A 114,124-nucleotide genomic window follows, 5' to 3' on the forward strand; every position below is an offset into this window, starting at 1 on the left:
CTCCAGGCGCAGGTGCAAGGTCTGGATGCTTCGGCGGCCAGCGCATTGGGCCAATGGCGCGAACGTCATATCAAAAAGCCACTCGCCAACAGCGCCGGGGATGACGTGAGTCTGGCCCTGCTGGGCAATCGTGCACTGCTGATGATCAAGCCGGAGTCGGCCGACAAGGCCATCGGCCTGTTCAGTTCGGCGTGGAACAAACTGGCGCGCAATCGCCAGTTGACCATCGGCGAAGAAGCCGCCATGCCGCTGAGCGAAGACGGTCGCGTCGCACTGACCCGCCTGGGCGGCAAGCCCGGCACGGTGGATGTGCTGGCAAAAACCGACTGGAGCGCCTCGTTCCCGCTGGGCAGCGTTGCCTATGACGGTCGCGTACCGGTGACTGCGATGATCGATATCGCTGCCGCCCCCGGCGCATCGGGTACCCCACCGGTTGCCACGCTGTTCCTCAATGATTACCTGATCGGTGCGATGCAACTGACTGCCGATGGCAAGAAAGAGCGCATCGAAGCCCGGATTCCGCAGTACGCACTGGCGGCGCAGAACGTCCTGCGTGTGTCTTTCCAGCGTCAGCCAGTCAGCAACCAGTGCCTGGAAACGCCGCAGGCGTTCCCGATCTCGGTACTGCCGACCAGCCACATCGTGCTGGACAAGGTAACGCCCGACGAAAACTTCTCGGGCATGGCGGCGCGCTTCGCCACCGACACGCAGATCATGGTGCCCAAGGGCTATCTTGAGCGCCCGGCCAGCAGCCTGCCGCAAGTCATCCGCATCGCCAGCGCGTCCGGCGTCTCGCCATTGCGCGCACAGCTCAGCGTCAGCGATGACGCCAGCGTCGCCGTGACCCCGGCCAAGTCTTTCCTGGCCTTCGAACTGCCCATCAAGGACGGCGCCGAGTCGGTCAAGGCCAGCAACGACGGGCATCTGCTGATCAACCACAAAGAGCAGACGCTGCTTGACCTCAAGTCGCTCAACCACCTGGCTTCGCTGCAAGTGATCGAAGCAGGCGGCCAGCACGGCATGATCTATCGCACGCTGGGCGGTCAGACCCCGGTTTTCGAACGCCCGGTACTGCTGGAACGTGGCAACGCCGCGCTGCTGGCTGACAGCGGCCCGGTCGCTACCTTCGACGCCAAGGACCCGACCGGCAGCCAGATGATCGAGGAGGAGGAAAGCACCGGCATCGACGCCTGGCGCAAACCGTCGCTGCTGTGGCTGATCCCGGCCGGCATCGTACTTTTTCTCATTCTGTTGCTGGCTGGCCGTAGCGCCCGTCGCAATCGCTCGTAACAGGCCGCCGCAATGACGTCGCTCTATTGGCCTTACTGGCTGGCCCATTACTACAGCGTGCTGGAAGTCGCGACGATCATTGTCGGGCTGATCATCCTGGTATCGAGTATCGATGACCTGTTCATCGATATCTGGTACTGGTCGCGGCGGCTGTACCGCAAGTTCACCGCCGAACGTCGCTACCGGCCACTGACTGCCGAGCAGTTGATTGCCCGCGACGAGCAGCCGCTGGCAATCATGGTTCCGGCATGGCTGGAATACGACGTCATCGCGCCGATGATCGAAAACATGGTGTCGACGCTCGACTATCAGAACTACGTTGTGTTCGTCGGCACCTACATCAACGACCAGCGCACCATCGATGAAGTGGAGCGCATGCGTCGCCGCTACAAGCAGTTGCACCGCGTGGAGGTGCCGCACGCCGGCCCGACCTGCAAGGCCGACTGCCTGAACTGGGTGATCCAGGCGATTTTTCTGTACGAGAAGACTCATTCCGTACAGTTCGCCGGGACCATCCTGCACGACAGCGAAGACGTGCTGCACCCGCTTGAACTGCGCCTGTTCAATTACCTGCTGCCACGCAAGGACATGATCCAGTTGCCGGTCGTGTCGCTGGAACGCAACTGGTACGAATGGGTGGCCGGCACCTACATGGACGAGTTCGCCGAATGGCACGGCAAGGACCTGGTAGTACGCGAAAGCATGACGGACACCGTGCCTTCGGCTGGCGTCGGCACTTGTTTCTCGCGACGTGCGCTGATGGTACTGGCGGATGAAAACCAGAACCAGCCGTTCAATACCGAAAGCCTGACCGAGGACTACGACGTCGGCGCGCGGCTGGCGAAGTACGGCATGCAGGCGATCTTCGTACGCTTCCCGGTGCAATTCCGGGTGCTGCGCAAATCGTGGTTCCGCAAGCCTTATGAGTCGACGCTGGAAATGCCGCTTTGCGTGCGCGAATTCTTCCCGGACACCTTCCGCACCGCCTTTCGCCAGAAAGCGCGCTGGACGCTGGGTATCGGTTTGCAAGGCTGGGAGCAAATGGGCTGGACCGGCTCGCTGGCCAATCGATACCTGCTGTTTCGGGACCGCAAGGGTGTGGTGACATCGTTTGTCAGCATCCTTGCTTATGCCATCCTCATTCAATTGCTGGTGCTTATTGTGCTGCGCTCCAGCGGACTGTGGAACACCAGCTTTCCGACACCCTTTGAAACCACCGGCCTGATTCAGTATCTGCTGGTAGCCAACGGCATCGCGCTGCTGTGGCGGATCCTTCATCGCTGCTACTTCACCACCGTGCTTTACGGTTGGCAGCATGGCTTGCTGTCGATACCGCGCATGGTGGTCGGCAACTTCGTCAACTTCATGGCTGCGGCTCGGGCCTGGCGGATGTTTCTGGTGGGCAAGGTGCTCAACCGCAAGCTGGTCTGGGACAAGACCATGCACGACTTTCCGTCCTCCGACCTGATTGCCGTCGCGCCCCGCCGTCTGGGTAGCGTGCTGCTGTCCTGGCAAGCCATCAACGACGAAAAACTGCAGACCGCACTGGCCGAACAACAGACCCGCCAGCTGCCGTTGGGCAGGATTCTGTTGAGTCATGGCTGGCTCGACGACGAAACACTGGCTGAGGCCATCGCCTTTCAGAACGACCTGCCGCGCGTGTTCGACATTGCCGGTAAACGTTCGACAACCGATGTACTGGCCGATGAGTTCTGCCTGCGCTGGCGTGTCGTGCCGTTGCAAAGGAATGCGCTGGGACGCCAGGAAATTGCAGTGGCCAGCCCGCTGCCGCCTGACGGTCTGCAGCAGATTACCGAACAGCTGGGTGCCGAGCCGGTGCAGTTGATTGCCCGTGAGAGCGACATCGTTGCGCAGTTGCGTCAGTTGCAGGTGGTCGAGGGTCAGCCGCTTCCAGCCAGGGCGCCATTGCTGGGCGATCTGCTGATCGAGCAAGGCCTGCTGGACCGCGAAGTGTTCCAGAAAGCCATGCTCGGCTACCGTCCGCATGTGCATGGCCGGATCGGCGATTATCTGGTCGACATCGGCGTGCTGCCCAGAGAAACCATCGAACAGGCTGTGGCACGTCAGCACAACCATTACCGATCTGACGATCAAACGGAGCAGCCACTATGAAGCGCCCCTTCATCCTGTCGCTGCTGGTGAGCGGCCTGGGTCTTGTCGCACCGCTCAGCCAGGCGGACACACTGCCCCTGCCGTTGACCGGACCCGCCTATGCCATCGCCAACGAAGCCTACATGGCCTACAACCGCAAGGATTACGACCTGGCCATCGCCAAAGCCAACGAAGCGTTGCGTCAGCGCGGTGACGCTCAGCAGTTGCGTGACCTCATTACTTTGGCCGAACGCGACAAGTACCGCCGCGATCACCCGCAACGCGCTTACAAGACACGTCCTCAACCTGGCTATCTGGAAGGCAATCAGGCGCTGCGCGCCTACGCCAAGCGCGACTACGACGACTCGGCCAGTCATGCGCGCAAGGCCGTTGCCCAGGCACCGAAGAACCTCGATTACCGCATGATGCTGATCGAGGCGCTGCAACGTCAGCAGCGTCTGGATGAGGCACAGGCAGCCATCAACGATGCCGAGCAGGCGCTGGGGCCGCAACAGGTCCTGACGCGTCGTCGGCAGGCGATTCAGGAGCAGGTGGCGGTCGATAAGGCAGCCACCGGCTACAAGGCACTGGCACGCGGTGATAACGACACTGCAGTCAGCGAAGCGCGGGAGGCTGTGCGCAGTTTTCCGAAACAGATGGCCTACCGCAAGCTGCTGGTCAGCGCGCTGATTGCCCAAGGACAGTATGCCGAAGCACGCTCTGCGGCCACCGAAGCGCTGGCGCTGAATGGCAACGACGCTACCCTGCTCGTCCAGCGCGGACAAATGCGTCAACGCCTGGGCGATCAGGATGGTGCGCGTCAGGACTTCGCCCAGGCAATGGCGGTCGGCAACCTGCCCCTGCGTGAACAGGCCTCGTTGTATGCCGCCATGGGCCAGCCGAGTGAGGCGCTGCAACGTCTGCAGCAAGCTCGCGATGCGGGCGAACTGCAACCCGGCGATGAAGTGCAGATTGCCTATTTCCTCAGCCAGGCGGGCGATGATCAAGGCGCGCTGGATACGTTCAAGCGTGTCGACCGTCAGTCCGGTCTCAAGCCCCGCGAAGTGCAGGATGCCGCCTACAGCGCGATGCGCACGTCGAATGATGCGCAGGCCATCGCCTACTTCAAACGCGTGCTCGATTATCAGCAGACCGGTGATTTGCAGATGCCCGCGCAACAGGTGTTCGACACCCGACGCGCCGTTTCTGATCTGTCCCGTGAATGGGGCCTGACCAACACCACGACTTATCGGGGCGCCAGCACCAGCAGCGGCCTGAGCGGCGCACCCGGCGGCAGCAATGACAGCGTGCAGAACAGCACCGAAGTGTTCTGGCGCCCCTTCGGTTACCGCAATGCGCGCTTCGTCGAGCTTTACGGGCGTATCACCGACACGCTGTGGAGCAAGGAAGGCGACTCCGACACAGGCGCGGACGCTTTGCAGGGCGCGCTCGGTATCCGGGTCAAGCCGTTCAGCGCAGTCAACGTGATCGGCGCCTTCGAACGCACCTTTCCGCTGGGCAACTCAAACGCCGATGGCGACTGGCTGGTGCGCCTGGGCTACGGCTCGAGCATCGGCACCGATCTGCGCGTCGATGTACCCAGCTGGTGGACTTCGCAGCTGTACGCTGAAGGCGGGCGCTATCTGCAGGACAAGCGCAACTACTTCAACAGTGAGTGGCAGGTCGGGCGCAGCTTCCGTCTGGACAGCATCAGCCCGCGGCTGGTGGTGTTCCCCCACGTGGTCGCCGCAGTGGACTACGATTCAAAGATGCGCAGTGAGGTCGACAGCCTGGGCCGTAGCAGCACATCATCCGGAAACGCTGGCGGGCTAGGCGTCGGTACGGGCGTGCGGTACTGGTTCCGTGAGGACAAATACAAGGCACCACAGTCGTACGTCGATGTCTCTGTGCAATACCGCGAGAAAATATTTGGTGATGACCGTGCACAAGGCGTCTTCGCACGCATGACGTTTTCGTGGTGATCCGCGCCCGTCATCCATCAGGGAGTAATGTTTGAAGGCTCTGGCCGCACTGCTGCGACAGGCAACATTGGTCAAGACCTCGGTGGCCGCCCTACTGGTGGGGGCGATCGCCCTCGGCACCAGCGAGCTGTATCTGCTGATCCAGCCCAAGGGCCCGGGGGTCGTCGGCATCGTCTGGCAACCGGATAACGCAACGGTAGGCATAAGCGGCAACTGGGACAGGCTCGGCGCGAGGCAATTGCTCGTGCAGTGGACGGCGGTCGATGATCAGTCGTTCATACCGGGCACCTCGATGGCCAGTGTGCCGGTGTTGCCGGACTGGACACGGATCGGCAAGGAGCCGTGGGCGCAGGAGGTGATCCTCGGGCTGGCCGGGTACTTCAGCGAAACCCGCTCACGGGACAATATCGAGCAACTGGCGGTGCTTTCGGCGCAACTGGCCAAGGTGAAAACGCCGCTCAATGTTACTGGCTGGTATTTCCCCGCCGAGGTCGACCCCAGCTGGAGCCGTGCCAAGGAGTTACCCGCACTGCTGGCGAAGCTGCCCAGACCGTTATGGATCAGCGTCTACGATGGCGCCAACATCGGGCCCGCCGCCACGGCGGACTGGCTGAAAACCTGGCTGCCGGACGACATCGGCGTGTTCTTTCAGGACGGCGTGGGTGTTTATGCGCGCACCGCTCCGGTTGCCCGGACCTACGCCGACGCCCTGCGCAAACGGCTGGGCAAGAATCGCGTGAGAATCATCGTCGAAGCCTTTCGCCCGCAGGTAGGCGGCGGCTTCCGCCCGGCAACGGCGGCCGAACTGAAACCGCAGATCGCAGCCTTCGATGGCTATCCGCTGTACCTGTTCGACGGTCCGCACTATGTGACACCCGACCTGATAGAGGCTCTGAGCAAGTAGAAACAAGTGGCGCTGGACGAAATTCGCGCACAGGGCTACAAAGAGTCTTCGCACTGGATTTCGAGCCGCACGGAGTGGTCAATGACGCCACGTCAGCATTGCCTGGCCTGCCTGCAACAGACACTGCCCTCGGTGTTTGAAGCTGCGTTATGGGTGTCGACCGAACATGACGCGCACTTCGCGTGGCATGAGGTGATGAACGAAATGGACCAGTTGCAGCGCCAGATAAGCGCGGCGCTGCCTGTCCTGCCTGCGCCTGAACTTGCACAACCGCTGTTGCGACAACTCAACGCCCTGGGTTTTCAGCAGGATGACTGGAATCCTCCCAAACCCGATTCGGCCCTTTTGCACAAGATCGTGCAGCAACGTCGAGGCCAGCCACTGGGACTAGCAATGATCGCGCTGGAGATCGCGCGGCGACTGGACATTGCGATGGAAGGCGTGAATTTTCCAGGTCACTTCCTGTTGCGCGTGCCAGGCGCCGATCACCTGCTCGACCCCTGCAGCGGACGCAGGCTCTATCCCGCTGACTGCCGCGAGCTGTTGATCAGACAGTTTGGCCCGACCCTGCAACTGCGCGCCGAGCACATGACACGCGCCACCCCGATCAGCATGCTGCAGAGGTTGTCGCGCAACCTGCGGCACCTGCACCAGATCAACGATAATGTCCTCGCGGCGCTGAAGGACGCCGACCGCATCGTCGAACTGGGCCAGGCCACCAGCAGTGATCATCTGGCCCGCGCCAGTCTGTACCAGTTCCTTGAATGCCCGCAGGCCGAACGCTTCGATCTGGAACGCGCGCTGTTGCTCAGTGAAGACCCACTGCAAAGACTCCAGCTTGCCGAGCGCCTGAGCCGTTTAGCGGTAAACCACCGCGTTCATTGAGCGCGCTGCTCATTCGCTGCGAATTGTTACCTGTCGGGTAATGCTGCATATCCTGTGCGGGGATTTTTCGGACGTCTGATGGTGGTTAACCTGCGCGCGTTAAATCGACGTGGATTTGCAAGCTCCCTTGATCCTGCGTTTTGTTTGGCCGCCGTGCAGTTATCTGTGCAGCGGCCTTTTTTATTGCCCGCGGGTTTTGACACTCTTCGCGTTTATGCCATGCAGCGTGCCTCAACCCTTGGCATTCGGCGTTCTTTTCATCAGCCCCTTGTTTTCCATGTCCTTGATCTTGCGCATCTCGTAACTGTCGCCCGAGTCGGCAAATGCCTGAAGGTTCTGCATGATATGGATGGTCTTGATGTAATCAGGCAATAGCGCCTTGGCGTATGGATCGCCGTTCAGCGCCTTCTCTTTCATTTCGATGATTCGGTTGGCAAAAAACTCCAGCGCGTTGATTTCCTTGCTGGGGTCGATCACTTTGCCTTTTTTGTCGAACTCGTCGCCTGCGCGACTCATCAACTCGGCGGTGTGATTATCAATCATGCCGAACTTGTACAGGATCATCCCCGCCCTGTTGAGATCATTGGGGGTTATCTGTTCGGGATTGAAGCCCTTGAACAGCGGCTTCATCTTGCGCTTCTCCATCGCCAGAGCATTGAGCGCGATCGAACTTTCGCCCACCTCCTGAAGCACCTGGGCTACCTGTGCCGCGGCCTTCTGGACCTTGACTCGTTCAGGAGGCGCCGCGACGTTTACCGGCGGAAAATCGCCCCATATTGATTTGGCCATGTGTCACTCCAGATATGAATGTGTTCGAACTTCATATCGGAGCCAGCGCGGCATGGTTGATAGGCGTGCAAAAATCCATACCCAGCCTACTGGACCACAAGAATACTCTTACATAACTCGATGAGACTTCTCATACATAATCAAGCCGTCAGTTTGAACAGGCGCGCACGTTCAACCGATACCCACGGTCTTGCATCAACTCTAGAGGCTGGTTATTCAACGTACTTCTGCAGGTTGGCCATCATTTCCTTCAACGCCTCGCTGGTGTCGGCAGGGTGCGCTGCATTGGCGAAATCACCAATCGCCTGCCAGTGCTCCGCAACGTCATCCGGGCTGAAACCTGTCTGCGGGTCGAAGCAGGCTCCCTGACTGCGCTGCCAACGGACCTTGCCGATCCAGCCGCCGCCCACTTCGAACAGGTCTCCACTGCTCTGGCATTGCTCGCTGCCCAGGTAAACCACCAGAGGGCTGACCAGTTCGGGCTTGAGCAGCTCGAAGACATTGGCAGGGATCAGGCCCTCGGTCATGCGTGTGCCGCCCGTTGGCGCTATGGCGTTGACCAAGATGTGATTCTTGCGACCCTCCAGCGCGAGGGTGCGGGTCAGCCCGTAAAGCCCCAGCTTGGCCGTCGCGTAATTGGACTGCCCGAAGTTGCCGTAGATGCCGGACGTCGATGACGTGAAGATCACCCGTCCATAATGCTGCTCGCGCAGATAAGGCCAGGCGGCACGGGTGACTTTGTAGGCCCCCTCGACATGCACGCGGTAAACCAGGTCCCAGTCGGCGTCCTCCATTTTGGCGAAGGTCTTGTCACGCAGGATGCCGGCGTTGTTGACCAGCACATCAATACGCCCGAACGCGTCAAGCGCATGCTGCACGATGCGGTGGCCCTCGGTCACCGAATCATGGCTGGCTATAGCAGTGCCACCTGCCGCGCAAATCTCCGCCACAACGCGATCGGCGGCAGACGCGCTGGCCCCTTCGCCATGCGCAGAAACACCCAGGTCGTTGACCAGCACTCGCGCGCCATGTTTCGCAAACAGCAGCGCATGAGCCCGACCCAGCCCACCACCAGCGCCGGTCACAATCACGACTTTATCGTCAAAACGCACTGACTCGCTCATCGCAGGCTCCATGCCTCAGGAATACGTTGCGATGAGTGTCGTCCACGCCCTGCATAGTCACAATCAACACGCGCTGTGCTGAATCATGCCCGATAAAGCAGCGCGATGTTTTCAGCCCAAGTGCTTGATGAACGCTTCCAGCCACGGCTCGGCGTCGGTTTCCGGAGTGACGCTTTCGCTTCCGTCCAGACGCAACATGTCCTGTACTTCGGTAACACCTATTTCAGCGAACAGTTCGCGCATCTGCTCACCGCCTGCACAGAAGGTGTCGCCATAACTGGCATCGCCCAGTGCTATCACACCGCCGGGCAATCCGCGCAGTTCGCCTGGCAGCCGGTCACGCAGCGCTGAATAAAGAGGCATGAGGTTATCGGGCAACTCCCCCATGCCGGTAGTCGATGTCACAGCGAGTATCGCCTGAGGCTCGAAGGCGAGCAGATCAGGCAGCATGAGCCGCGGATTGACGAGGGTTTCATGGCCGGCGGCACGCAACAGTGCAGCGGCGTGTCTGGCAACTTCTTCGGCCGATCCGTAGACCGTTCCACACACAATGGCGACTTTCATGGTTATTCCTGCAGCAACTTAAAAAAGTGAAACATTATGCCTTAGAATGCCGTCTGAATTTTCTACGGACCATTCTGCCTTCGGTCTGCCCGAAGAAGCACAGCAGAGTTGAAACACTTAAATGAAAAAATATGATGGATGGCCAGAACACTTTGCGGAATCAATGGTCTTTGTTCTCAATAACCGGTTAGACCGAGCCTCCGCCCATGCAACCTGATTCTCTTCTCACCCAGGCTGAGCTGGATTTCATCCAGAGCATGCACCGCAATCCCCAGCTCAACGTACGTGACAGTACGCGCAGCCTGCTGGTCAATGGCGGCATCCAGATTCAGGATCTGCTCACACGACTGGCCGCTCATGAGCAGGTCACGATCCATGCGCAGTTCGAGAATCAGCAGATGAATTTCCCTCTGCACCTGGTCGAGGACGAATTCCACGCATTGCATCTGGAGCTCGGCGCGCCGAGTATTTTCGAGGAAGGCCCGAAGATCCGCCCATGGCGGCTTGTGCTTGAAGAGCCGATCCCTCTCGAAACCGAAAAGGGCGCACTGACGGCGCTCTGGGTTCACGAGCTGTCGTTCAAGGGCGTGCTGCTCGAGTACCGCAAGGAAGGCAAGCTGCCGAGAAACTTTTCCGCCTGGTTCAACCCGCCAGGGCAAGCGCCTATTCCAATGCGCGGCAAGCTGGAGCGAATGATCGGGCAAAACGTCGGTGCCTATCATTTCAGCAAACATGGCAAGGACGATGCGGAACGCTTGCGCCAGTACATCCTGCAAGAGCATCGTCGCAAACATCCATCCTTGCACAAGTAACCCGCCTGCCCGGCAACGCTCTACCGGTCTCTCAGCGTTTCAGGAATAATCCTTGCTTGCTGTTCACGTGAAGCTGTCGCGATCCACCACCCCGGATCGCGGCATGTGACCTCCCTACCCGGGAATTTCACGCCTCTACCGGAGATATACAATGTCTACCTCACCCGTCACCTTGATGGTTGCCCGCCGCGTGGCGCAGGGTCGCTACCATGAAATGATGGCCTGGCTGCACGAAGGCGAACAGTTGGCCACGGACTTTCCGGGGTATCTGGGTTCCGGCGTACTGGCTCCCCCGCCCGGCGATGACGAATTTCAGATCATTTTCCGCTTTACCGATGAGCACACCATGCACGCCTGGGAGCATTCCGCCTCTCGACGCTCCTGGCTGGTGCGTGGCAGCGGTCTTTTCGCACAACCCTCGGAGCATCGGGTCAGCGGCATTGACGGCTGGTTCGGCGCAATTGATCAGCGCCCGCCGCGCTGGAAACAGGCCGTCGCGATCTGGCTGGCTTTTTTCCCCGTGTCGCTGATTTTCAACTTTCTGTTGGGCCCGCTGCTCAATCATCTGGACCTGTTGCCGCGCATCATGGTCAGCACAGCGGTGCTCACCCCGCTGATGGTCTATCTGTTCATCCCGCTGTCCACGCGCCTGCTGGCGCCTTGGCTACAGAGCACGCCTGCACCGGCACGCCCGACGCAATCACCGTCCCCTCGCTAAGCTCATAAAGACCTGTACACCCCCTGCCCTTCGGTACAGGTCTTGGTCGCTGCCCGGCCCCGTTCATTTCCTCAGTCTCCCCGTGCTCGGCGCATGCGAGCACTGCCTCGGCGAGTTTCATGATGTCCAGGGTTGTACAAAAAAATTCTCTGGTATAACTTTGCCTGTAAACCGGAAGAAACAATCGACCGTACAATCCCCGTCCACTACGGATAACCGATACGTGAGCTGTCGATGGCAATCTCTTCTGCACCGATTCTGATCACCGGCGCCAGCCAGCGCGTGGGCCTTCACTGCGCCTTGCGTCTGCTGGAACACGGTCAACGGGTGATCATCAGTTACCGCACCGAGCACGAAAGTGTGACGGAACTGCGCCAGGCTGGAGCAGTAGCCATCCACGGGGATTTTTCCTGTGAGGCCGGGATCATGGCCTTTGTAGAGCTATTGAAAGCCCAGACCTCGAGTCTGCGGGCCATTGTCCACAACGCTTCCGAGTGGCTGGCAGAAACACCGGGCGATGAAGCCGTGAACTTCAGCAGCATGTTCAATGTGCACATGCTGGCGCCGTACCTGATCAATCTGCATTGCGAGTCGTTGCTGACCGCCAGCGAGGTCGCTGACATTGTGCATATCAGCGATGACGTGACCCGCAAGGGCAGCAGCAAGCACATCGCCTACTGCGCAACCAAGGCCGGCCTGGAAAGCCTGACGCTGTCCTTCGCCGCCAGGTTCGCCCCGTTTGTCAAAGTCAACGGCATAGCACCGGCGCTGTTGATGTTTCAACCCAAGGATGATGCGGCCTACCGCGCCAACGCCCTGGCCAAGTCGGCCCTGGGCATAGAGCCTGGTGCAGAGGTGATTTACCAGAGCCTGCGTTATCTTCTGGACAGCACCTATGTCACCGGCACAACACTGACCGTAAACGGCGGACGGCACGTCAAGTAAGCCGCCCCGAGGATCATTCTGATGAGTTCGTCCCTGCCCCAGAACTATCGAGACATTCTGCTTGGCCTTGGTGAAGATCCAGACCGCGAAGGTCTGCTGGACACCCCGAAACGCGCTTCCAAAGCCATGCAGTATCTGTGTCACGGCTACACCCAGAGCGTCGAAGAGATCGTCAATGGCGCCCTGTTCGCCTCAGACAACGATGAAATGGTCATCGTCCAGAACATCGAGTTGTATTCGCTCTGCGAGCACCACCTGCTGCCGTTCATAGGCAAGGCGCATGTGGCCTACATTCCGACCGGCAAGGTGTTGGGCCTGTCGAAGATCGCTCGCATCGTCGACATGTTTGCCCGGCGTCTGCAGATTCAGGAAAATCTGACCAAGCAGATCGCCGATGCGATTCAGAAAGTCACCGGAGCCGCCGGTGTCGCCGTGGTCATCGAGGCCCAGCACATGTGCATGATGATGCGCGGCGTCGAAAAGCAGAACTCGACCATGAACACGTCAGTGATGCTGGGTGCCTTGCGTGACTCGAGCACCACACGCATGGAGTTTCTGCAATTGATCGGACGGAGCAGACAATAATGGCAAGACTCGAACCTGGCACCGCACGCATCCGGGTCAAGGACCTGCGTTTGCGCACGTTCATCGGCATCAACGAGGACGAAATCCTCAATAAACAGGACGTGCTGATCAACCTGACGATTCTCTATGCCGCCCAGGAAGCCGTTAGGGATAACGACATCGAGCATGCCCTCAACTATCGCACCATCACCAAGGCCATCATCCAGCATGTCGAGGGCAATCGCTTTGCCCTGCTGGAAAGACTGACCCAGGAAGTGCTGGATCTGGTGATGAGCCACGAGGCGGTGACCTACGCTGAAGTGGAAGTCGACAAGCCGCATGCCCTGCGCTTTGCCGAGTCGGTATCGATCACGCTCGCCGGTCAACGCTGAAACTCTTATCATGACGTCAACCGTCTACTGAAAAGAGCCCGTCATGACCGAGCAAGAACGCCTCGAACTCGAAGCTGCATCCTTCCGCCGACTGGTCGCACATCTGGACAGCCGCAAGGATGTCCAGAACATCGACCTGATGAACCTGTCCGGTTTCTGCCGTAACTGCCTGTCCAAGTGGTACAAGGCCGCCGCTGACGAAAAGCACATCGACCTCAGCCTCGATGATGCGCGTGAAGTGGTTTATGGCATGCCGTACAGCGAGTGGAAAGCCCGCTATCAGAAAGAAGCGAACGCCGAACAACAGGCGGCGTTCGTCAAGGAAACCAAACAACATGACTGATCTGACTTCCCTGCGCGCCAGCCTGCGCAGCGGCGAGCACACGTTTGCCGACACCCTGGCGTTCATCGCCGAAGGCTACGACTACCAGCCTCAGGCCTTCAAAAACAGCGACGTCGACAATGCTGCCGGGCAAAACGAAGGGTCGTGCAAGACCCTGGGCCTGGCATTACTGGAAGGCTTGACTGACGAAGAGGCGCTGCTGGCGTTCGGAGAGCATTACCGCTCGGTGCAAGCCACGCCTGAAGGCAGCGACCACGGCAATATCCGTGCGCTGATGGCGAATGGTCTGGCGGGTGTGAAGTTTGCAGCCGAACCGCTCAAGCGCAAGGCTTGATCGGCTGGATTGAAATCACATCGTTCTAGTGCCCATACCTGGGCACTAGTTTTAATACGCAGCTCTGCTTTTGATTCTGGCCGAAGGCCGTGAGAGGGAGCTTGCTCGCGAAAGGGTCGGTATATTCTCCGAAACAGCATCATCCGGATGACCGTCTTCGCGAACATGCAGAACGTCGCCCTGTCCTTGCCCACGCTCTGTCGGTAGAAACCTGAACACCCTGTGTCCGAACTCTTCAGGACCTATGCATAACGATGGGTGTTCACACAAATCAGAACGATACGTCAGCCAGCCCGTCCAGATAGCGCTCGACGTCCAGTGCCGCCATGCAGCCTGCACCGGCCGAAGTAATGGCCTGGCGATACACATGGTCAGCCACATCACCGGCAGCGAATACGCCTTCGACGCTGGTCGCAGTGGCATTGCCTTCGCGGCCACCCTGCACAACCATGTAACCGTCCTTCAAGGCCAGCTGACCGTCGAACAACGAAGTGTTAGGCGTATGGCCGATCGCAATGAACACACCGTCGACTTTCAGCTCGCTGCTGCTGCCGTCGTTGTTCTTCAGGCGCGCACCGGTCACGCCCATGTTGTCACCCAGGACTTCGTCCAGCGTGGCATTGAGCTTGAGTTCGATCTTGCCTTCGGCGACGCGCGCGTGCAGCTTGTCGATCAGAATCTTCTCGGCACGGAAGGTTTCGCGACGGTGAACCAGGGTCACTTTGCTGGCGATGTTGGCCAGATACAGCGCTTCTTCCACCGCCGTGTTACCACCACCGACCACCGCGACTTCACGGTTGCGATAGAAGAAACCGTCGCAGGTGGCGCAGGCAGAGACACCCTTGCCCATGAACGCTTCTTCCGAAGGCAGACCCAGGTAGCGGGCGCTTGCGCCGGTGGCAATGATCAGGGCGTCGCAGGTGTAGGTTGCGCTATCGCCCTGCAGACTGAACGGCTTGCCGGCCAGATCAACGGAATTGATGTGGTCGAAGACGATTTCAGTCTCGAACCGCTCGGCATGCTCACGCATGCGCTCCATCAGTGCGGGGCCGGTCAGACCGTGCGGGTCGCCTGGCCAGTTATCAACTTCTGTAGTCGTGGTCAATTGGCCGCCAGCCTGCATGCCGGTGATCAGCAGGGGCTTGAGGTTGGCGCGAGCGGCGTAGACCGCAGCGCTGTAACCGGCAGGGCCGGAACCGAGAATGATCACTCGGGAATGACGTACGTCTGACATGACACACTCCTATCGACCGACCGTTTACGCCGCGGTCGGGACGGCTGGATAAAAAGGACCACCGAAACGCTTGGGGAAGCGTCGTTTGGTTCGGCAGGTCCTGAAAATTCTGACCTGAAAGACAGGTCCTGGATTGCGGGACAGCCTATCGGGGCCGCAGAGGTTAAGGAAATATCGTTTCACAATCCACCCTATAGGTCACTTCTATAGCGCGGGCGCTTGAAAGCGGCGCCATGGGGGGCGAGCCATTCGGATAGTCTTCCTTCGCCAAGGATACGCCACAAGTCTGGCGTGCTCAAAAGCCGTCGTCGCTCTGCTCTTTCACGGGCATCACAAAGCCGGTAAGGTCACGCCTTTCAAGCACTCGGAGACTCCCATGCCCGCTCCCGCCCTTACCGGCCCGCAATACCTGAGAGAGGGCCTGAAACTGGTCCTCAGCCCTGGCTTGCGCTTGTTCGTTCTACTGCCATTGAGCATCAATCTGGTGTTGTTCTGCGGCCTGATCTATCTGGCGGTGCATCAGTTCGAGTTGTGGGTCGATACGTTCATGCCGACCCTGCCTCACTGGCTGAGCTTTCTCAGTTACATCCTGTGGCCACTGTTCGTGGCGCTGGTGCTGCTGATGGTGTTTTTCACCTTCACCGTGGTCGCCAACATCATCGCCGCACCGTTCAACGGGTTTCTGTCCGAAAAGGTCGAAGCCGTGGTTCGCGGCGTAGACGAATCACCCGATTTCAGCTGGGCCGAACTGATCGCCATGGTGCCCCGAACGCTGGCCCGCGAAGCGCGCAAGCTGGGTTATATGTTGCCGCGCATGCTCGGCCTGTTCATCCTGTCGTTCATCCCGGTCGCCAACATCATCGCCGCCCCGCTGTGGCTATTGTTCGGCGTATGGATGATGGCGATCCAGTACATCGACTACCCCGCCGATAACCACAAACTGGGCTGGAACGAAATGCTCGGCTGGCTGAAGAGCAAGCGCTGGCAGAGCCTGAGCTTCGGCGGCATTGTCTATGTGGCCTTGCTGATCCCGGTGGTCAACCTGCTGATGATGCCTGCGGCAGTAGCCGGTGCAACGCTGTTCTGGGTGCGCGAGCGTGGCGCGGATGCGTTGCCGGTGACCCACGCACGCGGCTGAATGTCGACATGCCGGACCGCGCAATGCGGTTCGGCATAACCGAAGAAAAAAATCTCACGTCTATAAATATGCACCGCAACTCACTCTGCCACCTGAGGCTGAATGGGGCCTCAATCAATCCGTTCATGTGAAGCCAGCTTCCATGAAATCCGGCGACACATGAACTTAACAAGGAAGTTAAATCATGAATACCCCAGTAAACCCTGCTGCACTGGCCGCTGACAACGCGACCGTTCAGGAAAAGATCCGCGCCTTTCTGGTCAGTGAACTGGCCGAATGGTCGATCAACCCGGACGAAGTTTATATCAACGGTGTGAACGCCCCCGAAGAGCGCTTAGTCATCAGCTCCACTTCGCTGACTGCCGAAGCAGCAAACCGTGTTTTCGAGAAAGACGCCCCTGCCTATTCCACCCGCGCCGCCGGCCTGTTCACCGTGGCGTATTCGTATGCCGATGAACATCGCCTGGCGGCACCGGATCTGGCCAAAGTGGGCGAAGTGATCGGCCAGCTGGTTCGTGATCTGGGCTGATTGCCCTGCTTGACTGGCCGAGTGACGACTACGCCTGAGAGCGTGCCGAACAGATAATGAATTATCTGTTCGGCATTTCAGTGTCAAAAGAGAAAATTCTTACAGCTGTATATCGGCGCTCCTACAAACAGCTCATATAACTTCATTCCGCGTAACGGCAGCGACTTGCCGCAACCAGACACCTCTTGCCGACATATGAAAAAACATTACAGGTAAGAATACGGTGTAGGACATATCTATCCAGCCTCTAACCAAAGGTCGTAACAGCGTAGGAACAACTTCTCCATTCAATATGGCATCTTCCTTGCTCTCCTGATTAAAAACAGGAGTAACCGCTATGGAAATAAAAACAAAATCTGCCACAGAACAACCGTCCACCTACCGACCGGCATTCCTCGAAAGACTAACCGAACCCCGTTCAGGTCGGTTTGCCAGCCTGTTGAACGATGCCATCACACAGACACCTCCAGTCGCAGCACCCGCAACACTCGACAGCTCCGCAATGCTCCGCTCGCCTCGATTCATGGATAGCATGAGTATCGAACAACGCAGAGCCATCGTTGAGGAGAAGGACTTCGTTCCTATGCCTACGGCAATGAAACGTGCGCGAAGGACTTTCAAATGACACGCACCGACAATGCTACGCCATTCCCTAACGTTACCCCGTTGGGTGTACGGCAAAAAACAACACGTCCCCCTGCGGCAACAGCTGAAATCTTCGCTGACGTGCTTCAAAAAGCCGTCCACGAAAAAGAAACACCTCATTGCGCAAGGACAATCCTGCGAGGAGGAGAGCTCAGGCACAAGCTAATGGCACAGGCTCAAAGCAGCCCGTTGGAAGCAAGCTTCCTGGCCAGACACTATGCGTACAATTCATTGACTGGCGAAGGTGTGGATCTATCTGATTACCCCGTGATTCGTTACTGCGCCACGGGCAAGATAGTCACACCCGAGTCTAGCGCTTACTTTCAGAAAATAGGGGGGTGCATGCAAAAAGATCGAACAGCCCTTTATGAAGAGGAATATTTGAAAGGTACGCCTGCGGCAAGGATTCTTGAAAAGATACTAACCTTTAACGACTCTCTTCCTCACGATTTTCGTGATATGGCAAATTGGTAGCCTGAACGCCCTCCCCGTCTGCGGGGAGGGCGCTTGTAAGATTACCAATCGACAGTGATTCGCCCTTGCTGTCCAGCGACCGGCACCCTTCCCGTATCTCCAACCTTCATCGTGTAATAAAACTTACGACTTGCCAACTGATTACCGAAAAACGTTGTTGAACCCGTTCGCTGACGTGATACGTTCAGGCATACGCTGGGGCCTTGGCACAAATAGACCTCAAGCCCCTGAGGCCAGCCCACCACGTTCCAGTTCCAACTGACACTTTTGATCGTCGCTGCCGCAGGCGCATGCCTGCTTACTGGCAGCTCAGCAGTGTGAACATAGCCTTTTGAATGAACAACCGGCAGAGCGACTGACGATTGATAGTTCCCAGCCAGTGCAAGATTGGAACAGGCTAAAAGTGCAAAAGCGATTCCTGAGGCCGCACGAGACCGCTTCAACTTGTTATTGTTGTTGTTAAATTTCATTTCACTTCCCTAGTATATTGATAAGCAGGAACAACTAAAATCCAGCCATTCCAAGCCAACGTTAACGAACTACCACGTTCGACAACCAGACATTACTAGGCAAGCAGAGAATATCAATACGCATTAGAGCGGACTACAGTCCTTTAGGAAACAATGTAGACATCTGTAGGAAGCCAATAAATTTTATCGTGAACTTTATTAAATTCATTGTACAGACCCTGCGTTTGCCTATTAGCTACTCCACGCCCCCTCAAACCAACTTGCTCACTTTCCTGATGCCCTATCACCAATCCATCACATAACCGCCACATAACCGAAATGTAATCGGTCGACACTGCTCTCATGAGCCAAATTCTTAATGTCACCCTGATCACTGAAACCTTTACTCCCGAGATCAACGGCGTCGCCAATACCCTGGGGCGGCTGTGCGAAGGGTTGCGGTTACGCGGGCATCGGGTCGAGTTGGTCCGGCCACGTCAGAACGACGAGATCGGCGCGGGTGCTGCAGAGGACCTGCTGCTCTGCCGGGGCTGGCCGATACCGGGTTACCCGGGCTTGCAGTGGGGTCAGTCGTCGATGCACAAGCTGCTACGGCGCTGGCAACGGCGTCGGCCGGATGTGCTGTACATCGCCACGGAAGGTCCGTTGGGGCTCTCGGCACTGCGCGCAGCGCGGCGTCTGGGGATTGCGGTGATCAGTGGCTTTCACACCAACTTCCCGCAGTACACGCAGCAGTACGGCATGGGTTTCATCACCCGCTTGCTGACGCACTACCTGCGCTGGTTCCACAATCGGTCGCGCATGACGCTGGTGCCGAGTATCAGTCAGAAGGTCGAGCTGGAGCGGCGTGGCTTTGAGAGGATAGAGCTGCTGTCGCGCGGCGTCGACAGTCAATTGTTCAGCCCGTCCAGACGCTCGCAGCCTCTGCGCGAAAGCTGGGGTCTGCAAGCCGATGATGTAGCGGTCCTGCATGTTGGCCGCCTTGCCCCCGAAAAAAATCTGAGCCTGCTCAAAGCCTGCTTCGAGGCGCTCAAGGACAGTTACCCGCAGCGTAATCTGAAACTGGTCGTGGTTGGTGACGGGCCTCAACGCCCGCAGCTGGAGCAGCAAATCCCGGATGCGATTTTCTGCGGGACCCAGCGCGGCGAGGTGCTGGCGACGCACTATGCCTCGGCCGATATGTTTCTGTTCCCCAGCCTCACTGAAACCTTCGGCAACGTGGTTCTCGAAGCACTCGCCTCAGGCCTGGGCGTGGTCGCCTACGATGAAGCCGCAGCCGGACAGCACATCCGTCACGGCCACAACGGTGCGTTGGCCATGCCGGGTGATGAGGCGGCGTTCATCGACGCGGCGCGCTGGTTGCTGGAGGACAGCGAGACCCTGCGCCGCGTGCGCCTCAATGCCCGGCAACATGCCAGTCGCCAGGGCTGGACGGCGGTCATCGATCAGTTCGAGAGGCAATTGCGCGAGGCCTGCCCGAGCCAGAACACTGCAACCGTCAAAGGGATCAGACCGGTAGCCAGCAAGAAGATCAGGCCAGTGTCGTCAGTGCGTCTCGACTGAAGGGCAGGATGTCCTGCTCGCGTCCCTCGCGCACTTTCAGTGCCCAATCCGGATCGACCAGCAGCGCACGCCCCACCGCCACCAGATCGAACTCATCGTTGCCGAGCCGCTTCAGCAGATTCTCCAGGCTGGCCGGTTGAGCGACCTTGTCGGTGTTGACCATGAATTGCAGGAACTCGCCGTCCAGTCCGACGCTGCCGACAGTAATGGTCGGTTTGCCGGTCAGCTTGCGCGCCCAGCCCGCCAGGTTCAGGTCAGAGCCTTCAAACTCGGGCTCCCAGAAACGTCGGGTAGAACAATGAAAGATGTCCACGCCAGCGTCGGCCAGAGGCTGCAGGAATTCGCCCAGCGCCTCGGGCGTTTGCACCAGGCGCGCGGTGTAATCCTGCTGTTTCCATTGTGAGAAACGGAAAATGATCGGGTAGTCCGGCCCCACTGCGACGCGCACGGCCTTGATCAGTTCGAGGGCAAAACGTGAACGGTTGGCGGGGCTGCCGCCGTACTCGTCATTGCGCTGATTGCTGCCCTCCCAGAAGAACTGGTCGATCAGGTAACCGTGAGCGCCATGAATTTCGACACCGTCCATGCCAATCGCCTTGGCATCGGCGGCAGCCTGGGCAAAGGCCGCCACGACCTCGTCGATGTCCTGCCTGCTCATGCCATGCACCAGCACCTGACCGTCCTTGACCTTGTCCATCGGACCGTAGGCAGGCACGCTGCCGTCCGGCTCGGTGCCAGGACGGCGAACTGCACCGACGTGCCAGAGTTGCGGGACGATGCTGCCGCCCTCCGCATGCACCGCCTCGACCACTTTGCGCCAGCCCGCCAGTGGCGCGTCACCGAAAAACTGCGGGACGTTCGGATAACCGTTGGACGCCTTGTGATTGACCGTCGTCCCTTCGGTGATAATCAGCCCGACACCTGCCGCCGCGCGCCGCCGGTAGTACTCGACAACCTTCGAGTTGGGCACATGCCCCGGCGAGAACGAGCGGGTCATGGGAGCCATGACCACACGCGAGGACAGCTCCAGACTGCCCAGACGGAAAGGCGTGAACAAGGCTTCTGCCGACATGCGCAACTCCTGTGAAATGGTCGATTGCCATCAGGCGCGCAGAATATCGCCGGGCGTCAGCAGTGGCCCAGTACTATTGATCTGGCTGATTTGAGTTCAGAAGCGACGAGCGCGAAAGAAAGCCGGGCGAGCGCGAAATGCTACCCCGGCCATGTGATCAGCTCTGCGCCAGGGCCTTTTCAATGGCCTGGATCACTGCAGGATCATCCGGCGTGGTACGCGGAGAAAAACGTGCGCTTACACCACCGTTCTTGCCGACCAGAAACTTTTCGAAATTCCAGGTGATATCCCCAGGAAACTCGGCACCCTCGCCCGCCAGCAGACGGTAAAGCGAGTGACGATTGGGGCCGTTGACGTCGAGTTTTTCACCCAGCGTGAACGTCACGCCATAGTTGAGCTCGCAAAACTCGGCAATCTCTTTCTCGGTACCCGGTTCCTGCCCGGCAAACTGGTTGCACGGCAGCCCCAGTATCTCCAGGCCCTTGTCCTTATACTGCTGATAGAGGTTTTCAAGTGCTGCGTACTGCGGTGTCAGCCCGCATTTGGACGCGACGTTGACCACCAGAACCACTTTATTCCTGAAATTCGCCAGCGGCAGTTCCTGGCCACCCAGCGCTTTCAATTTGATGTCGTGAAAAGCACTCATGAGAACCCCTTTTGAAACAAGTCGCCCCAGGCTACAACCCGAAAAAAGGCACCGTGACCGCACGCGTAACGAAAGTCGTCATCGCAGAACAGCCAGGGCGCCTTTTCAGTACCTGAGCTTAGCAGCGCAAATCAGTGTTGATGACCGCCTTCACCGTGAACATGACCGTGAGCCATTTCTTCTTCACTGGCATCACGGATGGCAACAACCTTCACGTCGAAATTCAGGCGCTGACCCGCGAGCGGGTGGTTGCCGTCAACGGTGACATCGTCGCCGTCCAGGTCACGGATGGTCACGATCTGCATGCCGCCATCCGGGCCGGAAGCGTGAAACTGCATACCGACTTCGAGCTTGTCGACGCCTTCGAACATGCTGCTGCTCAGGGTGCTGACCAGCTCGGCCGAGTACTCGCCGTAGGCGTCTTCGGGCTCGACGGCAACGTTCAGCTGGTCGCCTACTTCCTTGCCTTCCAGTGCCTTTTCCAGGCCCGGGATGATGTTTCCTGCACCGTGCAGGTAAACCAGCGGCGCACCACCGGTAGAACTGTCGATGACCTCACCAGCGTCGTTGGTCAGGGTATAGTCAATGGAGACAGCCTTATTGGCGGCGATCGGCATGGGGACAAGACCTTTTGCTTAAGATTGAAGAACGGGCAAGTTTAACCAAGCAATCGCCCGAAAGCGAACGCAACTCTGACGGACGGCCCGCTTTGAAAGGTTCAATCGTTATCGATTTGAGACAGGACGAGCACGGGCACTGGTTCGCGCTCCTGTCATGCGGTCACACCCAGCACCTGCGTCATGATCCTCCGTGGCAGTCACGCCCCTGGGTGCTCGACCCGCTGCAACGCAGTCAGATGAGAGGTCAGGCGTTTTGTTGCGGCTGGTGTGCGAACGCCGCAGATAACGATAGTCTTGCGGCAGAGAAATCGCGTTAGACGGTTTCCGGACTTTTTCGGTCGGCAGCGGTTCCCTATGTGCTGCGACCCCTTGCACTGCTCAATCGAGAAGCCAGTATGCAGACTTTTTTTATCGCCCCCACTGACTTTGGCGTGGGGTTGACCTCCATCAGCCTGGGACTGGTGCGCACGCTGGAGCGCGCCGGCTTGAAAGTAGGCTTTTTCAAACCGATCGCTCAACCCCACCCCGGCGATCTGGGCCCCGAGCGCTCGACCGAACTGATGGCTCGCACCCACGGTCTCAAGCCGCCCAAGCCTCTGGGGCTCGCGCATGTCGAGCGCATGCTCGGTGATGGGCAACTGGATGAACTGCTCGAAGAAATCATCAATCTTTATCAGCAGGCAGCTGTCGGCAAGGACGTGCTGGTAGTCGAAGGTATGGTCCCGACCCGCAGCGCGAGCTATGCCGCGCGGGTCAATCTGCATTTGGCCAAGAGCCTGGATGCCGAAGTCATTCTGGTCTCTGCCCCGGAAAACGAAGTGCTCGCCGATCTGTCGGGCAGGGTCGAATTGCAGGCCCAGCTGTTTGGCGGCCCCAAGGACCCCAAGGTGCTGGGCGTGATACTCAACAAGGTGCGCACCGAAGAGAGCATGGAAGTCTTTGCCTCGCGCCTGAAAGAGCACTCGCCGTTGCTGCGCAGTGGCGACTTTCGCCTGCTGGGCTGTATTCCGTATCGCGCCGAACTCAACGCGCCGCGTACCCGCGATGTAGCCGAACTGCTCGGCGCGCAGGTGCTGAACGCAGGCGACTACGATCAGCGCCGCATGACCAGAATCATCATTTGTGCGCGGACGGTGCTCAACACGGTTCCACTGCTCAAGCCTGGGGTGCTGGTGGTGACGCCGGGCGACCGCGACGACATCATCCTGGCGGTGAGCCTTGCGGCCATAAATGGCGTACCGCTGGCGGGCCTGCTGCTGACCAGCGATACCGTGCCCGACCCACGCATCATGGAGCTCTGCCGCGGCGCGTTGCAGGCAGGGCTGCCGGTGCTGTCGGTCAGCAGCGGCTCGTATGACACGGCAAATCGCCTGAATCAGTTGAACAAGGAAATCCCTATCGATGACCGCGAGCGCGCGGAAAACATCACTGATTTCGTTGCCAGTCATCTGGATGCCAACTGGCTGCACCAGCGCTGCGGCACACCTCGCGAGCTGCGCCTGTCGCCTGCCGTATTTCGCTATCAGTTGATCCAGCGCGCGCAGGCGGCCAACAAACGCATTGTGCTGCCTGAAGGCAACGAGCCGCTGACCATTCAGGCTGCCGCCATCTGCCAGGCGCGTGGTATCGCGCGCTGCGTGTTGCTGGCCAGGCCCGAGGAAGTGCACGCCGTTGCGCAGGCGCACGGTATCGAGCTGCCGCAAGGGCTGGAAATTCTTGACCCGGACCTGATTCGCGAACGCTACGTTGCGCCGATGGTGGAGCTGCGCAAAAGCAAAAGCCTGAACGCCCCCATGGCCGAGCAACAGCTTGAAGATCCGGTGGTGATCGGTACGGTGATGCTCGCGCTGGACGAGGTCGACGGGCTGGTGTCCGGCGTCATTCACTCCACCGCCAACACCATCCGGCCGGCCCTGCAACTGATCAAGACCGCGCCAGGCTGCACGCTGGTGTCTTCAGTGTTCTTCATGCTCTTTCCCGAGCAGGTACTGATGTACGGCGACTGCATCATGAATCCGCATCCGAGCGCCAGCGAACTGTCCGAGATTGCCTTGCAGAGCGCCGACTCGGCCACTGCGTTCGGCATCTCGCCGCGCGTGGCGATGATCAGCTATTCCAGCGGCAACTCGGCCAGTGGTGAAGAAGTCGAGAAGGTCCGCGAAGCGACGCAACTGGCACGCGAAACCCGCCGCGATCTATTGATCGACGGGCCGCTGCAGTATGATGCGGCCGCCAACGAACAGGTCGCCCGGCAGCTGGCTCCGGACAGCGCGGTCGCAGGGCGCGCCAATGTGTTCGTGTTCCCGGACCTGAACACCGGCAATACCACGTACAAGGCGGTGCAGCGCAGTGCCGACTGTGTGAGCCTCGGCCCGATGCTGCAAGGTCTGCGCAAACCGGTCAACGATCTGCCGCGCGGTGCGCAGGTCGACGACATTGTCTACACCATCGCGCTGACAGCCATACAGGCCGACACGTTGTCCTGATACCTGACCCGAGTGCCGCAGAGCAGTCTGCGGCTTCCGATAACTTGCGGAGCCATCGCCTTCATGGATTTCCTGCCTGCCCCGTTACGCGGCGTCATTGCCTCGCTGTTGCTGGCGCTGAACACCATCGTCTGCTGCACGGTGCTGTTCGCGGTCACGTTCCTCAAGATCTGCCTGCCCTTCTCTGCGGCACAGCGCTTCACCGACTGGCTGATGAGCCACATCCATGAAACCTGGATCGGCAACAACAATGCCTGGATCAAACTGCTGTGCCACACCCGCTGGCACCTGAGCGGTCTGGAAGGACTGGATTACAAGCACTCGTATCTGGTCACCAGCAATCACCAGAGCTGGGTCGACATCATGGTCTTGCAGTACGTGCTCAACCGACGTATTCGCCCATTGAAGTTTTTCCTCAAGCAGGAGTTGATCTGGGTTCCGGTGATCGGCCTGGCATGGTGGGCGCTGGGCTTTCCGTTCATGAAGCGCTACTCCAAGGCGTACCTTGCCAAACACCCGGAAAAGAAAGGCAAGGACCTGGAAACCACCCGCCGCACCTGCGCGAAGTTTCGCCATAACCCGGTGGGAATTTTCAACTTCTCAGAAGGCACGCGCTTCACGGCCGGCAAACACGCACAACAGAACTCGCCCTTCCGCCACCTGCTCAAACCCAAGGCCGGCGGCATTGCCTTCGTGCTCGATGCGATGGGCGAACAGCTGGAATCGATCGTCAACGTGACCATCCACTATCCTGGCGGACAACCCGGCTATTGGGACCTGCTGTGCGGCAACGTGAAGGAAGTGGTTGCCCACTTCGAAGAGATCAAAATCCCGCAGCAGTTTCTCGGCAAAAATTACGACCAGGACGGCGAATACCGCCTGGAATTCCAGCAGTGGATCAATGCGCTATGGGAAGAGAAAGACCGGCTGCTGGACAGCCTGCATGAACAGTATCCGGGACGGCGAGACGAGCCTGAGGCACGATAGAATCTCAACTATCGTGCCGATACTCTGCGTCCGCTGTCAGGTGGACGCAGCGGTGTCGATCAGTACTGCTGACCTGGAATAGGCTTGAGGTTGACCTCTACGCGACGGTTCTGGGCCCGGCCGTTGACGTCGGCGTTGCTGGCAATCGGTTGGTCAGGGCCTGCACCGCGCACTGACAGGTGCGATTGATCGACGCCTTGCGAGGTCAGGTAAGTCGCGACGCTCTGGGCGCGCTGTTGCGACAGGTCCATGTTGTGCTGGCGGCTGCCGGTGCTGTCGGTGTAACCGACGATTTCAATGTTGTTCTGGTTGAACTGCTTGAGCGAGCTGGCCAGGTTGTTGAGCGGCGAATAGAAGCTGCTGGCAATCGCCGAAGAGTCCGTCGCGAACGTGATGTTACCCGGCATGATCAGTTTGATCTGGTCACCCTGACGCTGCACCTCGACACCGGTGTTGGCCATGCTCTCGCGCAACGCAGCTTCCTGCTTGTCTGCGTAGTAGCCATAACCCGCCGATGCAGCACCCGCCACTGCAGCGCCGATCAGGGCACCCTTGCCGCGATGGTTGTGATCGATAGCCGCGCCGGCGACCGCACCGGCCAATGCGCCGAGTCCGCCGTACTTGGCCGTTTTGCTCATACCACCGGAGCTTTGTGCCTGGCCCTGATTGTCATAGGGACTGGATGTCGCACAGCCGGACAGCATGGCTACGGCGGTGGCAACAATGATCAAACGACGCGAGGTAAACATTCAGGAGCTCCTGGTTTTGACGAACGCTAGTAACCGGATTAGAGCATACCCGCTATCAAAAATTCCTTAACCCGTGCTGAACCGCCCGTCTTGCGGGCTTCTGCGCGCATCGCTCAGCGGCGCTCCTCGCGAATGTAAGGTTCGCCCAGCGCACCGGGCTGGCTGCTTGATTGACGCTTGCCGCTCGCCACCCAGACCATGACCAGCAGGGTGACCGCGTAGGGCGTCATCAAGACGAAATACTGAGGCAGGCGCACGCCCGTTGCCGCCAATTGCGGAATCAGCGCCTCGATACCGCCGAACAGCAAGGCACCGGCCAGCGCACGCCAAGGCGACCAGCGCGCAAAGATCACCAGCGAGACCGCGATCCAGCCGCGCCCGCCAGTCATATCAGCGATCCACATCTTGGTGCTGAGCACGGCAATGAAACCGCCGGCCAGCCCCATCAACGCAGAACCGGCGACAATCGCCGCCAGGCGATAACCGAGCACGGAAATGCCTGCGGCATCGGCGGCCTGCGGGTTCTCGCCCACCGCGCGCAAACGCAGCCCGGTGCGCGTGCGATCAAGCAGCCAGACCACCGCGATGAAAATTACCACGGTCAGGTACACCAGCGGGTTCTGCACAAATACCCGGCCCACCACAGGCAGCTCGGACAACGGCCACAACTCGACCGCCTGCAGGCCGCTGACCGGCCGGTTGGTCCAGCCCAGCAGAGTGCCCAGCAGCCCGGTCAAGCCCTGACAAAAGAACACCAGCGCCAGCCCGGCGATCACCTGGTTGATCCGTAATACCAGCACCATCAGCGCAAACAGCAACGACACCAGACCCGCGGCCGCCATCGACGCCAGCAGCGAAAGGCCAGGCGAGCCGAGGCTCAACTGCATGCCGATGCCCGCCAGTGCGCCGACCAGCATCAGTCCTTCGACGCCCAGCGCCAGCACACCGCTGCGCTCGATGAGAATCAGGCCCAGCGCTGCCAGGGCGAACGGCACGGCAAAGTCCGGTGCGCTGCCCAGCCAGTGCGAAATAAGCTCCATCAACGTTCTCCTGCCTGAATGCGTCGCAGGCGATGGCGGATGAAAAAGTCCGACGACGCGACGCAGATCACCAGGATCGCCTGGATCAGTTGCACCATCGAAAACGGAATCTGATAGAACACCTGCAGGTTGCGCCCGGCCACGAACAGCATGGCGATCAGCAGCGCGACCACGGTTGCGGCCACTGGATTGTTGCGGGCCAGAAAGGCGATGAGAATCCCGGAAAAACCGTAGCCCTGATAGAACGACTGAGTAAGGCGCCCTTCCTGCCCCGACGTCACGACAAAACCTGCGAGCCCCGCCAGCGCACCCGAAAGCAGAACGGTGCCGATGATCATCTTGCGCACCGGTACGCCCACCGCCCCGGCGACCTTCGGGTTGGCATCGACGAAGCGCAGGTACAGCCCGGCCCGCGAAACACCGACGAACCACAGGGTCAGACCGGTGACCAGCAGCGCCAGAGGGATCGCCGCGTTATACCCGGCAAACAGGTCGGGCAACCGCTCGAAGCTCTGGAACGCGGGGGAATAGGGAAAGTTGTCGCGCGGGTCTTTCCAACTGCCGTACACCAGATGCAGGAGGAAATTGGCGGCAATGTAATTGAGCATCAGGGTCGAGATGATCTCGTTGACCTGCCACTTGAGCTTCAACAGCACCGGCCCCAGGCTCCACAACAACCCGCACACCACCGCGGCCGCCATCATCAGCGGCAGACGCAAAGCCTCCGGGCCCACCTGAAACAGCGAAATCGCCGTAGCGCCAATCGCGCCCCAGATCATCTGGCCTTCCAGACCCAGGTTCCAGAAACGCGCCCGAAACGCCATGCACCCGGCGAGCCCGACCATGATCATCGGCGATGCCTGAAACAGCACTGCCTTGAAGTTTTGCGCATCGAACACCGTCTGCACGACGAACTCGTTGAGCAGCTCGTCGGCAGGCACGCCTGCAAGAATCAGAATCACGGTGCAGATCGCCAGTCCGATCAGCAACGCCAGGGCAATGATCAGCGCTTGCAACAGCCAGCCGGTCTGCTGACGAAGCTCCAGGGTGTAGCGCCGCGCCAGCAAAGGTTGCCGTGCGGATTTCATCGGCTGCACTGATTCAGTCATGGCTCACCATTGCTTTGCCTATGGCTTGCCGGTCGGCAGGGTGCGCGAACTCGGCGACAATGCGCCCGCCGTTCATCACGCCGACACGGTCAGCCAGGGCCAATACTTCGTCCAGATCCTCGCTGATCACCAGCACCGCAGCGCCCGCATCCCGTGCCGCTCGCAAACGAGCATGCACTGCCTGGGTGGCACGCACATCCAGGCCCCGGCTCGGGCTGTGCACCAGCACCAATTGCGGATCGCGGCTGAACTCGCGGGCGATCACCAGTTTCTGTGCGTTGCCTCCCGACAGCAGCGCAGCTTTCTGATCGAGAGAGCGCACGCCCTGTACGTCGAAATCCGCGACGGCGCGCTGCGCATCCTGTTTCAGACGCTTGTAGCCCAGACGCCAGAAAGAGCCGTACTGCCCGCTGTGGATGTTGCCGATGGCAAAGTTCTCGGCCACCGACAGCGACCCGGCCAGCGCCGCGCCGTAGCGGTCGGCCGGGATCGAGGCGATGCGCAACTGCCGGCGCTGATCGGCCGACGCACCGCGCAAATCGCCAAACCCGGTCATATGGATTTCGCCCTCGGTGGCTTGCGGCAGCCCCATCAGTGCATTGGCCAGTTCAGCCTGACCATTGCCGCCCACGCCTGCGATACCGTAAATCTGCCCGGCGTGCAGGGTCAGGTTGACGCCGTTGAGCGCGCCGCTGCCAACACTGCGCAAGTCCTTGACCTGCAAACGCACCTCACCTGGTGTCGCCGGTTGATGCTCGGCAACCGGCACCGATTCGCCTACCGTGAGCTGCACCAGTTGCTCGACACTCACCTTCTGCGGGTCCAGGGTCTGCACGGTGCGCCCGCCACGCATCACGGTTACCCGGTCGGCATAGCGTTTGACGTCAGCCATCTTGTGCGTGACCAGAACCACCGCCGCGCCCTGCCGGGCGAATGCCTGGACGGTCAGCAGCAGACGCTCGGCTTCCTGATCGGTCAGCACTGCCGTGGGCTCGTCGAGGATCAGAATCCGCGCACCGGCCAACAACACCTTGAGGATCTCGACGCGCTGCTGCTCGGCGACTGAAAGACTGTCGACGGTACGCGCCGGGTCAATCGCAAACCCCAGCGCCTCGGCCTTGCCGACAATTTCCTGCTCCAGCGCACGCAGACGCTTGCGATAGCTGCCTTCGCCAGGTTGTTCGGGCAGCGCCAGGAGAATGTTCTGCGCCACTGTGAACGGCTTCACCAGCTTGAAGTGCTGGTGAACCATGCCGATCCGGTAGCGGCTGGCGTCCCTGGGCCCCTGAAGCTGGACCGGGTTGTCGTCCAGCAGCAGGGTGCCGGTTTCCGGTGCGTAAAGCCCGGCGGCGATGTTCATCAGCGAGGACTTGCCTGCACCGTTCTCGCCCAGCAGGGCATGCACTTCCCCCCAACAGGCGGTGAAGTCGGCATCGATCAGCGCCTTGAAGCCATCGAACGATTTGCTGATACCTGTGAGTTGCAGCGCATTGACCTGACTCATTGCTGAGTCTTCACGCCTTCGACGAACCAGTCCATTTTCCACAGGTCCGGGTCAGACAGCTGCTGACCGGCCGCTACCCGCTCCTTGCCGTCACGATCGGCCAGCGGGCCGCTGTAGATGATTTTCCTGCCGGCCAGCAACTCGGCGCGCTCGGCCTCGATCTTCTTGCGGTCTTCATCGGAAATGATCGCGTCCGCAGTCAGCTTGATATCGGTGCCGCCCTGCTGCATCGACAGCAGCGCGCCGTTGGCCGGCGGCGTCCAGTTGCCGGCAATGATTTTCTTCAGCTCAGGCCCGAGGAAGCGATCCCAGACCCACAGCGAAGAACAGACCGTCGCCTTGGGGGCGAACTCGCTCAGGTCGCGATGATGCCCGGTGCCGTGAATGCCCCGCTCCTGAGCGACGATTTGCGGTGTCGGGCTGTCGACGTGCTGACCGACCACGTCGGCCCCGTTGTCGATCAGCGCCATGGTTGCTGCGCGTTCCTTGACCGGGTCGTTCCAGGCACCGGTATAAACCACAGTGACGATGGCCTTCGGATTGATTTGCTGGGCGCCCAGCTCATAGGCGTTGATGGTCCAGTTGACCTGGCCGAATGGGTTGGCGGCGACAAAGCCCAGCTTGCCGGTCTTCGAGGCCGCACCTGCGGCCATGCCGCACAGGTACTGGCTTTCGTAGGTACGCCCGTAAAACGATTCGAGGTTGGGCGCATTGGTGGTGCCCGAGCCGTTGAGAAACGCGACTTTCGGGTATTTTTTGGCCAGTGCAAGAAAAGTATCGGAATAGCCGAATGCAGTGCCGACGATGATGTTGGCACCGCGTGCAATAAGTCGGTCGACCACCGGCGTAATGGCCGCAGCGTTCTCGGGCACGCTCTCGACGTACTGGATCTTGGTGTCCAGATCCTTTTCCAGCTTCACGCGTGCTTCGTCGAATGCCTGGGTCCAGCCGCCATCATTGCGCGGGCTGATATACACCATGGCGATTTTCGGCTTCCCTTCGAGGGTCAATCCTTCAGCCTGAGCAAGGCTGACCGCTCCCAACGCTACGGCCGCATACAATGTCCCGGGCAACAGTTTCTTGTACATAGACGTTTTCCTGAGGGTAATGGCCGATGAGGACCGCACACGCAGGCTTTAGCAGCATCCATGCCAGTACAGGAAAAGCGCTATGGAACAACGACCTGACGCCATCGAGACGAATAAAACAGATCAAATGGTCTGAAACGGAGCACTTGGTTTGTGCAGGATGCCCGCGCACTGCGCGGGCAGAGTGCGCGGGTCAGGTGCGGGGAAGCCCATTCACGCCTTGCGCGGCAGGATCCCGTCCAGAACCATGCTGCGCAGGCTCGCCAGCACCTCTTCGAAAAACGCCGGATCATCCAGCGTCTTGCCGGTCACGGCCTCGACCTGAGTGCGGAAGTCGGCGTAATGCTGGGTGGTCGCCCACAGGGTGAAAATCAGGTGGTGCGGGTTGACGGGGGCCAACTGGCCGCTGTCGATCCAATGCTGAATCACCGCCACCTTGGCCTGCACCGTGTCACGCAACGGGTGCTGCAACTCGCCCTGAATCAGCGGTGCGCCCTGCATCACTTCCATGCAGAACAACCGGGACTCGGCCGGGTGATCGCGGGACATCTCCAGCTTGGCCTTGATGTAGGCGCTGATCGCCTGCACCGGCTCCTTGTCGGCGGTGAAGTGCACCAGCGGGCTCAGCCATACCTCGAGCAACTGGCGCAGCACATTCAGGTACAGGTCGTCCTTGCTGCTGAAGTAATACAGCAGGTTGGTCTTGGAGACGTCCGCCAGGCTCGCCACCTGATCCAGGCTGCTGCCGTGCACGCCATAGCGGGAAAATATCTCCAGCGCCGCATCGAGAATCAGCGTGCGCTTGCCTTCCATCAGGCGCATGCGCCGCTTCAGGGACGTCGCACTGGGTTCGCGGGTCGTCTTGACCACGGTCTCTGGCTTGGCCTTGCGCACGCGCTTGTTCGCCGGGTCAGCCAGGGGAGGTTTCTTGTTCACGCACATCCATCCAGTGATGCCGAAATGAGCGGGCATCTTAACGGGCGCAGCTGTTTTGTCGATACGGATGGCCTGCGCCGTCAACGCTGCCCCATCTGCGTGCGCCTTGCACAAACCAAGTGCTCTGATTCAGACCAAATGGTCTGAAACAAACGATAAAAACTTTCAAGCCTTTGAATAAAAACAACAAAAATTTTTGGCCCGCTTAATGCAGAAGATGATTGAGAGACGATTGAAAGACGATTCAAGTGCCGCCAGTCGCGCTTTGGCACGCATCGACCCACGCAGAGAGGCCTCATATGGACATTGGTATCTTCATCCCCATCGGCAATAACGGCTGGCTGATTTCCAGCAATGCTCCGCAATACATGCCGACCTTCGAGCTGAACAAACAGATCGTGCAGAAGGCCGAGGGCTACGGCTTCGACTTTGCGCTGTCGATGATCAAGTTGCGTGGCTTCGGCGGCAAGACGCAGTTCTGGGAACACAACCTGGAGTCTTTCACGCTGATGGCCGGCCTGGCCGCAGTCACCAGCCGGATCCAGTTGTTCGCCACCGTTGCCACCCTGACCATCCCGCCGGCCATCGCCGCGCGCATGGCCTCGACCATCGACTCGATCTCCAATGGCCGCTTCGGGATCAACCTCGTCACCGGCTGGCAGAAGCCGGAATACGAGCAGATGGGGCTGTGGCCGGGCGACGAGTTCTTCCATACCCGCTACGAATATCTCGCCGAATACGCTCAGGTGCTGCGCGATCTGTGGGCCACTGGCAGCAGCGACTTCAAGGGCGAACATTTCAGCATGCAGGACTGCCGCGTCAGTCCTCGCCCACAGGGCGACATGAAGCTGATCTGCGCCGGTCAGAGTGAAGCGGGCATGGCGTTCTCGGCGCAATACGCCGACTACAACTTCTGCTTCGGCAAAGGCGTCAACACACCCACGGCCTTTGCGCCGACCGCACAGAAACTGATCGAAGCCAACGAAAAGACCGGCCGCAACGTCACCTCCTGCGTGCTGTTCATGATCATCGCCGACGATACCGACGAAGCCGCACGGGCTCGCTGGGAGCACATCAAGGACGGTGCCGATGAGGAAGCCATCGCGTGGCTGAGCGAAAAAGGTTCGGCGGATAAAAGTGCCGGTTCCAACCTGCGGCAGATGGCCGACCCGACCTCAGCGGTAAACATCAACATGGGCACGCTGGTGGGGTCGTGGGCCACGGTGGCGAGAATGCTCGACGAGGTTGCCAGTGTGCCGGGGACTCAAGGCGTGATGCTCACGTTCGATGATTTCGTCAAAGGGGTCGAAGATTTCGGCGAGAAGATCCAGCCATTGATGACCAGCCGCAAGCACATTGCGCAGCTCAAGGAGGTGGTCTGATGACGACCTCAGCAACCGTCGCAGGCGTTGACCTGCCGGACGTGCAACCCGCCCGCGAGCTACCCGCCCGTCCCGAACCGCTGCGCATGAAACCCGGCGAAACCGCGCTGGTGGTGGTCGACATGCAGAACGCCTACGCATCGCTCGGCGGGTATCTGGATCTCGCCGGGTTCGATGTCAGCAGCACCGGGCCGGTCATCGCCAATATCAACAAGGCCTGTGCCGCCGCACGTGCAGCAGGTATTCCGGTGATCTTTTTCCAGAATGGCTGGGACCCGGCCTATGTCGAGGCCGGTGGTCCCGGCTCACCGAACTGGCACAAGTCCAACGCTCTGAAAACCATGCGCAAGCGCCCGGAGCTCGAAGGGCAATTGCTCGCCAAGGGTGGTTGGGACTACCAGTTGGTCGACGAACTGACGCCGCAGCCTGGCGACATCGTGGTGCCGAAAATCCGCTACAGCGGCTTCTTCAATTCCAGCTTCGACAGCGTGCTGCGCAGCCGCGGCATTCGCAACCTGGTGTTCACCGGCATCGCCACCAATGTCTGTGTCGAGTCGACCCTGCGCGACGGTTTTCACCTGGAATATTTCGGCGTGGTGCTGGCTGACGCGACCCATCAGGCAGGCCCCGAATTCGCTCAGCAAGCCGCGCTGTTCAACATCGAAACCTTCTTTGGCTGGGTTTCCAGCGTCGATGACTTCTGCACCACTTTCAGCCCTGTCGGGCAACCTTCGTGAGGACACCAGCATGACCAAGAAAGCGATCATCCCTGCCGGCACCAGCAAACCCATCGCGCCGTTCGTACCGGGCTCAATGGCCGACGGCGTGCTCTATGTCTCGGGGACGCTGCCGTTCGACAAGGATAACAACGTGGTACACGTCGGCGACGCCACCGCGCAGACCCGCCACGTGCTGGAAGCCATCAAAAGCGTGGTCGAGACTGCGGGCGGGACGATGGACGATGTCACGTTCAACATGATCATGATTCGTGACTGGGCCGACTACGCCAAGGTCAACGAAGTGTATGCCGAGTATTTCGCGGGCGAGAAACCGGCCCGTTACTGCATCCAGTGCGGCCTGGTCAAACCCGAGGCGCTGATCGAAATCGCCAGCATCGCCCACATCGGCTGAATCGCGACTGTGGGCAGTTGATGCCCACCCGGAGAAAACCCATGTTCCATGAGTTTCATGCCTGCCAGCATGCCGATGCACCGACCCTGGTGCTCAGCTCCGGGTTGGGCGGGTCTGGCCGTTACTGGGCGGATGACCTGGCAGTGCTGACCCGCGACTACCGCGTACTCGTCTATGACCATGCCGGAAGCGGACGCAGCCCTGCGGTGCTGCCGGCGGATTATTCAATCCGGCACATGGCTATCGAGTTGCTGGCCCTGCTCGATTCACTCGATATCCAGCGCTGCCATTTCATGGGCCATGCACTGGGCGGCCTGGTGGGTCTGGAACTGGCCCTGCTGCGACCGGAGCTGCTGCAAAGCCAGGTACTGATCAATGCCTGGAGCAGTCCGAATCCGCACAGCGCGCGCTGCTTTTCAGTGCGCAAAAAACTGCTGCTGAACAGCGGACCGGAGGCCTACGTGCAAGCCCAGGCGCTGTTCCTCTACCCGGCGGACTGGATCGCCGCCAACGGCCCGCGACTGGCCGACGACGAAGCCCATGCTCTGGCGCACTTTCCCGACACCGACAACCTGCTGCGGCGCATCCATGCGCTGGAAACCTTCGACGTGGAGGCCGATCTTTCACGCATCCACACCCCGACCCTGCTGATTGCCAACCGCGACGACATGCTGGTGCCGTGGCAGCAATCCCGGCACCTGGCCAACGCTCTGCCCAATGCAACGCTGGTGCTGCTGGACTATGGCGGCCATGCCTCGAACATTACCGATCCACTGCCCTTCCAGCGCGCCCTGCTCGCTTTTCTCAGTATTCACCCCTGAAAGGACTCATCCCATGCCTGCCTCTACTGCAACTCACGCCATTCCGCCCATCACTGCTGTCAGCCAGCTGGCGTTTCGCGATGCGATGTCCAGCCTTGCAGCCGCCGTCAACATCATCACCACCGACGGCCCTGGCGGACGCGCCGGCTTTACCGCGACCGCGGTGTGCAGCGTGACGGATCAACCGCCGACACTGCTGGTCTGTATCAACCGCAGTGCGTCGGTGTATGACACCTTCATCGAGAACGGCACATTGTGCGTCAACACGCTGGGCAACGGTCAGCAAGACTTGTCCAACCTGTTTGGCGGCAAGAGCTCACAGCAGGAGCGCTTTGCCTGCGGCCAGTGGGAAACCGGAGTGACCGGCGCGCCGATCCTCGACACTGCCAGACTGTCGCTCGACTGCAAGGTGAGCCAGTCGGTCAGCGTCGGCACGCATGACATTCTGTTCTGCGAGGTGGTGGATATCAGGCGTCAGGACGGCGCAGACGCACTGGTGTACTTCGCCCGTGGCTATCATCACCTGCCGGTCGAAACGCCAATGGCCTGAAGGTTTTGCCGGCTGACTGGCGGATTTGCGGAATGGAATAAATAGACATGATTTTTTATGACAGCTCCGTATACTGGCATTTTGAGATTAGGATGATCCTTGCAGTCCACGAGGTGAAGTCATGTCGATCAATAGCGCCTGCATTCTGCTGATACCCGCCAGCAGTCCATCGGATGCTCGTCGCGCTTACCCGCCGCCTGCCATGCCTAAGCACGCAGGTGGCTGAGCATGCTGAAAAAGATACCTGTGGCCGATCTTGCCCTGGGCATGTACATCCACAAAATCTGCCGCCGCTGGACCAATGATCCATTCTGGATAGGCCTGGTCGAAGTTGTACTCGATGACGTTGAAGTGCTTGAGCGCATTCAGCAATCGGGCACCAAAGAAGTCTGGATCGAAACCGGCAAAAGCCGTGTCCTGGCCCCCCAGCCCTTAGCACCATCGGCCAGCGACGATACAACTCCGGCCAGTCTCGAAAAGGAAATCCTGCGCGCCACGGTGATCTGCGGGCGGGCCAGAGATGCGGTCATGTCCATGTTTACCGAAGCGCGCATGGGCCGGGCCATGGATATCGACAATGTGCAGTTGCTGGTGGAGGAAATCTCCAACTCGATTCTGCGCCATCCGCACGCGCTGATCAGCCTGTCACGCCTGAAGACGTCCGACGAATACACCTACATGCATTCGGTGGCGGTCTGCGCGTTGATGGTTGCGCTGGCCAAACGCATGGGCATGCCTGACGATCAGGTGCGTGAGGCGGGCGTGGCCGGGCTGATGCACGATATCGGCAAAATGCTGATTGCCCCGGCGGTGCTCAACAAGCCGGGTCGCCTCACACGTGGAGAATACGAGCTCATGAAGGCCCACCCCGAACTGGGCGTGAAGATCCTCATGAAGACACAGCCCGTTGCGGCGTCGGTTATCGACGTCTGCCTGCATCACCATGAAAAGGTCGACGGCTCGGGCTACCCGCACGGCCTGAAAGGCGACCAGATCAGTATCTTTGCGCGCATGGGCGCGGTGTGCGATGTGTATGACGCGATAACCTCCGACCGCCCTTACAAAAAGGGCTGGGGTGTTGCCCATTCGATTCGCGAAATGGCGTCGTGGAAGGGGCACTTTGACGATGTGGTCTTTCAAAGCTTCGTCAAGACCGTGGGTATTTACCCGATCGGCACACTGGTACGCCTGGAAAGCGGGCGCCTCGGCGTGGTGGTCGAACAAGGTCAGGCGTCGCTGCTGAAACCGAAAGTGAAGGTTTTCATGTCCGCGCGCACCGGCAAGACGTTCGCCGCGCAAGTCATCGACCTGGCTTGCTCTTCCGACCCGGACGGGATCATAAGAATCGAAAAACCCACCGACTGGGGACTGGAAGAAGTCGATACGCTGTGGGCGGGCAGTCCGGCCTGAGTGGCCCGGTAAACGCCAGCGTCGTCAACCCAGCAAGCCCAGTGTCTTGGCCCTCGCCACCGCTTGAGTACGGCGCTCGACCCCCAGCTTGCTGTTGATGTGGCTGGCGTGGGTCTTGACGGTGTGCAGGGAGATGAACAGCTGCTCGCTGATTTCCTGATTGGAACAGCCCTGTGCAATCAATTGCAACACGCCCAGTTCGCGCACGCTGAGGCAATCACTGCCATGTGCCGGCTCGGGCGACGGCGTGCAACAGGCCGGGAGCTTTTCCAGCAATGCAGCTCGAACCCGGCAGGGTGGCAGTTGCAGAAGTTGCTCATGCAGCCACTGGGGGTGCTCGGCAAGCAGCACCTTGAAGGGTATCAATGCACCACCGGAGGCTGCGGGCAGGCTGCGCAGCAACAATGCCCGCGCCTCGTCGCATCGCGCCTGGCTCAGCAGCAAGCCGATCTGCTGGGTCATGGCGATCAGTCCAAGCAGTTTCGCCCCCACCTCATGAGCGTGCCGTTCGAGTCCCTGCAGGCGCTGCTCGCAGGCAACGCCGTCACCCTGCAGTCGCTCGAGTACGGCACGCTGCAATTCTATGTGTTGCGGCAGTTGTGGATGGCACTCGGGAGCCGCAGCGCCGAGACCGCCGTTGTAGGTCTGCGTCAGGCGCAGCAGCCAGGCTTCGGCAAGGTCCATGCGCCCCTGTAACAGCCACAGCTCGCATTTGACCAGGGTAATCATCGCCAGGTAGTAGATCGGCGGCACGTCCCAGATGTGCATCAGACGTTCGGCTTCGGCGAGTTCGGCGAAGGCTTCGGCAAACCGGCCGGAGCAACCTTCCAGGGTGGCGATCACACAGTGACCGATCAGCACGCTGATGTCGCGACAGGCGCGTGCCTCGGCCAGACCGGCCAGCAATAACGCCCGCCCCTCGTCCACCTGCAGGCGCAGGGTCAGCAGGTAGCCTTCATACAGCGTCAGACGCGCGCGGACCGCGTACAGCCGAACGGTGGACAAACCTTTGAGGCGTTGTTGCCCTTGCCGCACCTCCTCAAGCGCGCGCAGAATTTCGCCACGTGCCTGCAGGACTCTGGCACGGTCGTAATGCGCCAGCGCCTCGAACAGCGGATTGGCGACCCGCTGAGCCAGTTCCAGCGCATCGCGATTCAACACGCGGGCGCGCCATAGATCACCGTTGGCAACCGCGAGATTGGCCAGTGTCGAGAGGCACAGTAGCCGCTGGCCATAGCGTTTTTCCGGCAGGCTCAGCAGGGCTTCGGTGCAGTAGCGCTGAGTCTTTTCACTGTCTCCGCGACCGCGGGCGATGATGCCGCTGAGCGCCAGCCATTGGGCAAGCATGGATTTCTGAGCGGTTGCCGAGGGCGCCGGCAGAAACCGGCTCAGTTGATTGGCCAGCTCTTCAGCGGCATCCAGCTGGCAGGCCAGCCCCAGCGCCCAGGCGTAGAGCACGATCAGGCGGGGTGTACTGGTCAGCAGGTCATCCGGCAAATCCATCTTCCAGCGCAGCAGCATGCCGACATTCTGTTCGGCCAGCAGCTGTTCTTCGGAGAGGTTCTGCACCAGATTGGCTGCTACATCCAGGTGCCCGGCGCGCAACGCCTGCTCGACCGCTTCGTCCAGTTGGCCCTGAGCGCTGAACCAGCGGCAGGCATTGAGGTGCAGGCGGGTCGGTGGTGCACCGGTCGCCTGACGAGCGCGCAACAGATCGGAAAACAGGTGGTGGTAGCGAAACCAGTGGCCCTGCTCGTCCAGCGGCACCAGAAAGACCTGATGCGCCTGCAGATAACGCAGCATCTCTGCGCTGTCGTGACAATCCCGCGCGGCATTGCACAGCTCGGCGCAAAAGCGTTCCAGGCAGGCGGTGTCGTAGAGAAACGCCTGAACATCGGCAGGCAGGCAGTCGATCACTTCTTCAAGCAGGTACTCGCGAATCAGCACCTCACTGCCGCGCAGTGCCTGGGGCAAGGCGCTTTCATCACCGGCTTCGGACGCCGCCAGCAACCAGAAGCGCAGCCCGGCGACCCAGCCTTCACTGCGCTGAATCAGGCTTTGCAACGCCTCGCTGTCGAGCGAGCCGCTGTGCCGGTCCAGCACTGCCATGGATTCGGCGTGCGTGAGGCGCAGGTCCTGTTCGTTGATTTCCAGTAACTGCCGCGTCAGACGCAAACGTGCCAGATGCCAGTCCGGGCGCTGGCGGCTGGTCACTATGACCACCAGCCCGGCCGGCAGATGATTGAGAAGGAATTGCAGGCAGCGATCGAGTACCGGCCCCTGGGCCAGATGATAGTCATCGAGCACCAGCAACAGCGGCTTGCTCAGCATCAGGTGCATGGCCAGTTCGTCGAGCAGACTGTCGAGCCACTCCTCGAAGGCAAACGGCTGGTGGCGCTGGCGCATCTTCAGCAGGCCCATCGCCTGCGCGCCCAGGTGCGGGAAGAACTGTTGAAGGCTGACCAGCAAACGCTCGAGAAAACGGCCCGGGTCGCTGTCCCGCGCGCTCAGCCCCAGCCATACGTTTTGCCAGTTGTCCGGCAACCCCTGACAGAACTCGACGGCCAGCGAACTCTTGCCGAACCCGGCCGGGGCGCAGACCAGCAGCAGCCGGCCGCCCAGCCCTGCATCGAGACGCTGACACAGGCGCGAACGGGGAACATAACCCTCAGGGAGAGGTGGACGGAAAAATCGCCCTTCCAACGCAGGAATCGCGCCGTCTGCAAACCCTTGCATTCGGGACAGATCAGTCATGGCCGGCTCGTGTGGGAATCGTTGTTTCGGCATCGCGGTGTTCGGAGACTAGCGGGTAAATCGCTACTTTTGAAAGGTCATCACCGAAAAGACTGTAACAAAATTCCTACAGCTTATAAGGCCGCTTCCCACACCTGAAAAAGCCCCGATCAAGGGGCTTTTCAGGCGCACAGTGCAGGCGCTGATCTACAGCGTGTATCGGTCAGGTATCAACGAACACCTTCCTGACGCAGCGCGTTGGGGGTGAAGTCGCTGGTGCCGGCCGTGAAGCCGAACTCGTAGGCTTTCTTCTCTTCGTTCTTCATGCCCAGCGCCACATAGCGACCCGATTGCAGGTCGTACAGCGTTTCTACCGCGTACCACGGCACTTGCTTGTCGTAGTAGTTTTCCGAGTGCGCCTCGGCCACGCGCCACAGCTGACCACGCCCGTCGTAATGGTCGATGACGGCGGCCTGCCAGGTGTCTTCATCGATGAAGAAGTCACGCTTGGCATAGATATGACGCTGCCCCTCCTTGAGGGTGGCCGTCACGTGCCAGACGCGGCGCAGTTCGTAGCGGGTCAGGTCCTGGTTGATATGGCCAGCCTTGATGATGTCGGCATACTTGAGCGTCGGATCGTCGAGTTTGTGGCTGTTGGAGGCGATGTACATTTCCTGCTTGCCGATCAGTTTCCAGTCATAGCGATCCGGCGCACCGTTGTACATGTCGAGGTTATCGGAAGTGCGCAGCCCGTCGGACGCGGTACCCGGCCCGTCGTAGGACACCTGCGGCGCACGCCGCACGCGGCGCTGACCGGCGTTGTACAGCCACGCCGAGCGCGGTTCCTTCACTTGATCGAGGGTTTCATGCACCAGCAGCACGCCACCGGCCAGACGCGCCGGGGCGGTGACTTCCTGCTTGAAGTAGAACAGTACATTGCCCGGATTTTTCGGGTCGAAATCCCTCATCTTGTCGCGAAACACGAACTGATCGGAGAAATACACCAGGCTGTAGGAACCGTTGGGCTGTGGCGTGGCCTGGGTGACCAGACGCTTGACGCTGCCGCCCCGGTAGCGGGTGATGTGATTCCAGATGACCTCGACGCCGCTGGCCGGGATCGGGAACGGGATGGCCGTGTCGAAGTTTTCCAGGCCGCTGCCGCCACCGACCAGCTTGGTGGTGGTGGCATTCTTTTTGATCGCGGCGAACACGTCATCCGGCACGGTAGCACCGCGATGGGTCGGATAAACCGGAATGCGGTAGCTGTCCGGGTAGCGCTTGAACATCGCGTATTGACCCGGAGCCAGCTTGTCCTTGTACTGCTCGACATTGGCTGCGGTGATGATGAACAGCGGTTTTTCACTGGCGTACGGGTTGGCAAGGAAACCCTTGCTGTCCACCGCCCCGGCGTTTTTCGGCATCGGGCTCCAGGCAGGAATGGTGTTGGCCGCATTACCGGACTTTTCCGCGCCCATCGGCGTCAGCGAGGTGCCCAGCTTTGCCGCTTCGGACTCGGAAACTGCAGCCATCACACCCGTCGCCAGCAGCGACATACCCAGAACACCGGCCTGCAACAGACTTTTTGTTATTTTCATGTTCATCGTCATCCTGAAAACCATGTTCTTAGAAGTTCATGCCGAAGCTCAGCGCCACGAAGTCCCGGTCATCGACCGTGGTGTACTTGCCATCAAAGAAGTTGGTGTAGGAAAGGTTCGCGGTGTAGGTGTTCTGGTACTCGGCATCGAGCCCCAGGCTGACAGCCTTGCGCCCCTCTTCGAAGTTGCCGCCAGGGCCGGGTGAATAGCCTTTGACGTCATGCGACCAGGCCACGCTCGGCTTGAGGTTGACCCCGGCAAACACACTGTTGTAATCCCAGATGGCGCGGGCGCGGTAGCCCCACGAGTTGGCGGTGGTGAAGCCGTCGTCTTCGCAATAGCGGGTCAGGTTGTTCTGCTCGGCACCGGTCAGCGTGCCGGCGTTCAACGTTGCGCATTGACCGCCAGGCAGCGGCCCAGGGCCGTACACCGGATCGCGGCCGTAACGGATTTTCGAGGTGCTTTCGAGCCCGCCCACGTGAGTCCAGCCCACTTCACCGACCACCGTCAGACGCTCTGCGCCCATGACCTGATCGAAGAACTGGGTGAACGTGGTCTGCATCTGGGTAATTTCTTTGCGGCGATAACCGGCTTGATCCGTATTCGGCTGCCCGCTGAGTAGCGACACGTTGGGGTTGAGCGGCGAAATCCCCGAATAGAGGATGTCGGTGGTATTGACCTGAATCGGTGCGTTGGGGCGGTAGCTGATCTCGCCGCTCCATGCCGTGCCGGTGGGCAGCGTAGTCGAGAAGCTCAGGCCGTACAGACGAATGTCTTCGGGGTATTCGACGTAGTAACTGGAGTTGCCTGCCACTACCACCGGCAGCAGGCTGGGGGCCAGCGCGGCGGCAGTGCTGGCAGGAATGCCGTTGCGAACCAGCGAACCGACCAGCCCTTGCGGACTGAACGATGCAGCCGACCCACCGCGCCCGCTGAAAATCGGTGCCCGGCTGTGGTAATTCATCATGTACGCGCCGAACTCGGTGTCCAGCGGCTCGAAGTTGTAACGCAAGGCGAAACCGAACTGACCGCTGTCACGCGCATCGCGGTCAGGGCCCCGGCGCACCACCGCGCCCTCATCCGGGTTGCCGAACACTACGCCCTGCTGCGACAGCGAATTGAACACCGCACCCCGCGCGCCAGCTGGCAAACCGGCCGCCGTCAGCGAGCTGTTCAGGCCGCTGCGACTGCGCAATACCGCCAGGTTGTTGTTGCAGCCATCGGCAATCACATCGGGTTGCGAGAAGAAGGTGCCGCAGTTGTCGACCACCGTCTGGTCCCATTCCAGCTGGTAGAAACCTTCGGCAGACAGGTTGTCGGTCAGGCTCTGGGACAGGTAGAACATGTTGACCGGAATCAGGCCTTCCTTGATTTCCGAACCAGGTCGCCGGAAGGCCGAGACATCGACCGGGTTGACGCTGTTGATGCCGCCCTGAATGAAGGTACTTTCACCCCAACTGATGACCTGCTTGCCGAAGCGCACCGCGCCCGGCTGATCGGCAATCGAATAGTTGTGATAGACGAAAGCGTCGAGCAGCTGGAACCCGGACGACTTGGCGCCCTCCTTGCGGCCCGAGTCGCTGATGTCCTTGAACTCGCGGTTTTCATCCTTGAGCTCGAAGTCGTACCAGTATTTGCCGCGCAGGAAAACGCCGGTATCGCCGTACTTCAATTCCAGATCATGAATGCCCTTGAAGATCTTCGAAAACGTCTCCCCACGCTTGAAGTTCAAGTGACCGTCATCGGACGTCTGCGACAGGCCCCGCCCGCCGTTGTTGGCGCCGATCAGGTTCTTGTTGGGATTGGCAGTCGACCAGCTCGCGCCCACCGACAGCGACGAGTCGAAACTGCCTTCGATCTCGCCGACGTTGAAGGTTACGGCAAAGGCCGGGCCGGCGAGCGAAGAGGCAAGGCTGACAGCCAGAGGCAGCCTGGCCCGACGCCAGAAGGGGGATGTGCTTGTCATCGACGCTACTCCTTGTGTTTTATTGTTATGGCGGTGGGGAAATCCAGAAACGAATCAGTCATCGAATCAACACACACGCCAGGTCCGTTCTTGCCATTCCCGGTGCTGACTATAGCCAGCACGCTCTGACGCTAGATCCCTCTAAAGTGTGATTTGCACGACCAACGCCTCTGGACCGCCCGTTTCCGGGAAGCCGCCAAAAAACATGTGGCGGGGAGGATGGCGTAATTTGCAAATTTGGCAAGTCACAGAGCAGGACCTGCAGCGCAGACACGTGCCGTCGCCGACGGATACGGCACGCCCAAGGTGTCAGAGGGTCGAGAGAAAGGCACTGTTGCTGCTTTGCCACTCCACGATGTCCAGGCGCATGCGTTTCTTGTCCAGCTTGCCTACGCTGGTCTTGGGAATTTCGGTAACAAGCGCGATCTGGCTGGGAATGGCCCACTTACTGAGGTGACCTTGCTCGACAAAGGGTTTGAGGTGTTCCTTCAAACCCTTGGCGTCGAGCTGGTGGTCATCACGGATCACCAGCAAGGCAAACGGTCGTTCACCCCATTGCGGATCGGCGATGCCGACCACTGCCACTTCGCGCACTGCCGGATGGCGACTGCACAAATCTTCGAGTTCCAGGGAAGACACCCATTCGCCACCGGTCTTGATCACGTCCTTGATACGGTCGCGAATATCGATGAAACCCATGCCGTCCAGCGTCGCCACATCGCCGGTGTGCAGCCAGCCGCCGGCCCACAACTCGGCGCCTTTTTCGGGCTCGCGAAAGTAGCTTCCGGTCAGCCAGGGCGCACGCAACACCAGCTCCCCTTGAGTTTCGCCGTCGGCCGGGAGGAAGTTGCCTTGTTGATCGATGATGGCGGCTTCCACCAGCATCCCCGGCACGCCGGCCTTGATCCGGTAGGTGATGCGCTCGTCTTCACTGCCCGCTTTCAACTCTTCATTGATGTGCGCTACGGATATGAGCGGTCCGGTTTCAGACATGCCGTAGGCGGCAGTAAGCTGGATGCCACGGGATTTGGCGGCCTGGTACAGGCTGCGAGTCAGGGAGCTGCCGCCAATGATGATCTTCCAGCCGCCGAAATCGACGTCCTGGGCAGACTTGGCGTTCAGCAGCATTTGCAGAATGGTCGGCACACAATGGGAGAAGGTGACTTTCTCCCTGCGCCAGAGCTCCACCAGCAGCTCGGGCTCGTAGCGGCCGGGATACACCTGTTTCAGACCGAGCATGGTTGCCGCGTAGGGAATGCCCCAAGCGTGCACGTGAAACATCGGCGTGATCGGCATGTAGACGTCATCGGTGCCCAGCAGCCGGGTGCTGTCGATACAACCCATGATGGTCGCCACGCCCATGGTGTGCAGCACCAGTTGGCGGTGGGTGAAATACACCCCCTTGGGGTTGCCTGTGGTGCCGGTGGTGTAAAACGTGGTGGCGACCGAGTTTTCGTCGAAATCCTCGAACACGTATTCAGGGCTGGCCGCCGCCAGCAAGGTCTCGTACTCGCCCACAAGATTAGGCAGATCGGCGGTCTTGTCTGGCAGGTCGGTCAGAAGCAGGGTCTTTTCGACAGTGTTCAGGTGTCCGGACATGGCCTGGTACAGCGCCGTGAACTCGCTGTTCACCAGCACCAGACGGTCATCGGCGTGGTTGATGGTGTAGGCGATCTGCTCTGGAGAAAGCCGCACATTGACGGTGTGGATGACCGCGCCGATCATCGGGATTGCGAACATGCATTCCAGATAACGGTGGCTGTCCCAGTCCATCACTGCCACGGTGTCGCCGGCTTTCACCCCCGCCGCCGTCAGTACGTTGGCCAGGCGACAGATGCGTTCGTTGAGGGTCGCGTAGGTGTAGCGGACCGAATCACGGTAGATGATTTCGCGCGTCTTTTCATAACGACCGCCCGACAACAGCAGGCGCTTGATCAACAGAGGGCACTGATAAGCGCCATCGGCGGGCGCAAGAACGCGAGTCTGTAACATATGAAGCCCTTTTCAAAGTCCATAGGCGTGCTGAAAATATGCACTCTAGGGCTTCCGGCTGCCAGTGAAATCAGTAAAAGGGATGATTTGCCGAGACGCCCCGCGCTGTCTGCAAGGGGCGTCCGGACTGCTGCGTACGCTCGGTGATAGGCGTCCTGACTTCAGCGTTCAACGGACCTCGGTCAGTGCCAGTTTGATGCCCAGCGCGATCAGCACGCCGCCCATGGCCCGGTCGAACCAGTGCCCCATGCGCGCGAATCCTGCGCGCACCCGGGGCTGGCTGAACAGTCGCGCCACCAGACAGAACCACGCTGCCGTCGCCACTGCGAGGTACACGCCGTAACCGCCCTGCACCAATAACGGCGTGTGTGGATTGATCACCACGGTGAAGAGCGAGAGGAAGAACAGCGTCGCCTTGGGATTCAGGCCATTGGTGACAAAACCGCTGATGTAGGCACCGCGCGCCGTGCGCTCGCCGGGAGTGGCCTTGATGGCGGCCTCCCCTGCCGCGACTGCCGGTTTGGCGCGCAACGCCTTGATGCCGATGTACAGCAGATACGCAGCGGCTGCCCATTTCAGCGCGTTGAACAGCACGATGGACTGGGAAACGATAATTCCGATCCCCAGCAGCGAATAGCCCACATGCAGGAAGATCGCCGAGCCGACGCCCAACGCCGCCCAGGTCCCAGCCTTGCGCCCATGGGTCACGCTTTCACGCACCACCACCGCGAAATCCGGACCAGGACTGGCAACCGCCAGCAGGTGAATAAGCGCAACGGTAAGAAATTCTGCCAAATACATGTGGGACCTCCTGGAGAATTGATATCTGACCCGGCAGATTACGCTGTCTGATGTCCTCGCAACAGGTGCCGACATTGATGCGACGCAGAGCGTCGAGAACTGCATCAGTGCGGAACGATCATCTCGATTATCGTGCGACGCTCCGCGTCGCATGCCGTTCCGGACGCTCCGCGTCCTCCTGGACCATATCCTGTTAGACTGCGCGCTTTTTCAGGAGCCATTCCATGGACCCGCGCAGTGAAGTGTTACTCCGTCAGGCCGAGCTGTTTCAGGGCTCGCTGTTGTTGGTCGGGCTGCCCGCCGATGACCTGCTCGGAAAACTGCCGGACGCACGTGGATGGTGCTGGCACGCCGGTGATCAGGCGGCCCTGGACGCACGTTTTGAAGGACGCGTGGATTTCGGCGTCGAAGCGCCACAGACCGCCTTTGAAGCCGCGGTGCTGTTCCTGCCCAAGGCGCGTGACCTGACCGACTACCTGCTCAATGCACTGGCCTCACGACTGGCCGGGCGCGAGCTGTTTCTGGTCGGCGAGAAACGTGGCGGTATCGAAGCGGCTGCCAAGCAACTGAGCCCGTTCGGTCGCGTGCGCAAGCTGGACAGCGCACGTCACTGTCAGCTGTGGCAGGTCACCGTCGAGCACGCACCGCAAGCCGTGGCTCTGGAAAGCCTCGCCAGACCCTACCAGATCGAATTGCAGGACGGCCCGCTCACCGTTGTCAGCCTACCTGGTGTTTTCAGCCATGGCCGCCTCGACCGTGGTTCAGCCCTGTTGCTGGAAAACATCGACAAGCTGCCCAGCGGCAACCTGCTCGACTTCGGTTGTGGCGCCGGAGTGCTGGGGGCGGTCATCAAGCGTCGTTACCCTCACAACGAAGTCATCATGCTTGATGTCGATGCCTTTGCCACCGCAAGTTCGCGCCTGACACTTGCCGCAAATGGCCTGCAAGCCCAAGTGCTGACCGGTGACGGCATCGACGCAGCACCGATGGGGTTGAACACAATTCTGAGCAACCCGCCGTTTCATGTCGGCGTTCATACCGATTACATGGCAACGGAAAACCTGCTGAGAAAAGCACGCCAACATCTTAAATCAGGCGGCGAACTGCGCCTGGTGGCGAATAACTTCCTGCGTTATCAGCCGCTGATCGAGGAGCACTTCGGGCAGTGCGAAGTCAGGGCTCAGGGCAACGGTTTCAAAATCTACAGCGCCAAACGCCCCTGAAATAAGCACTTGCCGAAACGTTTTCGCGGAGGCAGAATCCGCTCCGTCCTAGGGGAGTAGTCTCCCACGAGCGCCATGCTCGTCCGGCACGTATCAACATACTTGGTCCTCAGACCATGGTACGTGCGACCCGGAATCCGCTCAGACGGATCGGTGGTTTGACAAGACCTATGACACGAACACCTTACCCGGGGCGGGGAGGTCGTACGTGTCATAGCCGTGTCGGCCCGCCCCTCAGGAAACCTGATGCTGGAATCATTCTTAATCCCTACCGCAGTGGTCGCACTCGCCGAAATCGGTGACAAGACGCAGCTGCTCGCGCTCATTCTCGCTGCGCGCTTTCGCAAGCCATGGCCAATCATCGCCGGCATCGTCGCCGCAACCCTGGCCAACCATGCGGCGGCCGGCGCTGTAGGTGCCTGGTTCAGCAGTTATCTCTCGGACGCAGTGCTGCACTGGATTCTCGCCGCCAGCTTTACCGCCACGGCGCTGTGGACACTGGTTCCGGACAAGATGGATGACGACGAAGCCAGCACGGCACGCAAGTTCGGTCCCTTCATGACCACGCTGATCACGTTCTTCATTGCTGAAATCGGCGACAAGACGCAGATCGCCACGGTGATGCTGGCGGCGCAGTATTCCTATCTGTGGCTGGTCATTCTGGGCACCACGGTGGGCATGCTGCTGGCCAACGTGCCGGTGGTACTGGCGGGCAATTTCGCCGCCGAGAAGCTGCCGCTGACCCTGATCCGCCGACTGGCTGCCTGCGCATTCTTCGTGCTGGCGCTGGTGGCGGTTTACAAGGCCATGCAGGTCAGCGGCTGGGTGTGATGCGGGCCGATAGCGTTGCGAAGACAACTCGCAATGCTATCGGCGATTCATCCACTCAGGATTTAGCGGCTTTCTGGTACAGCGGCATGACTTTCGGTATCGCAGCCTGCAACGAAGCGATGCGACTTTCCGAGGCCGGGTGAGTGCTCATGAACTCAGGCTGCGAACCACCGGAGTTCTGGGTCATCTTCTGCCACAGGGTGATCGCCGCATTAGGGTTGTAACCGGCGCGTGCGGCCAGCTCCAGACCGAGCAGATCGGCTTCGTTCTCGTTGCTACGGCTGTTGGGCAGCGTCAGGCTGTAGTTGACCACGGTATCTGCCAACGCCAGGCTGTCCTGCCCCAATCCCAGAAAGGCACCTGCGCCCTGCTTGGCCATTGAAACACCGTATGCCTTGGACATCGCTTCACGCCCGTGCTCGCGCAGGGCATGGGCGATCTCGTGGCCCATAACCGCAGCGATCTCATCGTCGGTCAGTTTGAGGGTATCGATCAGACCGCTGTAGACAATGATCTTGCCGCCAGGACCACAGTTGGCGTTCAGCTCGTCACTTTTGATCAGGTTGACTTCCCACTGCCACTGCGCCGAGTCAGGCCGCAATTTAGGCGCCTGGGCAATCAGTCGATCGGCGATTGCATGAACCCGCTTGGCATTTGCGCTGGAGGTGTCCAGCACCCCTTTGCTGGTCGCCTCGCCAACGGTCTGCTGGTAGGACTGGGCGTACATTTTGTTGACTTCATCCGTGGAGAGCATGCTGAACATGTACTGTTTGCGCTCCACACCGACCGAGTCGCCACTCGTGGTATTGACTGCCTGACACCCGCCGAGCAGCAACGCAGCGCTCAAGGCACAGAAGGCAAATGAAGGACGCATGGTGTATCTCCTTGTCTATGAAACGGTCATTCCCGGGGCAGACCTCTGCGCCAGATACCGGCCAACTTGCATCTTGGTCTTTGACAGGGGTGGATGGTTCCCGCAGGTGTGTCCAGTTTGTATCAGATGTACTTCAACGCGGATATCGGATTTGTCCGATTCGGTGCTTTTTGCCCTGCCCGACTAGCTTAATGGCGTGAGGCACTCGGGCGCATTCAGCTTGGGATCATTGACCAGATTGGCCAGAGGCCTTTCACGCAGCGCCGTCTGCGGGGCAGCCAGCAACGCTTGCAGGGTCGGCAGAGGTGTGTCGGCGGCCAGCCAGTCTTTCTGGCCCTTGGCATCCAGAATCAGCGGCCGACGCTGGGTCGCAGCCGCCTGGGTGACCACCGCGACGCTCAGGTACGTGTGCCCCTGCACCGGATAGGCTTCCCAGATCGCGGCAAAAAACAACGCGGCGCCCTCCCCCGGCGTCAGCCAGAACGGACGCTTGCGCACCGTGCCGCGCCATTCGTAAAAGCCGTTGGCGGGAAGCAGACAGCGGCGATGGGTGAAGGCATCGCGAAACATCGGCTGCTCGGCCACGGTCTCGGCGCGGGCATGGGCAGGCGTTTTCGACAGGTCGGTGAGCCAGGCCGGCGTCAGGCCCCAGCGCGCACGCACCAGTTCGATACCGTCAGCGTTCTCGGCAGCACGCATGATCAATACCCAGTCGGCTGGCGAAATATTCCATTGCGCCTGCTGATCGGCAGGAAAACCGGGCAAGGCGGCAAAGGCGGGGGTCCAGCGAAACAGGGCGTAGCGTCCACACATGGGGGCTAATCAGACTCGTTTGAAGGTGCTCAGCACACCAGTACATCGGGGAAGTCGTCCGGCTCATCGCCAGACAGGGGCGAGGCGCTATTGTACGCAGTGATCAACGCTCGTGCGCGAGCGACCTGCGCATCTTCGACCTTGAGTGCCAGAAGCCCCAGCCCCGGCAGTTCGCCCATCGCTCCGAGCAGATCGCGACCGGCCAGATGCGCGTCGATGCCTTCGCTGGCAAGCATCGCCAGCAGCAACTCGGCCTCCATCAGGTTTTCGGGCTCGTAGATCTTCTGCATCACTCGTTCTCGCTGCGAACGTCCAGATTCCAGTCTTCGCCGTCGGTCTGCAGGTCGAAAACGATCGGGCGGCAGCAGACCGGACAGTCTTCAATGTACTGTTGATCGCCACCGGAAAGGTCCAGCACGGCTTCGACAGGTTCGCCGCAATAAGGGCAGTCGTAACTCTGTAATTCCTGCATCACGGTCTCCGGGGTCAGTTATGCGTATAATTGACCCATTCTTCAGAAGGCAGTTTTAACAAATCCGTCTTCTTTTTACCCTATTCGATTCAAACAAGAGAGCATGATGGGCGAATTTGATGCCATCCGACCTTACAACGATGCAGAAGTCCCCGCCGTCTTGGCACGTCTGCTGAGCGACAAAGCCTTTCTCGCCATTCTGACCCGATTTCGCTTTCCCCGCCTTGCGGGCGCATTCGGCTGGCTGCTGCAGCCAACCCTGGCACGCAAGCTGCGCCGCGAGTTCGCCGGTATCGACTCGGTCGCCACGCTGCAGGACAAGGTTGAATATTACGTCGACCACACCATCGAACGCGCCACGGACGGGGTCACCTACACCGGCGTCGAACAACTGAAGTCCGGTTGCGCCTACCTGTTTCTGGCCAACCATCGCGATATCGTTATGGACCCGGCGTTCGTCAACTATGCCGTGTACCACGCAGGTCTGCCCACTCCGCGCATCGCGATTGGCGACAACCTGCTGCAAAAGCCATTCGTCAGCGACCTGATGCGCCTGAACAAGAGCTTCATCGTGCACCGCTCGATCACTGGGCGGCGCGAGAAGATGGCGGCTTATCAATTGCTGTCGGCGTATATCAATCACTCGATCACCAAGGACTGCCAGTCGATCTGGATCGCTCAGGCCGAAGGCCGCGCCAAGGACGGTGACGACCGTACCGAGTCGGCGATCCTCAAGATGTTCCATATGAGCCGCAAGGATGAGCCGTTTGGTGACGTGATTCGTTCGCTGAACCTGATCCCGGTGTCGATCAGCTATGAGTATGATCCGTGCGACAGCGCCAAGGCCCGCGAGCTTTACATTCGTGCGACGACCGGCGCCTACACCAAGACGCCGGGCGAAGACGACGTGAGCATTGCACTGGGGATTACCGGCTATAAAGGCCGTGTGCACGTTAACTTTGCACCGCCGATCACCGAGCATTTCGAGGACACCAAGCAACTGGCCATCGAGATGGACCGGCAGATTCTCGGCGGCTATCGGCTGTTCCCGGTGCATTACCTGGCGTATGCGCAATGGAGCGCTGCCGATCCGGCGCTTGAAGTGCCCAAGGCTGAAGCGCTGTTCCCGGCAGATGAGCTCGACCGCGCCAGGGAAGAGTGGGAAAGCCGCCTGGCAGGCACGCCGATCGAGCATCGCCCTTACATGATTCAGCAATATGCGACACCAGTGCGCAACCAGTACCGCGTCAAGGCAGGGCTCGCGCTTTAAGAACTGGAACGTCTATCGTACCCATGCTCTGCGTGGGTACGCCGTTCTGGACGCTCTGCGTCCGACCTTGAGCGCGTCAGCGCTGTTCCCACGCTGGAGCGTGAGGAACGATAGGTGCACGGGAGAGCACGTATCATGCCCATGCTCCGCACGGTCATCCAGTCCCCGAAATATCCTGCATGAAAATTCTCTGCCACTGTCACCCCAGCGTCATACTTCGCCTGCATTGTGTGGCTCCTCGAGAAACGGACTTCCCTCTCTTTGGAGCTTGTCATGCTGCATGCAAAAAATCAGGATCGCCTTTATCTCATCGCCCCAAGCGATGAGCAGCAGGAGTTGATCGATGGCCTGGCCTTCAATGTTCAGGACCGCCACTGGCTGGTCTACTGCGCACTGGGCGGGCATGTTCATCATGATTTGCCGGATCTGGATCAGGACACGGGCTTGAGCTTCCTCGACTTCTACCAGCAGGCAGCCTGATACCAAACCCTGAACAGCAAAAAGCCCGGCCCCCTCAACAGGGGCCGGGCTTTTTTTATCGCATGCTTACTGCGACAGGGTCGAACCGATGGTCGGGTCCTGGAAGACACGGGTCAGTGCGTCGCTCAACACGTCGCTCACCAGCTTGGTGTTGGTTTCCTGATTCGGCGCCATACCGAAACGCTGGTCCAGCGATGCGGCATAACGACCACTGTAGGTGCGGCCGTTATTGCGCACGTCAGCGCGGAACGTCGAGCTGATGGTGGCTTCAGTTACGTACAGACCTTCCTTCGGCGACTGGTACTTGAGGTCTGCCAGGGTCACGGTCAACTGCGGAGCGCTGCCGCCCTGGGTCGGTGTAAAGCCCAGCAGGCGTACGGCGGCTTCAGCCTGAGCCTGAAGCTTGGGAACGATGTCGGCACCGGTGACGCTGATTGCGCTGGTTTCCGGGTACATGCCACCGCGCGTGCCCAGCGTCGGCCCAGGACGGCCGTCGACGACACGCACCACCACAGGCTGACCACGCCCTACCGCCGCCAGCTGCGCGTTGAGCTTGGGCGTTGGGCTGAGTTGTTGCGGACTGTGGGCACAGCCCACCAGGGTCAAACTGCTTACAGCAAGCAAACCGAACAAAATGCGACGCAGCATGCTCATTTCTCCATGGGCCAGACACTGAATGTGCCGCAGTATAGCGGCCTGTAACAGCCGCAAACCAGAGGCCACTGACCGTTAAGCCTCGGACATTCGACACGCATCGGGGTTCACGCAGCAACGCAGGGCAAGATTCCTCCAGCACGGTGTAATCAGGACGTCACATCCGCGCTGCAGACTCGCCTCCATCGCACAGACGCTCATTCACGTCACAGGAGCTGCGCCATGAATCTGTTCCGGTCTCTGTTCACTGCACGCCCCCAGCATCGCCACTACGCGCGTATCGATCAGGCAGGCGTCTGCCGTGCGTTCAAGCACTGCGCGCAACGTCCGACCGGTGCGGAATGGGTCGAAGTGACCGAGCAACGGCTCAGCTGGCTGAATCAGCCACTGCCCGCCAGCGCACGCATGGCGCAGCGTAGCGAACGCTCAACGCGCGGCCAGTTGCTCACCGCCTGACCGGGGAGCGAATAAAAGTCATTTAAAGCGATCAATTCCTGCCATTTCATCGCTATAATCTCCCCCCGATTATAAGGACGTCTCCTGATCGGGCCTCGCAGCACTGCTAATCGCCGTATTAGCGCCTTCGTAATGCCCACAGAGAGCCGCCCACACAGGTCATTTGCGCACGAGTGTGCTCGATGAAAGGTGGAGAATGCTCGAATCGTATCGAACCTTTCTCGCCGGCCAGCGCCTCACTCTTTATGCGCCTGATCTGCCAGCGCTGTCATCGCAGCCATTTCGAGGTTTGGTTCGCGTTCCCAAAAGGACGTGAAAAACGGGTTTCACTACTTCACAAGAGTGTGGCGAGCAAATGAATAGGTACGCGTTTGTAAATGCACCATCAGCGTCTGAACCGGCTCTCTTGAACAGGACTGACCGCGACTGCGCCTCCATGACCGGAGCCTGACGCCATCGACAGGAGCCCGTTGCACAAGGGGCTCCCTGACGATGGTCGAATGGCCTCGCAGGCCTGGAAATGCGTTCATGAAGCCTTGATGAACCATGACCGGGCCTGACCGGGACCTGCGCTTTGGATGCGAAAAATTGCGAAGAATCGGTCAGGCGATCCTGGCCAGGCAAACGAGGGTAGACGCTTGATTCAGCCCACGAACACCTGGCAAACAGCCTCAGGATCGTATGCCGTCAATTTGGTGCTGCAGATTTTGGAGACGCGTTAATGGCGCATAACGAAGCAGTCGATGTAGTACTGGTCGGAGCGGGCATCATGAGTGCCACTCTGGCGGTATTGCTAAAAGAGCTCGACCCCGGCATCACGCTGGAAGTCGTTGAGCTGATGGATTCCGGTGCCGCGGAGAGTTCCAACCCGTGGAACAACGCCGGCACCGGCCACGCAGGTCTGTGCGAGCTGAACTACACGCCGCCTGCGGCTGACGGCTCCATAGACATCAAGAAAGCGGTGCACATCAACACCCAGTTCGAAGTCTCGAAACAGTTCTGGGCCTACCTGGCACGCAAGGGTACCTTTGGGTCAGCCCGATCATTCATCAATCCGGTTCCGCACCTGAGCTTCGTGCAGGGCGAAAAAGGCGTCTCGTTCCTCAAGACCCGTTTTGAAGCCATGAGCAAGCATCACGCCTTCTCTTCGATGGAATACACCGAGGACAAGGCAACGCTGGCCGAGTGGATGCCATTGATGATGCCTGGCCGGCCTGCGGACGAAAAAATTGCCGCAACGCGCATGATGAACGGCACCGACGTCAACTTTGGCGCGCTGACCAATCAATTGCTCGGGCATTTGACCAGCGCTCCAGGCACGCAGATCAAGTACCGCAGCCGCGTGACCAACCTGACCCGTAACGGCGCTGGCTGGACCGTCAGCGTCAAGGACGTGAATGGCGGCGGCACGCGCGAGATAGATGCCAAGTTCGTGTTCCTCGGTGCCGGTGGCGCAGCGTTACCGCTGCTGCAGTTGTCGGGCATTGAAGAAAGCAAAGGCTTTGGCGGCTTCCCGGTCAGCGGCCAGTGGCTGCGTTGCGACAACCCGGATGTGGTCAAGCACCACCAGGCCAAGGTCTACAGCCAGGCCGCCGTGGGCTCGCCGCCGATGTCGGTGCCGCACCTGGACACCCGCGTGGTCGATGGCAAGAAATCCCTGCTGTTCGGACCTTATGCCGGTTTTACCACCAAGTTCCTGAAACACGGCTCGTACCTCGACCTGCCGCTGTCGGTACGCGCGGCCAACATCAAACCGATGCTGGCGGTGGCGCGCGACAACATGGACCTGACCAAGTACTTGGTCAGCGAAGTGATGCAGTCGATGGAGCAACGCCTGGAATCGCTGCGTCGCTTCTATCCGGAAGCGAAAGCCGAAGACTGGCGTCTCGAAATCGCCGGTCAGCGCGTGCAGATCATCAAGAAAGACGCGAAAAAAGGCGGCGTGCTGCAATTCGGCACCGAGCTGGTTTCCGCAAAAGACGGCTCACTGGCCGCCCTGCTTGGCGCTTCGCCGGGTGCATCGGTGACCGTGTCGATCATGCTTGAGCTGCTCGAACGCTGCTTCCCGGAGAAAACCCGCACGCAATGGGCGACCAAGCTCGAAGAGATTTTCCCGGCCCGGGAGAAAATCCTCGAAACCGATGCGCCGCTCTACGAGCGTATCAGCACGCAGAACGACGAGGCGCTGGAACTGGTCGAGAAAAGCAGCCAGGAACACAGCTTCGCCTGATCCAGCCGCTGCTGTGCTGTAACAAAAAGCCCCGTGAGCTTGCACCAGCCACGGGGCTTTTTATTGCCTTTATTGCACGTGCCGGTCAGAGGCTTCTGGACAGTACGGCAATGTGCTCCGGGCCAATCCCGCAGCAGCCGCCAATATGCGTGGCGCCGCGCTTGACCCAGTCTGCCGCCCACTGCTGATAGCCCTGTGGGTCAAGGTCTTCGCGCAGCTCATCCAGGCCGTCGTTGGCCGTGGCGTCCTTGGGTTGCGGCGGGAAGGCATTGGCGTACGCGCCAATGGCAATGTCGACGTTCAGCGACGTGAACACCTCACGCGCCGCATCGAGTGCGCCGCCGATCACCTCTGGCTGGCTGCAGTTGAACAACAGCGTGGCGACGCCCATTACGGCGGCTGCCCTGGCGGCGTCGGCGACCGGCTCGCCTGAGCGTAGACGCGGAACCTCGTCAGTGTCCTCATCCTGCAGGGTGAACGACAGCCAGAACGGCTTGCCGTCATTCGGCAGCCCGGCACGGATGGTCTGCGCTTCGAGAATGCAGCTCTGGGTTTCGGCCAGCCACAGGTCGACATACGGCGACAGCCCGGCAACCAGCGGTTTCAGAACATCGGCAGCCAGCTCCGGCTGATACAGGTCAGGGCGATAGGAACCGAACAGCGGCGGAATGGAGCCCGCCACGCGGACGCGTCCGCCAGAGGCATCGGCCGACTCGCGCGCCAGTTGCCCGGCCAGCGCTGCCAATGCCTGACCTTCGCGGGCAAAACGCTCTTCGCCAATATGAAACGGCACGACGGCGTAGCTGTTACTGGTAATGACCTGAGCACCACTTTCGATATAAGCGGCGTGTACCGAACTCACCGCTTCGGGCGCTTCACTCAATGCCAGAGCCGACCATTCCGGCTGGCGAAACGGGGCTCCGCGACGCTGCAGTTCACGGCCCATGCCGCCATCGAGAATTACAGTTGTGCCTTGGGTCATATGTGATCTGCTTATATGTATATGAAAAAAACTCATTATGAGTCAGTCTTGTATAACGTATTTAATACGGCCCTTTAATCAAACTACAAACACTTTTTCAGGGGACATCTGTGAATTATCGCGCTCTGCTGGGCATCGGCCTGGTCACTCTGGCAGCCTCCACGCAAGTTCTGGCCGGCGCCACGCTGGATCGCGTGCAGAAAAACAAAGAGCTGGTCAACGTCCTCATGGAAAGTTACCCGCCCTTCTCGTTCCTGAATGACAAGAATGAACTGGATGGCTTCGATGTCGACGTCGCCAAGGCCGTGGCGCAGAAACTGGGCGTCAAGTTGCGCCTCGAAACACCGTCCTGGGACGTGATCGCCGCAGGCCACTGGAGTGGCCGTTATGACATTTGCGTCTGCTCGATGACACCGAGCAAGGCTCGCGCCGAAGTGTTCAACTTCCCGGTCGAGTATTACGCCTCGCCAGCGGTGATTGTGGTTAACGCTACAGATGATCGTATCCATTCGGCCAAGGACCTGAGCGGCAAGAAGGTCGGCCTGACCAGCGCCTCCAGCTACGAAAGCTACCTGAACAAGAATCTGGTCATCGATGGCGCCGAAGACAAGCCACTGCAGTACCCGTTTGAAGACGTGCAGATCGCCCCGTACGACAACGACAACGTGGCCTTTCAAGACCTCGGGCTGGGTGCTGGCAAGCGGCTGGACGCGATACTCACCAATCTGGTGACAGCGAAGCCGCGCCTGGATCAGGACAAACGCTTTAAGCTGGCGGGCGAGTCGCTGTATGAAGAACCCAACTCCGTGGCCATCGAAAAAGACGATCCGGAATGGGACGCCAAGGTTCGCGAAGTCTTCGCCGAACTCAAGAGCGACGGCACCCTGAGCAAGCTGTCGCAAAAGTGGATCGGTGCTGACATCAGCAAATGACTTCTTTCCAGCCCCAGCGCCCACCAGAGCAGGCCGAACAGAGCCTGCTCAAGCGAGTTTTCGGCTTCCGCACACGGCTTTACCTGACCTGGCTGGTCATGTTCGTGCTGTTCGCCGGCTTCTTCCTGAGCTTCGATCTGAAGCTGTCGATCATCCTCGACAAACTGCCGAACCTGATCGGGCTGCATCTGGCCCCTAACGGTTTTCTGCAGGGCGCGGCGCTGACGCTGTTCGTGTCGGTGTGTTCGATCGTGGTCTCGGTCGCGCTCGGCTTTGTCACTGCACTCGCGCGGCTTTCCAGCAGCGCGGTGGCGTTCGGCATCGCCAGCTTTTACGCCTCGTTCTTTCGCGGCACACCGCTGTTGATCCAGATCCTGCTGATCTATCTCGGTCTGCCGCAACTCGGCATCGTCCCCGGAGCCATCACAGCGGGGGTGATCGCGCTGTCGCTCAACTACGGGGCGTACCTGAGCGAGATTTTCCGTGCGGGGATCATCGGCGTCTCTGCCGGACAGCGTGAAGCCGCAATGGCTCTGGCCTTGCGCCCGGCGCAGATCTTCTGGCGTGTCACCCTGCCCCAGGCCATGCGCACGATCATTCCACCGACCACCAACCAGTTCATCTCCATGCTCAAGGACTCTTCACTGATTTCAGTGATGGGCGTCTGGGAAGTGATGTTTCTCGCGCAGTCTTACGGCCGCTCCAGCTATCGATACATCGAAATGCTGACCACCGCAGCGGTGCTGTACTGGATCATGTCGATCGGGCTGGAGTTATTGCAGTCACGACTGGAACGGCATTACGGCAAGGCGTATCAGGCGCGCAAATAACTGCAGCGTTCATCCTTACGCTTTGCGCTCAGTGTTATACGCAAGTCTGTTTTTGATTCTGGCCGAAGGCCGTGGGAGCGAACTTGTTCGCGAAGGGGGTCGTATAATTGCCGAAAATGCATCGACTAAAACACCGTCTTCGCGAACAAGTTCGCTCCCGCGCCCTCTGGACAGAAGCTCGGAAGCCCATTATTCCGGGCGTTCTAGGACGTGTGTATAACGACTGAGAGCTCCGCGTGGGAATGCAGTTCCGGACGCTCTGCGTCCAGCCCTGGTAATGCGGAGCATTGGCACGACAGTCAAACGACAATTACGTACGGGCTTTCTCGATCAGTTCGATGTATTCATCAGCGTTGCGCTGATCCTTGATCAGGGCGATGAAGTCGTTACCGTGCTCGTCCTTGCCATCGAAGTCATGGCCCGCTTCCTTGAAGAACACCAGAAAGCGTTCGAAATCGTTGATGCGCAGCCCACGGTAGGCCTTGATCAGCTTGTGCAGCGACGGCGAGGTAGCATCATACGGCTCGAAGTTGAGGAACAGCTTGATCTGCTCATCGCCGATCTCATCGCCAATCAACTGCTTCTTATCTTTACGCATTACAGGCTCCAGCAGGTCGCAGACACTTTCACGGGCGGGCAGTTTACCCTCCGGCGAGCGCCGCGCTCAACGCGCACGTGCAGAGGTGGTGTGCAGATCAGCCCAGATGTGCCCGTTGGCATAACTGAGGAACTGGCAATAAACCTTCTCGTTGCGCAGCAGGTCCACCAGCACGCGGTACTGGGACAGCGGGTAATAAAGCGTCAACGTGCGCGATGGCTCATCATAGGTCGGCTTTTTAAGGCTTTTGCTATCACCGCCATCGAAGTGCACGAGTACCTGGGAGATGGACGCACCCTTGTTCAGCGACTTGCCCTTGAGGCGCAGCGACAAGGGTGAGGTGACCGGAATCGGCTGCTGACTCGACTGCCGCTGATTACCGGCAACGATGGTGTATTCGGTGACCCGCATCAACTGTTGCTGTTCGGGCACACCTTCGCGCAGGCTCAGGTCGTCAGGCGGCAGGTATTGATCGTGCATGGGGCTGGCCGATACCGGCGCAGCAGGTGCGGCAACTGCCAGACCAGACAACAGCACCAACGCCACGGCGCCGGGAATCAGTAGCTTCATTGAGGCTTTCCATGTAATTGCGAATCGACGACCGCCCCTGCTAGCAGAAGCGGCCGTCAGAATGCCTTACATTCCTTTGACGGCATAGATACCGGCAGCATTACGCCAGTAGCCTTTGTAGTCCATACCGAAACCGAAGATATAACGGTCGATGCATGGCAGGCCGACGTAGTCGGCTTTCAGGTCCGGGCGAGCCTTGCGGTCGTGGTCCTTGTCGATCAGCACGGCAGTGTGCACAGCGCGGGCACCGGCATGTTTGCAGAAGTCGATGATGGCACCCAGGGTATGACCTTCATCGAGGATGTCATCGATGATCAGCACGTCACGATCCATGAACGAGACTTCCGGCTTGGCTTTCCAGAACAGATCGCCGCCGGTGGTTTCGTTGCGATAGCGCGTTGCGTGCAGGTAGGACGCTTCCAGCGGGAAGTTCAGGTGGGTGAGCAGCTTGCCGGAGAAAATCAGGCCGCCATTCATGACGCAGAACACGACAGGATTGCGCTCGGCCAGCTCGGCATTGATCTGCGCGCCGACGCGGGCAATGGCCGCATCCACTTCGGCCTCGGTGTACAGGCAGTCAGCTTCGCGCATGACTTGACGGATATGCTCGAGATCAGCGGACATGACGCTCTCCAGGTAAGGCAGTTTGAGAAAAGCGGGCAAAGGTACGCATCCGTTCAAGCCAGAGCAAGTGATTCTGGACTAACGTTGCGAGTGTCTTGCAAAAGCCGCGAACGTCGAAGCTCCGTAACGATACTGCATGTGCTTTAGGCTTTGTACGAAAAGTCGGCGAGCGAAGGTCAGGCAAGGCAAAAACAGGCGAGGAAGCGGAGTCTACGTGTTGTAAATGAGCATTCCGAGCCTGTTTTTAACGCAGCATCACCGAGCGCAGCCACTTTACGTACAGAGCCTAAGACAGTCAGTGCCGAATAGATTAACCTAGACCGATTTTTGCCCCGCTGGAGCCTTTCCCCATGCCCATTCGTGAGATCCGTCACCCACTGATCCGCCACAAGCTCGGCCTTATGCGCCGCGCCGACATCAGCACCAAGAATTTCCGTGAGCTGGCTCAGGAAGTCGGCGCGCTGCTGACGTATGAAGCCACTGCCGACCTGACGCTGGAAAGTTACGACATTCAAGGCTGGGCCGGTACGGTCTCAGTCGAGAAGATCGCGGGCAAGAAAATCACCGTCGTGCCGATTCTGCGCGCCGGTATCGGCATGCTCGACGGCGTGCTCAGCCTGATCCCGGGCGCCAAGGTCAGCGCGGTCGGCGTGGCCCGCAACGAAGAAACCCTGCAGGCGCACACGTACCTGGAAAAACTGGTTCCGGAAATCGACGAGCGCCTGGCTATGATCATCGACCCGATGCTGGCCACCGGCAGCTCGATGGTCGCCACCATCGACCTGCTGAAGAAGGCTGGCTGCAAGGAAATCCGCGCAATGGTCCTGGTCGCGGCGCCCGAAGGCATCGCTGCAGTGGAGAAAGCGCACCCGGACGTGATGATCTACACCGCTTCCGTTGACGAGCGTCTGAACGAACACGGCTACATCATTCCGGGCCTGGGCGATGCCGGAGACAAGATTTTCGGCACCAAGCAGAAGGACGCGTAACCTGATGACGCAGCAGGAGTTCAACGATCCACTGTGGCGCACGATTCTATCTGGCGCACAAATGCTCTTCGTGGCCTTTGGCGCGCTGGTCCTGATGCCACTGATCACCGGGCTCGATCCGAACGTGGCGCTGTTCACCGCAGGCCTGGGCACGCTGCTGTTCCAGATCGTCACCGGGCGTCAGGTGCCGGTTTTTCTGGCCTCAAGCTTTGCCTTCATTACCCCGATCATCCTCGCCAAAGGCCAGTTCGGCCTGGCCGCGACCATGGGCGGCGTCATGGCGGCAGGCTTTGTGTACACCTTTCTCGGTCTGGCGGTGAAGATCAAGGGCACCGGTTTCATCGACCGCCTGCTGCCTCCCGTGGTGATCGGGCCGGTGATCATCTCGATCGGTCTGGCTATGGCTCCTATCGCAGCCAACATGGCAATGGGCAAGTCCGGCGATGGCGCGCAGTTGATTCCTTATCAGACCGCCATGCTGATTTCGATGCCCGCCTTGCTGACCACGCTGATCGTGGCGGTGTTCGGCAAAGGCATTTTCCGTCTGGTGCCGATCATCTCCGGCGTGCTGGTGGGGTTCGCGCTGTCGTTCTACTTTGGTGTGGTCGATACCAAAAAGATCGCTGACGCCGCCTGGCTGGCCTTGCCGCACTTCACCGCACCGGAATTCAACTGGCAGGCGATTCTGTTCATCGTCCCGGTCGCTCTGGCCCCGGCCATCGAGCACATCGGCGGGGTGATTGCAGTCGGCAGCGTGACCGGCCGCGACTACCTGAAAAAGCCGGGCCTGCACCGCACGCTGTTCGGCGACGGCATTGCCACCACCGCTGCCGGTCTGTTCGGCGGCCCACCCAATACCACCTACGCCGAAGTGACTGGCGCGGTGATGCTGACCAAGAACTACAACCCGCAGATCATGATCTGGGCGTCGTTCTTTGCCATCATCCTGGCGTTCATCGGTAAGTTCGGGGCGCTGCTGCAGAGCATTCCGGTGCCAGTAATGGGCGGGATTCTGTGCCTGCTGTTCGGTTCGATTGCAGCGGTGGGCATGAACACCCTGATCCGCCACAAGATCGACCTGGCCGAAGCGCGCAATCTGGTGATTGTCTCGGTCACCCTGGTGTTCGGGATCGGCGGGGTATTGATCGGCACCGGCAACGGCCCGAACGATTTCGGCCTGAAAGGCATTGCCCTGTGCGCCGTGACCGCCATTGTCCTGAACCTGATCTTGCCGGGCAATGACAGCTGGAAGAACAAGCAACTGGATGATCAGTTGCCGTAATCCTGGCCGGAGCGGGCATGACCATCGTGCCAATGCTCCGCGCTGGCATGCCGTTCTGGACGCTCTGCGTCCTATGCTGAACATGGGGTCCGGCGCAGCCTTGTGACGCGAAGCGTCACCCAAGGCATTCCCACGCTGGAGCGTGAGGCACGATAAGCGTCTGGGAGAACACTATCGTGCCCATGCTCCGCGGTTCAGCGCATCACAACATCAACGGCGCACGTTCGCACAGTCTGTTCAGCTCTTTCGCCCAGTTGGGGTCGTCGTTCAGGCAAGGGATCAGGATCAGCTCCTCTCCCCCCGCTTCCTTGAACTGCTCGGCACCGCGATCACCGATTTCTTCCAGGGTTTCGATGCAATCAGCCACGAACGCCGGGCACATGACCAGCAGCTTCCTGACACCTTTCGCCGCCAGTTCGTCCAGATGCGCTTCGGTATAGGGTTCGATCCACTTGGCGCGCCCCAGACGCGACTGGAACGACACCGACCACTTACCGTCAGGAATGCCCATACGCTTGGCAAACGCCGCCGCCGACTGTATGCACTGCGCGCGATAGCAGGTGGCGAGCACTTCGGCGGGTGCGGTCATGCAGCAGTCGTCCTTCAGGCAATGCTTGCCGGTCGGGTCGAGCTTGTGCAGGTGCCGCTCCGGCAGACCGTGGAAACTCAGCAGCAAATGGTCGTAAGGCTGCTCCAGATGCGGCCGCACGCTTTCCACCAGCGCACTCAGGTACTCGGGCTGATCGTAGAACGGCTGCAGAATCGAGAACTGCATCTTCAACGATTTGGCGCGCACCACACGTTTGGCTTCTTCAATGACCGTGGTCACCGTGCTGTCGGCGAACTGCGGGTACAGCGGCGCCAGGGTGACCTTCTTGAAGCCCTGCTCTGCCAGCCGCGTCAGCACGGTTTCGATGGACGGCTCGCCATAACGCATGGCCAGTTCGACCGGCCCGTGCGACCACTCCTTTTTCATCGCCTGCTGCAGACGCTTGCTCAGCACCACCAGGGGCGAACCCTCATCCCACCAGATGGACGCATAGGCGTGCGCGGACTGCTCTGGCCGTTTGATCAGAATCAGCGAGACCAGCAGCCTGCGCACCGGCCACGGCAGGTCGATCACATAGGGATCCATCAGGAACTGGTTCAGATAGCTGCGCACGTCTGCCACTTGAGTAGAAGCAGGCGAACCCAGATTGACCAGCAACAAAGCGTGATCGGTCATGCAACATCCTATTCATTTCAACAGCGTTCAGTGGCGACCCAGCAAATCCTGCAGGGCAGTGTCGAGTTCGGTGTACTTGAATGTAAAACCAGCTTCCTGCAAACGCTCCGGCCGCGCACGCTGACCACCGAGCAGCAATACCGAAAGCTCACCCAGCAATACTTTCAGGGCCAGCGCAGGCATGGGCATGAATGCCGGTCGGTGCAGAATGCCGGCCAGGGACTTGGCAAACTGACGATTGCGCACCGGTGAAGGCGCACAAACATTATAGGGACCCTTTGCTTCATTCAGATTCAACAGAAAATCAATCGCGGCGATTTGATCCTGGATGTGAACCCACGGCATCCACTGCCTGCCATTGCCGATAGGCCCGCCCATACCGAATTTGAAAGGAGGCAACAGACGCTGCAGAAAGCCGGCGCGGTCGGACAGCACCAGCCCTGTACGTATCAGCACCACCCGCACACCGAGCGCCTCGGCACGTTGCGCGGTTTCTTCCCAGGCGTTGCACAGCTGGCTGGCAAAGTCTTCTTTGGCGGGCAGAGAGGTTTCGTCGATTTCGCGCTCGCCACTGTCGCCGTACCAGCCGACTGCGGAACCGGAAATCATCAGCGCAGGTTTTTGCGAACGAGTGGCCAGCCATTTGAGCAGTTGTTCGGTCAGGCCGACGCGACTTTCCCACAGCAACAGACGACGCTTGCGGGTCCAGGGGCGGTCAGCAATAGGCGCGCCCGCCAGATTGATGATTGTATCCACCGGCTGCGTACCCAGCTCATCAAGGCTGGCAATGCCACGCACTGAAGGGCCGCACAGCTCGGCGACGTCGGCGGGTTTTCGGCTCCATACCGTCAATTCATGGCCTTGGGCAGACCAGAAACGGCAGAGCGCTCGTCCTATCAAACCAGTACCACCGGTCAGCAATATGTGCATGGCAGATAACCTCGCGTGGCGTAGGTGACAATTGAGTAGTCTTATTTTTACCAGTGACGCGGTCCGTGACGTTGGTCCGGAAAACGAAACTGTCAGCTGAACCATAGGCCACAGCAGAGTGAAACGCAGCTCCGAGGCCTTTGCCCGAGTCGCTGAACCGTTCGACCTTGCCAGTGGCAATGTGACTCAACCGCTAGATAGCAAAACCACTGCAAGTTATACCAAACAAGAAGATTGTACAGGTTTTAACTACGGCGTAGTCTGTACAGACAAGGTAACGAGGCCCCTATGACTGTCCCTATCGCAATCATCGGTACCGGTATCGCCGGACTCTCAGCAGCCCAGGCGCTGACATCCGCCGGGCATCAGGTGCACCTTTTCGACAAGAGCCGCGGCAGCGGCGGTCGTATGTCCAGTAAGCGCAGCGACGCAGGTTCGCTGGATATGGGCGCACAGTATTTCACCGCCCGAGACCGGCGCTTTGCCACCGCAGTCAAGCAGTGGCAAACCGAGGGTCACGTCGCCGAGTGGACCCCCTCGCTCTATAACTTTCACGGCGGCAGGCTCAGCCCTTCACCGGACGAGCAAGTGCGCTGGGTTGGTACGCCTGGCATGAGCGCCATTACCCGAGCAATGCGCGGCGATCTGCCGGTGTCGTTCTCGTGCCGCATCACTGAAGTGTTTCGCGGTGAACAACACTGGAACCTACTGGATGCCGAAGGCGAAAGTCACGGCCCCTTCAGCCATGTGATCATCGCCACCCCGGCCCCTCAGGCCACTGCCCTGCTGGCTGCCGCGCCGAAACTGGCCAGCGTGGTCGCAGGCGTGAAGATGGACCCGACCTGGGCCGTGGCACTGGCCTTCGAAACCCCGCTGCAGACGCCCATGCAGGGTTGCTTCGTGCAAGACAGCCCACTGGACTGGTTGGCCCGCAATCGCAGCAAACCCGGGCGCGATGCCACGCTCGATACCTGGGTACTGCACGCCACCAGCCAATGGAGCCAGCAGAATATCGACGCCTCCAGAGAACAGGTCACCGAACAATTGCACGGCGCATTCGCGGAGTTGATCGATTGCACAATGCCTGCGCCGGTGTTCAGCCTCGCACATCGCTGGCTGTATGCACGGCCTGCCGGCTCTCACGAATGGGGCACCCTGTCGGATGCAGATCTGGGCATTTACGTGTGCGGCGACTGGTGCCTGTCAGGGCGCGTGGAAGGTGCATGGCTGAGTGGTCAGGAAGCAGCGCGCCGACTGCTGGAGCATATGCAATGAATCAGATCAACCCGCGCAAGCTGCTGCTGTCGAAATGGACAGCCGCCACCCCGCTCAACCGGGAAAAACACTTTCTGGTGACCGAGCTGTTCAAGGATGAAGAAGGCACCGTTCTGGAAGTCGAGCTGCAGGCCGTGCTGACCCAGCGCAGCGAGCGACTGCCGTGGCAGGTGTTGCAACAGGCGGATACGTGGCGGATGGGCTGGAAGTAGCTGGAGGCAGCCTTTACCGCCCTCTACAAAGAATTTGACTTGTACAGCTACACCCCTATGATGAAGACAAGTTGTACAGCACGAACTATCTGTACAAGTCTTCTGTAGAGGTGACTGATGGCGACGTCCGCAATCGAAAAACCCAAACTCGGCATCAGCGCCTGCCTGATGGGTGCCGAGGTTCGCTTCAATGGCGGACACAAGGAATCTCATCTGTGTACACAGGCGCTGAGCAAGTATTTCGATTTCGTCCAGGCGTGCCCTGAAGTCGCTATCGGCATGGGCATCCCGCGCGAGCCGATCAGGCTGGTAGGCGACGCAGAAAATCCCAAGGCGCTCGGCACGGTCAATCGTGACCTCGACGTTACCGAGGCATTGGCGGATTACGGCATACAGATGGCCGATGAGCTGGGTGATATATGCGGCTACATCTTCATGCAGAAATCCCCGTCCTGCGGCCTTGAGCGGGTCAAGGTCTACCGCGAAAACGGCGCGCCGGTCGATGGTGGTGGCCGTGGGATCTATGCGCAGGCCTTCTGCGAACGTCACCCCGATCTGCCCGTGGAGGAAGACGGCCGGCTCAACGATGCCGTGCTGCGCGAAAATTTCGTCACCCGCGTGTTTGCCTACGCTGCCTGGAAACAGTTGCTGAAAGAAGGCGTCACCCGGCGCGCTCTGACCGAATTCCACTCGCGCTACAAATACCAACTGATGGCCAATGACCCGGTGCAATACAAGGCACTGGGCAAGATGCTCGGCAGCATGGGCCGCACCGACCCGAATGAAATCGCGCCGATGTACTTCAGCCAACTGATGGCGGCCTTGAAAAAGTGCGCCACGCGCAGTACTCACACCAACGTCCTGCAGCACCTGTGTGGTTATTTGAAACAGACCATCACCAGCGAAGACAAGCAGGAAATCCAGCAGGTCATTACCCAGTATCACCAGGGCATCGTGCCGCTGATCGTGCCGTTGACGCTGCTCAAGCATCATTTTCGCCAACATCCGGACCCGTATGTGGCACTGCAGGTGTACATGCAGCCCCACCCGGAAAACCTCAGCCTGCGCAATGCGATTTGACTCATGAATGAAACAGATACAGAGGTGCCGGGCGACTGGCTGCCGATCCGTGAGGTGGCACGCCAGACAGGCGTCAACGCCGTCACCCTGCGTGCCTGGGAGCGTCGTTACGGACTGATCGTCCCGCACCGCACTGCCAAAGGTCATCGGCTGTATTCGGACGAGCATGTGCAGCGCGTGATGAAGATTCTGACCTGGCTCAACCGTGGCGTGTCCGTCAGTCAGGTCAAGGGCCTGATCGATGACAACCGCCAGGACGCCCTGCCGCCGACCAACGACTGGGACGCACTGCGCCAGACCTTGCTGGTCGCGATCGGCGAGCTGGCCGAGCGCCGGGTCGATGACGTGTTCAATCAGGCGATGTCGCTGTACCCGCCGCGCACGCTGTGTGAACAGTTGCTGCTGCCACTGCTGGCCGAACTGGAACAGCGCTGGCAAGGCAAGTTCGGCGCACAACTGGAGCGCACGTTTTTCTATTCCTGGCTGCGCAGCAAGTTTGGCGCGCGCATCTACCACAACAATCGCCAGCTCAATGGCAGCCCGTTGTTGCTGGTCAATCAGTCCGATCTGCCGCTGGAGCCGCATCTGTGGCTCGCGGCCTGGCTGGTGAGCAGCGCCGACTGTCCGGTCGAAGTGTTCGACTGGCCGCTGCCTGTCGGTGAGCTGGCGCTGGCAGCCGAATACCTCAAGCCACGCGGCCTGTTGCTCTACTCCAGCAAGTCGCTGAACGTGGCCCAACTGCCCCGCTTGCTGGCCAATATCACCTGCCCTGTCGTGCTGGGCGGACCAACGGTGCAGATCCATAATGCCGAGTTGCTCGTACAGGCCAACGAGATATCTGGACTGACCCTTGCCCACGACGTACTCAGCGCTCAGATCGAGCTGGGCAAGCTCGGACTTATCTAAGGACTTCTCATGCAACTGATCTGGCTGCGTAGCGACCTGCGCGCTCAAGACAACACTGCCCTGACCGCCGCCATGGAGCGCGGTCCGACGCTGGCGGTCTACCTGCTCAGTCCTGCGCAGTGGCGCAGCCATGACGATGCCGACTGCAAGGTAGACTTCTGGCTGCGCAATCTGGTCGAGCTCGAACAGGCGCTGGGCGAGTTGAATGTTCCCTTGCTGATCCGCGAAGCGGACACCTGGGATCAGGCGCCTGAAGTGCTGGCAAAGCTGTGCACACAGTTCAAGGTCGAGGGCCTGCACCTTAATCAGGAATACGGCATCAACGAAACCCGTCGCGACCAGGCAGTGCAGAAGGCGATGGAAAAAGCCGGTGTGCACTTCAACAGCTACCTTGATCAGCTGTTATTCAAGCCCGGCAGCATCCTGACCAAGACCGGCAACTACTTTCAGGTATTCACCCAGTTCAAGAAGGTCTGCTACACCCGAATGCACGAGGCCATGCCGCACCCGATACGCACCCCGAAAGCGCAGCCGGCACAGTCAATAAAAAGCGATACGGTCCCCGATCAGGTCAAGGGCTTTGCCACACCATCGAAGGCGTTGCGCGACCTGTGGCCGGCCGGTGAGGCGGAAGCCAGACGGCGCATGCACGCCTTCGCCGACGAGCAGATCAGCTACTACAAGACCGAACGCGACTTTCCGGCCAAGCCCGGCACCAGCCAGCTGTCGGCCTATCTGGCGGCCGGGGTGATTTCGCCACGCCAGTGCCTGCATGCAGCCCTGGCCAGCAATCAGGGTGAGTTCGAGACCGGCGACGTCGGCACCGTGACCTGGATCAACGAGCTATTATGGCGGGAGTTCTATAAACACACGCTGGTCGGCTACCCGCGCGTCTCGCGTCATCGCGCCTTTCGCCCGGAAACAGAAGCGTTGAAATGGCGCGATGCCCCTGAAGAACTGCGGGCATGGCAAGAGGCGCGCACCGGACTGCCGATCATTGACGCAGCGATGCGTCAGTTGCTGGAAACCGGATGGATGCACAATCGGCTAAGGATGGTCGTCGCAATGTTTCTCACCAAAAATCTTCTGATCGACTGGCGTGAGGGCGAGCGCTTTTTCATGCGCCACCTGATCGATGGCGACCTGGCGTCCAACAATGGCGGCTGGCAGTGGAGTTCGTCCACCGGCACCGACTCGGCGCCCTACTTCCGTATTTTCAATCCGTTGTCGCAGTCGGAACGCTTCGACCCCGAAGGCGTGTTTATCAAGCGCTGGCTGCCGGAGCTGGCGGATATGAATAAAAAACAGATTCACAACCCGTCGTTAATCGGTGACCTGTTTGGCGCTGCCGACTACCCGAAACCCATCGTCGATCTGAGCAAGAGCCGCGCCCGAGCCCTGGCAGCGTTCAAGGCGCTACCGGCTCGACAGCCGGCCGCAGGAGTCGAACATGGCTGATTTCCTGCATCGCTTCGCCGAAGGTTTTGCCGCTCTGAACAAGGACAACCTTGATCAGGTTGCCGAGCTGTACAGCGAAGACGTGTCGTTCAGCGATCCGATGCACGATATCCACGGCCTTGACGCCATGCGCCGCTATTTCGGCGAGCTGTACGCCAACGTCCAGGACCTGCATTTCGACTTCCATGCCTTCGACGAAGTGCGCCCCGGCGAGGGCTATCTGGTCTGGACCATGAGTTATTCGCATCCGCGCCTGGCCGCCGGCCGGACAATTCAGGTAGAAGGCTGTTCGCACCTGAAGTGGCGCGACAAGGTTTATCGGCACCGGGACTACTTCGATGCCGGTGCATTGCTCTACGAACATCTGCCCGTCATGGGTCGAGTCATCCATTGGTTGAAGAAGAGGTTGGGATGAGCACTCCTGTTGCACGACGCATCTGGTTGACCGGGGCAAGCAGCGGCATAGGCCTGGCTCTGGCCAAAGAACTGCTCAACGCCGGTCATCGGCTGGCACTGACCGCCCGCACGCTTGAGCCATTGCAAAACCTTGCGAACGTTTATCCCACGCAGGTGCTGCTGGTGACCGGCGACATCACCGACCCCGAGCAAGTCAAGGCGATTGCCGACGACATCGACCGGCAATGGGGCGCCCTGGACACCGCTATCTTCAACGCGGGCACCTGCGAATACATTGATGCCCGGCAGTTTGAGGCGGCCATGGTCGAACGCGTGGTGCGTACCAACCTGCTGGCCAGCAGTTACTGCATCGAGCACGCGTTACCGCTGCTGCGCAAAGGTCATCAGCCGCATCTGGTCGGCGTGGCCAGTGCGGTGACCTACCTGGCCCTGCCCCGCGCCGAAGCCTACGGCGCGTCGAAGGCCGGCCTGCGTTATCTGCTCGAAGCGCTGCGCCTGGACCTGGCCAGCGAAAATATCGACGTGACGGTGGTAAGCCCTGGATTCGTCGATACACCGCTGACGCAGAAAAATGATTTCCCCATGCCGATGCGCTGGCCTGTCGAAAAGGCAGCCAAGCACATCGCCAGCAAGCTGGGACGCAACAAACGCCCACTGGATATCGCCTTTCCGGCGTTGTTCATCTTTAGCATGAGCTTACTGGCTCTGCTCCCGGCACGCGCCCGACTCGCCCTCGGCAAACGCATGGCGCGCAGCGAATCGTCGAATAAGGACGCGCAATGAAGATCGCAGTCATTGGCAGCGGGATCGCTGGCCTGACCAGTACCTACCTGCTCAACCGCGCGCATGAGGTGACCGTTTTCGAGTCTTCGGACTGGATCGGCGGGCACACTCATACGGTGGACGTTCAGGTCGAAGGCCGCGCCTACACCATTGACACCGGTTTCATCGTCTTCAACGACTGGACCTACCCCAATTTCATTCGCCTGCTAGGCCAGCTGGGTGTCGGCTTCCAGCCTGCGGAAATGAGCTTTTCGGTGCATGATCCGCGCACTGGCGTGGAATATAACGGCAACAACCTCAACAGCCTGTTCGCCCAGCGCAGCAATCTGCTGTCGCCGCGGTTCTGGGGCATGCTGCGCGATATCCTGCGTTTCAACCGCCAATCAGTCGATGATCTGGAAAACCAGCGCATCGCGGCAGACACCACGCTGGGTGAGTACCTGAAGAACGGCGGTTATGGCCAGCGCTTCATCGATCACTACATCGTACCCATGGGCGCGGCGATCTGGTCGATGTCACTGGCCGACATGCTCGGCTTCCCGCTGCAGTTCTTCGTGCGCTTTTTCAAGAATCACGGCCTGCTTTCGGTCACCCATCGGCCGCAATGGTGCGTGATTCAGGGCGGTTCCAGAAGTTATGTGGAACCGTTGGCCGCCTCGTTCCGCGAGCGGATTCGTCTGTCGTGCCCGGTCACACGTGTCGAGCGTGACAGCCAAGGTGTGACGCTGCACAGCGCCCTGGGCAGCGAACGCTTCGACAAGGTGGTATTTGCCTGCCACAGCGATCAGGCCCTGGCTTTGCTGGCACAGCCATCGAGTGCAGAGCAGTCGATTCTCGGCGCCCTGCGCTATGCCGAAAACGATGTGGTGCTGCACACCGATACGCGATTGCTGCCCAGGCGCACACTGGCCTGGGCGAGCTGGAACTATCGGCTGGGCGGCGGCGAACAGCAGTCGGCCGCCGTCACCTATGACATGAACATTCTGCAAGGGATCGAGAGCGATACGACGTTCTGCGTCAGCCTCAACCAGACCGCCGCCATCGACCCGGCAAAAATCCTTGGCCGCTACCGTTATGCGCATCCGCAATACAGCCTCGATGCAATCGCTGCTCAGGCGCGCTGGGAGGAAATCAATGGTGTGGATCACACTTGGTACTGCGGCGCCTACTGGGCCAATGGCTTTCACGAAGACGGCGTGGTCAGCGGCCTGCGTGTCGCCCAGGCCTTTGGTGAAACGCTGTGAACAGCGCCTTGTACAGTGGCTGGATCAGCCACCGGCGGTTTGCACCGCGCTCCCATGAGTTCACCTATCGGATAGGCCTGCTCTATCTGGATCTGGATGAGCAGGACAGTGTGCTGGGGCTCTCCCCACTGGCGGGCCGGAAGCGTTTTGCGCCGTTCTCGTTCCGTGAGCGAGACTATCTGCCAGAGCTGACCGGGCAAGGGCTGACGCTCATCGAGGCGGTCCGCGAGCGGGTCGGCAAAGCATTGGGCCGCATCCCTTCAGGTCGCGTCTGCCTGCTGACCCAGGCACGCAGTTGGGGCCTGTCGTTCAACCCGGTGAGCTTCTTCTACTGCCATGAGGCTGACGGCACATTGGCCGGCATCCTGTGTGAAGTCACCAATACCCCGTGGGGCGAGCGCTACAGCTACGTGCTGCCCGCCACCGGTGAAGGTCATCAGCATTTTGCCGTGGCCAAGGCCTTTCATGTTTCACCGTTCCTGCCACGTGATCTCGAATACCGCATGAGCTTCAGCCAGCCCGCCGAACGGATAGGTGTACACATGGCTGACTGGCAAGGCGAGCTGAAGATGTTTGACGCCACGCTCAATCTGACCCGCCAGAATCTCGACCGCACGACGTTACATCGCTATCTGATCGCTTATCCATGGATGACGGCGAAAACCTGTCTGGCCATTTATTGGCAGGCCATGCGCCTGCTGGTCAAACGCATACCTATCTTTTCCCATCAGGCCGCTGACGGCGAGTACCGTGCTGCCGCCGCGCAATCCAAGGACTCACTCCATGAAAAGCAGTAGCAGTAGTTTTTCTGCCAATCTGGGCACCAATGGTTTGACTGCCAACCTCCTGCGCCGAGGTGTGCTGCGGCAACTCGCAGGACTGCGCAACGGCCAGTTGGTAATTGTCGAACGGGGTGAGCGCCATGTGTTCGGCAAGAACGGCGCACTGATTCAGGCTGAAATCCACCTTCTCGATTCGGCAGCCTGGGGCATGGTCGCCAGCAACGGCTCCATCGGTGCGGGCGAGGCATTCATTCATGGCTACTGGACGACACCCGACCTGACCGCGGTGGTCCGGGTGTTTGTCAGCAATCTGGATGTGCTGGATGCGATGGAAGGCGGAATGGCGCGCCTGACCCGCCCGCTGGTTCACGCGCTGCACTGGCTCAACCGCAATACACGCGAAGGCTCGCAGAAAAACATCGCCGCCCACTACGACCTGGGCAATACGCTGTTCGAGCAGTTTCTCGACCCGACGATGATGTATTCAGCCGCACAGTTCCTCAGCGAAGACGATACGCTTGAACAGGCGCAGTTGAACAAGCTCGAGCGCATCTGCCAGAAACTTGCCCTGAAACCCACCGATCACCTGCTGGAAATCGGCACCGGCTGGGGCAGCATGGCTATTTACGCTGCGCAGCACTACGGCTGCCAGGTAACCACCACGACCCTGTCCAAAGAACAGTTCGCCTACACCGAGCGACGACTGATCGAACTGGGCCTGCAGGATCGGGTGACGCTGCTGCTGACAGACTATCGGGATTTGACCGGTGAGTACGACAAGCTGGTGTCCATCGAAATGATCGAAGCGGTCGGCCATCGTTTCCTGCCCACTTACTTCAAGCAATGCGCGAACCTGCTGAAAAGCAACGGCATGATGCTGCTGCAGGCGATCACTATTCGCGAGCAGCGTTACGCACAGGCCAAACGCAATGTGGACTTCATCCAGCGTTACATTTTCCCCGGTGGCGCCCTGCCCTCGGTGGCGAAGATGCTCGACATCGTCGGCAGCGATACCGACATGAACCTGCTGCACATGGAAGATTTCGGCTTGCACTACGCGCGCACCCTGCGCCTGTGGCACGACAACTTCAAAACCGCTCACGGAAAACTCGCCGAGCTGGGTTACGACGAGCATTTCCTCCGCCTGTGGGAGTTTTACCTGTGCTATTGCGAAGGCGGTTTCCTGGAGCGAACCATTGGCACCGCGCAGCTGCTGCTCGCCAAGCCCGAGGCGTTGCGCGAACCCTTGCTTGGCCGCTTCAATGCTTAAATCCATCGCCAATGCGCTGTTGTTTCAGATCGGCTGGTTCGCCTGCGTACTGGGCGGCAACAGCTACTGGCTGATGATCGCCGTCGGCGTCCTGGCGGTGCATTTTCTGTGGATCAGCTCATGGGCAGCCGAAGGCCGGCTGATTCTCACAGTGACCTTGATCGGTATCGTGCTGGACAGTGCCTTGATGACACTCGGTGTTTTTGATTTCGGCACTGGCGGCTATCTCTTGCCGCTGTGGCTGGCGCTGCTGTGGGCGGTGCTGGGCACCACGCTCAATCATTGTCTGGCCTGGACAGCGAAGCCGCTATGGCGCGCAGTCGTGCTGGGCGCTATTGGCGGTCCGATGTCGTACTATGCCGGCTCGCAACTGGCACAGGTCCACCTTCCCCTCGGAGTGTGGCCAGGCATGCTGGTGCTGGGCCTGGTCTGGGCGGGGGTATTTCCCCTGCTGCAATGGCTGGCAGCCCGCGCCGCCAGACACTCGGGAGAACCGCTCTGAACGCTACACTCATTCCGCTCGCAGAGGTCCATGGCGAAGAACCGGCAGTCACGTGTTCGACCTGCGCAGCCTGCTGCTGCCAACTGGAAGTGATGCTGATCACCGACACGGGCGTACCTGAGCGTTACATCGATACCGATGAATGGGGTGGCGAAGTCATGTTGCGTCTGGATGACGGCTGGTGCGCTGCACTGGATCGCAACACGATGATGTGCACGATCTACGAGAAACGCCCGTTGATCTGTCGTGAATTCGAAGCGGGTGCGGAAGACTGCCTGAACGAACGCAAGGGGATTGCGACGGCTTATCTTTGATCAGTATTGCTGACTGGATGTCTTTGATCAGTGTTGCTGAATGGATGAGTATCGTCCCCACGCTCCGCGTGGGAATGCAGTTCGTGACGCTCTGCGTCACACGGCGGTTCTGTGATGTCAGGTGGATTGGGGTTCGGCTCAGGTGACCTTTGCGCCCTTACGGCGCCTTACTTTGAGGGACCAAAGTAAGCAAAGTCACCGCTCCGTTTCCGGCCCGACTTCGTCGGGTTCCTTCGCCCTGTCACTGATCCGGGGGTCGCCGCAACGGGCCATCCATGGCCCGGTGCGGCTAGCCTGGCGTCCTGCCAGGCTACCCCCGGATCAGCGCCAGGACTCAGCCGTCACTTACGTCGCAATCTGTGTCGTCAGTGCCATCGCGTGAGAAAAAGCACTGGATGGCAGTAACTGCTAACTACAGACCAAAAATGAGACCACAAGTGACGTTGCCACGTACCAGAGTCGATCAAATCAGAACGGCATCTTGTAGTGCAGTGCGTAGCTTTCTATACCGTCGTTCGGCTCTTTGATACCGGCGTTGGAGTAGTGGGTCGCACGGATACCGACTTCATGCCCGCCCGCGAAGCGCAGACCAAAACCGATACGGTCTTCGAAGTTGAAGGCAGAACCGAACTTGCGGTCTTCAACCTGGGTGTTCGAGAACACCGAGACGCCGATACCGGCTTCTACGTATGGCTTGACGTTGCCGTTGCCGAATTCGTAGACCAGAACCGGGGAGAACGACAGGCTGTGGTTATCCTTGTAGTCCTTACCATCCCAGTAGGTGTAGGCGCCATCCCAGTAGCCGGTCAGACGGCCGATGTCGCTTTGCAGCCAGGTTTTATCCCAATCAAACTGTACGCCCAGACGATAAGTCATGGTGGACTCGCCGGTCTGACCGACCGAAAACTCAACACCATCAGCCTGCGCGATTGAAGCTTGCCCTGCCAAAGCGGCCGCAATCACGGCCAGGCAAAAGAGTCTCTTCATGAGAAACGTCCTAAATATATTAAATTGTACGAAAAGTGTTGGAATTCATAAGCCGCTTTTATAGAAGCCGCGGAGGCGACGTTAGTTCACCCCAAAAGCGCCTTTTTCACGTTTTTTTTACAAACGGAAGCTTCTCACATTGCCGACGTTTTGCGACAAAAAAGGTAGGATTTTTCTGAAATTGTCCGGTATGTCACTAGACCAGTACAAAGTGTCTCGGGCGACACCACTGGCAAGCACGCCGGACCGCGCCAAAAGACGCTGCAGCTGCCGCGCTACTGCGGCCCCGGTATCGATCAGGGTGACCGACTCGGGAAGCATTTCGCGCAGCAATGGCTTGAGAAACGGGTAGTGAGTGCAGCCCAGAATGATCGTGTCACAGCGCGCCGCCAGCAACGGCTCGACATAATGCTGCAGCAATTGACGGATTTGCGGACTGACCAGGTCGCCGGTTTCGATCAGTTCGACCAGCCCTGGGCACGGCTGGGTCACGACCCGTACATCGCTGGCAAAACGGTCCAGCAAGGCAGCAAACCGTGCGCTTTGTAGCGTTCCGGTAGTCGCCAGCACTCCGACGACACCGCTGCGGGTCGCCTCGGCAGCCGGTTTGACCGCAGGCTCCATGCCGACAATCGGCCAGTCGGGGTAGCGCTGACGTATGTGCGACACACCTGCTGCCGTAGCCGTATTACAGGCGACAACCAGCGCCTTGGCCCCCTGCTCGCGGAAAAACCCGGCAATCGTCAGGCACCGCTCGATGATGAATTCGGGAGTTTTTTCGCCGTAGGGAATGTGCCCGCAGTCCGCCAGATACAGCAGCGACTCGCTGGGCAACAGCTGACGGATTTCATTGAGCACCGACAGACCACCGACCCCGGAATCGAAGATTCCGACCGGCGCATCGCTGCCATGGCTCATATGCACGTCAAGCATGCTCGCCCTGCACGCTGGCCGGACCACAGACGCTGCACGCAGGGTCACGCTTAACCTTCAGCTCACGGAAACGCGTGCTCAAGGCGTCGATCAACAACAGTCGACCGACCATGGGCTCGCCAAAGCCGGCCAGCAGTTTCAACGCCTCCAGCGCCTGCAGGCTGCCAACCAGACCGACCAGCGGCCCGATGACACCGGCCTCGCTGCAGGTCAGTTCGGCTTCGCTGCCATGCCCGTACAGACAATGGTAACAAGGGCTGTCCGCACGACGCGGGTCGAACACCGACAACTGTCCTTCGAGCCGGATGGCCGCCCCACTGACCAACGGCTTGCCAGCAGCGACACAGGCGGCATTGACCGCTTCGCGGGTGGCGAAATTATCCGAGCAATCCATCACCAGATCGACAGCTTGCACCGCCGCCTCCAGTGAGTCGGTGTCCAGCGCAGTACGATGAGCGACAAGGGTGATCTCGGGATTGATAGCGTTGAGCCGCGCGAGGGCCGAATCTACCTTGGCCTGCCCGATGCTCTGCGTGTCGTGGATAATCTGGCGTTGCAGGTTGGTCAGGTCGACGTGATCAAAATCCGCCAGATGCAGTTCACCAACCCCTGCGGCGGCCAGATACAAGGCTACCGGCGAGCCAAGCCCGCCGACGCCCACGACCAGCGCACGACTTTGCTTGAGTCGCAACTGGCCGTCGATATCAACGTGTTGCAGCAGAATCTGGCGACTGTAGCGCAGCAGTTCCTGATCACTCAGCACGGCTTGCATCCGAACGTGATGCGCTCATGCTCGCCCAGATCACGACGGGTCTGAATACGCTCGAAGCCCTGGCGGATCAGCAGCTCACGCACCGCAGGCCCCTGATCATAGCCATGCTCCAGGAGCAGCCAGCCATCTGCATTGAGGTGTGCAGGCGCCTGTTCGATGATCGTGCGCAAGTCATCCAGCCCGTCGGAACCGGCTACCAGCGCGCTGCTCGGCTCAAAACGCACGTCACCGGCCGACAGATGTGGATCGGCGTCGGAAATATAAGGCGGGTTGCTGATGATCAGGTCGAACTGTCGGCCTTGCAGGCCACTGAACCAGTGGCTTTCGAAAACTTCGGCGTTGTTCAGTTGCAAGCGCTTCCGGTTGCGTTCGGCCAAGGCGACAGCCTCTGGCACACGGTCAACCGCGGTGACCTTCCATTGCTGGCGTTCGTTGGCCAGCGCCAGCGCAATCGCGCCGGTGCCGGTGCCGAGATCCAGCAACTGAGCAGACGCGAAGGCAGGCACCAGCTCCAGTGCCGCCTCGACCAGCATTTCGGTCTCGGGGCGCGGGATCAACGTGTGCGGTGCGACTTCCAGATCCAGCTTCCAGAAGCCCTGCTGGCCGAGAATATAAGCCACTGGCTCGCCCTTGCGGCGGCGCTCCATGTAGCCGGCGAATGCCACTGCGGCTTCGGTGCTGACAATTCGCTCGGGCCAGGTGTGCAGAAAACTGCGCGGTTTGCCCAGCGCTGCCGCCAGCAGCAACTCGGCATCAAGCCGTGCAGTCGGTGAATCGGGAAGCTCAGCGCTTCTGAGTACACTTGCGATGATGGTCATTTACTCACCCAGTGCCGCAAGTTGGTCAGCCTGATATTCAGCAAGTAGCGGCTCTATCACTGCATCGACTCCGCCTGCCAGAACTTCATCCAGCGAATACAAAGTCAGGTTCACGCGGTGATCCGTCACTCGCCCCTGAGGGAAGTTATACGTACGTATGCGTTCGGAACGATCGCCCGAACCCACTAGCAGCTTGCGTTCGCTGGCGATGGCATTGGCCGCCGCGCTGGTCTGCTGATCATTCAGTTTGGCAGAGAGCCAGGACATTGCCCGGGCTCTGTTCTTGTGCTGCGAACGCTCTTCCTGGCACTCGACGACAATACCCGACGGCAAGTGAGTAATGCGGATCGCCGAGTCGGTTTTGTTGACGTGCTGACCACCGGCGCCCGAAGAACGGTAGGTGTCGACACGCAGGTCGGCAGGGTTGATCTCGATCGCCTGCTGCTCGTCAGGCTCCGGTAACACCGCAACCGTACAGGCAGAGGTATGGATACGGCCCTGGGATTCGGTCTCCGGAACACGCTGCACGCGGTGCGCGCCGGACTCGAATTTCAGCTTGCCATAGACGCTTTCACCCTCGACACGTGCAATGACTTCCTTGTAGCCGCCATGCTCGCCTTCGTTTTCGGAAAGAATCTCGACCCGCCAGCCACGCCGCTCGGCGTAACGCGAATACATGCGGAACAGGTCGCCGGAGAAGATCGCCGCTTCATCGCCGCCGGTGCCCGCGCGGATTTCCAGAAACACGTTACGACCGTCGTTCGGGTCCTTGGGCAACAGCATGCGCTGCAATTGCGCTTCCAGCTCGACCAGTTGCTGCTTGGTTTCGCGAACTTCCTCGACGGCCATTTCGCGCATGTCCGGATCACTGTCCTTGAGCAGCGCCTGGGCGCCCTCCAGATCCCCCTGCACCCTGAGCAACTGCGCGTAGAGCGCAACGACCGGCTCCACTTCGGCGTATTCACGGGAATAGGCGCGAAAGCGTGTCTGATCGCTGATGACTTCCGCGTCGCCGAGCAGCGCGGTCAGTTCCTCGAAACGGTCGCTGAGCACATCCAGCTTATTGAGCAGTGAAGCTTTCATTGCGGGGTTTTATCCGTCGAGCCCTCACCGAGGGCAAATAGTTCCTGGGCCATGGCCAGCGCATCGACGCGACCTTCGGCAGACAGCTTCTTGAGCTGCACGCTGGGTGCATGCAGCAATTTGTTGGTCAGGCCACGTGCCAGCTGGATCAGTACGTCCTCGGCATTGCTGCCGTTGGCCAGCATACGTTGCGCCTTGCTCAGCTCTTCGTCACGCAGCCGTTCGCTTTGCTGACGATAGGCGCGCAGCACGTCGACTGCAGCCAGTTCGCGCAAGCGCGACATGAAGTCCTCGGCACCCACGCTGACCAGTTGCTCGGCGGCCAGCGCAGCGCCCTGACGGCTCTTGAGATTCTCTGCCACCACTTCGTGCAGATCATCAACGCTATACAGGTAAACATCGTCCAGCTCGCCGACTTCAGGTTCGATATCCCGCGGTACGGCGATATCGACCATGAAAATCGGTTTGTGCTTACGCAGCTTCAGCGCACTTTCCACAGCGCCCTTGCCCAGAATCGGCAACTGGCTGGCCGTCGAGCTGATCACGATATCGCTGTTGACCAGTTCCGCCGGGATGTCCGACAGCAGCACGGCGTGCGCACCGAACTCGGCGGCGAGCATGCTGGCGCGTTCCAGCGTGCGGTTGGCAACCACGATACGCTTGACGCCCAGATCATGCAGATGCCGGGCGACCAGAGTAATGGTCTCGCCTGCACCGATCAACAAGGCCTGGCTGCGTTGCAGGTCACTGAAAATCTGTTTCGCCAGGCTGACTGCGGCAAAGGCCACAGAAACCGGGTTTTCGCCAATGGCGGTGTCGGTACGCACCTGTTTGGCGGCGCTGAACGTCGCCTGGAACAAACGGCCGAGCAATGGCCCGACCGTGCCGGCTTCGCGGGCAACAGCATAGGCGGATTTCATCTGACCGAGAATCTGCGGCTCGCCGAGCACCAGCGAATCGAGCCCCGAGGCGACACGCATCATGTGCCGCACTGCGGCGTCATCTTCGTGCACATAAGCGCTGGCGCGCAGTTCTTCAAGACTGAGGTGATGATAATCGGCGAGCCAGGCAAGAATACTGTCCGCGCCGAGGTGCTCGTGTTCGATGTACAACTCGCTGCGGTTGCAGGTAGAAAGGATCGCAGCCTCGCGGCTCTCCGTCAGTTGGCAGAGCTGCTGCAATGCCTCGACCAGCTGTTCCGGGGTAAATGCCACACGCTCGCGAACGTCGACCGAGGCGGTCTTATGGTTGATACCGAGTGCAAGGAAGGCCATTCAGGGTCGCAGGTGGTGACGTGAAGCCGGTAATTGTCCTACTTCGATAAGCTCAGAACAACCACCACATATTATTGTCCCACTACAATCGCTCGTCGCAGACCGTGCTTTCGGGTCCGCGACACTGCAAACACACGCATTGCATCAGTTTTTCCGACGGCTGTGGGTTTTGCCAACAGCCTTGTGTCATGATGCTCCCACCGCAGGTAAGCCGCCCTTCTTATATATGAATAGATCCTCCGCGTTGTTCCTTGCTCTCGCCTTTCTAGGTGGCTGTCAGTCCATGACCCCCGCCTCGTCACAGCCTGTGCCCGCTCAAAAGGACGCCCAGCCCGCGCCTGAAGCCAAGCCGCAGGTCTATGGTTCGTTCACTCAGGACACCCTGGTCAGCCTGTTGAGCGCGGAGCTGGCGGGCCAGCGCAACCGCTTCGACATCGCCCTGGACAACTACGTGACCCAGGCGATCAAGACTCAAGACCCGGGGGTCTCGGAGCGCGCTTATCAGATCGCCGAGTACATGGGCGCCGATCAGTCGGCGCTGGATACCGCGCTGATCTGGGCGAGGAACGCACCGGGCAATCTTGAAGCACAGCGAGCTGCCGCCATTCAACTGGCGCGCGCCGGTCGTTACGACGATTCGCTGGTGTACATGGAGAGAGTCCTGCAAGGCCAGGGCGATACGCACTTCGACTTCCTTGCCCTGTCGGCCGCCGAAACAGATCCGGACACCCGCAATGGTCTGCTCAAGAGCTTTGACCGACTGCTGGGCAAATACCCGAACAACGGCCAGCTGATTTTCGGCAAGGCGTTGTTGCTGCAGCAGAACGGTGACTCCGAACGGTCGTTGAAACTGCTCGAAGACAACCCACCGAAAGAAGGTGAAATCGCGCCGATCCTGTTGCACGCCCGCCTGCTGCAAAGCATGAATCGAGGCAAGGAAGCGGTGCCCCTGCTGGAAAAAAGCATCAAGGAATACCCGGACGACAAGCGCCTGCGCCTGACGTATGCGCGCATGCTCGTCGAGCAGAACCGCATGGAAGACGCCAAAGTGCAGTTTTCCGCGCTCTTGCAGCAGTATCCGGATGACGACGAGCTGCGCTTCTCGCTGGCACTGGTGTGCCTTGAAGCCAAGGCCTGGGACGAAGCAGCGGGCTATCTGGAAGAACTGATCGCCCGCGGCGCGCATGTCGATTCGGCGCACCTGAATCTGGGCCGCATCCACGAAGAGCGCGAGGACCCGCAAAGCGCACTCAACGAATACGCTCAGGTAGGCCCTGGCCCGGACTTCCTGGCAGCGCAGTTGCGCCAGGCCGATATTCTGGTCAGCAATGGCAACGGTGCGGAAGCCGCCAAACGGTTGTCCGAAGCACGCGCCGAAGAGCCCGATTATGCAGTCCAGCTGTACCTGATCGAAGCCGAAACCCTGACCAGCAATGATCAACTGGATCGTGGCTGGCAGGTGTTGAATCAGGCGCTCAAGCAATACCCTGACGACGCCAACCTGCTGTATACCCGCGCCATGCTGGCTGAAAAACGCAATGATCTGGCCCAGATGGAAAAAGACCTGCGGAGCATCATCAAGCGCGAGCCGGAAAACGCCATGGCGCTGAATGCGCTGGGCTACACCCTTTCCGATCGGACCACGCGCTATACCGAAGCACGCGAATTGATCGAAAAAGCCCACAAGATCAACCCTGATGACCCGGCAGTGCTCGACAGCCTTGGCTGGGTGAACTACCGCCTGGGTAATCTGGACGATGCCGAGCGCTACCTGCGCCAGGCCCTCGAACGCTACCCCGACCACGAAGTAGCCGCCCATCTTGGCGAAGTACTCTGGGCCAAGGGCGAGCAGCGCGAAGCCAAAAAAGTCTGGGCCAAGGCCCTGGAACAACAACCCGACAGCACCGTCCTGCGCAGCACATTGCGACGCTTGACCGGATCAGAGACCCTTTGACGTTATGTTTTTGCGCCACGTAATCGTATTCAGCCTCATCGCCCTGCTCACCGGCTGCGCCGGCCTCACCTCCCGCGAAGCCGTTCAGGGCAAGGGTGACCCCGCGCAATGGCGCGAGCACAAACAACAACTGAGCAGCCTCGATGGCTGGCAGATCAACGGCAAGGTCGGTATCCGCGCGCCAAAAGACTCAGGCAGCGGCACCCTGTTCTGGCTGCAGCGCCAGGATTATTACGACATTCGCCTGTCCGGCCCGCTCGGTCGTGGCGCGGCGCGCTTGACCGGCAGGCCGGGGGCGGTGGTGCTCGAAGTCGCCAATCAGGGCCGCTACGAAGCCACGTCGCCAGAATCACTGCTGCAGGACCAACTGGGCTGGAAACTGCCCGTGTCTCATCTTGTATGGTGGGTACGCGGCCTGCCGGCACCGGACAGCAAAAGCAGCGTCACACTCGATGGCGACAGCCGGCTGGCCAGCCTTGAACAGGATGGCTGGCAGGTGGAATACCTCAGTTACGTCGAGCAGAACGGCTACTGGCTGCCGGAGCGCGTCAAGCTGCACGGTCAGGATCTGGACGTAACGCTGGTCATCAAGGACTGGCAGCCTCGCAAACTGGGGCAATGACCATGAGCACGCCACAACTGGTTTTGCCTGCCCCGGCAAAACTCAACCTCATGTTGCACATTCTGGGACGCCGCCCTGACGGCTATCACGAACTGCAGACGCTGTTTCAGTTTCTCGATTACGGCGACGAACTGGGTTTTACCGTTCGCGACGATGGCGAGATTCGCCTGCAGACCGACGTTCCCGGTGTCCCGCATGACAGCAACCTGATCGTCAAAGCCGCCCGCGCCCTGCAAAAACAGTCCGGTTGCACACTGGGCATGGACATCTGGCTGGAAAAACGCCTGCCCATGGGGGGCGGTATCGGCGGCGGCAGCTCGGATGCAGCGACCACCCTGCTCGCCCTGAATCATTTATGGCAGCTCGGCTGGGATGAGGATCGCCTGGCGCAACTGGGCCTGACACTCGGCGCCGATGTACCGGTTTTCGTACGTGGACATGCCGCTTTTGCTGAGGGCGTCGGTGAAATTCTCACCCCGGTGGACCCGGAAGAACCGTGGTATTTGGTACTCGTTCCGCAAGTCGCTGTAAGTACAGCAGAAATTTTTTCAGATCCGTTGTTGACACGCGACACGCCGCCCATTAAAGTGCGCCCCGTTCCCAAGGGAAACAGTCGAAATGACTGTAAGGCGGTTGTAGAGAGGCGTTACCCAGAAGTACGTAACGCTTTGAATTTGTTAGGTAAATTTACCGAAGCAAAATTAACCGGAACTGGAAGTTGTGTGTTTGGGGCCTTCCCAAACAAAGCTGAAGCTGATAAAGTCTCGGCCCTTCTTACAGAGACCCTTACGGGGTTCGTAGCGAAAGGAAGCAACATCTCGATGTTGCATCGCAAGCTGCAAATTCTGTAGCAGGAATTGAGTGCCAGGCACTCGATTGATTCAATACAGGGGCGTCGCCAAGCGGTAAGGCAGCAGGTTTTGATCCTGCCATGCGTTGGTTCGAATCCAGCCGCCCCTGCCATTTTCTATACTCATCCAGGTTACCCTCAGCCTCTAGGTACTGCGCGTGTCCAAGATGATGGTCTTTACGGGGAATGCCAACCCCGATCTCGCTCGGCGTGTAGTACGTCAGCTGCATATCCCACTGGGTGATGTTTCTGTTGGAAAATTCTCCGACGGTGAAATCAGCACTGAGATTAATGAAAACGTCCGCGGTAAAGACGTCTTTATCATTCAGCCGACCTGCGCACCCACGAACGACAACCTGATGGAACTCGTCGTGATGGCTGATGCCTTCCGTCGCTCCTCAGCGTCCCGAATCACTGCTGTGATTCCCTACTTTGGTTATGCCCGCCAGGATCGCCGTCCGCGCTCCGCTCGTGTTGCAATCAGCGCAAAAGTTGTCGCTGACATGCTGACCGTAGTGGGAATCGACCGTGTGCTCACGGTTGATCTTCATGCTGACCAGATTCAGGGCTTCTTCGACATTCCGGTAGATAACATCTACGGCTCCCCCGTTCTGGTGGATGACATCGAAGATCAGCGCTTTGAAAACCTGATGATCGTTTCCCCGGATATCGGTGGTGTCGTGCGTGCACGTGCTGTCGCCAAATCCCTGGGTGTCGATCTCGGTATCATCGACAAACGCCGTGAGAAAGCCAATCACTCCGAAGTGATGCATATCATTGGTGATGTCGAAGGGCGTACCTGCATTCTGGTTGATGACATGGTCGATACCGCCGGCACTCTGTGCCACGCGGCCAAGGCCCTGAAAGAGCATGGTGCTGCCAAGGTCTTCGCCTACTGCACACACCCTGTGTTGTCGGGTAGGGCGATCGAAAACATTGAAAATTCCGTGCTGGACGAACTGGTGGTGACCAACACCATCCCGTTGTCCGCCGCAGCTCAAGCCTGTGGCCGTATCCGTCAACTGGATATTGCCCCGGTAGTCGCCGAAGCGGTTCGCCGCATCAGCAACGAAGAATCGATCAGCGCGATGTTCCGTTAACTGACATCACGCAGACGAAAAGCGCCCCGCCCTGACATCCGGTCAGGGCGGGGCTTTTTTGCCCATACCATCCGAGCGCTGGTCGCAAACGCAACGGTGGATGTGGTTAATTTGGAGATACAACATGAACGAATTTACCCTGAATGCAGAACAGCGTTCCGACCTGGGGAAAGGTGCGAGCCGCCGCCTGCGTCGTCTCGCTAGCCTGGTTCCAGCTGTAGTCTACGGTGGCGACAAAGCCCCCGAGTCCATCAGCATGCTGGCCAAGGAAGTTGCCAAACTGCTGGAAAACGATGCGGCCTACAGCCACATCATCGAGCTGAACGTTGGTGGCAAGAAGCAAAACGTCATCATCAAGGCGCTGCAACGTCACCCGGCCAAGGGCCACGTGATGCACGCTGACTTCGTGCGCGTTATTGCCGGCCAGAAACTGACCGCAATCGTGCCGATCCACTTCCTGAACGAAGAAGCTCCGGTCAAGAAAGGCGGCGAGATCTCGCACACTACCACTGAACTGGAAGTGACCTGCCTGCCGAAAGACCTGCCTGAGTTCATCGAAGTTGATCTGGGCGCGCTGGAAGTGGGTGACAACGTTCACCTGTCCGAACTGAAAGCCCCTAAAGGCGTTGAGTTCGTCGCTTTGGCACACGGTACTGACCTGGCAATCGCCAACGTCCACGCACCGCGTATCGTCAAAGACGAAGAAGAAGGTGAAGCTGAAGAAGGCGCTGCCGAGTAATTCATTACTTGGTAACGTCGGAGTTGCTCAGGAGACATCGCGAGCGATAGCAGGCAAAGCGGGCGAGATCGCTGAGTTTACATCATGGTAAATGAGCAGTTTTCGTCCACATTGCCGCTGTCGTCAGCGGTTCAACCCTCAACTCCAAAGGAAGAGCCCCTGTCGTGACCGCCATACAACTGATCGTGGGCCTGGGAAATCCGGGCGCCGAATACGAACAGACCCGGCATAACGCAGGGGCTTTTTTTGTTGAGCGTATTGCTGCGGCGCAACGAGTCAACCTCGTTCCCGAGCGCAAATTCTTTGGCCTGACCGGGCGCTTTACGCACCAGGGTCAGGATGTTCGTCTGCTGATTCCCACCACCTACATGAACCGCAGCGGCCAGGCTGTCGCGGCACTCGCCGGCTTTTATCGCATTCCGGTCGAGTCGATTCTGGTGGCGCATGACGAACTTGACCTGCCTCCGGGCGTTGCCAAACTCAAAGTAGGCGGCGGTCACGGCGGTCATAACGGGCTGCGCGACATCATTGCGCAGCTCGGCAATCAGAACACATTCCATCGCTTGCGGCTTGGCATTGGCCACCCGGGCGATGCCAGCAAGGTATCCGGCTTTGTCCTGGGTCGAGCGCCACGCGCCGAGCAGGAAAAACTGGACGCCAGTATCGACTTTGCCCTCGGCGTGCTGCCGGATATCTTCGCCGGTGAATGGAACCGGGCGATGAAAAACCTGCACAGCCAGAAGGCCTGACATCACTCGAGGGGAAACACCATGGGATTCAATTGCGGCATCGTCGGCCTGCCTAACGTCGGCAAGTCCACCCTGTTCAACGCCCTGACCAAATCTGGTATCGCGGCCGAGAACTTCCCCTTCTGCACCATCGAACCGAACAGCGGTATCGTGCCGATGCCCGACCCGCGCCTGGCGGCCCTGGCAGCCATCGTCAACCCGAAACGCATCCTGCCGACCACCATGGAGTTCGTCGACATCGCCGGCCTCGTGGCAGGCGCTTCGAAGGGCGAAGGCCTGGGCAACAAGTTTCTCGCCAACATCCGCGAGACCGACGCCATCGCCCACGTGGTGCGCTGCTTTGAAGACGAGAACGTGATTCACGTTTCCAACAGCGTCGACCCCAAACGCGACATCGAGATCATCGATCTGGAACTGATCTTCGCCGACCTCGACAGCTGCGAAAAGCAACTGCAAAAGGTCACGCGCAATGCCAAGGGTGGCGACAAGGACGCAGTGGTCCAGAAAGGCCTGCTGGAACAATTGATTGCACACTTCAGCGAAGGCAAGCCTGCACGCAGCCTGATGAAGAGCATGAGCAACGACGAGAAAGCCACCATCCGCGGCTTCCACCTGCTGACCACCAAGCCGGTCATGTACATTGCCAACGTCGCCGAAGACGGTTTCGAGAACAACCCGCTGCTGGACGTGGTCCGCGCCATTGCCGAAGAAGAAGGCGCAATGCTGGTGCCGGTCTGCAACAAGATCGAAGCCGAAATCGCCGAGCTCGATGACGGCGAAGAGAAAGACATGTTCCTCGAAGCCCTGGGCCTCGAAGAACCCGGCCTGAACCGCGTGATTCGCGCTGGCTACGAAATGCTCCACCTGCAGACCTACTTCACCGCTGGCGTCGAAGAAGTGCGCGCCTGGACCGTCCGCGTCGGTGCCACCGCACCACAAGCCGCAGGCGTTATCCATACCGACTTCGAAAAAGGCTTCATCCGCGCCGAAGTGGTGGCGTATGACGACTTCATCCAGTTCAAGGGTGAGGCCGGCGCCAAGGAAGCCGGAAAGTGGCGCCTGGAAGGCAAGGAATACATCGTCAAAGACGGTGATGTGATGCATTTCCGGTTTAACGTCTAAGCATCACGCATGCCCAGAGGGCGCTCGGCAAGAGCGCGCTCCGATCACCGCGAAAGCCCCATTATCTGGGGCTTTCGTGTTTTTTATGCACGGCCATTTTCAAGCGCGCCACACTCTCGCCGATACCCTCAAATTTTTGATGGGGATGTCTGTTTTTATATGTAAAATGTCGTTTTTTAACCGTCGCTCATCCACGTCCATTTAAACATGCATGTTTAACGCAGCAGATGTCTGAAAGACGCAGGCCGATCAGCGATTGTTTCCACGGACCGGGCAGAGCCTTGTCACAACCCAAGGTAGATACTCTTTTGAAGATCTTAGTAACAGGCGGTGCAGGCTTCATCGGTTCGGCGGTCATCAGGCACATCATTGCCAACACAACCGATTCCGTCGTTAACGTCGACAAGCTGACCTATGCAGGCAACCTCGAGTCGCTGCAGTCGGCCGATCAAAGCGAGCGCTACGCGTTTGAGCATGTCGATATCTGCAACCGCGAGGACGTGGATCGGGTGTTCAAAGAACACCAACCCGATGCCGTCATGCACCTGGCGGCCGAATCGCATGTCGATCGCTCGATCACTGGTCCTTCGGAGTTTATCCAGACCAACATCATCGGCACCTATACGCTGCTTGAAGCTGCACGAGGCTACTGGAACCAGCTGGATGAAGCACGCAAGGCCAACTTCCGCTTTCATCACATCTCCACCGATGAAGTGTACGGCGACCTGGAAGGTCCGGAAGATCTCTTCACCGAGACAACGCCTTACCAGCCAAGCTCACCCTACTCGGCCAGCAAGGCCAGCTCTGACCACCTGGTACGCGCCTGGAGCCGCACTTACGGCTTGCCCACGCTGGTAACCAACTGCTCCAACAATTATGGCCCGTGCCATTTCCCGGAGAAGCTGATCCCGCTGATCATTCTCAATGCGCTGGAAGGCAAACCGCTACCCATCTACGGAAAAGGTGATCAGGTTCGTGACTGGCTCTACGTAGAAGATCATGCCCGCGCATTGTACAAAGTCGTCACCGAAGGCGAGATCGGCGAGACCTATAACATCGGTGGCCACAACGAGAAGCAGAACCTCGAAGTGGTCAACACTGTCTGCGCCCTGCTCGACCAGATGCGTCCGGATTCAGCTCATCGCCCGCATGCCAGCCTGATCACTTATGTGCAGGACCGCCCAGGCCATGACCTGCGCTACGCTATCGATGCCAGCAAGATTCAGCGCGAGCTGGGCTGGGTACCGGAAGAAAGCTTCGAATCCGGCATCCGCAAGACGGTGCAATGGTATCTCGATAACCCTGAATGGGTTGCTCACGTGAAGAGCGGAAGCTACCAGCAATGGATCGACAAGAACTACACAGCGCGCGCCGATAAATGATGAAAATTCTTCTGCTGGGCAAAAACGGCCAGGTGGGTTGGGAGTTGCAACGTTCACTCGCTGTAGTGGGTGAAGTTATAGCTCTTGACCGCCATAGCGTATCGACGGCCTATGGCGAGCTTTCTGGCGATCTGTCTGATCTGGATGGCTTGCGCAATACCATTCGCAGCGTTAAACCGCAGGTCATCGTCAACGCCGCAGCCTACACTGCAGTCGACAAGGCCGAAACCGAGCGTGAGCTTGCGCACAGGGTCAATGCGCTGGCCAGCCAGGTACTGGCAGAGGAAGCACGCACGCTGGACGCGCTATTGGTTCATTACTCGACCGATTATGTGTTCGACGGTTCGAGCAACACCGCATGGAAAGAAGGCGATGTCGTGTCGCCGGTCAACTATTACGGCGCAACCAAACTTGCAGGCGAGCAACTTATCGCTGCCTCAGGTTGCAAGCACCTGATCTTCCGTACCAGCTGGGTTTATGCCGCACGCGGCAACAACTTTGCCAAAACCATGCTGCGCCTTGCAAAAGATCGCCCGACGCTCAATGTGATCGCCGATCAGATTGGAGCGCCTACAGGTGCCGAGTTGCTGGCCGACATAGCGACGGCTGCCCTTCTTCAGACGCTGGCGAAGCCGGAGTTGTGCGGCATCTACAACCTGGCACCTGCCGGCGAAGTGTCATGGCATGCCTACGCGCAGTATGTGATTGATTTCGCCCGCGCCCACGGGGAACCCCTGGCGGTGGAAACGATCAACCCCATCGGCACAATCGAATACCCGACACCCGCGCAACGCCCTCTGAATTCGCGTCTGAACACAGAAAAGCTGCGCCACAATTTTTCTCTGCACCTGCCTGACTGGCAAAGTGGTGTAGCCCGAATGCTCATGGAAACTCTGAACAAATGACCACCATTAATCGTAAAGGCATCATCCTGGCCGGCGGCTCGGGCACTCGTCTGCATCCGCTTACCCTTGGCGTATCCAAGCAGATGCTGCCTATCTACGACAAACCGATGATTTTCTACCCCCTGTCGGTGTTGATGCTGGCAGGCATGCGTGAAGTCCTGATCATCTCCACGCCAGAAGACCTGCCGAGCTTCCGCAAGCTGCTGGGCGACGGCAGCCAATACGGCATTCAGCTCACCTATGCAGAGCAACCGACTCCTGATGGCCTGGCACAGGCGTTCATCATCGGCGAAGAATTCATCGGTGAAGATCCTTGCTGCCTGATCCTGGGCGACAACATCTTTTACGGTCAGCACTTCTCCGACAACCTGCGCTCGGCCAGCCAGCAGACCAGCGGTGCTACCGTCTTCGGTTACCACGTTTCCGATCCTGAGCGATTTGGCGTTGTCGAGTTCGACGAAACCGGTCGCGCCTTGAGCATCGAAGAGAAGCCTGCAGCACCCAAGTCGAGCTATGCAGTCACCGGCCTGTACTTCTACGACAATCAGGTTGTCGAAATAGCGAAGAACATCAAGCCTTCAGAGCGCGGCGAGCTGGAAATCACTGACGTGAACCGTGCTTATCTCGAGCAGAAAAGTCTGACCGTGGAAATTCTCGGTCGTGGCTTTGCGTGGCTCGACACAGGCACTCATGAGTCGCTGCTGGAAGCGAGCCATTTCGTGCACACCATCGAGCAGCGTCAGGGCTGGAAAGTTGCCTGCCTGGAAGAGATCGCCTACACCAACGGCTGGATCACTGCCGCGCAGCTGGGTGAGCAAGCTCAGAAACTGAAGAAGACTGGCTACGGCCAATATCTGCAGAAGCTGCTGGATCTGGGCTCGTTCTAAGACTGTAAACTCCATCCCCCATACCGCAAGGCTGACAGTATGTCATCTGTGTTCCCCAAGGTAGCCGTGCTGCTGGCAGCCTATAACGGTATGGCGTGGATAGAGGCGCAACTTGACTCCATTCTGAAGCAGACAAATGTCTGCGTCAGCGTATTCATCAGTGTCGATACCTCCACGGACGGCACTGAAGCATGGTGTGCTGACTACGCGCAGCGTCATGCGAATATCACCCTGCTGCCGCCTGCCGGACGATTTGGCGGAGCGTCACGCAACTTCTTCCGCTTGATCCGGGATGTCCACTTCTCGACGTTTGATTACGTGGCGTTCTCCGATCAAGATGATCTCTGGCATCCGGACAAGCTTCAGCGCGCCGTATCGGCCTTGGCGACGGGTCATCACGATGCCTATTCCAGCAATGTCACCGCATTCTGGCCCGATGGGCAGCGCGTACTGCTGGACAAGGCTCAGCCTCAGGTCCAGTGGGACTATCTGTTCGAAGCTGCCGGCCCCGGCTGCACCTATGTGTTGAATCGCCGGCTTGCAGATGCCTTCAAGTCATCACTCCTTTCCCACTGGGACGAAGCTCAGGCCGTCAGCCTGCACGACTGGTACTGTTACGCATATGCTCGCAGTCACGGCTTCCAATGGCTTATCGATCCGGTTTCAGGCATGGACTACCGTCAACACGCCAACAATCAGGTTGGAGCCAATACCGGACTTGCCTCACTCATCAGTCGACTGAAAAAGATTGCTGATGGCTGGTGGGCCGGGCAGGTATTACTCATTGGCCGTTTGACCGGAAACAACCAACTGCAAACTGCGGGAAAGCAAGGGAGTACACGGCTGTCGTTCCTGAAGCTCGCGCTCAAGGCACCGCAATGCCGCAGGAGACCGCGAGACAAGATTTTCTTCGTTGTTGCGTGCCTGGCAGCAATGTTAAACAAGCCTTGACTGCCAAATAGCCACTCGCGCCAGCTCTTGGCCAATGAGAACGATGCAGCCTGATTAAACAAATGATCAGATGTCCCGTATCGCAACCCCTTGAAAATAATAACTTTCAACATCTACACCCAAACTAGAGAGGGCGTTGGACGCTGCACCGCAGCTATCAGTCAGCGCACCGAAACCGCTTAATTTCGCAGGGCGCCGAATGTTCTCAAGCGGCGGCTTATGTTAATGTGCTGGCCTTTGTTTTCGGTATCAAAAGCGCAAAGAAGCCAGTGTAACCGGGCTGAACGGAACCAGCCTCGGAAGGTGGGGTCACTTGTACCGCCCAACCAGGGATGACGGGACTCGAGTCACCCACACGGCCATGAGCTCAGATACCGGACGCGCTTCAATTCGTAAAACCGTCCTGCAATGAAGACCTAGTGTTGCTCATCGTCGGAACCTACATCGGAAAACCAAAAATAGACGATGCATGCCCCGCGCCCTTCAGTATTAACAGACCTACCCCCTTATCCAGCGCAGACATCTTCCGCCCAGGTGGACAGTCTATGGCGCATCCGACGCCCATGAGCCTCGACATCGTAAAACGCGTTTTAGTGGCGCAATCAAATTCCATGGCGCAGGCGTTTTTCAACACACGCCTGCCCCAGCCAGGGCCATATGAGCAGACCCTGATGAGCATCCCGGAGATACGTTACCTATGAATGCAACACGCCTCGCCATTCCAGACGTCATCGTATTCGAGCCCAAGACCTTCGGCGACGATCGCGGCTTTTTCTTTGAAAGCTTCAACCAGAAGGCATTCGAAGAGGTCGTTGGGCGGACTGTAACGTTCGTTCAGGACAACCACTCCCGCTCGGTGAAAGGCGTTCTTCGCGGTTTGCATTATCAAATTCAACAGCCGCAGGCCAAGCTCGTCCGGGTAACCGTGGGAGAAGTCTTTGATGTCGCGGTCGACCTGCGCAAGAGCTCCCCGACCTTCGGCAAGTGGGTGGGGATGCATCTCACCGCCGAAAACAAAAAACAACTGTGGATTCCGGAAGGCTTTGCGCACGGCTTCGTCGTACTGTCCGAAAACGCCGAGTTCCTTTACAAGACCACCGATTACTGGGCGCCGGAACATGAGCGCAGCCTTGCCTGGAACGACGCCACCGTGGGCATTGACTGGCCATTCGGCGAAGCGCCCTCCCTGTCCGCCAAAGATCAGAAAGCCGTGGCATTCGAAAACGCCGAGGTGTTCGCTTAATGAACCCTCATAAAACCCCTTCGGCGGGCCCTTTACGGCTCGTCAGCAGTCTGTGGACCAACCGCTCATTGATCTCGCAAATGACCAAGCGAGAAGTCATTGGTCGCTACCGCGGCTCAGTGATGGGCCTGGCGTGGTCATTCTTCAATCCGGTGTTGATGCTGGCGGTATATACCTTCGTATTCTCCGAAATCTTCAGCGCACGTTGGGTAGGCGTCGACACCGGCAAAGGCGGCTTCGCTATTCTGCTGTTCGTCGGGATGATCGTGCATGGTTTGTTTGCAGAGTGCGCCAACAGGGCACCTTCTCTGGTAATGAGTAACAGCAATTACGTCAAGAAGGTGGTGTTTCCCCTGGAAATTCTGCCGGTTATCACCTTGGGTTCGGCGCTCTTTCACAGTTGCATCAGCCTGATAGTGCTGGTGATGGCACAACTTCTGATCTCGCACACGCTTTTCTGGACGGCGCTGTTGTTCCCGCTGATTCTGGTGCCGCTGATTCTGGGCACGCTGGGTATCAGCTGGTTTCTCGCATCCCTCGGCGTGTACTTGCGCGACGTCGCGCAGGTCATCACGGTTCTGACAACCGTCCTGCTGTTTCTGTCACCGGTTCTTTACCCGGTAGCGGCGCTTCCTGAAGTCTATCGCCCTTGGCTGCAGATGAACCCGCTTACCTACATTATCGAAGAAAGCCGCAGCGTGCTGCTGTTCGGCAACCTTCCCCATTGGGACAGCCTGGGTATCGCCATTGTGATTGGCGCAGTAATTGCTGTCATGGGGTTCTGGTTTTTCCAAAAAACACGTAAAGGATTCGCTGATGTCATCTGATCAACCGGTTATCAGCGTACAAAACGTCTCGAAGTGTTTTTACACCTACGACAAACCTCATGACCGCTTGAAGCAAGCGCTAGTGCCAAGGCTTCAGCGCTGGTCTGGGCAGGAAACCACTACCACCTACGGTAAAGAGTTCTGGGCGTTACGCGACGTCAGCTTCAATGTTGCCAAAGGCGAAACAGTCGGCATCGTCGGCCGTAATGGTTCCGGCAAGTCAACCTTGCTGCAGATCATCTGCGGAACACTGAACCCGACTGTGGGCGAGATTCACACACGTGGCCGGGTGGCGGCCTTGCTGGAGCTCGGTTCCGGCTTCAACCCCGAGTTTACCGGCCGTGAAAACGTTTATCTGAACGCTGCTGTCCTTGGGCTGACGCGTGACGAAGTGGACGAGCGCTTTGATGCGATCGCCGGCTTTGCCGACATAGGCGAGTTCCTTGATCAGCCGGTCAAGTCCTACTCAAGCGGCATGGCCGTACGCCTGGCATTCGCGGTTCAGGCTCAGGTCGATCCGGAAATCCTTGTCGTCGATGAGGCACTTTCCGTTGGTGATGCCCGATTTCAGGCCAAGTGCTTTGAGCGCCTCAGGCAGCTGAAAGAAAATGGCACCAGCATCTTGCTCGTCACTCATTCCAGCGAGCAAGTGGTCACCCACTGCAATCGCGCCATTTTGCTGGAAAAGAGCAGGATCGAGATGATTGGGGAATCGCGCCCGGTCATCAACCGCTACACCGACCTTCTGTTCGGGCGTGAGAAGAGCCCTATTACCGACAAGAGCCTGGATCTCGCCGAAGCAGAGCGAGTGGAAACCGCCCCAGTCCAGACCGACAAGATAGCGCTGCGTTTTGACGAAGACGTGTACGCCAGCAGGCCTGGTTACAATCCCCATGAGTACCGTTGGGGGGATGGAGCTGCAACACTGCTCGACTTCCATCTGAGTGCATCGGGACGAGAGTTTCCCAACAGTGTCGAGTCCGGTGAGGACATCGTCATTGATCTGGCATTGCAATTCAATCGCACCGTGGTCAACCCGATTATCGGCTTTACGATCAAGACCAAAGAGGGTGTGACCGTTTATGGCACCAACTCTTACATGCAGGATTGCGAGGGCACAGGCCTGATAGGCAGCGCTGGCAAACAGGCAAAAGCGCGCGTGAAATTCAGAAACGCGCTGGCGACCGGTGATTACTTCATTTCCATCGGCATCGCCTCTCGGCAAAGCGAAGATATCGTGCCTCACGACCGACGCTATGATTCGATACATTTCGTCGTAGAACCTACTCCGAAGCTCCTGGGCTTGATAGACCTGGGGGCCTCCATGGAAATTGAACCGGTACTTGTTGATGTTTGAGCTTGATAGATGTGGCTACCTCCGTGATACAGATACATCTGTATGGGTTCGGACTGATTATCAGGGCATCGCCTACAGTGACGGCGATAGCTCGGAAAATGAGCTGGCGAAGATCGTTCGTGATGCAAGCGATGTCTCAGTGCTGTCGAGCGAGCTTCCGCATTACTGTACCGACTGGCCAAAGCTCTATCACCTTAGCTCCACTCGCGGAAATATCTTTCGCCCGTTCGAGCACCTTCTAAAAGGTAAATCAGTTCTCGAAATCGGTGCGGGTTGCGGTGCGATCAGCCGCTACCTCGGTGAGGTGGGTGCTAACGTGCTCGCGCTGGAAGGTAGCCCGCGCCGAGCTGCAATCGCAGCGAGCAGAACACGTGATCTGGATAATGTCACGGTGCTTGCTGAACGATTCGATGACCTGAAGATTGATCAGCAATTCGACGTAGTAACGCTCATAGGTGTACTCGAATACGCCAGCATGTTCAGCAATGACGAAGATCCTGCACTTGGGATGCTAAAACGGGTTAAAAAGCTGCTCAAACCCGACGGGTATCTGTTTATTGCCATTGAGAACCAACTTGGCCTGAAATATTTTGCCGGCGCGCCCGAGGATCACGTTGGTGTCGCCATGTACGGTATTGAGGGCCGGTATGTCGGCCGCCAGCCTAAGACATTCGGCCGCAAAGGCCTTGATCAGTTAGTAGCCCTCGCCGGCTTTGCTTCATCAAGCTTTTTATCGCCTTATCCGGACTACAAAATCCCCAATTCTCTGATCACAGAGAACGGTTTCAAAGCCAATAATTTTGACGCTGCTGCACTGGCCTGCCAGAACACTCGGAAAGATCCACAGTTACCATCGATCACCACATTTAACCTCGAAAAAGCTTGGCCGGTGGTGATCGAGAATCATCTGGGCATGGACCTCGCGAATTCGTTTATGGTCGTCGCTTCATGCCAGCCGTACGACGCAGTCCCTAGCAATGTCCTGGCGTATCACTACAGTACAGGGCGCAATGCAGAGTACTGCAAGGCAACGGTTTTCGTCGACACCAGCGAAGGCATCGAAGTCCAATACCAACGTCTAAGCACTATCGAAGCGGTAGACGACAGTGATGCCCCGTTCAGATTCATCCTTCCTGCAGCTCAAGGCTACGCAAAAGGCAACTTGCTCAGCCTACAATTTCTTGAAGCCTCAACAACGAAAGACTGGTCAGTTGAAACGTTCACGCCTTTTCTGACGACCTATATTGATTGCCTAAGCCAGCTCTTGGCTGCTGAAGAAAGCACTACTGAACTGGACAATATAGACGTTCGTTTACCTGGTCACTATATTGACGCAGTTGCACAAAACATAATTATTGATAGTGAAGGCAACCCACACCTCATAGATATAGAATGGGAGATGAAGGCAGGCGTCGAACTCGGCCATCTGCTAATGCGGGGCCTGCTGCTACTGATAGCGAATAAAGTACCCTTCTACCCAAGCACGACCATGATCAACAGACGTGATTTTATTCTTGAGTTGATTGGCAGCGTGGGCCTTGAGATCAAAGAGCAGGATCTGAACCGCTACGCGCTACTAGAAGCCATGTTTCAAGAAAAAGTCACCGGCCGCGAAGCTGTGAGCTTTCTTAATTGGTCACCAGAAGCGACCATTCAGAAAATGGGATCCTTGGGAGACAAAACGCCTAGAGTCGCGACGCTCTATATAGGTGATGCAGAGGGCGGTTTCAGAGAAGAGCGTACGATAAGTCAATTTGTACACGATGGGCGTCAGACCTTAGTGTTTACAGTTCCAGCGACCTACCGATGTGCAGCACTTCGCTTTGATCCAACCAATATTCGTCAATCCTTTTCGGTAGACGCAATCACTATTTATGACGCCAATTCGGAAGCATGGTCATGGCGTGACAGTGCCAGCGCACCTCTAGACTCTGCGGGTACGACCAAATTCGTTAACGACGTGAACGATAGCACAATGTTCATGGCATTGGATGATGACCCGCACCTCGTGCTTCCGGTTGATCTCAATTCGCTATTAGCTGGGAAGTCGTTCAAAATACAGATTACGTTCACATTATTTACGGAAGCTCAGGTCGCTGAGCGACTCCTTCAACAGGAAGAGGAGCTCAAGCTAGCGCTTGGGTCTATATCGGAATTGAATCTTAAAGACCGCTCAGCTTTAGACGCCGCCGAGGTAGCGAACCTTGCGGTAGAGGAAAATCATCGCGACGCTCTGGAAGAGCTCAAGGCTGAGAATCTGGCGGTGCAAGACAAGCATCGATTAGCCCTCGAAGAGCTTGAAGCTGCGCACCAAGCAGCCAAAGAGAATCACCGATTGGCTCTTGAGGAATTCGAAGCTGCACAGCTTGCCTCTCAGAAAAGCCATCGAATCGCGCAGGAGGAACGGGAGGCTGAAAATCTGGCCATTCAAGAAAACCACCGTGTTGCTATGGAAAATCTTGAGACGGCAAACCTTCAGATTCAGGCTGAGCACCGTCAGGCGTTAGCGGATATTGATGCCGCTACCCGAGAGGCGCAAGAAAAGCATAATGCCAAGCTAACAGAGCTTGAAATTGCGATTTTGGCAGCTCAGGAAAATCACCGTCTGGCACTCGTGGACAAAGATACGCATGTTCACAACTTGAACCTGCATATCATCGCGATGCAATCTTCGTACAGTTGGAAAGTCACTGCCCCGCTGAGGAAGATAACCAGGTCATTTTTCCGTGCAAAACGTCTTACTGCGTCGATTCCACTGATTGTTCAGCGAGGAGGCGGACTTTCCAGTACAGCGAAGAAGGCCTATCAAGTGTGGCGTCTCAGGGGACTCGCAGGTGTCATCGCACAGGCTCGCTGGGTTCAAGGTGAAGCTCAACATGCGTTCGTCGGAAGCGAGACGCGTGAAGTGCCTGATCGACACGATTATTCTCGATGGGTCCAATATTACGACACGTTGGGCGAAGCCGAAATCAATCGTATCAACGAGCACATGAACCGCTGGGTTGAGTACCCGCTCATTTCCATCATCATGCCAGTGTATAACCCACCACTGGATCTTCTGCGTGAAGCAGTGGACAGCGTGCGATCACAGCTCTATACCAATTGGGAACTATGTCTCGCTGACGATGCATCGACAAACCCTGCAGTGATCGAGTACCTGAAATCTTTGAAGGCGCAAGACAAACGCATCAAAGTTGTTTTCCGGGGTAGCAATGGTCACATCTCGCAGGCAAGCAACTCGGCACTGGGCGTCGCTAAAGGTCTTTTTGTTGCGTTAATGGACAATGATGACCTTCTCCCTGCTCATGCGCTTTACTGGATTGCTCGCACCATTCGCGAAAACCCGGATGCAGGATTGATCTACTCGGACGAGGACAAGATTGATACCGAAGGCAACCGCAGCTCGCCCTACTTCAAGTCAGACTGGAACGAGTTTCTGTTTCGTTCGCAAAATATGGTTTGTCACCTTGGAGCCTATCGTCGTGATCTCGTCAATGAGGTCGGGCAGTTCCGCGTAGGCTTCGAGGGTGCTCAGGATTATGACCTCGCCTTACGTTGCATAGAAAAACTTAAACGCGACCAGATTATTCATATTCCTCGAGTGCTTTATCATTGGCGGATACACGCTGGCAGTACAGCCATGGCTGGAGACGAAAAGCCTTATGCTGCATTGGCGGGAGTTAAAGCTCTTGATGAGCATTTGGAACGTCAAGGTAGGATTGGCTCGACAGAGTTGCTACCTACAGGTCAGTACCGTGTGCACTATAACCTGCCGACAACGCTGCCTCTTGTATCACTTGTCATACCGACAAGAAATGCTTACGCATTGGTCAAGCAGTGTATCGACAGCATCAAAAGCCTTACAACGTACAAAAATTACGAAATAATTCTGATTGATAACGGTTCTGACGATCCCGAATCGCTTGAATACTTTGCTCAAATCGATCAGGAAGAAAACATTCGCGTACTTCGAGACGATGGACCGTTTAACTACTCTGCGCTCAATAACGGTGCTGTGCGTATCGCCAAAGGTGAGCTGATTGGTCTCATCAACAACGATATCGAGGTGATCACACCTGAGTGGCTCAGCGAGATGGTTTCAATTGCGTTGCAGCCGAAGGTCGGTGCAGTAGGCGCAAGGCTCTGGTATCCAGACAATAGACTACAACATGGCGGTGTTGTGGTGGGCATAGGTGGCGTTGCCGGCCACGCACACAAGTATCTTCCAAAAGGTGCACATGGCTATTTCTGTAGAGCGGAGCTAATTCAGGAGTTTTCGGCGGTCACGGCCGCATGTCTGATCATTAAAAAGTCAATTTTTGATGAGGTAGGCGGGCTGGATGAGCAGCACTTGAAGATAGCATTCAATGACGTGGACTTCTGCTTACGGGTTCAGGAAGCTGGGTATCTCAACGTCTGGACACCGTTCTCTGAGTTGTACCACCATGAATCGGCGACACGCGGTCTGGAAGACACGCCTCAGAAACAGGAACGATTTGGGCATGAGATTCGCTACATCAAAAATCGCTGGCCGAACATCCAAGTGGACTACTCCTATAACCCGAACTTAACCCTGGACCACGAAGATTTCGGTCTGGCTTGGCCTCCAAGGTTTAAAAATTGATCGCAGTCGCCGAAAACATTCAATACAGCGCTGTGACATTTTCTGCAGCCTTAAGGGTCGCCCGTGTTTGAAACTAATCATTCAGATCATCAAACAGGCTGGTCCAGCACTCGTTACCAACGAGTGCTGGCCGTTACCTACTTTATCCTTCTGGCGGTTTGGTCGGCGGGAATTGCCTTTAACGGTGCACCTGATGAGTCAACGCACTTCTTTTTACTAGAATACTTGAAATCATTCCATTCCCTGCCAGCAGCCAGTGCGCCGACTCAAGCGTTTACAGGAGGTATCTCGGGATACACTTGGCAACCAGGTGAGTTCTGGTATCACGGCCTGCCATTCCCGCACGTAATTGGTGCACTGATCAGTTCATATAGTTTGAGCTGGATGTTACCGAGCGATCTGGGCTATCTGGCTGGAAGATGCTTTAACTGGATACTGGGCGCAGTATTTATCTGCGCCTTGTTCCGTATCGCAAATCGGGCAGGCATGTCGAAAAAAGCAGCTGCCCTTGCAGCGCTGATCATCTCACTGATACCGCAGGTCTCCTTTGTTTTTTCTTATTTCAACAGTGACGCCTACGGACTGATGAGCGTTGCACTGCTTATCAGTGCGCTGCTGGGTTTTCTGAAAGCACCGAATAAATTGACCGCCGTATGGCTAGGCGGCGCGATAGGGCTGATGTTTCTAGCGAAGTTGTACTTGCTGCCTGCCTTGGTTTTCGTCGTGGTGATGCTCGCTGCGCAGCATTTTTTCAGAGACAAAATTCTGAAACAGCGCGTTGTGCCGATGCTAACAGCTGCCGTAATTGTTTCAGTGCCCATGCTGCTTGTTACCTATCTTAAATTTGGGGAGATCTCCGGAATCTCCGGGCAGATCGACTTTGTTGCCCTGCATAAAAATAACCCTGCTGCAGGCTTTGGGACCTGTTATATCCGGTGCTCGGGGCATCTGTTAAACATGGAGAATGTCATTCCGTGGCTCAACCTCACATTGACTAGCTACTTTTCGACCACCGGCTGGATGAATATATTTTTACCATCGACCTATTACATGGGCGCGGCAGTATTGTTCATCTCGATTGTCATCATGGCAACGATACAGACAGCTCGTATTTATTCACGTGATAGCAAGTCGGTATTTCTTCTGAATTTTCTGCTGCCGCTGATCATGATACTGGGTCTGTTCCCGTCAATTATTTTGCTCAGTATGCTGGCCTCTCAGAACTCCTTGCCTCAACCGCAAGGTCGATATCTGTTCGTGACAATTCCTTTTCTGACGCTGCTCATTGCTTTCGCAACCATGAGCAGAGCTCGTGCCAGAAACGCTACTTCGTCTGTTAGAAATGCCAGGTTAAGCCAGTTTCACATGAAGTGCCTCATCGCAGTGGTGATATGGATGGCCTGGACAAATATGGTGGCCTGGAAAGAAAACACGCTTAGCTCGAGCAACATCCAGAAATCGGCCATCGGAAAGTCAGTGACCGAAGCTGTTATAGAAAGTAATACGTCCAGAAAACCGGCTACCGACAGCCTCAGTGCAGCGCAGTTGGCAAACCGGCTGTCGTTGAATAATGGGGAGTTTTTCCTGAAAGCCCCCTTGGAACAGGTCCGCGCAATGGGCACCCTCGACGAAGTGCGCAAAACTTCAGAAGGCTGGATACTTAGGGGATGGAGTGTTCCTCCACAGACAGACGGCTTGCCTGAGTACATCATTGCTGTAGAAGCTGGAAAAATTGTGGGCGCACTCAGAGTCGAGGGCAAGCGACCGGATGTCGCTGCAGCGTTGGGCAACAAGTCGGCCCTTCGCAGCGGCTATGAAGGCACTGTTCCTGCTTTGTCAAGCCCCGACAAATGTGATTTGAAACTTTATACTGTCAGCTCAACCTTCAAAGTTTTCGCCATGCCTGATGTGTGCGAGTTCATCAGTCGTTCGTCTTACTGATTATGGAAATTCCAATGGAAAATATTCCCCTTTTCTCAGCTACCAAAGCCAACGCCGGACTCGACTTCACCACGCCTTTAAAGGCTGTTCTGGACAGCCACTGGTACGTTTTGGGTAATGAGGTAAAGCTTTTCGAAGAAGAGTTCGCAGCGTATGTCGGTGTGCAACACTGCATTAGCGTGGCCAACGGCTCCGACGCACTGGAGCTTGCACTCAAGGGTTTGGGCATCGTCGTCGGTGACCGCGTAGTCGCCGTAGCGAACGCCGGCTTCTATGGCAGCACTGCCATCCACGCAGTAGGCGCAGTGCCTGTTTACGCAGATGTCGATCCTGCAACATTGACCCTTTGCAAAAACTCTCTGGAAACTGTGATTGCTAAGGAAAAGCCGGCGGCTATCATCGTTACGCATTTGTACGGTCAGTTGGCGAATATCGAAGAGATCGTACAAATCGCTTCCGCAGCAGGTATTCCCGTTCTTGAAGACTGCGCTCAGTCGCACGGCGCACGACGCAGTGGCAAGCAAGCGGGTAGCTTTGGCACCATAGCCTGCTTCAGCTTTTACCCCACCAAGAATCTGGGCGCGTTAGGTGACGGTGGCGCAGTGGTTACCGGGGATGACGCTCTGGCAGCACGCATTCGCCAGCTTCGCCAGTATGGCTGGGACCAGAAGTACCGCATTGCCATCCCGGGCGGTCGCAATAGCCGGCTCGACGAGATGCAAGCTGCAATCTTGCGCGTCAAGTTGCCTCATCTGGACACCTGGAACGAACAGCGCCGCTCCATTGCCAAGCGTTACAACGAAGCGTTTGCCGGTCTGGACATTGAACTTCCATGCTCGGTGTCGGAAGACTACGTTGCGCACTTGTATGTGATTCGTGCGAAAGACAGAACTGCACTTGCCGCGGCGCTTAAAGAGAAGTCCATCAGCACAGATATCCACTACCCGATTGCCGACCATAAGCAGCCGGCTTACTCGGCAGCCCCTTCCGTGGCTCTGGACGTAACCGAGCGTACATGTGATACCGTCATCTCCCTGCCCTGCTTCCCAGGCCTCAGTGACGACGAGGTTGATCGCGTCATCGCTGCGGTCACTGCGCACTTTTCCAAGGAGATATGATTTTGCTGACGTTGGTCATTCCCGTCTATCGTAATGAGAGCAATCTGCCCGACTTGCTCGTTGCTGTGACGGCGCTTGATGAGCAGCTCGGACACGACCTGGAGGTCGTGTTCGTTGTGGACGGCAGCCCTGATCGCTGTTACGAAATACTCAGGGAACAACTGCCGTCACAATCGTTCAAGTCCAAGCTGATTCTGCTGTCCAGAAACTTTGGATCATTCATGGCGATCCGTACGGGTCTGCAGCATGGCAGTGGCGACCGTTTTGCGGTAATGGCTGCAGATCTTCAGGAGCCGCCGGAACTGGTTCTGGAGATGAACACGGTACTGATGCGCGGCGATATCGACGTTGTGGTTGGTGTACGTGAGGGTCGTCAGGACCCATGGGCAACACGTACGGCTTCAAAGATTTTCTGGGGATTTTATCGTCGCTATGTCATTCCTGAAATCCCGCCAGGCGGCGTCGATATGTTCGCCTGCAACAAGGCTTTTCGGGATACTCTGCTGACCCTTGAAGAGCGTCACAGCTCTCTCATCGCGCAGATATTCTGGATGGGCTATCGTCGCGAAGTAGTTACCTATACCCGGCAGGAACGGGTTCACGGTACGTCTGCGTGGACACTGCGTAAAAAAGTCAATTACCTGATGGACAGCGTATTCTCCTTCACGGATATGCCTATACGTATATTGACCCGCGTCGGCGCGTTCGGCTCTACATTTGCAGCGCTGTTCGGTGTGTTCACACTGATCGCCAAGCTCGAAGGCAGAATTGAAGTACCCGGCTACGCAATGATCATGCTGGCCATCACATTCCTCGGCTGTTTGAACCTGCTGGGATTGGGCATCGTCGGCTCTTATGCATGGCGCACTTACGAAAATACAAAGAATAGGCCCTTGGCCATCCCGATGCGGATCGAGGGATTTGGAGAAACACATGAGCAGCGGTAAGGATTTCTTTGTTCACAGCCATGCGCTGTGCGAGTCCGAGAATATCGGGAAAGATTCGCGGGTATGGGCGTTCGCACATATCCTGCCAGGCGCAAGCCTCGGTAGTGAATGCAACGTCTGTGACAACGTCTTCATCGAGAATGACGTTATCATCGGCGATCGGGTGACGCTGAAATGCGGTGTACAGGTATGGGACGGCATTACCATTGAAGACGATGTCTTCATCGGTCCTAACGCCACATTTACCAATGACCTGTTCCCACGCAGCAAAGTCTATCCACAGAGTTTCGCGCGTACCATCATCAGAAAAGGTGCCTCACTGGGTGCTAACTGCACGATTCTTCCGGGTATCACCATCGGCATCAACGCCATGGTCGGCGCAGGTGCCGTCGTTACCCGCTCTGTGCCGCCTAACGCTATAGTCGTAGGTAACCCGGCCAAGATCATTGGTTACGTGGACGCCAAGCCTGTCAACGCCAGTAGCGAGACGCGCCCGGAAAAAGCCGCACCAGGCGTAACCGCCACGTCGGTGAAGAACGTTACCCTGCACACCATGAATGAAGTCGCGGATATTCGCGGTAGCTTGTCGGCGGGCGAATTCGAGCGTTCGGTACCCTTCAAGTCCGAACGTTACTTCTTGGTCTACGACGTACCGACCGCCGAGACTCGAGGCGAGCACGCACACCGTATCTGTCACCAATTCCTGGTTGCCGTGAAGGGCTCGGTTCATGTTGTAGCGGATGATGGTGTCAATCGTGAAGAGTTTATTCTCGACAAGCCGAATCAGGGCATCCACCTGCCGCCGATGACGTGGGGTATTCAGTATCGCTATTCTCAGGACGCCGTGCTGTTGGTATTTGCGTCGCATTACTACGATGCGGGGGACTACATTCGTAATTACGAAGAATTTAAAACCCTAATCGCAAACGCTGAATAATGGCACGATGATGAATCAGGCTGTTTCAAAATTCTTAAAACAGGATTTTGCCCGATTCCTGATGTCAGGCGGTTTCAACACCGCCCTGACCTACGGACTCTACCTTGTTCTGTTAATGTTCCTATCCTACAACATAAGCTATACGATTTCTTATGTGTCTGGAATATTACTAGCCTACCTCATGAATCGTTTTTTTGTATTCAAGAGCCATCAGGGACTGCGTTCAGTCATTTTATTGCCGCTTATATACGCTTTCCAGTATTGCTTGAGCCTGGCCATACTTTGGTGTTGGGTTGAACAACTTAAACTGGATGCAAGGTTGGCACCATTGGCAGCAATAGCACTGACACTTCCCGTTACGTTTATCCTTTCAAAACTTGCCTTTTCGGCCGGACCCGCGTCACGGTAGTGCAAGTCTTCTAAACGTAGATCCCACACACTCTGTATTTCACCTTGAAGAGCGTGCAACACCATAAAACCTTGATGCGTCTACAGTGCTGCCAATGCCCAAGGGAGAAGTACCAACTGCTTTGGATTGGCCGTTCAGGATTCGAGATGTGTAAAAAGTTGGCTAGTTTATAAACCAATATCTAAGGAAAAACCATGTACAAAACCCTTACGGCCATCTGTTTTCTTACCCTTCTATCAGTCATCATCTCTGGGTGTGATAAGAAACCGGATAATGCATCAAGCTCGCCAAATGCCAAAGTCACTCACTATTCATTCGACAAATGCAATATTGATTCGATCGCGGGAAAAACAGGGGCGAGCATCTACGTCAATCGAGAGGTGGTTGAATTTAATGGGTGGGCCTTCGACCCATTAAAAAATGAAGCCCCCAAAGAAATCAGGCTCCGCCTGACGGGCTACAAAGGCGCTCCCGACACGTTCAAAGACCCGGTCATTATTGATCGTCCCGATTTGGTAAAGGCATTCAAAAACGACAAACTTCTGAAGTCCGGATTCTCATTCAAAGCAGACCTGTCTTCATTTGAATCAGGCGGCTACAGCGTGGTTTTAGAAATACCTGGAGAAAACTCGTCTAGCCTATGTCAATCTAAAGTCTTGCTCGTCATCAAATAACCAGAAAGCACTTCGCCTCCTTACGACAGCTATACCTTCAAGGCCGAAAACTATGGACAATGCAACAAAAGAGCGAACCCTAAACAGCTTTATGCTGCTATTGATATCGGCTACTTTTGTCGTGGGGAATTTTCTGTGGCAGGGCCATGATGGATTTAACCTTTGGGATGAAGGCTACCTGTGGTACGGCGCTCAACAGATCATCAAAGGAGAAGTACCAGTTCGAGATTTCATGGCCTATGACCCAGGTCGCTACTACTGGTCCGCGGGATTCTTTGCGCTTATGGGTGACACAGGCATCGTAGCCCTGCGTGCAGCCGTTGCAGTGTTTCAACTGCTAGGGAATCTCCGAACAAGTCTTCAAATGTGCTGAAATACGCCTGACCACCTGATCCGAGCCGCCCATGAGCCAGATGAGCTTTTCCGATTTCGAATATGCCGGTAAGCGCAAGCAGACACGCCGCGAACGCTTCCTCGCCGAGATGGATCAGGTCGTGCCCTGGACAGGTCTACTGGGCCTGATCGAACCGTTCTACCCCAAGGCCGGCGGAGGCAGAAAACCTTATCCTCTGGAAACCATGCTGCGCATTCATCTGCTGCAGAACTGGTTCTCCCTGAGCGACCCGGCCATGGAAGAAGCGCTCTACGAAATCACGCCCATGCGCCAGTTTGCACGCCTGACCTTGAGCGCCCCGATACCTGAAGACACCACGATCATGAACTTCCGGCACCTGCTGGAAAAGCATCAACTGGCCCCTGCGATCCTCGCGGTCATCAACGGTTATCTGCAAGAGAAAGGCCTGTCCCTGCGCCAGGGCACCATCGTCGATGCCACCATCATTCATGCCCCTTGCTCGACCAAGAACGAGGAAGGAAAGCGTGATCCCGAGATGCATCAGACGAAGAAAGGTAACCAATACTTCTTCGGGATGAAGGCGCATATCGGCGCCGATGCGGAGTCGGGCCTGGTTCATCATGTTCATGGCACTGCGGCCAATGTGGCCGATGTCACGCAGGTCGCCGAACTGCTCCACGGCGAAGAAAACGCGGTGTATGCAGACGCGGGATACACCGGTGTCGAGAAGCGTGAAGAGCATGAAAATCGTGAGGTCATCTGGCAAATCGCTGCGCGGCGCAGCACGTATTCCAGGCTCAATAAACGCAGCGTGCTCTACAAGGCCAAGCGCAAGATCGAGTACTGCAAAGCTCAGACACGGGCCAAGGTCGAGCATCCGTTTCGCGTAATCAAGCGTCAGTTTGGCTACGTGAAAGTGCGCTTTCGTGGGCTGATGAAAAACACAGCTCAGCTGACCACGCTGTTCGCCCTGTCGAATCTGTGGATGGCTCGAAAACAGCTGATGGGTATGGGTGAGTTGCGCGTTTAACACGGAAAACCGGGCGGAAACGCCCTCAACGCGCGCTGCATCAGGCCATTTTCAGCAAATAGCGCTGGGTGCCGGGCAAATTGCGACTCGCCGCCGCTGCGCAGCAAGTTGATCGGAGCATCCCTAGGTGTCTATGCAGGGCTCTGGACAATTTCCATCGCGCTAAGATTTAACACGACAAGAAGACTTGCTTATCTGTGCATCGCGGCTATCACACTCATGGCCTGGATGTATCCGCGGCATAAGATCATTGACATGTCCCTCTCGATGATCGTAGTCGCCAGCCTAACTTATCTGCTGTTGAGTCCTAACACGAAACGTTACTTTTTTCTCGGCGTCATCGTCGGCATCGCTGCCGTGTTCGGCCGTAACCACGGTGTGTATGCCGCTGTTGCAAGTCTGATAGCCATGGGTTGGCTGGCAATTAAATCACCGACGCCCGATAACCGTTTGACGGACATTGTGGCTTGGGCCGCAGGTGTAGTAGTTGGCTATTTTCCCGTATTAGCCATGTGCCTTTTTACACCAGGCTACTTTACAGCGTTCATCGATACGATTGTCTTCATGCTTGAGCAGGGTAATACGAACTTACCTCTTCCGATACCTTGGCCCTGGACGGTGGGTTTTGGTACTGCCGGAGTCGTCATCGAAACAAGATGGTTCCTGATCGGACTGTGCTTCATGGGGTTGATAGTATTTGGAAGTGGTGCAATGGCGTGGGTATTCAAAGAGCGAATCAAGGGGCGCGCTGTGCCTCCAGAACTTGTGGCCGTTGCCTGCGCAACGCTGCCTTATGCTCACTATGCTTTCGCTCGAGCAGACGTGGGACATCTCGCACAGGGAATATACCCTTTACTCTTGGGTATCTTTATTGCTCTAGGGACACTTCACTCAGAAGCTTTAAAGTGGGCACTGGCCATACTTACGAGTGTCGTCAGTTTATTCATTCTTGCCGCTTGGCAACCCGGGGTCCTTGCTCGCACCCAAGACGGATGGACCTCGGTAGAGGTGTCCGGTTCGAACCTATCCATGGACCCCAGCACGGCTGAAGCGGTACATCTTCTGAGGGATCTGACCAATCGCTATGCTCCAGCGGGCAGAAGCGTACTGGTGTTACCTTTCTGGCCGGGAGCTTATCCCTTGCTGGGGCGCAATGCGCCGCTCTGGGAAATTTACGCACTCTCGCCTCGAAGCGAGGCTTTTCAACGAGCTGAAATTCAACGCATAAAGAAGGCTGATCCCGGTTTCGCATTAGTCTTCAACATGGCGATGGATGGACGAGAAGAACTCAGATTCTCCAATTCGCATCGTTGGATTGAAGAATACATTCACACCCATTTTGAAGCGGTCATGAACTCACCTAACGCGGCTTATCAGATATACAAGGCACCTGATAAAACAGAGGCTCACTGATTTACGTAAACGCCGAAACTCGTTCCGCTTGCATTAAATGGTCGTAACGGTTGAGGGGGACTTGTTGCTCTCCCTCACACTCTGTCTAGGCACACCGCCAGGATCAGGCTCAAATTGCCCTGTACAGTCTGCCGGTAGATCCCCGCTTTTCGAAGCGTGAACACACGTTTGAACAACCGCTGCCTGCGACCGCTTTCAAAGTAACCCAGCACGTGCCGACTTTCCTCGGTGAGCACACACTCCATATACTTGAGGATCGCCACGTTGGCATCGTTCCACTCGGCAAATCGCCCTGAAAGCATCTTTCGAAATCGTATCAGCCTTTCTCGAGTGCTCGCATTGGCGCCGATCAGGTTTCCGCGGTGTTGGCGATAGTAGAGGCAGGGGTCGGCGTCATAGAAAACCTGACCGCCGCATCCGGTCACCAGAAGATAGGTGAGCCAGTCATGCGCGATCAGAGGAGCGTGTTCAGGCAATTTGGCCAACAAACCACGGGTCGCCTGATTGATCAGCATGGTATTGGCGCCTGCAAGGCTCTGAACCAGGGCGTTTTTAAAAGAGGGCGTTTTTTTGAACAGCGGAGAAACCCCGATTACCTTCAAGTCTGCATCGACCAACCGGGTTCTGGAGCAGTAAAGCGCCGGCGTGTCGGGCTTCAAGAGCTGAAGGCGCCCCACGCTTCTCTCCAGCTTGTCGCTGAACCAGACGTCATCCTGGTCACTGAACGCGAAATAATCAGCGTCTATTTCAGGGCGCTTGACCAAAGAGACAAAGTTCTCTGCAAAGCCCTTGCACGGCCCGCTGAAAATGACTAGTCGCTCCGCACCCCAGCGAACCTGGTATTCGGACAAAATGCGAAGAGTGTCATCGGTCGACGCATCGTCGGAAACATAAAGAACCCAATTGCGGAAGGTCTGAGCGGAAAACGACTCGAGCTGCTCACGGAGGTACGCAGCCCCGTTGTACGTGCACATCAAAATAGCGACGCGTGAGCGGCCTGACACCTCGGATAAACCTCGACGTCGTAGCGAGCCGTCACCATCCGCCCGGTGTTTTTCGGTGAGCTGCGTTCTCAAGAAACCTTTCGCCTGCAAAAACCGCGCATTTTACGCCTTGTGTCGACTCCCGTCAGTCCTCAAATGATTGAATGCACATCCGTTTATCCAACTTTCATACATCACGGCCACAAATGCGAAAAAACCGGCTGTGTATGACCACGCCGGTTTTTCAGTGTGACGTGGCCAGCCGTCCAATCACCCCAACCGAAACCGCGCCGTATTGTCATTCAGCGCCCGACTGCCCTGACTCAGGGTATCCGCCGCCTGATTGACCGCGCGGGCACCTTCCAGCAAACGCCCTGCGGCCTGATCGACCTGCTGGATGTTGCTGCTCACCTCATCAGCGGTCGTCGCCTGTTCTTCCACGGCGGTCGATATCTGCGCCAGCGTATCGGTCACACCCTGCACTGCTATGGCGATTTCGCCCAGGCGGACGCCCAGACCGGTCACCGACTGCGCATCGTTGACGGCTTGCCCGCAGGCCGCTTCCATCAGGTTGACCGCCTGCGTCACGGTGGAGCGCAAGCTGTCGACCGTGCCGGCGATCTGAGCGGTCGAGGCTTGGGTGCGCTGGGACAGGCTGCGCACTTCATCGGCAACCACGGCGAACCCGCGACCCTGCTCACCGGCGCGTGCCGCCTCGATGGCTGCGTTGAGGGCCAGCAGGTTGGTCTGTTCGGCGATACCGCGAATGGCATCCACCACCGATTGAATCTGCTGGCCCTGCTCGCTGACCCGACCCAGCGCGGCGGCAGTTTCGGTCAGTCGCTGATTGAGCTGCTGGATGCTGTCGGTGGTGCGCTGGCTGTCCTGGCTGCTTTGCTGAGCAATCTGGCGCGTCTGCCTGGCGCTTTCCGATGCCTGCTCACAGCTTCTCGCCACGCCTTGGGAAGTGGCAGCCAGCTCGGTGGCTGCGGCGGCGATCTGACTGATCTGCTGTTGCTGGTCCTCGACTTCGGTGAGCGTCCCGCTGGACTGAGCACTCAGCGTCAGCACGGCGTCGCCGACGCGAACGGTTTCCTGATTGACGCCCAGCAGGCTGGTACGCAGTTGCACCACCGCGACATTCAGCGCGCGACTGATGGCAGCAAGTTCGTCACGGCCCTGCACAGCCACTTCCACACACAGATTGCCGTCACGCAGGGATTCAGCCAGCGTGGTGATGCCTTTGGCGCTGTTACGAATCGAGGATTGCAGACAGGCGAACAGATAGATCGCCATGATCACCAGAACACAGAAGACCACCGCCATCGGGATGAACTCCGTGTTGGAGGTCTCATGGTAGTAATCGAGGCGTCCATTGAGCGCCTCAAGCGACTGCCTGCGCAAATCCACCATGCTGCCGGTCAAGGCGTCGATGCTGTTTTCGAACTCTTCCGGCTTTAGCTTGATACTGCCGCCGAAAACACCGTCATCAATCACCTTCAGCTGTGCTTCCAGCACTTGCATTACCGCAGCGTACTTGTCGGCCCAGGGCTGTAACTGCTCGGGAAGCTTGGATAGCAGCAGGCCGGCAGCCTTTTGCATCTGATCCTTGGAATCATCGATGCGACCACGCAGATCACGCATTTGCAGACGGCTCTGCAGGCTGAACTGACCGGATGCCACCGACGTCTGCCCCACACTCGACAGACGACCGATACGCTCGATCAGGTCCGGCACTTGCTGGGTGGAGAGCTGCATGAGCATGTAGGTTTCAAGCCATGGGTCGAGAATCAACCCGCTGTCCATGGCAATCTGCTCGCGCAGTGCCTGGACCAGATTCAGCACTGCAGTGAATCGGTCATAGCCATCAGGCCACCAGCCCACCGTGCGCAATGACGCCGTATCCAGGCCGGTGACCGCGGCTTGCAACGCCTTGAACCGGTTCATGGTATCAACCGGTGCTTTCTCCTCGACCAATACGGCCTGAACGCCATCCAGCGCCTTGGCAATACGAGGGATGCCCGCATCGACGCTGGCCATGGCAGCTTTTGCAGCCGGAGTCGGCTCGCGCAGGATGTCGGCCGCTTTCCAGCGGGCGGCATGGTCGCGCTGGGCGGACAACTCGACGTTCAGATCATCGAGCGCGAGCAGTTGACGCACGCCTGATTGCTCTCCGGAAATGACATCGAGCTTGTTGCTGTACTCCTTGGTGATGACCCACGCGCACCCCACCAGCGGCAACACGAACAGCAGGAACAAGACCTGAAACTTGCGAGCAAAACCAAAATTTCCCATCAGGCGCATGCCTGGTGACAAAAGACTGTTCATGTCCTGCGACTCCCCGTGAACACCTGCCAGATCTGCACAAACAGAGGCGATGCCTTTTTTTTAAAAAACACTAGCAGCAAAATGCCATGTTCTTGTTTCAATGGCGATACGTGTTGCTTCACATTGGTACGAAAAGCGCGGGCGCCGCGTTGTATTTCATGCAAAGGGCGCAGTAATTGACGCTTCATGCACAACAAAGCAAGAACCGGACCGTAGATCAGGCTGGAAACGTTCTTTATATGGCCGCATGCTCAAGCCATACGGGAAGACATTGACGATGCGCTCAAACCCCGAAAAAACGCACCCTCAGCGAGGGTTGAGCCCTAACCGGTTGATCGCACGCAATTATTTTTCACAACAACGCTTGACACATATGCGTTCTCCGAGAATAATGCGCGCCACTTGGCTACATAGCTCAGTTGGTTAGAGCATAGCATTCATAATGCTGGGGTCCGGGGTTCAAGTCCCTGTGTAGCCACCAAGTACCGATTCACAGTTTTCTTCTGATAACTGTGAGTCAACAAGAAGCCCGCCTCGTGCGGGCTTTCTTGTTTCTGGCTTTCCCGTCTTGTCCCTCCTTATGCCCCCCAGCATCGATCACGCTAAGCACGCGTCCGGAATGATCGGCCCAAATCAGGATTTCATTTGCAGACGGGTTTCCCTGGCGAGCGCCAACCAGGCCTCGGCCGCAGGTGACAAGTGCGCGTTCTTGCGCCATGCCAACACCATATGCCAATCGGTATCCGGCTCGCTCAGCGCAACCAATCGAATCCCGTCGTGATAATGCTTCTGCGCCAGCATTCTTGGCAGGAACGCGACCCCCAGCCCTGCCGAGACCAGATCGACAATAAAGTCGACCTGACCACTGCGTGCGGTCACTTTGGGCGTAACGCCCTTGCGGTCGCATGCCAGTTTAATCATGGCGTTCAGTGCAAACCCGGCTTCGAAGAGGATAAACGGTGTTTCGGCCAGTTCTTCAATGACGACCCGTTTGCGCTTTGCCAACGGATGGGTTTCTGCCATGACCACCACCACCGGCTCGATGCGCACATCCTGGTAATCGAACTCTTCACTGAATGAGTTCATCTTCAACAGTGCAGCCAGCTCTACTTCTCCCGAAGCCAGGCACTCATGCAGTTTGCTCGCGCCGTGTTCCGTGAGCTGAATATCAATATCAGGATAGCGGGCCCGGTATTGAGTGAACATCGCGGCGAAAAGCGCACCGCTGCCCACGGGTGGCAGACCGATGCGCAGCACGCCGCCTTTCAAACCGCGCAGGTCGTTGAGCTCAGTCAGCAGATCGTTGCGCTCGGCCAACAGGGTCAGCGCGCGCCGGTAGACGATTTCACCGGCAGCGGTCAGTTCGCTGCGGTGGCCAATACGGCTCAACAGCGGTGTACCCAATTCATCTTCAAGCGTCTTGACGGCTTTGCTGACGGTGGACTGGGTAAGCGATACAACGTCAGCGGCATGGGAGAAGCTACCCTGACGTACCACTTCGACAAAAGTGCGCAATGTTCGAAGGTTCACAAGTATTCGATTTCCGACTGAATTCAAGTTGTATTAGTTGTTTTGATCATAGTCGGTTTTTTCGTAATCTGAACCTGCCGCTCATGTCTGGCGGCCTCGGTTCGCAGATTTATTCGCCCAGGAAAACCGTCATGATTATTTCTTCAGCATCCGATTACCGTGCAGCGGCCAAACGCAAACTCCCGCGCTTTCTGTTTGATTACATTGACGGTGGTGCGTATGCAGAACACACGCTGCGCGCCAACAGTTCGGACCTGAGCGATATCAGTCTGCGCCAGCGCGTTCTCAAAAATGTCGACAACCTGAGCCTTGAAACCAGGCTGTTTGGCGAATCCCTGGCCAT

The 114,124-nt window shown here is 58.3% G+C and carries 111 protein-coding genes, 2 tRNA genes and 1 riboswitch (2 of these 114 running past the window's edge); of the genes, 74 read left to right on the top strand and 39 right to left on the bottom strand.

Annotation, left to right across the window (positions count from 1 at the left end; all coding sequences use genetic code 11):
• From JOE33_RS09040 to JOE33_RS09060, 5 genes are all read left to right on the top strand, one after another.
• A protein-coding gene (locus tag JOE33_RS09040; protein WP_025991113.1) for a cellulose biosynthesis cyclic di-GMP-binding regulatory protein BcsB crosses the window boundary here: on the top strand, positions 1–1,290 show its 3' portion. It extends 927 nt beyond the left edge of the window; 1,290 of the gene's 2,217 nt are visible here — the last part of the coding sequence; its start codon lies off the left edge, out of view; it ends in the stop codon at positions 1,288–1,290.
• 12 nt (positions 1,291–1,302) lie between these two features.
• Positions 1,303–3,423 (top strand): glycosyl transferase family protein, encoded by a 2,121-nt coding sequence (locus JOE33_RS09045; RefSeq protein ID WP_032615855.1) that lies wholly within the window; start codon positions 1,303–1,305, stop codon positions 3,421–3,423.
• On the top strand, positions 3,420–5,384 hold the full coding sequence (locus JOE33_RS09050; protein WP_187625153.1) for a tetratricopeptide repeat protein: 1,965 nt from the start codon (positions 3,420–3,422) through the stop codon (positions 5,382–5,384). Before JOE33_RS09045 ends, JOE33_RS09050 begins: the two co-directional genes overlap by 4 nt.
• A 31-nt stretch (positions 5,385–5,415) precedes the next feature.
• Positions 5,416–6,288: a hypothetical protein gene (locus JOE33_RS09055; protein ID WP_187625154.1), complete on the top strand. Its 873-nt coding sequence runs from the start codon at positions 5,416–5,418 to the stop codon at positions 6,286–6,288.
• A gap of 81 nt (positions 6,289–6,369) precedes the next feature.
• Positions 6,370–7,173, top strand: a complete 804-nt coding sequence (locus JOE33_RS09060; RefSeq protein WP_032615859.1) for a transglutaminase family protein — start codon at positions 6,370–6,372, stop codon at positions 7,171–7,173.
• A 231-nt stretch (positions 7,174–7,404) separates the two neighbouring features.
• Here JOE33_RS09060 and JOE33_RS09065 read toward each other — a convergent pair whose 3' ends face one another.
• From JOE33_RS09065 to JOE33_RS09075, 3 genes are all read right to left on the bottom strand, one after another.
• Positions 7,405–7,962, bottom strand: coding sequence for a hypothetical protein (locus JOE33_RS09065; RefSeq protein ID WP_187625155.1), 558 nt, complete (start codon positions 7,960–7,962; stop codon positions 7,405–7,407).
• Positions 7,963–8,174: 212 nt separating this feature from the next.
• Positions 8,175–9,086: an SDR family oxidoreductase gene (locus tag JOE33_RS09070; RefSeq protein WP_122579320.1), complete on the bottom strand. Its 912-nt coding sequence runs from the start codon at positions 9,084–9,086 to the stop codon at positions 8,175–8,177.
• Between the two features lie 111 nt (positions 9,087–9,197).
• Positions 9,198–9,650, bottom strand: coding sequence for a flavodoxin (locus tag JOE33_RS09075; protein WP_032615865.1), 453 nt, complete (start codon positions 9,648–9,650; stop codon positions 9,198–9,200).
• 206 nt (positions 9,651–9,856) lie between these two features.
• On the opposite strand from JOE33_RS09075, the gene JOE33_RS09080 reads away from it, so the two are divergent.
• From JOE33_RS09080 to JOE33_RS09110, 7 genes are all read left to right on the top strand, one after another.
• Positions 9,857–10,462 carry a hypothetical protein gene (locus tag JOE33_RS09080; protein WP_003365472.1) on the top strand — a complete coding sequence of 202 codons (606 nt, stop codon included), beginning with the start codon at positions 9,857–9,859 and terminating at the stop codon, positions 10,460–10,462.
• 151 nt (positions 10,463–10,613) lie between these two features.
• On the top strand, positions 10,614–11,180 hold the full coding sequence (locus tag JOE33_RS09085) for an antibiotic biosynthesis monooxygenase (RefSeq protein ID WP_122579319.1): 567 nt from the start codon (positions 10,614–10,616) through the stop codon (positions 11,178–11,180).
• Positions 11,181–11,414: 234 nt separating this feature from the next.
• A complete protein-coding gene (folM, locus tag JOE33_RS09090) occupies positions 11,415–12,125 on the top strand; it encodes a dihydromonapterin reductase (protein ID WP_010437623.1) in 711 nt (236 codons plus the stop codon).
• 21 nt (positions 12,126–12,146) lie between these two features.
• Positions 12,147–12,710, top strand: a complete 564-nt coding sequence (folE, locus tag JOE33_RS09095; RefSeq protein ID WP_187625156.1) for a GTP cyclohydrolase I FolE — start codon at positions 12,147–12,149, stop codon at positions 12,708–12,710.
• Positions 12,710–13,081, top strand: a complete 372-nt coding sequence (folX, locus tag JOE33_RS09100; RefSeq protein ID WP_003316983.1) for a dihydroneopterin triphosphate 2'-epimerase — start codon at positions 12,710–12,712, stop codon at positions 13,079–13,081. Before folE ends, folX begins: the two co-directional genes overlap by 1 nt.
• Positions 13,082–13,124: 43 nt before the next feature.
• Positions 13,125–13,424, top strand: a complete 300-nt coding sequence (locus JOE33_RS09105) for a DUF1244 domain-containing protein (RefSeq protein ID WP_010437625.1) — start codon at positions 13,125–13,127, stop codon at positions 13,422–13,424.
• Entirely contained in the window at positions 13,417–13,758 is a 342-nt protein-coding gene (locus tag JOE33_RS09110) for a HopJ type III effector protein (RefSeq protein WP_096131852.1), read from the top strand. Before JOE33_RS09105 ends, JOE33_RS09110 begins: the two co-directional genes overlap by 8 nt.
• A gap of 271 nt (positions 13,759–14,029) precedes the next feature.
• On the opposite strand, the gene trxB is transcribed toward JOE33_RS09110, so the two are convergent.
• A complete protein-coding gene (trxB, locus tag JOE33_RS09115; protein WP_003316986.1) occupies positions 14,030–14,992 on the bottom strand; it encodes a thioredoxin-disulfide reductase in 963 nt (320 codons plus the stop codon).
• 376 nt (positions 14,993–15,368) lie between these two features.
• On the opposite strand from trxB, the gene cysZ reads away from it, so the two are divergent.
• The 3 genes from cysZ to JOE33_RS09130 all read left to right on the top strand — a co-directional run bounded on the left by cysZ (position 15,369) and on the right by JOE33_RS09130 (position 17,778).
• Complete coding sequence (gene cysZ, locus JOE33_RS09120) at positions 15,369–16,130, top strand: sulfate transporter CysZ (RefSeq protein WP_010437628.1); 762 nt, start codon at positions 15,369–15,371, stop codon at positions 16,128–16,130.
• A 184-nt stretch (positions 16,131–16,314) separates the two neighbouring features.
• On the top strand, positions 16,315–16,659 hold the full coding sequence (locus JOE33_RS09125; RefSeq protein WP_187625157.1) for a hypothetical protein: 345 nt from the start codon (positions 16,315–16,317) through the stop codon (positions 16,657–16,659).
• Positions 16,660–17,280: 621 nt separating this feature from the next.
• On the top strand, positions 17,281–17,778 hold the full coding sequence (locus JOE33_RS09130; protein ID WP_187625158.1) for a hypothetical protein: 498 nt from the start codon (positions 17,281–17,283) through the stop codon (positions 17,776–17,778).
• Between the two features lie 41 nt (positions 17,779–17,819).
• Here the strand turns inward: JOE33_RS09130 and JOE33_RS09135 are convergent, their stop codons facing one another.
• The gene (locus JOE33_RS09135) at positions 17,820–18,248 is read right to left on the bottom strand and encodes a flagellar protein FlhE (RefSeq protein ID WP_235809997.1); all 429 of its coding nucleotides are present in this window, start codon (positions 18,246–18,248) and stop codon (positions 17,820–17,822) included.
• A 342-nt stretch (positions 18,249–18,590) separates the two neighbouring features.
• Between JOE33_RS09135 and JOE33_RS09140 the strand changes: the two genes are divergently transcribed.
• On the top strand, positions 18,591–19,811 hold the full coding sequence (locus tag JOE33_RS09140) for a glycosyltransferase family 1 protein (RefSeq protein WP_010437639.1): 1,221 nt from the start codon (positions 18,591–18,593) through the stop codon (positions 19,809–19,811).
• Here the strand turns inward: JOE33_RS09140 and JOE33_RS09145 are convergent.
• From JOE33_RS09145 to JOE33_RS09155, 3 genes are all read right to left on the bottom strand, one after another.
• Positions 19,780–20,883, bottom strand: coding sequence for an NADH:flavin oxidoreductase (locus tag JOE33_RS09145; protein ID WP_054993153.1), 1,104 nt, complete (start codon positions 20,881–20,883; stop codon positions 19,780–19,782). The genes JOE33_RS09140 and JOE33_RS09145 overlap by 32 nt on opposite strands.
• 157 nt (positions 20,884–21,040) lie before the next feature.
• Positions 21,041–21,529 (bottom strand): glutathione peroxidase, encoded by a 489-nt coding sequence (locus JOE33_RS09150; RefSeq protein WP_010437644.1) that lies wholly within the window; start codon positions 21,527–21,529, stop codon positions 21,041–21,043.
• A gap of 131 nt (positions 21,530–21,660) precedes the next feature.
• The gene (locus JOE33_RS09155; protein WP_010437645.1) at positions 21,661–22,146 is read right to left on the bottom strand and encodes a peptidylprolyl isomerase; all 486 of its coding nucleotides are present in this window, start codon (positions 22,144–22,146) and stop codon (positions 21,661–21,663) included.
• A gap of 14 nt (positions 22,147–22,160) precedes the next feature.
• Here JOE33_RS09155 and JOE33_RS09160 point away from each other — a divergent pair, with 14 nt between their 5' ends.
• From JOE33_RS09160 to JOE33_RS09170, 3 genes are all read left to right on the top strand, one after another.
• Positions 22,161–22,466: a DUF3565 domain-containing protein gene (locus JOE33_RS09160; RefSeq protein WP_003316996.1), complete on the top strand. Its 306-nt coding sequence runs from the start codon at positions 22,161–22,163 to the stop codon at positions 22,464–22,466.
• Positions 22,467–22,544: 78 nt separating this feature from the next.
• Positions 22,545–24,635, top strand: coding sequence for a phosphate acetyltransferase (gene pta, locus JOE33_RS09165; protein WP_003408730.1), 2,091 nt, complete (start codon positions 22,545–22,547; stop codon positions 24,633–24,635).
• Positions 24,636–24,698: 63 nt separating this feature from the next.
• Complete coding sequence (locus tag JOE33_RS09170) at positions 24,699–25,622, top strand: acyltransferase (RefSeq protein WP_187625159.1); 924 nt, start codon at positions 24,699–24,701, stop codon at positions 25,620–25,622.
• 59 nt (positions 25,623–25,681) lie between these two features.
• Here the strand turns inward: JOE33_RS09170 and JOE33_RS09175 are convergent, their stop codons facing one another.
• From JOE33_RS09175 to rutR, 6 genes are all read right to left on the bottom strand, one after another.
• Positions 25,682–26,371: an OmpA family protein gene (locus tag JOE33_RS09175; protein ID WP_187625160.1), complete on the bottom strand. Its 690-nt coding sequence runs from the start codon at positions 26,369–26,371 to the stop codon at positions 25,682–25,684.
• A gap of 113 nt (positions 26,372–26,484) precedes the next feature.
• Entirely contained in the window at positions 26,485–27,411 is a 927-nt protein-coding gene (locus JOE33_RS09180) for an ABC transporter permease (protein WP_003316999.1), read from the bottom strand.
• The gene (locus JOE33_RS09185; RefSeq protein WP_032615877.1) at positions 27,411–28,520 is read right to left on the bottom strand and encodes an ABC transporter permease; all 1,110 of its coding nucleotides are present in this window, start codon (positions 28,518–28,520) and stop codon (positions 27,411–27,413) included. Before JOE33_RS09185 ends, JOE33_RS09180 begins: the two co-directional genes overlap by 1 nt.
• Complete coding sequence (locus JOE33_RS09190) at positions 28,513–30,024, bottom strand: ABC transporter ATP-binding protein (RefSeq protein ID WP_010437651.1); 1,512 nt, start codon at positions 30,022–30,024, stop codon at positions 28,513–28,515. Before JOE33_RS09190 ends, JOE33_RS09185 begins: the two co-directional genes overlap by 8 nt.
• Positions 30,021–31,112 carry a BMP family ABC transporter substrate-binding protein gene (locus JOE33_RS09195; RefSeq protein ID WP_187625161.1) on the bottom strand — a complete coding sequence of 364 codons (1,092 nt, stop codon included), beginning with the start codon at positions 31,110–31,112 and terminating at the stop codon, positions 30,021–30,023. Before JOE33_RS09195 ends, JOE33_RS09190 begins: the two co-directional genes overlap by 4 nt.
• A gap of 213 nt (positions 31,113–31,325) precedes the next feature.
• Positions 31,326–32,054, bottom strand: coding sequence for a pyrimidine utilization regulatory protein R (gene rutR, locus JOE33_RS09200; RefSeq protein WP_025991114.1), 729 nt, complete (start codon positions 32,052–32,054; stop codon positions 31,326–31,328).
• 293 nt (positions 32,055–32,347) lie between these two features.
• Here rutR and rutA point away from each other — a divergent pair, with 293 nt between their 5' ends.
• The 6 genes from rutA to JOE33_RS09230 all read left to right on the top strand — a co-directional run bounded on the left by rutA (position 32,348) and on the right by JOE33_RS09230 (position 37,342).
• The gene (gene rutA, locus JOE33_RS09205; protein ID WP_010437657.1) at positions 32,348–33,430 is read left to right on the top strand and encodes a pyrimidine utilization protein A; all 1,083 of its coding nucleotides are present in this window, start codon (positions 32,348–32,350) and stop codon (positions 33,428–33,430) included.
• Positions 33,430–34,167, top strand: coding sequence for a pyrimidine utilization protein B (gene rutB / locus JOE33_RS09210; protein WP_010437658.1), 738 nt, complete (start codon positions 33,430–33,432; stop codon positions 34,165–34,167). Before rutA ends, rutB begins: the two co-directional genes overlap by 1 nt.
• Positions 34,168–34,177: 10 nt before the next feature.
• Positions 34,178–34,561: a pyrimidine utilization protein C gene (rutC, locus tag JOE33_RS09215; protein ID WP_003317005.1), complete on the top strand. Its 384-nt coding sequence runs from the start codon at positions 34,178–34,180 to the stop codon at positions 34,559–34,561.
• Between the two features lie 41 nt (positions 34,562–34,602).
• Positions 34,603–35,382, top strand: a complete 780-nt coding sequence (gene rutD, locus JOE33_RS09220; protein ID WP_010437660.1) for a pyrimidine utilization protein D — start codon at positions 34,603–34,605, stop codon at positions 35,380–35,382.
• Positions 35,383–35,395: 13 nt separating this feature from the next.
• Positions 35,396–35,932 carry an NADH-dependent FMN reductase RutF gene (rutF, locus tag JOE33_RS09225; RefSeq protein WP_096102778.1) on the top strand — a complete coding sequence of 179 codons (537 nt, stop codon included), beginning with the start codon at positions 35,396–35,398 and terminating at the stop codon, positions 35,930–35,932.
• A 228-nt stretch (positions 35,933–36,160) separates the two neighbouring features.
• The gene (locus JOE33_RS09230; protein ID WP_187625162.1) at positions 36,161–37,342 is read left to right on the top strand and encodes an HD-GYP domain-containing protein; all 1,182 of its coding nucleotides are present in this window, start codon (positions 36,161–36,163) and stop codon (positions 37,340–37,342) included.
• Between the two features lie 24 nt (positions 37,343–37,366).
• Here JOE33_RS09230 and JOE33_RS09235 read toward each other — a convergent pair whose 3' ends face one another.
• The 5 genes from JOE33_RS09235 to JOE33_RS09255 all read right to left on the bottom strand — a co-directional run bounded on the left by JOE33_RS09235 (position 37,367) and on the right by JOE33_RS09255 (position 46,429).
• Positions 37,367–40,096 carry a LuxR C-terminal-related transcriptional regulator gene (locus JOE33_RS09235; protein ID WP_187625163.1) on the bottom strand — a complete coding sequence of 910 codons (2,730 nt, stop codon included), beginning with the start codon at positions 40,094–40,096 and terminating at the stop codon, positions 37,367–37,369.
• A 209-nt stretch (positions 40,097–40,305) separates the two neighbouring features.
• Positions 40,306–41,670: a DUF1329 domain-containing protein gene (locus tag JOE33_RS09240; RefSeq protein WP_032615946.1), complete on the bottom strand. Its 1,365-nt coding sequence runs from the start codon at positions 41,668–41,670 to the stop codon at positions 40,306–40,308.
• 28 nt (positions 41,671–41,698) lie between these two features.
• Positions 41,699–43,636 (bottom strand): DUF1302 domain-containing protein, encoded by a 1,938-nt coding sequence (locus JOE33_RS09245; protein ID WP_004406890.1) that lies wholly within the window; start codon positions 43,634–43,636, stop codon positions 41,699–41,701.
• A gap of 309 nt (positions 43,637–43,945) precedes the next feature.
• A complete protein-coding gene (locus JOE33_RS09250) occupies positions 43,946–45,628 on the bottom strand; it encodes a fatty acid--CoA ligase (RefSeq protein ID WP_187625165.1) in 1,683 nt (560 codons plus the stop codon).
• 168 nt (positions 45,629–45,796) lie between these two features.
• Complete coding sequence (locus JOE33_RS09255) at positions 45,797–46,429, bottom strand: LysE family transporter (RefSeq protein WP_032615892.1); 633 nt, start codon at positions 46,427–46,429, stop codon at positions 45,797–45,799.
• A 224-nt stretch (positions 46,430–46,653) separates the two neighbouring features.
• Here JOE33_RS09255 and JOE33_RS09260 point away from each other — a divergent pair, with 224 nt between their 5' ends.
• Entirely contained in the window at positions 46,654–47,652 is a 999-nt protein-coding gene (locus tag JOE33_RS09260) for a class I SAM-dependent methyltransferase (protein ID WP_187625166.1), read from the top strand.
• Between the two features lie 39 nt (positions 47,653–47,691).
• Positions 47,692–47,885: riboswitch (yybP-ykoY riboswitch) on the top strand.
• A 13-nt stretch (positions 47,886–47,898) separates the two neighbouring features.
• The gene (locus JOE33_RS09265) at positions 47,899–48,483 is read left to right on the top strand and encodes a TMEM165/GDT1 family protein (protein ID WP_003365548.1); all 585 of its coding nucleotides are present in this window, start codon (positions 47,899–47,901) and stop codon (positions 48,481–48,483) included.
• 55 nt (positions 48,484–48,538) lie between these two features.
• Here the strand turns inward: JOE33_RS09265 and JOE33_RS09270 are convergent, their stop codons facing one another.
• The 4 genes from JOE33_RS09270 to JOE33_RS09285 all read right to left on the bottom strand — a co-directional run bounded on the left by JOE33_RS09270 (position 48,539) and on the right by JOE33_RS09285 (position 50,642).
• Positions 48,539–49,357 carry a M48 family metallopeptidase gene (locus tag JOE33_RS09270; RefSeq protein WP_187625167.1) on the bottom strand — a complete coding sequence of 273 codons (819 nt, stop codon included), beginning with the start codon at positions 49,355–49,357 and terminating at the stop codon, positions 48,539–48,541.
• 183 nt (positions 49,358–49,540) lie between these two features.
• A complete protein-coding gene (locus JOE33_RS09275; protein WP_003365552.1) occupies positions 49,541–50,170 on the bottom strand; it encodes an SOS response-associated peptidase in 630 nt (209 codons plus the stop codon).
• Positions 50,171–50,199: 29 nt separating this feature from the next.
• Positions 50,200–50,460 (bottom strand): DUF2007 domain-containing protein, encoded by a 261-nt coding sequence (locus JOE33_RS09280; RefSeq protein WP_010437683.1) that lies wholly within the window; start codon positions 50,458–50,460, stop codon positions 50,200–50,202.
• Positions 50,460–50,642: a CPXCG motif-containing cysteine-rich protein gene (locus JOE33_RS09285; RefSeq protein ID WP_003318204.1), complete on the bottom strand. Its 183-nt coding sequence runs from the start codon at positions 50,640–50,642 to the stop codon at positions 50,460–50,462. Before JOE33_RS09285 ends, JOE33_RS09280 begins: the two co-directional genes overlap by 1 nt.
• A gap of 106 nt (positions 50,643–50,748) precedes the next feature.
• On the opposite strand from JOE33_RS09285, the gene JOE33_RS09290 reads away from it, so the two are divergent.
• Together JOE33_RS09290 and JOE33_RS09295 are read left to right on the top strand one after the other, a co-directional pair.
• A complete protein-coding gene (locus JOE33_RS09290) occupies positions 50,749–51,912 on the top strand; it encodes a 1-acyl-sn-glycerol-3-phosphate acyltransferase (protein ID WP_163023623.1) in 1,164 nt (387 codons plus the stop codon).
• 273 nt (positions 51,913–52,185) lie between these two features.
• Complete coding sequence (locus JOE33_RS09295; protein WP_003346138.1) at positions 52,186–52,392, top strand: hypothetical protein; 207 nt, start codon at positions 52,186–52,188, stop codon at positions 52,390–52,392.
• Positions 52,393–52,458: 66 nt separating this feature from the next.
• Here JOE33_RS09295 and JOE33_RS09300 read toward each other — a convergent pair whose 3' ends face one another.
• Positions 52,459–53,040 carry a YajG family lipoprotein gene (locus JOE33_RS09300; protein ID WP_003346137.1) on the bottom strand — a complete coding sequence of 194 codons (582 nt, stop codon included), beginning with the start codon at positions 53,038–53,040 and terminating at the stop codon, positions 52,459–52,461.
• 228 nt (positions 53,041–53,268) lie between these two features.
• Here JOE33_RS09300 and JOE33_RS09305 point away from each other — a divergent pair, with 228 nt between their 5' ends.
• Together JOE33_RS09305 and mqo are read left to right on the top strand one after the other, a co-directional pair.
• Positions 53,269–53,502 (top strand): hypothetical protein, encoded by a 234-nt coding sequence (locus JOE33_RS09305; RefSeq protein ID WP_010437688.1) that lies wholly within the window; start codon positions 53,269–53,271, stop codon positions 53,500–53,502.
• 721 nt (positions 53,503–54,223) lie between these two features.
• Entirely contained in the window at positions 54,224–55,732 is a 1,509-nt protein-coding gene (gene mqo, locus JOE33_RS09310) for a malate dehydrogenase (quinone) (RefSeq protein WP_187625168.1), read from the top strand.
• Between the two features lie 85 nt (positions 55,733–55,817).
• Here the strand turns inward: mqo and JOE33_RS09315 are convergent, their stop codons facing one another.
• Positions 55,818–56,714 (bottom strand): homocysteine S-methyltransferase family protein, encoded by an 897-nt coding sequence (locus JOE33_RS09315; protein WP_163023412.1) that lies wholly within the window; start codon positions 56,712–56,714, stop codon positions 55,818–55,820.
• Between the two features lie 110 nt (positions 56,715–56,824).
• Here JOE33_RS09315 and JOE33_RS09320 point away from each other — a divergent pair, with 110 nt between their 5' ends.
• On the top strand, positions 56,825–57,646 hold the full coding sequence (locus JOE33_RS09320) for an ABC transporter substrate-binding protein (protein ID WP_010437694.1): 822 nt from the start codon (positions 56,825–56,827) through the stop codon (positions 57,644–57,646).
• Positions 57,643–58,476, top strand: a complete 834-nt coding sequence (locus JOE33_RS09325) for an amino acid ABC transporter permease (RefSeq protein ID WP_010437696.1) — start codon at positions 57,643–57,645, stop codon at positions 58,474–58,476. Before JOE33_RS09320 ends, JOE33_RS09325 begins: the two co-directional genes overlap by 4 nt.
• A gap of 310 nt (positions 58,477–58,786) precedes the next feature.
• Here JOE33_RS09325 and JOE33_RS09330 read toward each other — a convergent pair whose 3' ends face one another.
• From JOE33_RS09330 to JOE33_RS09340, 3 genes are all read right to left on the bottom strand, one after another.
• Positions 58,787–59,074: a PA4642 family protein gene (locus JOE33_RS09330; protein WP_003318212.1), complete on the bottom strand. Its 288-nt coding sequence runs from the start codon at positions 59,072–59,074 to the stop codon at positions 58,787–58,789.
• Between the two features lie 66 nt (positions 59,075–59,140).
• Entirely contained in the window at positions 59,141–59,644 is a 504-nt protein-coding gene (locus tag JOE33_RS09335) for a hypothetical protein (protein ID WP_003365577.1), read from the bottom strand.
• A 66-nt stretch (positions 59,645–59,710) separates the two neighbouring features.
• Positions 59,711–60,268: a hypoxanthine-guanine phosphoribosyltransferase gene (locus JOE33_RS09340; RefSeq protein ID WP_003318214.1), complete on the bottom strand. Its 558-nt coding sequence runs from the start codon at positions 60,266–60,268 to the stop codon at positions 59,711–59,713.
• A 350-nt stretch (positions 60,269–60,618) separates the two neighbouring features.
• Here JOE33_RS09340 and upp point away from each other — a divergent pair, with 350 nt between their 5' ends.
• Both upp and JOE33_RS09350 read left to right on the top strand, forming a co-directional pair.
• On the top strand, positions 60,619–61,257 hold the full coding sequence (gene upp, locus JOE33_RS09345) for a uracil phosphoribosyltransferase (protein ID WP_003408662.1): 639 nt from the start codon (positions 60,619–60,621) through the stop codon (positions 61,255–61,257).
• Positions 61,258–61,261: 4 nt separating this feature from the next.
• Complete coding sequence (locus JOE33_RS09350; RefSeq protein ID WP_010437106.1) at positions 61,262–62,539, top strand: uracil-xanthine permease family protein; 1,278 nt, start codon at positions 61,262–61,264, stop codon at positions 62,537–62,539.
• Positions 62,540–62,741: 202 nt separating this feature from the next.
• Here the strand turns inward: JOE33_RS09350 and hemH are convergent, their stop codons facing one another.
• Both hemH and JOE33_RS09360 read right to left on the bottom strand, forming a co-directional pair.
• Positions 62,742–63,764 (bottom strand): ferrochelatase, encoded by a 1,023-nt coding sequence (gene hemH / locus JOE33_RS09355; protein ID WP_187625169.1) that lies wholly within the window; start codon positions 63,762–63,764, stop codon positions 62,742–62,744.
• Between the two features lie 27 nt (positions 63,765–63,791).
• The gene (locus tag JOE33_RS09360) at positions 63,792–64,694 is read right to left on the bottom strand and encodes a TIGR01777 family oxidoreductase (protein WP_010428663.1); all 903 of its coding nucleotides are present in this window, start codon (positions 64,692–64,694) and stop codon (positions 63,792–63,794) included.
• 288 nt (positions 64,695–64,982) lie between these two features.
• On the opposite strand from JOE33_RS09360, the gene JOE33_RS09365 reads away from it, so the two are divergent.
• From JOE33_RS09365 to JOE33_RS09420, 12 genes are all read left to right on the top strand, one after another.
• Positions 64,983–65,969 carry an FAD-dependent oxidoreductase gene (locus tag JOE33_RS09365; protein ID WP_187625170.1) on the top strand — a complete coding sequence of 329 codons (987 nt, stop codon included), beginning with the start codon at positions 64,983–64,985 and terminating at the stop codon, positions 65,967–65,969.
• Positions 65,966–66,181 carry a TIGR02450 family Trp-rich protein gene (locus JOE33_RS09370; RefSeq protein ID WP_003318221.1) on the top strand — a complete coding sequence of 72 codons (216 nt, stop codon included), beginning with the start codon at positions 65,966–65,968 and terminating at the stop codon, positions 66,179–66,181. Before JOE33_RS09365 ends, JOE33_RS09370 begins: the two co-directional genes overlap by 4 nt.
• 117 nt (positions 66,182–66,298) lie before the next feature.
• Entirely contained in the window at positions 66,299–67,261 is a 963-nt protein-coding gene (locus JOE33_RS09375) for a DUF523 and DUF1722 domain-containing protein (RefSeq protein WP_187625171.1), read from the top strand.
• Between the two features lie 3 nt (positions 67,262–67,264).
• Complete coding sequence (locus tag JOE33_RS09380; protein ID WP_096130478.1) at positions 67,265–68,167, top strand: MerR family transcriptional regulator; 903 nt, start codon at positions 67,265–67,267, stop codon at positions 68,165–68,167.
• Between the two features lie 9 nt (positions 68,168–68,176).
• Complete coding sequence (phrB, locus tag JOE33_RS09385) at positions 68,177–69,625, top strand: deoxyribodipyrimidine photo-lyase (RefSeq protein ID WP_122693534.1); 1,449 nt, start codon at positions 68,177–68,179, stop codon at positions 69,623–69,625.
• Positions 69,618–70,040: a nuclear transport factor 2 family protein gene (locus tag JOE33_RS09390; protein WP_010428675.1), complete on the top strand. Its 423-nt coding sequence runs from the start codon at positions 69,618–69,620 to the stop codon at positions 70,038–70,040. Before phrB ends, JOE33_RS09390 begins: the two co-directional genes overlap by 8 nt.
• Complete coding sequence (locus tag JOE33_RS09395; protein ID WP_010428677.1) at positions 70,037–70,825, top strand: SDR family NAD(P)-dependent oxidoreductase; 789 nt, start codon at positions 70,037–70,039, stop codon at positions 70,823–70,825. The genes JOE33_RS09390 and JOE33_RS09395 overlap by 4 nt, the downstream gene beginning before the upstream one ends.
• A complete protein-coding gene (locus tag JOE33_RS09400) occupies positions 70,822–72,069 on the top strand; it encodes an FAD-dependent oxidoreductase (RefSeq protein WP_187625172.1) in 1,248 nt (415 codons plus the stop codon). The genes JOE33_RS09395 and JOE33_RS09400 overlap by 4 nt, the downstream gene beginning before the upstream one ends.
• Positions 72,066–72,866: a DUF1365 domain-containing protein gene (locus tag JOE33_RS09405; protein ID WP_032615928.1), complete on the top strand. Its 801-nt coding sequence runs from the start codon at positions 72,066–72,068 to the stop codon at positions 72,864–72,866. Before JOE33_RS09400 ends, JOE33_RS09405 begins: the two co-directional genes overlap by 4 nt.
• Positions 72,853–74,121 carry a cyclopropane-fatty-acyl-phospholipid synthase family protein gene (locus JOE33_RS09410; RefSeq protein WP_122530469.1) on the top strand — a complete coding sequence of 423 codons (1,269 nt, stop codon included), beginning with the start codon at positions 72,853–72,855 and terminating at the stop codon, positions 74,119–74,121. Before JOE33_RS09405 ends, JOE33_RS09410 begins: the two co-directional genes overlap by 14 nt.
• The gene (locus JOE33_RS09415) at positions 74,114–74,623 is read left to right on the top strand and encodes a DUF2878 domain-containing protein (protein ID WP_010428689.1); all 510 of its coding nucleotides are present in this window, start codon (positions 74,114–74,116) and stop codon (positions 74,621–74,623) included. The genes JOE33_RS09410 and JOE33_RS09415 overlap by 8 nt, the downstream gene beginning before the upstream one ends.
• The gene (locus JOE33_RS09420) at positions 74,578–74,937 is read left to right on the top strand and encodes a YkgJ family cysteine cluster protein (RefSeq protein WP_050549186.1); all 360 of its coding nucleotides are present in this window, start codon (positions 74,578–74,580) and stop codon (positions 74,935–74,937) included. Before JOE33_RS09415 ends, JOE33_RS09420 begins: the two co-directional genes overlap by 46 nt.
• A gap of 468 nt (positions 74,938–75,405) precedes the next feature.
• Here JOE33_RS09420 and JOE33_RS09425 read toward each other — a convergent pair whose 3' ends face one another.
• From JOE33_RS09425 to hemA, 6 genes are all read right to left on the bottom strand, one after another.
• Entirely contained in the window at positions 75,406–75,924 is a 519-nt protein-coding gene (locus JOE33_RS09425; protein WP_002552154.1) for an acyloxyacyl hydrolase, read from the bottom strand.
• Between the two features lie 117 nt (positions 75,925–76,041).
• A complete protein-coding gene (murI, locus tag JOE33_RS09430) occupies positions 76,042–76,857 on the bottom strand; it encodes a glutamate racemase (RefSeq protein ID WP_010430216.1) in 816 nt (271 codons plus the stop codon).
• Positions 76,850–77,620 carry a molybdopterin-synthase adenylyltransferase MoeB gene (locus JOE33_RS09435; protein ID WP_187625186.1) on the bottom strand — a complete coding sequence of 257 codons (771 nt, stop codon included), beginning with the start codon at positions 77,618–77,620 and terminating at the stop codon, positions 76,850–76,852. Before JOE33_RS09435 ends, murI begins: the two co-directional genes overlap by 8 nt.
• Entirely contained in the window at positions 77,614–78,447 is an 834-nt protein-coding gene (prmC, locus tag JOE33_RS09440; protein WP_010430220.1) for a peptide chain release factor N(5)-glutamine methyltransferase, read from the bottom strand. Before prmC ends, JOE33_RS09435 begins: the two co-directional genes overlap by 7 nt.
• Positions 78,448–79,530: a peptide chain release factor 1 gene (gene prfA / locus JOE33_RS09445; protein ID WP_010430223.1), complete on the bottom strand. Its 1,083-nt coding sequence runs from the start codon at positions 79,528–79,530 to the stop codon at positions 78,448–78,450.
• Positions 79,527–80,804 (bottom strand): glutamyl-tRNA reductase, encoded by a 1,278-nt coding sequence (gene hemA / locus JOE33_RS09450; RefSeq protein WP_003433718.1) that lies wholly within the window; start codon positions 80,802–80,804, stop codon positions 79,527–79,529. Before hemA ends, prfA begins: the two co-directional genes overlap by 4 nt.
• Before the next feature lie 226 nt (positions 80,805–81,030).
• Between hemA and JOE33_RS09455 the strand changes: the two genes are divergently transcribed.
• The 25 genes from JOE33_RS09455 to JOE33_RS09575 all read left to right on the top strand — a co-directional run bounded on the left by JOE33_RS09455 (position 81,031) and on the right by JOE33_RS09575 (position 108,940).
• A complete protein-coding gene (locus JOE33_RS09455; RefSeq protein WP_187625173.1) occupies positions 81,031–82,758 on the top strand; it encodes a tetratricopeptide repeat protein in 1,728 nt (575 codons plus the stop codon).
• A gap of 4 nt (positions 82,759–82,762) precedes the next feature.
• Positions 82,763–83,380 (top strand): lipoprotein insertase outer membrane protein LolB, encoded by a 618-nt coding sequence (gene lolB / locus JOE33_RS09460; RefSeq protein WP_010430230.1) that lies wholly within the window; start codon positions 82,763–82,765, stop codon positions 83,378–83,380.
• Between the two features lie 2 nt (positions 83,381–83,382).
• Positions 83,383–84,231, top strand: coding sequence for a 4-(cytidine 5'-diphospho)-2-C-methyl-D-erythritol kinase (ispE, locus tag JOE33_RS09465; RefSeq protein WP_010430233.1), 849 nt, complete (start codon positions 83,383–83,385; stop codon positions 84,229–84,231).
• Between the two features lie 37 nt (positions 84,232–84,268).
• Positions 84,269–84,343, top strand: a tRNA-Gln gene (locus JOE33_RS09470).
• 45 nt (positions 84,344–84,388) lie between these two features.
• On the top strand, positions 84,389–85,330 hold the full coding sequence (locus tag JOE33_RS09475; protein WP_003317125.1) for a ribose-phosphate pyrophosphokinase: 942 nt from the start codon (positions 84,389–84,391) through the stop codon (positions 85,328–85,330).
• A gap of 124 nt (positions 85,331–85,454) precedes the next feature.
• Positions 85,455–86,069: a 50S ribosomal protein L25/general stress protein Ctc gene (locus JOE33_RS09480; RefSeq protein ID WP_003317126.1), complete on the top strand. Its 615-nt coding sequence runs from the start codon at positions 85,455–85,457 to the stop codon at positions 86,067–86,069.
• 164 nt (positions 86,070–86,233) lie between these two features.
• Positions 86,234–86,818 carry an aminoacyl-tRNA hydrolase gene (gene pth / locus JOE33_RS09485; RefSeq protein WP_003317127.1) on the top strand — a complete coding sequence of 195 codons (585 nt, stop codon included), beginning with the start codon at positions 86,234–86,236 and terminating at the stop codon, positions 86,816–86,818.
• A gap of 21 nt (positions 86,819–86,839) precedes the next feature.
• Complete coding sequence (gene ychF / locus JOE33_RS09490; RefSeq protein WP_004663905.1) at positions 86,840–87,940, top strand: redox-regulated ATPase YchF; 1,101 nt, start codon at positions 86,840–86,842, stop codon at positions 87,938–87,940.
• A 308-nt stretch (positions 87,941–88,248) separates the two neighbouring features.
• Positions 88,249–89,322: a dTDP-glucose 4,6-dehydratase gene (gene rfbB, locus JOE33_RS09495; protein WP_054992422.1), complete on the top strand. Its 1,074-nt coding sequence runs from the start codon at positions 88,249–88,251 to the stop codon at positions 89,320–89,322.
• A complete protein-coding gene (gene rfbD / locus JOE33_RS09500) occupies positions 89,322–90,227 on the top strand; it encodes a dTDP-4-dehydrorhamnose reductase (protein ID WP_187625187.1) in 906 nt (301 codons plus the stop codon). Before rfbB ends, rfbD begins: the two co-directional genes overlap by 1 nt.
• Complete coding sequence (rfbA, locus tag JOE33_RS09505) at positions 90,224–91,114, top strand: glucose-1-phosphate thymidylyltransferase RfbA (protein WP_002552131.1); 891 nt, start codon at positions 90,224–90,226, stop codon at positions 91,112–91,114. The genes rfbD and rfbA overlap by 4 nt, the downstream gene beginning before the upstream one ends.
• 39 nt (positions 91,115–91,153) lie before the next feature.
• The gene (locus JOE33_RS09510; protein ID WP_187625174.1) at positions 91,154–92,065 is read left to right on the top strand and encodes a glycosyltransferase family 2 protein; all 912 of its coding nucleotides are present in this window, start codon (positions 91,154–91,156) and stop codon (positions 92,063–92,065) included.
• Between the two features lie 697 nt (positions 92,066–92,762).
• A complete protein-coding gene (rfbC, locus tag JOE33_RS09515; protein ID WP_054992427.1) occupies positions 92,763–93,308 on the top strand; it encodes a dTDP-4-dehydrorhamnose 3,5-epimerase in 546 nt (181 codons plus the stop codon).
• Positions 93,308–94,135, top strand: a complete 828-nt coding sequence (locus tag JOE33_RS09520; RefSeq protein WP_054992428.1) for an ABC transporter permease — start codon at positions 93,308–93,310, stop codon at positions 94,133–94,135. Before rfbC ends, JOE33_RS09520 begins: the two co-directional genes overlap by 1 nt.
• Positions 94,125–95,492, top strand: coding sequence for an ABC transporter ATP-binding protein (locus tag JOE33_RS09525; protein WP_096129837.1), 1,368 nt, complete (start codon positions 94,125–94,127; stop codon positions 95,490–95,492). Before JOE33_RS09520 ends, JOE33_RS09525 begins: the two co-directional genes overlap by 11 nt.
• Entirely contained in the window at positions 95,485–100,116 is a 4,632-nt protein-coding gene (locus JOE33_RS09530; RefSeq protein WP_187625175.1) for a glycosyltransferase, read from the top strand. Before JOE33_RS09525 ends, JOE33_RS09530 begins: the two co-directional genes overlap by 8 nt.
• 63 nt (positions 100,117–100,179) lie before the next feature.
• Entirely contained in the window at positions 100,180–102,057 is a 1,878-nt protein-coding gene (locus tag JOE33_RS09535) for a glycosyltransferase family 39 protein (RefSeq protein WP_187625176.1), read from the top strand.
• A 14-nt stretch (positions 102,058–102,071) separates the two neighbouring features.
• On the top strand, positions 102,072–103,175 hold the full coding sequence (locus JOE33_RS09540) for a DegT/DnrJ/EryC1/StrS family aminotransferase (RefSeq protein WP_003365660.1): 1,104 nt from the start codon (positions 102,072–102,074) through the stop codon (positions 103,173–103,175).
• Positions 103,172–104,122: a glycosyltransferase family 2 protein gene (locus JOE33_RS09545; protein ID WP_003365662.1), complete on the top strand. Its 951-nt coding sequence runs from the start codon at positions 103,172–103,174 to the stop codon at positions 104,120–104,122. The genes JOE33_RS09540 and JOE33_RS09545 overlap by 4 nt, the downstream gene beginning before the upstream one ends.
• Complete coding sequence (locus tag JOE33_RS25990; RefSeq protein ID WP_187625177.1) at positions 104,109–105,059, top strand: WxcM-like domain-containing protein; 951 nt, start codon at positions 104,109–104,111, stop codon at positions 105,057–105,059. Before JOE33_RS09545 ends, JOE33_RS25990 begins: the two co-directional genes overlap by 14 nt.
• Before the next feature lie 7 nt (positions 105,060–105,066).
• Positions 105,067–105,468 (top strand): GtrA family protein, encoded by a 402-nt coding sequence (locus tag JOE33_RS09555; protein WP_187625178.1) that lies wholly within the window; start codon positions 105,067–105,069, stop codon positions 105,466–105,468.
• Between the two features lie 194 nt (positions 105,469–105,662).
• Complete coding sequence (locus JOE33_RS09560; RefSeq protein WP_187625179.1) at positions 105,663–106,142, top strand: hypothetical protein; 480 nt, start codon at positions 105,663–105,665, stop codon at positions 106,140–106,142.
• A gap of 52 nt (positions 106,143–106,194) precedes the next feature.
• The gene (locus JOE33_RS09565) at positions 106,195–106,515 is read left to right on the top strand and encodes a hypothetical protein (RefSeq protein WP_245227880.1); all 321 of its coding nucleotides are present in this window, start codon (positions 106,195–106,197) and stop codon (positions 106,513–106,515) included.
• Between the two features lie 31 nt (positions 106,516–106,546).
• Positions 106,547–107,527 carry an IS5 family transposase gene (locus JOE33_RS09570; RefSeq protein ID WP_105223850.1) on the top strand — a complete coding sequence of 327 codons (981 nt, stop codon included), beginning with the start codon at positions 106,547–106,549 and terminating at the stop codon, positions 107,525–107,527.
• A 267-nt stretch (positions 107,528–107,794) separates the two neighbouring features.
• Positions 107,795–108,940, top strand: a complete 1,146-nt coding sequence (locus JOE33_RS09575) for a hypothetical protein (protein ID WP_245227882.1) — start codon at positions 107,795–107,797, stop codon at positions 108,938–108,940.
• Positions 108,941–109,014: 74 nt separating this feature from the next.
• Here the strand turns inward: JOE33_RS09575 and JOE33_RS09580 are convergent, their stop codons facing one another.
• Both JOE33_RS09580 and JOE33_RS09585 read right to left on the bottom strand, forming a co-directional pair.
• Positions 109,015–110,016 (bottom strand): glycosyltransferase family 2 protein, encoded by a 1,002-nt coding sequence (locus JOE33_RS09580; protein ID WP_274603195.1) that lies wholly within the window; start codon positions 110,014–110,016, stop codon positions 109,015–109,017.
• A gap of 177 nt (positions 110,017–110,193) precedes the next feature.
• Positions 110,194–112,251, bottom strand: coding sequence for a methyl-accepting chemotaxis protein (locus JOE33_RS09585; protein ID WP_187626081.1), 2,058 nt, complete (start codon positions 112,249–112,251; stop codon positions 110,194–110,196).
• Positions 112,252–112,655: 404 nt separating this feature from the next.
• Here JOE33_RS09585 and JOE33_RS09590 point away from each other — a divergent pair.
• Positions 112,656–112,732, top strand: a tRNA-Met gene (locus JOE33_RS09590).
• 152 nt (positions 112,733–112,884) lie between these two features.
• Here the strand turns inward: JOE33_RS09590 and JOE33_RS09595 are convergent.
• Positions 112,885–113,781, bottom strand: a complete 897-nt coding sequence (locus JOE33_RS09595) for a LysR family transcriptional regulator (protein WP_187626080.1) — start codon at positions 113,779–113,781, stop codon at positions 112,885–112,887.
• 131 nt (positions 113,782–113,912) lie between these two features.
• Between JOE33_RS09595 and lldD the strand changes: the two genes are divergently transcribed.
• Positions 113,913–114,124: the beginning of an FMN-dependent L-lactate dehydrogenase LldD gene (gene lldD / locus JOE33_RS09600; RefSeq protein WP_187626079.1), read on the top strand. It continues 931 nt past the right edge of the window; 212 of the gene's 1,143 nt are visible here — the first part of the coding sequence; its start codon is at positions 113,913–113,915; its stop codon lies beyond the right edge, outside the window.

Origin of the sequence: Pseudomonas sp. PvP027 (genome assembly GCF_017833005.1) — a bacterium.
In the GTDB taxonomy this organism is placed as follows: Bacteria; Pseudomonadota; Gammaproteobacteria; order Pseudomonadales; family Pseudomonadaceae; genus Aquipseudomonas; species Aquipseudomonas congelans.

Excerpts from the sequence above, each read along its gene's own strand:
- JOE33_RS09045 (WP_032615855.1), top strand. The coding sequence starts at position 1,303 with ATGACGTCGCTCTATTGGCCTTACTGGCTGGCCCATTACTACAGCGTG.
- JOE33_RS09050 (WP_187625153.1), top strand. The coding sequence starts at position 3,420 with ATGAAGCGCCCCTTCATCCTGTCGCTGCTGGTGAGCGGCCTGGGTCTT.
- JOE33_RS09060 (WP_032615859.1), top strand. The coding sequence starts at position 6,370 with ATGACGCCACGTCAGCATTGCCTGGCCTGCCTGCAACAGACACTGCCC.
- JOE33_RS09065 (WP_187625155.1), bottom strand. The coding sequence starts at position 7,962 with ATGGCCAAATCAATATGGGGCGATTTTCCGCCGGTAAACGTCGCGGCG.
- JOE33_RS09070 (WP_122579320.1), bottom strand. The coding sequence starts at position 9,086 with ATGAGCGAGTCAGTGCGTTTTGACGATAAAGTCGTGATTGTGACCGGC.
- JOE33_RS09075 (WP_032615865.1), bottom strand. The coding sequence starts at position 9,650 with ATGAAAGTCGCCATTGTGTGTGGAACGGTCTACGGATCGGCCGAAGAA.
- JOE33_RS09080 (WP_003365472.1), top strand. The coding sequence starts at position 9,857 with ATGCAACCTGATTCTCTTCTCACCCAGGCTGAGCTGGATTTCATCCAG.
- JOE33_RS09085 (WP_122579319.1), top strand. The coding sequence starts at position 10,614 with ATGTCTACCTCACCCGTCACCTTGATGGTTGCCCGCCGCGTGGCGCAG.
- folM (WP_010437623.1), top strand. The coding sequence starts at position 11,415 with ATGGCAATCTCTTCTGCACCGATTCTGATCACCGGCGCCAGCCAGCGC.
- folE (WP_187625156.1), top strand. The coding sequence starts at position 12,147 with ATGAGTTCGTCCCTGCCCCAGAACTATCGAGACATTCTGCTTGGCCTT.
- folX (WP_003316983.1), top strand. The coding sequence starts at position 12,710 with ATGGCAAGACTCGAACCTGGCACCGCACGCATCCGGGTCAAGGACCTG.
- JOE33_RS09105 (WP_010437625.1), top strand. The coding sequence starts at position 13,125 with ATGACCGAGCAAGAACGCCTCGAACTCGAAGCTGCATCCTTCCGCCGA.
- JOE33_RS09110 (WP_096131852.1), top strand. The coding sequence starts at position 13,417 with ATGACTGATCTGACTTCCCTGCGCGCCAGCCTGCGCAGCGGCGAGCAC.
- trxB (WP_003316986.1), bottom strand. The coding sequence starts at position 14,992 with ATGTCAGACGTACGTCATTCCCGAGTGATCATTCTCGGTTCCGGCCCT.
- cysZ (WP_010437628.1), top strand. The coding sequence starts at position 15,369 with ATGCCCGCTCCCGCCCTTACCGGCCCGCAATACCTGAGAGAGGGCCTG.
- JOE33_RS09125 (WP_187625157.1), top strand. The coding sequence starts at position 16,315 with ATGAATACCCCAGTAAACCCTGCTGCACTGGCCGCTGACAACGCGACC.
- JOE33_RS09130 (WP_187625158.1), top strand. The coding sequence starts at position 17,281 with ATGACACGCACCGACAATGCTACGCCATTCCCTAACGTTACCCCGTTG.
- JOE33_RS09135 (WP_235809997.1), bottom strand. The coding sequence starts at position 18,248 with ATGAAATTTAACAACAACAATAACAAGTTGAAGCGGTCTCGTGCGGCC.
- JOE33_RS09140 (WP_010437639.1), top strand. The coding sequence starts at position 18,591 with ATGAGCCAAATTCTTAATGTCACCCTGATCACTGAAACCTTTACTCCC.
- JOE33_RS09145 (WP_054993153.1), bottom strand. The coding sequence starts at position 20,883 with ATGTCGGCAGAAGCCTTGTTCACGCCTTTCCGTCTGGGCAGTCTGGAG.
- JOE33_RS09150 (WP_010437644.1), bottom strand. The coding sequence starts at position 21,529 with ATGAGTGCTTTTCACGACATCAAATTGAAAGCGCTGGGTGGCCAGGAA.
- JOE33_RS09155 (WP_010437645.1), bottom strand. The coding sequence starts at position 22,146 with ATGCCGATCGCCGCCAATAAGGCTGTCTCCATTGACTATACCCTGACC.
- pta (WP_003408730.1), top strand. The coding sequence starts at position 22,545 with ATGCAGACTTTTTTTATCGCCCCCACTGACTTTGGCGTGGGGTTGACC.
- JOE33_RS09170 (WP_187625159.1), top strand. The coding sequence starts at position 24,699 with ATGGATTTCCTGCCTGCCCCGTTACGCGGCGTCATTGCCTCGCTGTTG.
- JOE33_RS09175 (WP_187625160.1), bottom strand. The coding sequence starts at position 26,371 with ATGTTTACCTCGCGTCGTTTGATCATTGTTGCCACCGCCGTAGCCATG.
- JOE33_RS09180 (WP_003316999.1), bottom strand. The coding sequence starts at position 27,411 with ATGGAGCTTATTTCGCACTGGCTGGGCAGCGCACCGGACTTTGCCGTG.
- JOE33_RS09185 (WP_032615877.1), bottom strand. The coding sequence starts at position 28,520 with ATGACTGAATCAGTGCAGCCGATGAAATCCGCACGGCAACCTTTGCTG.
- JOE33_RS09190 (WP_010437651.1), bottom strand. The coding sequence starts at position 30,024 with ATGAGTCAGGTCAATGCGCTGCAACTCACAGGTATCAGCAAATCGTTC.
- JOE33_RS09195 (WP_187625161.1), bottom strand. The coding sequence starts at position 31,112 with ATGTACAAGAAACTGTTGCCCGGGACATTGTATGCGGCCGTAGCGTTG.
- rutR (WP_025991114.1), bottom strand. The coding sequence starts at position 32,054 with ATGTGCGTGAACAAGAAACCTCCCCTGGCTGACCCGGCGAACAAGCGC.
- rutA (WP_010437657.1), top strand. The coding sequence starts at position 32,348 with ATGGACATTGGTATCTTCATCCCCATCGGCAATAACGGCTGGCTGATT.
- rutB (WP_010437658.1), top strand. The coding sequence starts at position 33,430 with ATGACGACCTCAGCAACCGTCGCAGGCGTTGACCTGCCGGACGTGCAA.
- rutC (WP_003317005.1), top strand. The coding sequence starts at position 34,178 with ATGACCAAGAAAGCGATCATCCCTGCCGGCACCAGCAAACCCATCGCG.
- rutD (WP_010437660.1), top strand. The coding sequence starts at position 34,603 with ATGTTCCATGAGTTTCATGCCTGCCAGCATGCCGATGCACCGACCCTG.
- rutF (WP_096102778.1), top strand. The coding sequence starts at position 35,396 with ATGCCTGCCTCTACTGCAACTCACGCCATTCCGCCCATCACTGCTGTC.
- JOE33_RS09230 (WP_187625162.1), top strand. The coding sequence starts at position 36,161 with ATGCTGAAAAAGATACCTGTGGCCGATCTTGCCCTGGGCATGTACATC.
- JOE33_RS09235 (WP_187625163.1), bottom strand. The coding sequence starts at position 40,096 with ATGACTGATCTGTCCCGAATGCAAGGGTTTGCAGACGGCGCGATTCCT.
- JOE33_RS09240 (WP_032615946.1), bottom strand. The coding sequence starts at position 41,670 with ATGAAAATAACAAAAAGTCTGTTGCAGGCCGGTGTTCTGGGTATGTCG.
- JOE33_RS09245 (WP_004406890.1), bottom strand. The coding sequence starts at position 43,636 with ATGACAAGCACATCCCCCTTCTGGCGTCGGGCCAGGCTGCCTCTGGCT.
- JOE33_RS09250 (WP_187625165.1), bottom strand. The coding sequence starts at position 45,628 with ATGTTACAGACTCGCGTTCTTGCGCCCGCCGATGGCGCTTATCAGTGC.
- JOE33_RS09255 (WP_032615892.1), bottom strand. The coding sequence starts at position 46,429 with ATGTATTTGGCAGAATTTCTTACCGTTGCGCTTATTCACCTGCTGGCG.
- JOE33_RS09260 (WP_187625166.1), top strand. The coding sequence starts at position 46,654 with ATGGACCCGCGCAGTGAAGTGTTACTCCGTCAGGCCGAGCTGTTTCAG.
- JOE33_RS09265 (WP_003365548.1), top strand. The coding sequence starts at position 47,899 with ATGCTGGAATCATTCTTAATCCCTACCGCAGTGGTCGCACTCGCCGAA.
- JOE33_RS09270 (WP_187625167.1), bottom strand. The coding sequence starts at position 49,357 with ATGCGTCCTTCATTTGCCTTCTGTGCCTTGAGCGCTGCGTTGCTGCTC.
- JOE33_RS09275 (WP_003365552.1), bottom strand. The coding sequence starts at position 50,170 with ATGTGTGGACGCTACGCCCTGTTTCGCTGGACCCCCGCCTTTGCCGCC.
- JOE33_RS09280 (WP_010437683.1), bottom strand. The coding sequence starts at position 50,460 with ATGCAGAAGATCTACGAGCCCGAAAACCTGATGGAGGCCGAGTTGCTG.
- JOE33_RS09285 (WP_003318204.1), bottom strand. The coding sequence starts at position 50,642 with ATGCAGGAATTACAGAGTTACGACTGCCCTTATTGCGGCGAACCTGTC.
- JOE33_RS09290 (WP_163023623.1), top strand. The coding sequence starts at position 50,749 with ATGGGCGAATTTGATGCCATCCGACCTTACAACGATGCAGAAGTCCCC.
- JOE33_RS09295 (WP_003346138.1), top strand. The coding sequence starts at position 52,186 with ATGCTGCATGCAAAAAATCAGGATCGCCTTTATCTCATCGCCCCAAGC.
- JOE33_RS09300 (WP_003346137.1), bottom strand. The coding sequence starts at position 53,040 with ATGCTGCGTCGCATTTTGTTCGGTTTGCTTGCTGTAAGCAGTTTGACC.
- JOE33_RS09305 (WP_010437688.1), top strand. The coding sequence starts at position 53,269 with ATGAATCTGTTCCGGTCTCTGTTCACTGCACGCCCCCAGCATCGCCAC.
- mqo (WP_187625168.1), top strand. The coding sequence starts at position 54,224 with ATGGCGCATAACGAAGCAGTCGATGTAGTACTGGTCGGAGCGGGCATC.
- JOE33_RS09315 (WP_163023412.1), bottom strand. The coding sequence starts at position 56,714 with ATGACCCAAGGCACAACTGTAATTCTCGATGGCGGCATGGGCCGTGAA.
- JOE33_RS09325 (WP_010437696.1), top strand. The coding sequence starts at position 57,643 with ATGACTTCTTTCCAGCCCCAGCGCCCACCAGAGCAGGCCGAACAGAGC.
- JOE33_RS09330 (WP_003318212.1), bottom strand. The coding sequence starts at position 59,074 with ATGCGTAAAGATAAGAAGCAGTTGATTGGCGATGAGATCGGCGATGAG.
- JOE33_RS09335 (WP_003365577.1), bottom strand. The coding sequence starts at position 59,644 with ATGAAGCTACTGATTCCCGGCGCCGTGGCGTTGGTGCTGTTGTCTGGT.
- JOE33_RS09340 (WP_003318214.1), bottom strand. The coding sequence starts at position 60,268 with ATGTCCGCTGATCTCGAGCATATCCGTCAAGTCATGCGCGAAGCTGAC.
- upp (WP_003408662.1), top strand. The coding sequence starts at position 60,619 with ATGCCCATTCGTGAGATCCGTCACCCACTGATCCGCCACAAGCTCGGC.
- JOE33_RS09350 (WP_010437106.1), top strand. The coding sequence starts at position 61,262 with ATGACGCAGCAGGAGTTCAACGATCCACTGTGGCGCACGATTCTATCT.
- hemH (WP_187625169.1), bottom strand. The coding sequence starts at position 63,764 with ATGACCGATCACGCTTTGTTGCTGGTCAATCTGGGTTCGCCTGCTTCT.
- JOE33_RS09360 (WP_010428663.1), bottom strand. The coding sequence starts at position 64,694 with ATGCACATATTGCTGACCGGTGGTACTGGTTTGATAGGACGAGCGCTC.
- JOE33_RS09365 (WP_187625170.1), top strand. The coding sequence starts at position 64,983 with ATGACTGTCCCTATCGCAATCATCGGTACCGGTATCGCCGGACTCTCA.
- JOE33_RS09370 (WP_003318221.1), top strand. The coding sequence starts at position 65,966 with ATGAATCAGATCAACCCGCGCAAGCTGCTGCTGTCGAAATGGACAGCC.
- JOE33_RS09375 (WP_187625171.1), top strand. The coding sequence starts at position 66,299 with ATGGCGACGTCCGCAATCGAAAAACCCAAACTCGGCATCAGCGCCTGC.
- JOE33_RS09380 (WP_096130478.1), top strand. The coding sequence starts at position 67,265 with ATGAATGAAACAGATACAGAGGTGCCGGGCGACTGGCTGCCGATCCGT.
- phrB (WP_122693534.1), top strand. The coding sequence starts at position 68,177 with ATGCAACTGATCTGGCTGCGTAGCGACCTGCGCGCTCAAGACAACACT.
- JOE33_RS09390 (WP_010428675.1), top strand. The coding sequence starts at position 69,618 with ATGGCTGATTTCCTGCATCGCTTCGCCGAAGGTTTTGCCGCTCTGAAC.
- JOE33_RS09395 (WP_010428677.1), top strand. The coding sequence starts at position 70,037 with ATGAGCACTCCTGTTGCACGACGCATCTGGTTGACCGGGGCAAGCAGC.
- JOE33_RS09400 (WP_187625172.1), top strand. The coding sequence starts at position 70,822 with ATGAAGATCGCAGTCATTGGCAGCGGGATCGCTGGCCTGACCAGTACC.
- JOE33_RS09410 (WP_122530469.1), top strand. The coding sequence starts at position 72,853 with ATGAAAAGCAGTAGCAGTAGTTTTTCTGCCAATCTGGGCACCAATGGT.
- JOE33_RS09415 (WP_010428689.1), top strand. The coding sequence starts at position 74,114 with ATGCTTAAATCCATCGCCAATGCGCTGTTGTTTCAGATCGGCTGGTTC.
- JOE33_RS09420 (WP_050549186.1), top strand. The coding sequence starts at position 74,578 with ATGGCTGGCAGCCCGCGCCGCCAGACACTCGGGAGAACCGCTCTGAAC.
- JOE33_RS09425 (WP_002552154.1), bottom strand. The coding sequence starts at position 75,924 with ATGAAGAGACTCTTTTGCCTGGCCGTGATTGCGGCCGCTTTGGCAGGG.
- murI (WP_010430216.1), bottom strand. The coding sequence starts at position 76,857 with ATGCTTGACGTGCATATGAGCCATGGCAGCGATGCGCCGGTCGGAATC.
- prmC (WP_010430220.1), bottom strand. The coding sequence starts at position 78,447 with ATGACCATCATCGCAAGTGTACTCAGAAGCGCTGAGCTTCCCGATTCA.
- prfA (WP_010430223.1), bottom strand. The coding sequence starts at position 79,530 with ATGAAAGCTTCACTGCTCAATAAGCTGGATGTGCTCAGCGACCGTTTC.
- hemA (WP_003433718.1), bottom strand. The coding sequence starts at position 80,804 with ATGGCCTTCCTTGCACTCGGTATCAACCATAAGACCGCCTCGGTCGAC.
- JOE33_RS09455 (WP_187625173.1), top strand. The coding sequence starts at position 81,031 with ATGAATAGATCCTCCGCGTTGTTCCTTGCTCTCGCCTTTCTAGGTGGC.
- lolB (WP_010430230.1), top strand. The coding sequence starts at position 82,763 with ATGTTTTTGCGCCACGTAATCGTATTCAGCCTCATCGCCCTGCTCACC.
- ispE (WP_010430233.1), top strand. The coding sequence starts at position 83,383 with ATGAGCACGCCACAACTGGTTTTGCCTGCCCCGGCAAAACTCAACCTC.
- JOE33_RS09480 (WP_003317126.1), top strand. The coding sequence starts at position 85,455 with ATGAACGAATTTACCCTGAATGCAGAACAGCGTTCCGACCTGGGGAAA.
- ychF (WP_004663905.1), top strand. The coding sequence starts at position 86,840 with ATGGGATTCAATTGCGGCATCGTCGGCCTGCCTAACGTCGGCAAGTCC.
- rfbD (WP_187625187.1), top strand. The coding sequence starts at position 89,322 with ATGAAAATTCTTCTGCTGGGCAAAAACGGCCAGGTGGGTTGGGAGTTG.
- rfbA (WP_002552131.1), top strand. The coding sequence starts at position 90,224 with ATGACCACCATTAATCGTAAAGGCATCATCCTGGCCGGCGGCTCGGGC.
- JOE33_RS09510 (WP_187625174.1), top strand. The coding sequence starts at position 91,154 with ATGTCATCTGTGTTCCCCAAGGTAGCCGTGCTGCTGGCAGCCTATAAC.
- rfbC (WP_054992427.1), top strand. The coding sequence starts at position 92,763 with ATGAATGCAACACGCCTCGCCATTCCAGACGTCATCGTATTCGAGCCC.
- JOE33_RS09520 (WP_054992428.1), top strand. The coding sequence starts at position 93,308 with ATGAACCCTCATAAAACCCCTTCGGCGGGCCCTTTACGGCTCGTCAGC.
- JOE33_RS09525 (WP_096129837.1), top strand. The coding sequence starts at position 94,125 with ATGTCATCTGATCAACCGGTTATCAGCGTACAAAACGTCTCGAAGTGT.
- JOE33_RS09530 (WP_187625175.1), top strand. The coding sequence starts at position 95,485 with ATGTTTGAGCTTGATAGATGTGGCTACCTCCGTGATACAGATACATCT.
- JOE33_RS09540 (WP_003365660.1), top strand. The coding sequence starts at position 102,072 with ATGGAAAATATTCCCCTTTTCTCAGCTACCAAAGCCAACGCCGGACTC.
- JOE33_RS09545 (WP_003365662.1), top strand. The coding sequence starts at position 103,172 with ATGATTTTGCTGACGTTGGTCATTCCCGTCTATCGTAATGAGAGCAAT.
- JOE33_RS25990 (WP_187625177.1), top strand. The coding sequence starts at position 104,109 with ATGAGCAGCGGTAAGGATTTCTTTGTTCACAGCCATGCGCTGTGCGAG.
- JOE33_RS09555 (WP_187625178.1), top strand. The coding sequence starts at position 105,067 with ATGATGAATCAGGCTGTTTCAAAATTCTTAAAACAGGATTTTGCCCGA.
- JOE33_RS09560 (WP_187625179.1), top strand. The coding sequence starts at position 105,663 with ATGTACAAAACCCTTACGGCCATCTGTTTTCTTACCCTTCTATCAGTC.
- JOE33_RS09565 (WP_245227880.1), top strand. The coding sequence starts at position 106,195 with ATGGACAATGCAACAAAAGAGCGAACCCTAAACAGCTTTATGCTGCTA.
- JOE33_RS09570 (WP_105223850.1), top strand. The coding sequence starts at position 106,547 with ATGAGCCAGATGAGCTTTTCCGATTTCGAATATGCCGGTAAGCGCAAG.
- JOE33_RS09575 (WP_245227882.1), top strand. The coding sequence starts at position 107,795 with ATGATCGTAGTCGCCAGCCTAACTTATCTGCTGTTGAGTCCTAACACG.
- JOE33_RS09585 (WP_187626081.1), bottom strand. The coding sequence starts at position 112,251 with ATGAACAGTCTTTTGTCACCAGGCATGCGCCTGATGGGAAATTTTGGT.